This window comes from Rhodospirillales bacterium (assembly GCA_018666775.1).
In the GTDB taxonomy this organism is placed as follows: domain Bacteria; phylum Pseudomonadota; class Alphaproteobacteria; order SMXQ01; family SMXQ01; genus JABIXC01.
Genome location: JABIXC010000007.1, coordinates 57,672 through 173,014 on the forward strand (window position 1 = coordinate 57,672; position 115,343 = coordinate 173,014).

Here is a 115,343-nt window from a genome sequence, read left to right on the forward strand (position 1 = left end):
TGGCAAAAAGTGCGCGCGCAGTCGTAACAGGGGGGGCTGGCTTCATTGGCTCTCACATGGTCGATCTGCTGCTCGACCGTGGCTTTCAGGTTCATATCATCGATAACCTGACCGGGGGCCGTCCACAGAACATTGCCCATCACAGTTCAAACCCCGATGTCACCTTTTCCGAATTCGATATCCGGGATGTTGCTCTGGATGATCCGGCATTTGAAGACGTGCGTTATGTGTTTCACTTTGCAGGCATTGGCGACATTGTCCCATCCATCGAACAGCCTCTGGAATACTTGTCTACCAATGTGCAGGGAACCGCGCGCATGCTGGAATGTGCCCGGGCAGCCAACCATGGCAAAGGGGTTGAGAAATTTGTCTATGCCGCATCGTCATCCTGCTATGGCCTGGCCGATACCCCAACCACGGAAACCAACCCGATTAATCCCCAATACCCTTATGCCTTGAGCAAATACCTGGGCGAAGAAACGGTGATGCACTGGAACAAGGTTTATGGATTGCCGGTAAATTCGGTCCGCATCTTCAACGCCTATGGCATTCGGTCTCGCACCACCGGTGCCTATGGGGCGGTGTTTGGCGTGTTTTTACGCCAAAAGCTCGCGGAAAAGCCCTTTACCGTGGTCGGCGATGGCACACAGACCCGCGATTTCATTTATGTAACCGATGTTGCCCGTGGTTTTATGGCCGCTGCCGAAACCGATATTATCGGAGAAGCCTTTAATGTTGGTGCTGGAAACCCCCAATCGGTGAACCGGTTGGTCGAACTTCTTGGTGGCGATGTAACCTATATTCCCAAACGCCCGGGAGAGCCCGATTGCACCTATGCCGATATCACCAAAATCAGCACACGCCTTGGCTGGCAGCCGGAAATCTCGTTTGAAGAAGGGGTCCAGCGCATCGTCGATCAAATTGAACACTGGCGAGAAGCGCCGCTGTGGGATTCTGAAAACATTGCCGCAGCCACCGGGTCGTGGTTCAAATATCTGGGCAAGCCCCAAGACAGCTAGACGGATCATGGCCCCCATTTACGGCACCATGGCGAACATGCTATTTGGACATAAGGGACATAAGGGACATTACTGCCAGTAAGGCCAAAGGGGGCTTAATGCTCACACACGGAAATCCTGATGCCAGACCACCGGAGCGCGTTGTTATGCTTGGTGCCAATGGCTTCATTGCCCAAAATTTGGCGCAGCGCCTTGAGCGTGATGGCATTGCCTTTCAGGCCATTGGGTCCCGGGATATTGACCTTTCCGGAAAAGGTGCCCACGAACAGCTTGGCCAATTATTGGCCCCGGGTGATACGCTTGTGATCCTCAGTGCCATCACCCCCGATAAAGGAAGAGATATATCGACCTTCATGCGCAATATGGCCATCGGGGAAACGATTTTCCGGGCGCTGGGCGAACAGCCCGTCGCGCATGTGGTCTATATCAGTTCCGATGCGGTTTACCCTTTTACCGATGATCCCGTGAACGAAGACAGCCCTGCCGCACCAACCGACCTGTACAGCGCCATGCACCGGGCACGAGAGATCATGATTGCATCGTCCACCGATGCCCCCTGTGCAATATTGCGGCCCACCATGGTTTTCGGGCCAGGAGACACCCACAATTCCTATGGGCCAAACCGGTTTCACAGGCAAGCCACATCGGAGGCCCGGATCACCCTGGGCGGGGATGGCGAAGAAACCCGCGATCATATCTTTGTTGAAGATGTGGCAGACCTGATCACCCGGGTTATCCAGCATCGTTCTCATGGCATCCTTAACCTTGTGACGGGCAATTCACTTGCCTTTATTGATCTTGCTAAAATGATCAAAGGTCTTATCACCCCGCCTCCTGAGATAGCGCACACCCCACGCCCCCTGCCCATAACCCACCGCCATTTTGATGCCGGGGCCATTCGTGCGGCCTTTCCCGATTTTAAAGTCACGCCAATGGAAGATGCCCTGGCACGAACCATTGCGGGAAAAACCACAGACCCCCAAGGATGACCGCGCCCATTGATCCTGTTGAAGATGCCGCCAGCCGGCTTGGGGTGTTTCTCGCCAATCGGAACCATGCCCCTTTTCTGGCCGCATCCATTGAGGGCCTTTTAAACCAGACCGTCACCCCTGCAGAAATTCAAATCGTTGATGATGCATCCACCGATGAAAGCCGCGACATCATCTCGCGATATGCAGCAAAACATTCCATCATCAAGCCGGTTTTCCTGCCAGAAAACAGGGGGGTTGTTGCAAATATGGTGCGTTTCGTTGCGGACAGCGATGCTGAATATGTTTACTTCGCGGCCTCCGACGATGTCACCATGCCCAATCTTCTTGAAGAAAGCCTTCGCCTGCTCATCCACCACCCGGAAGCCGGGCTGTGTTCCTCCCTGTGTCGTCTGATGGATGAAGATGGCCATGATCTTGGGCCTTACAAAAGTTTTATCCCACCATCTGAACTGGGCTATATCCCACCAAACCGCGTGGCGCAGCTGCTTATGAATTTTGATACCTGGATGATTGGCAACGCAACGGTGTACCGGAACAAGGCGCTGCGATCCATCGGCAACTTTGACACGTCACTTCATGGGTTTACCGATGGCTTCGCATCCCGTGCCATCGCCCTTGGCTCAGGGGCGGTCTTTGTTGAAAAAGAACTGTCTTATTGGCGCAAGATGAATTCTGGACAAGCCGCCATCACCAATACAGAACCGGCCCTTGTTCATCATGTGGCGGCCAAGGCCCTTCAGCTGATGTCCACGACCCAAGCCGACCGGTTCCCCCAGGCTTATGGCAAGGTATGGAAAAACCGCTGGATATATGGCGCACTGACCAGCTGTCTGCGGGGCACACCTGAAAACCCATGGCCGGCAATCGAAGCGATTTTGTCACCTGCGTATTCTATGGATGCTCTGGCTATTTCTCTTTGTCGGAACCTTGGCGAGCTTGGCCGTATGGCATTCGAGCTCTACCTCATATTTCGGCTCAGGGCCAAAGACCTGATGATGTGTCTTAGCCCGACTAAGATAAACAGTCTGGTCAGGCGAAAAATCATTGCCCTGAAAAATCCGGGGAACCGACCGCACGGTTAAATCGACCAGCCTATGCAGGCCAGATCGATGGATAAAGATAGGTTCCAGGGCTTTGTTCAAGGCGCGGCGCAAGGGTGGCAATGGCGCCGGCCAGAAGGGGTGCAAAAATAATCGCATCTTCTGGCACTTGCGAAGGTGCAATGATGGGAATGCCATCGATCTTGCGCCCGACCCGATCAACATCTTCATCGACAAAGAATTTTACCCGATCTTCAGTCGCCCCCCCAAGCGCCCCGTACAGCCATTGGCTGGCAATGGATGACCCAAACAGGCCAAACACTGGCTCGGTGCTGGCATCCAAGGCCCCATCAAGCAATGACTTCAGCCATGTCACGGCGTTTTCGGCCAGTTTTTCTCCGCCCTTTGCCCCAGATGGGAAAGCTTCTGTTTTCCCAAGCCCCCCCAACAACGTCAGCTCCTTTGACAGAACCTGATCAGACACCATCTCAATGCCCATTCCGGAACGAACCGCCGCATAATGCAGCGTCTCTTTTGTAAAATGTGTCAGATGATCGGCGATCACCAAATCAAACGGCGATGCCGCAACATTGGGCACTTCCACCAAAATGCAGCCATCGGGGTGCATTAACGCCATAACATCGGCCAAAGTCGCAACAGGCATTGGCACATGTTCCAGCACATGGATCACCGTTGCCAGATGATAGCGTTCAGAAATGGCAGATAAATCCCCCGTGTGCAGGCTTTGGAAGCCAGAGATTTGGCTGAGGGCATCAAGCACCTTGTCGGATAATTCGTGGCCATCCAGTGTCCAACCGGGCAGCGCTTTGCCAAAGTTTTTCAGGGCCACCCCATTGCCACAACCGATATCAATCATTGCACCATGATCGGGACGATCAGGAACGTTTTGAAGAAAGCAATCGACCAAATGGTCTGAACGGGGCCGGGCCACACCATCGGTCTGAAAGACTTTTTGTTCGCCCCCAGCCGCTTGATGATAAATTTCATAATTGGCATAGATGCGGTCAACTTCATCCATCCATTTTTGATCTGGAATTTTCTGGATGGTGTAGCAGGCTTGGCAGACTGCCAAAAGCCCCCCTGCTGGCCACGGCCGACAATCCGACGTTACCCGCGAGAGCGTTTCAAAGCCATCAACAACAGCAAGCCGGTCTTCAATGCAGATCAGGCAATTATGAGATTTTAGTTCTTTGGGCATTGTTACCGATCACCCTACCTTCATTATTCCCACTGACCAACAACAGTATTCGCGGTTATTGGTAGAAACAGAATAAGGGCCTTAAACAACTGAAAGATTAATTGATATTGAAAATTAATTGATATTTAAAAAGGTCAACCAGATTTATATAATTCGTTTGACCTTGAGACCAAGCCCCTTGCCCTTAAATTTTGGATCATGGCCAAGCATGTCAGCATCAGGTTCGCGTCCCTTCCACTTGATATCTGAATAAAGTCCCTGTTGCGGGATCACATCACAGGTGGAGCCTTCTTTTTTAGAAGCAATAAATATGACGCCATAGATACCATCATCCAAACCACCTAGGCTAACCCGCGTCAATGCACCCGGGACATAATCACTAACAACCCATTTACCCTCATAAATACTTTCTGAGCGGTAGCAAAATACCTCACAAACTTTCACGTCATAATTGTTCGCATGGTAATAGTCCCAAAATAAGGTCGGGGAAAACATGTACATACCGTGATCAATATGATTGGAACTTGGCGCAATATGAATAATGCGCCCCCCCACCTTTAACATGCGATGAATATTGGCAAACACGTTCGGAAGGTGGAAAACATGCTCTATGGTTCCCCCGTCAAAAATGACATCCCATGAATCACAAAGCTCCTCAGGCGTTTTCGGCTGATTAAGATCAAAGATATGATCCGCATTTTCATATTCGGATGCATCCATCGACCGAGACTCATGAAAGCCCAGTGCTGAAAATAAATATTCATCAGTGATGAAATTTCCCGCTGCGAAATCTGGCTTGGGTGAGATGACAGGGATATCTTTCGGAACATTCACAGACCGATCGAATTCAGAAAAAATGCCGCCAAGGTCACCCGCAGTAACGAAGACATCCTGCTTGCCAAGCGTAAGAAGCCTTCCTTCAAAGGATTGCTCCACCGATTCCTGGAGGAAAACTCTAACTGCACTTGGATTAATGCCCATAAAAAGTCCTTAATATTCTGAAATTAAGATACGTCTCGTGAAGCAATTTTCAACTTGGCCTCAACCATTTTGTCGAATTCACGCTGAATGACTTCATACGTATCATCCTCCCAAACCCATTTTTGGGTAGGCGTTGCATAGGATGGCGTTTTGTCAATTTTGAACCCCAGAAGTTTTATGAACTTGGGGTCCGTCGTTGGTACGTTCGGAACAACCAACTTAAACATAAGGTAGTCAATTTTTTTGCTGAGACTGGCCGCAACACACGGGCCATTATTGATAAACATGTTAAGGAATGCTTGTTCGTAAAGCGCAAACCGCAAATCAACATCAAAACAGGCTGGCTCGAACATTGGGTAATGCCCAAGGGGTGACTGACGAAATTCGGCCACTGCATCCGTATCAGGGATAATCACAACGGTGTATTCTTCTGAATCAAGTCCCTCCAGGAATTGAACCCAAGCGTCCATGTCGTTGTTTCGTTCCTTGTCAACCTTGTACTGACGCAAAGTCAGCGTGATCACTTTGCGTCCCTTGGCAATTTGATCCAGCCATTTTTTAATGTATCGGTGGGCCTCCAGGCTGGCTTCGAACCCCTGCATCATTTCAGGATTTTTATTGACCAGTTGGTAGTATTCGCTGTGATGGGGAATGCCATCATCGGGATAAATAACAACTTCACTACCATATAGCTTGAGTGCATCAGGATCAATTTTGTGACTTTTTAAATGCAAAACATCCACATCTGGCATGAGATCCGTCATCTGAACGAGAATATGCGCCATTCGGAACCCACGGGCGTGACCATCTACAATTTCATTAACATCAGCCGCCACACCTGGCTGGTTGTGAATATCCTCCGGGGGCAACATAGCCACGACAAGCCGTGAACACCCCAATTGTTGTCGCTTGATTTCGGCCGCTTGCAGAAAAAAGGACACGTCATAGGATATTGGTTGCCCTTGAGTGTTATATTTGGCCAAAAGAACCCTTTGCCGGGAAGCCCCAATCGAGGCATCTTTTATAGCGACCAGTTTCCGCAATTCCTCAACAATGATTTTAGAACGGTGCATAACCGTATGCTCTGCAAGACACCGGCGCTGTCCCGCCGCTGCAATTTCTTCGCGCTCCGCATCATGGGAAAGAAGATAACTAACTTTCTCCACCAGTTCATCTGCACTTTCAAAGGTTGACAGCTCCACGTCTGGCACAAACCGATCTGCAATCTCATTTCGTCTATCAGTTAACAAGCAAACCCCCACACCTGTTGTTTCATAGCAGCGAATGTTTCCAACATCCGCCAATTCATCACGATGAATGTTGAGCACAACCTTGGCGCGGGTCAGCAGCGTCAGGTATTCACTGCCATTGACAACAGGTTTAAAAAATACCTTGGGATATATCTTGGATAAAGGTTTAAGAAAGTCATAAATTCCAACGTCGGGATGCGCCCTGTCTTCAAATAATATCCAGGGACCAATACCCGTAACCTTGGCATTTATGAACAACTTTCCAATTTCGGATGCTCTCCCAAAGAAAAAAGTGCCCAGCCGCGAGGCCAACAATGGGGTCACAGTTTTGAAGAATGCCATGGGAAGAATCATCCCGCACTTTAAAATTAGGACCTTCGAAAATTGCAGAATCTTCGCCTTACTTAACCAGTTCTTATTTCTCGCATCATTGCCGTAGAGCCTGATGTTGATCCTTGGAATAACATTCTTGAGCACATTATAACGATTGAAATGCTCGGGCTGACCAAACCCGGTCGACCCACAGAACAGGACGTCTATGTCTTTCTTGAGTGCAGGAGTAACCATGATGGACGGGTCGAAAGAATTGCCAATATTTCGACTGGGTATGCCCAGCGCCTCGAATTTTTTCGTATATGCCTCTGACGTCGTAAAGACAAAATCGAGGTCGCCAAAATATGGCCCATATTCATATAGCTTTTCACATAATTCATCACCCCAAAGCCCGACAAACAAGGTTCCCTTAGCGGCAATTATCCTGAGAGCATCTCGTTTCTTGCGCGTAATATGAAAGAGTCCACCAGCGTATATGAACACAACGTCTGGTTTGAAATCTGCCACCATTGCTTCTAGAATTATGAAGGGATCAGCATTAACCGCCAGTTGGTTCAACCCATGCTCACGTGCCCAATGACAAAGAAGTCCAATATCCGGATAAAGAATATCCTGCACCTCACAACCCTGCACCTCAACTGTATCAGCCCAGCCCCCGGGCAACATGAGATTTTCTTTCCGCAGGGCATCGACCTGATCAGAAAAGTTTTTCTTATGCAAATTGTGTAATTCTCGAAACTTTTTGAGGTTCCCAGGGGCTGGTGTTATCCGTAATATTCTCAACCGTTGGCCCCATTATTTTTTATTTCATAAGGATTCTCAAAAATCATTCCGCTCTCCCAGAATGCGCGGCATTGTGCAACATTTGAAGCGTTTCAGCAATGGTTTTACCGCGCGCAGCAACGCTATGATACTTCAGCGTCGCACGCCGCCCATTGTCAGAAATTCGTTTAATCTCAGATGGTTGGCTCAGAAGCTGCAGAACTTTTTCAACGCATTCATCGGCCGATTCAAAGGTCACAATATCATTTTCAATATCAAAAAATTCAGCCAATTCGGTGCCACGATCCGTAACCAGACAACTCCCAAGACCCGTCACCTCAAAACACCGGATATTACCAAAATCGGCATCTTCATCCCGATGAATGTTAAGCACCAACCTTGCCCCCGCCAACAATGAATAATAATCGCTGCAATCAGGCAACATCCCATTTACACGTTCAAGATATGAACTATGAAGCGATTTTTTACCAATAAAATAGTTCTTCTTTGGGTGAAAAAGACCCCCCATTTCTCTTTTTGCGGTGTCGCTGCTCTGCCTCATAGAGATGCCCAGTTCCATTGCACGAGCGACCTTGTGCAGGCCCAAACCCCTCGCCAGGGTTTTCAAAACACGAAGAATTCCCGATGGCAGCCGACGCAAAACCCAGACCACAGGCCGACCAAACAAAAGGGAAACAACCGGAATACGGGGCTCTTTGGTCCAAATTTCAAGGGGTGTTCTCGACATCAACACCTTAAGCAATTCGTAGCGCCGGATGTGATCGGGATAACCGTACCCGGTCATCCCGCTAAAAATCAGATCCCGGCTTTTGACCGCGGGTTTCGTATAAGAGATTGTGTCGTCAAAGCAATTTCCAAGAACTTGTGCGGGAATCCCCGCTTCAACCATTTTTTTCTCGTAACTGCTGTTGGCGCAAAACACGAAGTCCAGATCGCCCAGAAATGCCGTGTAACTGCCTCCAATTGCGGGCAATTCATCCCCCCACAGACCCGTAATCAAAACATCTTTATGACAAACTGCCCGCATCCTCTCTCTGACATCCCGCGACAACAGGACAAAGGCGCCAGCATATATAAAAATCACGTCTGGCTGAATATTCTGCAATTGGGCTATCAGAATATCAATACCCACATCAACACCTGAAGGATCGGGTGTTATCTTGTTTTCTCGCGCCCATGTTTCCTGAAGCTTGGCATCATTGGCAATGGTCTCAAAGACATCATAACCCTCACGCGCCATCACTGCGGCCCAGCCTCCGGGCAACATGAGGTTAGCCCTCCGAAGGCAGGCGATCTGGTCATCGAATGATTTAACATCCAGCGCCGCTTCAGCTCTAAAATCCTCAAGGTGTTGAGGTGCCGGGCAGATGCGAACCATTCTGGGGCTATGGCGATTCAATTCTGGTGATCCCTATTTCATTTTATTTAGATGGGCATCAAGATCGGCGATCCCATCCAACGATCCAATTTCATAAAATCGCGTTGTCGTCTCAAATCCTGAAAGTTTTTCTGCCTCAACCAGCCCCCCCAGAACCGTTGAAAGATCCAGGGGTTCTTCTGATTCCCATGCATCAAAAACCTCACGATGCATTACTAACAATCCATAATCTATATGCTGCATTCTGGGTGTTAGGGCCTTTTTTTCATATGCGATAATCTTGCCATTCTGGTATTCGACGTTGCTGGTATCCCATTGACCATCATTCCTGAAAACTGTCATCAAGGCCGGCGTGCCGGATTTGCGAAAGGCTTCGACCACAGGAGCGTAAGCAATATCCAGATAACTGTCGCCGTAGGTCACCAAAAATTCATCGCCTGCCAAGGGCAAGGCGTTGCGCACCGCACCACCGGTTCCGCGAAGCCGGTCCCCATCATAGGAATAACGGACATCAACACCAAACCGACTGCCATCACCGACGAAAGACTCAATCTGTTCCCCAAGGTGCCCCACACAATAAATGGCCTTCTCTATGCCGTGGCGCGCAAATAACGCCAACTGATGCGCAATAAAAGGCCGACTCGCAACCTCAAGCATGGCCTTGGGTGCGGTTTCAGTTATCGGGTAAAGCCGGGTTCCCAAACCCCCGGCTAAAACAACTATTGGCGGCATTGTTTTCATGGTTGTCCGATCAGCTTGAGATAACCTTCGAACCTTCATAATCGAATTGGAACCTGACTTCCTTAAGCCCGATATCAGACATAGCAGAACGTAGACGCATACGATCTTCGGTATAAAACATCAAGAAACCACCTCCACCGGCACCGACCAGTTTTCCGCCCATGGCCCCGTTTTTCAAGGCATGGGCGTAATATTCGTCCACCTGGGTGTTGCTCATGTTTGGCGCACGACTTTTTTTGTGCTGCCAATGTTCATCCATGATACGGCCCATATCCGCAAGATTGTCTGATTCAATGGCAGCGAGACTTTCCTTGCCTAGCTGTTTCACATAATGAAGATTGTCGATCATCCCCCTGTCGTTGGAACGACTGAGATTGTCTTGAATTTCCAAAATTGATGATGCCCTGCGCGAATAACCGGTAAAAAACAGAAGAAGGTTTTCCTCAAGGTTATACAGGGTCTCATTGCTGCACTTGATGGGGCACACCTCCACCTTACCATCTTTTGAAAAATGGTAACCGTTGGCACCGCCAAAGGATGCAACGTATTGATCCTGTTTCCCAATGGGTTCCCCAAGACGTTCGATTTCAATATGGCAAGCCTGTTCAGCCACGTGTTCCGCATCCACCGGATTTTTGGTGTATTGATGCAATGCCGTTAACAGCGCCGTGCAAAAACTACCTGATGAGCCAAGCCCCGTGCCTGCGGGAATATCGGCCATGCTGCTCACTTCCATATAACGACCATCAAGCCCCATGAGGTCAAAGGCTTCACGGATAATGGAGTGTTGCAGGTGCTGAGCACTCTCAACCCGTTCCAACTCCGCATATTTGACGATCATTTCCTCAACGAAGGTTTGGTGAATGGTGATGTAAACGTATTTATCAATGGCCGCCGCGATCAGAAATCCTTCATGGTCCTGATAATACGAAGGAAGGTCCGTGCCTCCCCCTCCCAGGCTGATGCGAAGCGGCGAGCGGGCAATAATCATGTTACTTTCCTACCATATATACGGTCGACAATTTTCAAAACTTCATAAGAATCGCTGATGGTTCCCCCGACCGAACCGACCTTGCCTGAAATGGCATTTGAAAAATCGGCAAATTCGCGTTCCCAGGAAGTATCGGGAAAAGGGTATTCCAATATCGTTGTTTCCGGTGGCCCCATTTCAGGCAACATCTTGTATAATGTCAGCCGTTCAGTGCCATAGCTCCCGCCAAGCCCTTCGATATGGAGCTTCCCAACCCGCCCAAAGATTTCAAAACTGAAAATATTTTTCCATTCCGTCCAGCTCGCATGCAGCCATGCCATCTGGCCTGCTGGTGATTTCAATGCCAGAAAGCAATTATCATCGGCAGGCATTTCCCAGAATAGGGTAGGTGCATGACCATAATCCAATGCAAGATCACCCAGAAACCACCGTGAAAGATCAATCAAATGGGGTGCTTGGTCGACCAATTCACCACCACCAGAAATTTCGGGCTGGCACCGCCACTCTTTTTCCATGCCCAAGCGCCCACCGTGGCCATAGCGGGCTCGGATAGACATCAAGGGGCCAACTTCACCGCTATCAACCAGTTCTTTTGCCTTAAGCAGAGCCGGATGGAAGCGATGGTTAAAGCCCACCTGCACAATGCGCCCGGCTGTCTGTGCGGCTTCCATAACGGCAGCCACTTCGGCAGAATTACGCCCCGCTGGTTTTTCCACCAGGACATGCAGGCCTGTCTTCACAGCTTCCAGAGCAATCGGGGAAAGGGATTCATGGGTGGTACACACAACCACCGCATCCAGGCCTGCGCCTAAAAGGTCACGCCATTGAGGGTACACGGTTGCGCCATATCGATTGGCCAGAGATTCTGCACACGCTGCATCCAGATCACTGACCCCGACAATATCGTGTTCGTGGGCCGAAGCCGCCCGTTTCTGGCCGATCAGACCACATCCGACAATCCCAATGCGCATCAATCGCCCCAATCTTGTCCACGGTCTTTCGGCACAATTCGCCGCAATGTATATATATCGCTGCCCATTATTTCACCCTTATGCTGTGCTAGATCTGGCCACGGATCCCAGTTGGCAGCAATGAGTTTACCGGAAATACCATCGCTTTCAGCGGAGCCCAGATAGGCACAAAGTCGGGCACTTTTATCCATTGCATCGCCGCTGCTGCCAGCCAGTTCCTGAACCCGGTCATAAAGCGCGGCCCCCACAGTTTCTGGATCGTTTTCCAGTAATTGATGGGTTAATCGTGTATCAAGAACCCCCGGGGCAATGGCGTTGATATCGATGCCATTGCCGGCCACTTCTTCTGCCAAAGATTCTGTCATCCGCACGATTGAAACCTTCGATGCCCCATAAGCAGTGATGCGCGGCAGGGCATTGGTCGCGCCTCCGCCAGAAATATTGATAATTTTGCCATAGCCCCGGGATTTAAAATGCGGCAAAAGCGCCCGGCAAAAATAAACCGTGCCGAAAAGATTAGTGACAAAGGTTTCCTTCCATTCATCCCAATTAACCGCTTCGATGGCCCCCATTGGCCCATAAACACCGGCATTATTGACAAGGATATCCACATGAGAAAAATGATCGAGCGCCTTATCGACTAGGGAATCAATGTCGCCCTCGCGTCCCACATCGCAGGGCACTGCCACCACCTTCTGGCCATCTCCAGCCATGGAACGGAGTTTTTCTTCACTTTTTTGCAGTGTTTCCACACTGCGGGCACAAATCATCACCGATGCCCCATTGCGGACAAACACTTCGGCAATGTGCAACCCAAGGCCCATGCTGCCCCCGGTTATGATTGCCTTTCGTCCCTCTAAGATCACCCTAGCCCCCCAATAATCAACGGATTGATTTCCACTTACGTGTCGCCGGCCACACGACCGACGGTGATGTATTTGATACGATCATCATCGGCCAAATGGCCAAGAAATCCATTTTGATCGAAAATAAAGGGTTTTTCCATTCGAACAATCAATTCCTCAACCCCCAATGACTTGAATTCCGGCCATTCTGTCATGACCAGAAGCGCATCAGCCCCCTCCAGAGCTTCCAGGGCGGACCCCGCCAAGCCAAGAGTTTCAGGGGCTTCTGGAAATTCTGATACCACTGGGTCGAATGCTGTGACCAACGCGCCCTGAGATGCAATATCCCGGCATAAATTGACCGAAAGCGACCGCCGTAATGTGTCTGTACCCGGTTTATAGGTTAGGCCCAACACAGCAATATGCCTGCCTTCAAGATCGCCCAGAACATCGCAAACCCGGCGCAACGTCCAACCACTGTGAAACCGGTTGCTTTCAAGAATCCCGCTGATCATCTCAAGGGGCAATCCATTGGTACGGGCCAGTTCAGTCAAAAAAGTGACATCCCGGGCCAATGTGCCCCCGGCAAAAGCCCCACCGGGGCGAATATAGGCATTTTTCCCAATGCGGGGTTCGGACCTGAGCGCGCGTTCAACCTCTTTTACGTCTGCCCCGGTTTTTTCACAGACCATCGCCACTTCGTTCATAAACGTAATAGAGGCGGCAAGAAAGGCATTGAGCGCATGTTTGCTGATCTCAGCAGATTCAGTCCCCACCCACAAAATCGTGTTGCTAAATGGTGCCAATAGTTCCGAAAGCACAGCCTTATCTGCCCCATCACGCGAACCAACAACGATTCGCTCCTGGTTACGGAAGACCTCAATGGCTTTGCCAAGGCGCAAATTTTCTGGCGAACACGCAAAATTTATTTTTCGATCATCGGATAATTCGGCGAAGCGGGCTTCTATATTAGCCATAGTGCCAACGGGCATCTGCGATGAAACCAGCACCACAGCGCCGTCTTTTAAATGCGGAAAAATACTGATGATTTGGCCCGTGACAAAATCGATGTCAGCCCGGTCATCATCATCGACAGGGGTATCGAATGTGACCCAGACCACATCGGCATTTGCAACATCGGCCAAGGCATCGCTAAATGATAATTTCCCGGTCGCCAACCCCGCACCGACTAAATTTTCAAGGCCTGGCTCAAACAATGTTGGTTTTCCAGCATTCAGGCTCTCTATGGTTTGGCGATTGGGGTCCAACCCAACGGTTTCAAAGCCGGCATCGGCAAGGCATGCCGCCGTGACCGAACCAAGATGCCATAGACCAAAGACACAAACCTTCATTCCCTGCCCTCAAAAACCCAGGGGTTATCGCGAAGCCAGTCCAGGGTACACAGTACCCCCTGGTCAATTGACCGTGCAGGCTTCCAACCCAATTTACGAATACGGGTACAGTCCAGATGAATCAATGGACTGTCGCCCACCCAACCCCGTTTTCCACCGGTGTAGTCCACCTTCGGCGACAGCCCCAGACGGTCAACAATCAGGGCCAGAGAATCATGCACTTTGATGGTGTCATCAAGGCCCAGATTAAAAATGTTGACCGGTGCGGTGCCTTTTTCAACCCCGAGTAAAATGCCATCGAGACAATCACCAATATACATATAGGATTTTTGCTGGTTGCCGTCCCCCAACACTTCGATACGATTCGGATCCGTCTGAAGTTTTCTGTAAAAATCAAAGACATGGCCATGGGTGTAGCCTTCGCCTAATACCGAAACAAACCGGTAAATCCATGCCTGAAAACCAAAAGCCTCACAGAATGAGGCGATCAACCCCTCCCCTGCCAGCTTTGATGCACCATAAAAAGACGTCTGGATGGGAAAAGGCGCATCTTCCGGCGTTGGGAAAACGTCTGGTTCCCCATAGATTGACCCCGTAGAAGAAAAAACAATCCGGGAAACATCATGGGATCGCATCCCCTCAAGCACGTTATGGGTCGCAATGGTGTTTTGTTCCAGATCACGTCGCGGATGAAGCACCCCACTGCTAACATCTGCATTCGCCGCCAGATGAAAAACCATGGAAACAGAGCGGCCCTTCAATGCCTTATCCATGGTAGTGGTGTCCAGCAAATCACCCTCAACAAGGGTAAAGGCAGGGCTCTTTATTGCCGCAGAAAGGAATTCTCGGCGTCCCGTAGAAAAATTATCTATCCCGATCACCTCATGCCCATCGGCGAGCAAGCGGGAGACCAAATTACTCCCAATAAATCCGGCGCACCCGGTTACGGCATATTGAGGCATGGACAAATTTCCTAAGAATTTAATATCACCATTTCTGGTTATGCCCGGAAAGGGTAGTAAAACTTATAGGCCAACGGGAATTAAATGTGCAATAATTCGTCAGCTAAAATGTTAAATTGGCCAGTTATTATCCATGTCCCAAACTGAACAGCTTCCCAAAAACAACCTGCCCGTATCCCCCGGGGCTATGGGTTTCTCCATTGCCATTCTTCTAGCCACCATTCTTCCCATTACCTTGATCAAGCTGGCAACCCAACCCGGGATTCTGGCGATAAGTGTGAATTTTCTTCTCGCTGTCGCATCGGCCCATGTTTTTACCACATTTTATTTGCTGGTTGACCGAACCAATGTGCGCTTCATTCTGGACCATCCCATACAGTTGATTGCCATGCCCATCGGGCTGCTTCTGTTGGGCATGGCAATCTTTTCAGTGCCTGGAAATCCGGTTTTTACCCCCGCACTTTTTCTTCTTTTCCTTCAGCAAACTTGGCATTTCGGCGCCCAGAATATTGGGGTGGCAACGTTTATTTCTCTGGGCCATCGTAAAAAATCCATCACAAAGGTTGAAAAAAACTTTATTCGCATGGGCACCATTTGCGGCATGTTTGGGGTTCTTAGTGCGCTCTATCCCAGCTTCATGATCGGGCCTGAAAATGTGCCCATAAATGAAACCGTTCTAACGACAATAAAAACCCTACATCAAATCGGTGGTTATGTAGCGATTGCCCTGACAGGTGGGGCTTTGGTCCTGATGGTCAGGGCATGGTGGGCCCGTGAGTATTTTTACGGTGCGGCAATTTTTCTCAGCATCACCTTTCTTTTTCCCATGTACATTTCCGACAATTACATGATTGCCGTGGCATCATTCACCATTGCCCACGGGCTTCAGTACATCATTTTTCTGGCAGCACACAGCTTCACAAACCCCGGTGCACCAAAAAATCCGAGATGGCAATCATGGGGGTTCATTTATCCCCCGCTTGCCCTTCTGGCGCTTGGTGGGGCCGGACACGTGCTCTGGACCACCGCCCCTGCATGGAAATCCGGCCAATTCCCACTTTTCGGCCTTTCTATCATCCTTGGTTTGACCCTAGCCCATTTTTGGGTGGACCAGTTCATGTGGCGAATGGGAAATTCGGAACGGGCCAACTGGATAAAAAAAAGTTATAGCTTCATCTTTCAACCGAAATAGCTATATTCAGGCTCTACAGGCTCTGGCATCGGTCGATGCTGCGCGTTTTATTATGCTTATGATATCAGGAACAAAAATTGCAAAAAGTGATACTTATCTCTGTTAAATGCACGGTGGTCAAAACCATGCATGAGCGGAAGTGTTTTTCATGATGCCAACACAAGAAGAACTATCCAATGGATATGATGACCTGAAGAGCATGTTCACCCAGTGGGCTCTATGGCACCATCTGGCATGGAATAACATCAAACAACGTTATCGACGCTCAACCCTCGGCCCCCTTTGGCTCACCATCTCCATGGCCATCCATATGCTGGTCATCGGGGTGCTTTTTTCGACACTGTTCCACACCCCTTTGCAAAAATTACTGCCTTTTCTATCAGCCGGGCTGGTGTTCTGGGGCTTGATGCAGGGGATTATAAATGAAGGTGCAAGTGCGTTTCTAGGCGCTGCCAGTTTCATTATGCAGGTCAAACGTCCGCTTTCTCTCTATGTTGCAGAAACGGTGTGGCGCAATGTAATCATTCTTGCCCACAACTTTGTTATTTATATCGTAATCGCATTCATCTTTGGAGTGGTTCCGCACAAGGCAGTTTTATTGTTATTGCCCCTGGGCTTGTTGCTGGTGATTCTTTGCCTATCCTGGGTTGCCATGGTGTTTGCAGTAATATCAGTCCGCTACCGTGACTTTCCAATGATCGTTGGAAACATGTTCACGGCACTTTTCTGGCTGACCCCGATTATGTATTTCCCATCCCTGCTTCGTGACAAACAATACCTTCTGAATTTTAACCCCTTCACCCACCTTCTTGCCTTGGTCCGTGACCCACTTCTGGGGCAAGCCCCCCCAATGATGAGCTGGATCATTGTTAGCGCCATAACTGTTGTTGGCTGGACCTTTGCTCTTTACTTCTTTTCCCGATTCCGCAAACGCATCGTTTACTGGCTGTAGGTTTCACCATGTTCTCTATTTCTGCAAATCAACTCCGAATTGAATATCCCATATACGATTCGTACAAGCGTTCTTTACGCCATCAGTTTGGACTGGGACAGATTGCAAGAAATCTTGATCAGGCCCTGAAAAGAAAACATTCTGTGGGTGGGGACATTACCCAGGAGGCCTCTGGGCGCACCACCATCACTGCTCTGAATGGCATTAGCTTCGATATTCAGGAAGGCGACCGGGTCGGCCTGCTGGGGCATAATGGTTCAGGCAAAACCACCCTGCTGCGAGCCATTGCCGGAATATATGAGCCCATGGACGGAGAGATTACCATTGAAGGCCATGTCACCCCCTTGTTTGACATTCAATTTGGCATGGATACCGATGCCACAGGTATTGAAAACATCGCATTGCGAGGCCGCATGCTGGATATGAGCTCGACGCAGATAGAGGAGACCATTGATGAAATTGCCGAATTCACGGAACTTGGTAACTATCTGCATATGCCCATTCGCACCTATTCAACTGGCATGATGGTTCGTCTGGCTTTCGGCGTATCAACGGCAATCAAGCCTGAGATTCTTGTTCTTGATGAAATGATCGGTGCCGGGGATGATGCTTTTTTCGAACGTGCCCAACAAAGACTCAAAAATTTTATTGAAGATACGGGGATACTGGTTATCGCCAGTCACAACATGGGCATGGTTCGACAATGGTGCAACAAGGGAATGCTGATGCAACACGGCAATATTTTGGCCTTTGGCCCCATTGAAGAGATTGCCAAACGCTATGAAAGTGGTGAGGGGACAGTCGACTAATAAACTGGCGGGGTGTTATTTTTTACTGCTGCACAAAGCAAAAATATAATGGGCCATTTTATGAAACCCTGTGTGCACCACTTCATCGTTCATAGAAAACATATAAACATTGTGGAACAAATGTCCCATCTCTTCGCGCAAGTGAGGTAGGGACTGGCAATTGACGTGCCCGGCCTTGCTGATGTCCGATGCATGGACCTGACTTTCCAGGCTGGGCATGCCGATGATCATCGTGCCATGGGGATCAAGCCCTTCAATCAGGTTTTTAAGGAAGGCATCCTGATCTTCTGGGTCAATATGTTCCAAAACATCCAGAAGATAGATGCCGTCATATTGACCCGGCATCGGTGATTGCAAAAGATCGTGGGTAAATATTTCATGATATGCCCAATCATCAAGCTGACGGGATTTGATCTCTTCTATGAAAATTGGATCAAAATCTGTAACCGAAAGGCGTTCCACTTCTTGCAGCACAATCCTGCTGGCAAATGCATCGCCACAGCCAACTTCTAAAACATTTTCGCACCCCGACAACATGCGTGATGCAAACTTGTAACGCGACAAGGTAAACGCCAACCGCTTTGGATCATCAAACCACGACTGGCTGGACATAAGCCCCAGGGATTCAAGACCGTGTTCTTCGCGGTAACGGATCAGTTTCTGATATTGGTCTTCTCTTGTTTTCGAAACCATGAATTTTCTGCCTGTTACTGACCGCCGCTACGGCGTTTCAATTCTTTCAAAATAAAGGGCACCACTTCGTCAAGGGACGCCCCGACACAATCGGGGTTCGATGGCGCATCTTCTGCATAACCATATTCGATAAATACGGTAGCGCAACCTGCAGCTTGCCCCGCACCAATATCACGCCATCGGTCTCCCACCATCATCGAACGCGCAAGATCAATGTCCCATTTCCGGGCAGCCCCATGCAACATGCCGGGCTTTGGCTTTCGGCAATCGCACCCGTCTGCATCCAGATGGGGGCACACAAGAATGTCATCTACCCCGGTTTTCTCGCGCAAATGGTCGTGAATGGCATGTAATGTCTCCGAATTTTGCTTGCCAGAGCTCAGATCGGGCTGATTGGTAACCACAATGGTCAAATACCCCGCATCGCGCAGTCGGGCGACTGCGTCACATGCACCTGGAAGCATCTCAAAATCTTCAAGACATACCGGCGCAAAAGGCATCCCATCGCGCACCAAACTACGATTTAGAACACCATCGCGATCAAGAAATACGGCTTGGCGTTTCATCGTTGTCATGCCCCCATCACCAATTTAACTGGCCCCCAGATAGACTAGAATTTACGCTCTGTTATCAACGCAGGGTCCATATGGACTTGGCGAATATATTGAGACAATGCGTGCATCAACCCCTGATGCACATCTTCTATAATGCCATAATTATCGCCATCCACATGCAGGGCAACATCGGCAAGGTCTTTGCTCCGCCCCCCATCAAAGCCGGACATGGCAATGGTATGAACCCCATTATCCCGTGCCCAGGAAAGAGCCCTGACAATATTTTCAGAATCCCCCGATGAAGAAATCGTCACCAACACGTCCCCTGCCTGGGCAATCCCCTGCAATTGGTACACGTAAACATCTTCATAGGAAATGTCGTTGGCAATCGCTGTCAACATCGCAACATTGGCTGTCAGGCTCATGACCCGGGGCATCAGGGGCGTATCTGTGCGCACACATTTTCCATGATCACAGGTCAAATGATCCGCAATAGAAGCCGACCCACCATTGCCACAGGCATAAACCCAGTGCCCCCCCAGATATGCCGTTTCCAGAATTTTCATGGCCTTATCCAGCGCCTCCCCCGATACAGATCGGGCAGCCTGGGCGCATTTATCAAAATAATCCGATGTGTAGTCTTCGACAGAGCCATAAGTTTTTTCAGGAAATGTCATGATATTTTATCCATTAAATAGAAACTTTAGAGAACGGCAACCAATCACACGAGATCACCAGAAGATTTCACCAATTCCACACTATTCAATCAGAAATGCTTTCTTGTCCAGTCAGTTTTAAATTTAGCCCCACCCAGGGAGAAGGCCACCCGGCTAAACGGACTCACGCCAAACAAGTTTGCAAGCCGGTCAAACATGATCATAATCCGAACAGATACCCCTTATGAATAAGGATCAGTTGGAAAGCCAGTCATGACTTACATCGCTAAAAATCCAATGTCAGACCGCGCCCTGTTGATCGCATGGGCAGCATTCGCAGCCATCGCCGTGACCCTTTTGTGGTCCAATACACCGTGCATGTATTTCGGCTTTGATGGCGCCATCCTGCAGATCTATGCAAAATATCAATCCGAGTTCAAATCGCTTTTCTCATGGAACATGTCGGACCCCATGCAGGGTATGTTCGATCTCTATTTTCCGACCAACTTCGACTACTTCATTCCCAATGCGCTCTTGGGCTTGCCCCGCCAAACGACGGGCTATGTGTTCGGCGCCTATACCATCATCGCCACCCTGATTGCGGGTGCGGTCTATTTGTTCGCTCGCAAAGCATCTTGCGAACGTAGAGTGTCTCTGCTGGCGGCAATTCTGACGATCGTCCTGATTTTTCCCATTTTTTCCTGGAAGCCGCTGTCGTCGACGTTTCTGATTGAATTCATCCAGCTCAACCCGCAATTCGGGCAGCTCTTGTTTCTGTGTTATGTCTCGCTATGGTGTCTCTGGTCGCTGGACCCGGAACGCCCGACACGTTCCATAGCCGTCCTGACCCTGCTCATCGTATCCCTGGTTCTGGCCTTTCTGGCGACGCTTCCTTATGCGTTATTGATGGGAGCAACCTTGGCCGTTTTTGGATTTTCCGCGATCTTCCTCAATAAGGATCGAAAACACAGGTGGACCATAATCGGTGCCGGGGTGGTGGTGGTGTGCGTATTGGTGCTATCAGGCATCCTGCCTTACATCTATATCGCCAGCTTGCACACGGTTTACGCATTTTTTCCCGATGAATTCGTTCAAGACCGCCCCCTCACGTTCATTTCCATTTTATACGGCTCCAAAGCTTTTTACGCCGGCCCAATCCTCATTGCCATGGCCGTGATCGGTGGCGTGCGCTCAGCCATCAATGATACCGGCCGGGCCCGACATTTCGCCCTCACCTTTCTGGGTATGTTCATCGCCTTTCAAGCAATTGGGTATTTCGTGGCTGTTGTTTTGCAATACAAAGGACCATCACCCGTTTATTTTGAACTCTTCCTTTGGCCCGTATACACGATATTTTCCGCCAAATTCCTTTATGAAGTATCCGACGCCGCATTTTCCGCGATCGCCCGAAAAACCGCCGGAAAATCTCTGGTTGTAACGGCAAGCAAGCATATGCCGGTCGCCCTTGTATTGGCCGGGAGCATCGGCATTGGCACCATGAATATCGGGGCTACGGGGGCCTGCCCCATCGCCATGTGGAAACCGCTTTCGCCATCGCCCATCACAGATTATTTGCGCCGCGAAATCGCCATTGCTCCCGGGCGCGCTTTCCGTGGGACAGAAGCCACATTCACCGGATACCAAAACGACGAACCGGCGAGCTGGCCATCTCTATCGTATCAGGACTATCAAACATGGTTGCTGACGGGCAAAGACCACCGGACGGTGGGCCTTTGGCGCCACAACATCCCGACGCTACAAACCTTCACATCCCTTGTATCACCGACGTATTTTGTTTTGCTTAGATCATTCCTGTCCCGGCCAATGGATATCCATTCGCGCACCCACGCAACCATGACAGTGCCCAACGAAAAAATGCTCGCATTATGGGGGGTGCGTTACCTGATTTCCGATCACGAACTGGACATTGGCACAGAACGGATACGCATTCCCCTCAACGGAAAACCGCCTATATTTTCCGGAACCGAACCCTTGCGTCTGGTGGAATTGGAAATGCCTAACCTCGGGAACTATTCGCCGACCAAAATATTGCTGGCCCATGACATCCCGACAGCTATTAAATGGTTAAAGGCACCATCCTTCGATGGCCGCAAAACGGTGGTGAGTGAACGCGACCCAAGTGGGGGAACCCCCCTCGTCGTCGCACGATCAGCCCTGATGAACGTGGAAAAGGACGGCCTGCGTATACGGGCCTCAAGCACTGGTACATCAATTCTGGTTCTACCGGTTCAGTTCAGCCATTGCTGGCGCGCCCAAGGTGCGGACAAGGCCAAGATTTTCCGCGCCAATGTCATGCAGATGGGGATACTCTTTTCGGGAAAACTTGATGCCAACCTGCGGATGGTTTTCGGCCCGGGGAACTTTATGTGCCGCATGGATGATGTAGAGGAATTAAAGCGGTTGGACATGCAGGGTGCCAATACCCGTCATTGACGTTTGTTTAGCCTTACAGTGGGCTCAAAACTTTCTCAGGGAGCAGCTAACTCAGTCGTCTGTTGGCGTCCCTTCGTCGAAACCATAGTGTCTCTGCACGATGTAATTTGGCCGTTGCTTGGTTTCAAGGTAGATGGAGTTGATGTAAAGACCATTGATCCCAATGGTTAACAATTGAATGCCCCCCAGAAAGAGCATCAGCGATACAATCGTCGTCCAGCCCAAGGTTACATCCTTGACGATGAACCACTGAATGATAACCCATGTCAGAAAGAAAAAAGCGAAAAGCGAAGTAAGGAGCCCAAGGGCAATCGAGAGAATGAGCGGCGCCGTAGAAAAAGAGATCAGGGCCGAGAACAAGAAATTATGGATGGTCTTTGGATTGGTGATTTTAAACTTTGTCTCGCCACCCTTACGGCTTTCGCGGTTGTATTCCAGTGAGGCCTGATTGAACCCAAGCCAATAGACCATCCCGCGCACAAAGGGCAGTTTCTCTTTCATATTCCCCAGGTGATCTGCCAGCCGACGGGACAGCATTTTGAAATCACCGGCCTCGACAATAAAATCAACATTTGTCGTTGCCTTGAGGACCGAGTAGCCAATCCGCGTTATAAACAACTTGAAACGGCTTTCTCCGCTGCGGCTGGTTCGTACGGTGTTGATCACGTCCAGCTTCTTGTTGTCATGCCACATTGCAACCATATCCGGGATCAATTCGGGTGGGTCCTGAAGATCGGCATCCATATAAACGACCAGGTCGCCTGAGGCGCATTCAATACCGGCAAGAACACACGGTGAAACACCAAAATTTCGAGACATCGTCAAAATTTTGATGTCATTGCCTCCATCTCCCAATTCTTTCAGAAGCTGTTCTGAGCCGTCATTGGACGCATCGTTTACAAAAATCAGTTCATAGCCACTGATATGGCCGGCCTCAATCTCGGGGCGCAGGGCACCACGCAACCTAGAGACCAGCTCAGGAATGGTTTCTACTTCGTTGTAGAATGACAAAACAACTGAAAGGGAAGGTTTTGTAGAGAGGACAGGGTTTGTGCTTTCTGGCATACCGCCAACTTCTCCCTTATTCATGAATCCCGCATCCGCATTATTCAGGCGGCAAATGGGTCACGACAATGACATTCGGTTCAATGGGCAAACAATACGGCAATTATTGATATTTGGACCAGTCAAAATTTGAACTTGGCACCCTGACGGGGACATTGCGAGCAAATTGGGATGGCCGTTCGCCCTTGGGTTAGGTGTGTTTTACGCATGTTTACAGCATCCTCGCCATTCCACATCATTGACACATCATCCTGACCTGCCATGCCATAGCTGGCAGCACCGCTCCAGACAACATGATCGCAGCATGGGTAAACAGCCCCATTCCAGTCGATTGTCAAAACCGTCCACAGCCAATCACAGGGGATATCAACCGGCAACGGGCCCGTCGTTTGAAGCGGTTCTGTTTCTTCCATGCCCCGTGGGTTTCCAGGGCGGATACTGAAAAGCATATCGTGTTCAAATGCAAATTTACGGGCGGCATCTATCTCGTGGTGGTTATGCTCATAACCAATATAATCCAGCATAACGATGGTTTTGGCCCCTAATTCGCGGCGCAAATCCATAAACCGGATCAAGTTGTTCTTGATCCTTTCAACGTCTCCCTTGCGGTGCTGAATGGAATGCACCGGGGCGGTAAAGCCGCTGATATGCACTTTCAGAAGATCCAAACCGGATGCCAACAGTTTTCGACTATTGGCCTCGTTAAGCAAAATACCGTTGGATGCGATTAACGTCCCAATCTTGCGATCTGTTGCTGCCTGTATGGCTTTGTAAATATCTTTAGACATTAACGGCTCGCCGTTAATGTAAGGAATGGCCATCATTAAACGATTGGCAAAACTGTCCAATATTTTTAGATAGGATTGATAATCAAGCTTGCCCTTCGGAATTGGTGCACCCACGCCATCCGGATTGCAATCGAAGATATCATCACTTTCAGATCGACAAAAAACGCAACTCTCATTGCATTCATTCCATAATTCAAAATTGATCAAAAATGGGGATTTTCCAGATTTTGTACGGCGCAAGAATAAACTTGCGTAGCACACCACAGCATTCCAGATTTTGAGAACGGATAACTTTCCCCCCAACAGCAATCGGATAACGATCAGGGTTCTTAATCCCGTATATTTGTTGGTTATGTTGCTCATACTTAATTCATTGTCCCTAATTAACAAGATTAGAGGCAATTGTATTTTTGCCAAGCCTCACGGAATCTTCTTATATTTTTAATATGCCAACGGACATTCATCGTGGCAAGGCGAACAGCAACAGCGCGACAAGGATTGGGCGGGCGTGTTTCAATTCCTGTTGACAGATGGCACCGGCCTTCACGTTGTCTGAGTCGTGTCCTTTTCGATAATGTCCAAGCCGATCTTGCGGCGATGAGGCTGCTCGCTTCCGGCCAGATAGGACAAGTGCAGCATGATCGCTTTGACCAGCGAGCGGAATCCCCGTGGACGGGCGCCGGGAAAAATTCTGGTCCCTAATAGAAATGCCGTGAACAATCCTCCAGCAAACTTATAGAAAGGCGACAACCAAAATTGCCGGGCGAAGAAAGGCAATGACTTGAACAAAAAATCCGGGAAAAGGCAATATAGTGGCGCCAGATAGAACAGATTGAGCTGTATGTTTTTTTCTTCTTGGGTATATCCCGTAAGAACCGAGTGATTGGTCAACGACGTCAGGCCGTAATCGAAATCCTTGTCCAACAATCCCAATTCAATGGAACGATCGGTCAATTCTGTCCCCGGAAACGGTGCGAAGATCGTAAATGCCGGGTACGCAATTCGAAGTTTCCGGGCAAAATCGACCGATTCAAAATCATCCTCAATCTTGGTCCCGGGAATAGCGAGAATTGCCGTGCCCCAAATATTGATTCCATTGTCGCGGGCAGCGGTGAACGCGGAAATCAATACCTCATCAGACATGTTGCGCTTTAAAACTGTGTTGCGGACATGTGCACTTCCGGCCTCAACCGACATACAGACGGAGACACAGCCAGCCTTTTTAAGGAGACGCGCCACATCTTCAGAAAACGAATTTGCCCTGATCAGGCAATAAAAAGGGATGCCAACTTCTTTGGGATAGCGCTCACAGAATTCTTCGAACCATTCATCTTGCTTGATGACGAAAACATCATCGGCGAAGCGAATAAAGCGAACTTCGGGAACATTAACGACCAGACTATTAATCTCATCGATAACGTTGCTGACCGAACGGCGACGCAGCAATTTTCTTCCCTCACCCTTGAACATCTTGTTAAAGGCATGATTAAAGCAATAGGTGCACTTATAGGGGCACCCCTTCATGGTCAAAATAGATCGAATGCCGTGCTCAAGCATATCCGGGGCCGCTTCGTAGAACATCTCCCTATCGGCAAAGGGAACTTCGTTCATATTCTCAACGATTTCCTTCGCCCCCATGGGCGTGCTTTGCGTGGTGACATTGGGAATACCAGAAGGATCGTCCCCCGCAGCAAACGCATCAATCAAGGAAAGTATGGCCCGTTCGCCGTCGCCGGCGCAGACAGCGTCAAGGTTCAGTTTATAAATGACCTCGGGGAAGTAGGTGGGGTGCGGACCACCCATGACCCGTATCAGGGAATGATTGCGATCGGCCGCCCAGGCCATGATTGTATCGTTGGCATTGATGAAAGATGTTTCATCAGATGTCATGGTGCTATAGGCGACAACATCCGGAAGAAAATCATCGAGAATTTCTTCCATATCTGAACGCGCAATGACGGCAAGTCGTGTCTGATGCCCAGCCTGCTTGCACACAGCACTAAGAATCATAACGCCAAGGGGTTCAGAAAAATATATATCGGCAACAACAAACAGTATTTTCATATAGTGACCTTTTACTACAAATCAGCACTTAAATATTCAAAATTAACGGGACCAAACCCTTCAAACCATGCCGTTTATACCCACAAACAATAAATTGCCTTTGCCGTCTTTTTTTATAACTTATCTGAATTTAAGAACATGGAGATGCCAGAAACGCAGGATGCCTGCCTTTGCAAACCAATAGCCAATGGCACCCATGAAGCCCGGAAAATACGAAAAATCCAGGAAACGGAGATGGTTAAGCCCCCTTTTGACCATATAAAGGGTTCTAATCAAAAATAGAGCCGTCGGATATTCCCCTTGTGGTTCGCTGTAGGGTTTCACGTATTTCAACAGGAATTCAAAAAATTTGCGTGGCGGACGCACGATATCGATTGCGTAGACCAAAATGTTGGCGAATGAGGGCTTCACCAACGTGTAGCTGAGTTCCTCAATGGTCGGATGGGTGATATCAAGTGCCTTTAATTGGTTGGCAAGTTCAGTATTCGGCATGAGCCTGAGAGAGAAAATATTCAGCGTAAAGGGCCGGGGCATATCATAAATAAACCGCAGTGATTCTAGAACATCTTCTCGATTTTCGACCGGGTTATCCAAAATCAAATCATAGGTTGGGGGAATCATCGAGGATGTATAATCTGAAATAATTTCAATCGCCTTTCGCGTAGAGGCGACCGTCGCCGGGCGCTTATAGAATTTTAGAATGCGCGCACTGGGGCTCTGAATGCCCATCTTGATGCGGTACATGCCAGCTTTGACAAGCAATTCCACTTTTTCTTTTCTGATTAAACCAGGCAAGGCGCCAAGGACACTGAAACTGATATTGATTTCCTTCTGCCACCGCTCTGAGAATTCTTTAACAACGTCTAGGGGAAGCCCAATAAAGCTATCGTCATGAAATGTAATGGAAGTGATATAGGGGTGTATGGCCAAAACATTTTTAATCTCAGCAATAATTCTATCCACCGAAGAATGGCGGATTTTTCGGTAATCTGAATCATTGTCAATAAACTTGGAATTGCTGCAATACGTACAGGTAAAGGGGCAGCCAATCGACCAAACTGTATGGAATGCAATGCCGTTAAGTTTGAGATACTCGTCATTGTCCAATGGGACAAACCCCCGGCCATTTTTAAAAATGATCTCATTATCGGCATAGCAAGGGATTGGGAAACTTTCAAAATCGCTTGCTGTCTGCAGGGGTAGAAATCCGTTACGAACAATCTGATCATCTTTGTGGAACCAGAAATTCTTTGTTTGTGTAAAGTCTTCACCGGCGTTGTATGCGGTAAGAAATTGGCTAAAGGCAATTTCGCCTTCACCGATACAAATAGCATCAGCGTGTTTTATGGCATCTTCAGAATCAACAATTGGATGGATCCCGCCCCAAATTATAAATACATTTGGATTGATTTTTTTAATGCGTGCAAACAGGTCTTTGTTCAATTCCGCATACGGGGTCATGGAGGAACTGGCTACTATGTCGAACTCGGCATAATGTTTGGCCATGCGATCCATATCTGCGTCTTCAATTTCAGATGTGCATCTGCCTTTCAGAAAAGACATGACTGACATTTGGTTGGTCGGCACGATATAAGAAATTTCCGTGTCAGGATGGACACTTCTTATTAAAGAAGCCATTTTCCGAAATCCGACAGCGATGATACCAGCATCAATGGACACGAAAGCAATTTTCATATAAATACCTGCCTCAAAATTAGAGCACCCGCATTCCAGATGCTAAAATAAAAATAGAATAGTTCTAATACCTAATATCACAAAGATGGATTCACCACAACCACACCAATCTAATGCCCTTATTCATAAATATCCAGAACAGCCCCGACAATTTGTATTCATGCCAATTCCGAAAAATGGGACTTTTCAGGGGCGATCGACTAATTTGATAATTGCCACAGCGCATTTGGCTTAACAGCCCGCATTTGGCCCACGAAAACAGCACCTGCAAAGTCTTGAAGGCGGCAAATACTCACTTATTTTTGGATCGCAAATTTTCGACAAACCTGGTTATCCGGCCAGCGACCTCTTGTGTTAATCCAAAGTGATCCCTTAAAAAATAGAAAATTCGAAGCAACACCTTCCCGCTAAATACATTGATTTTGGCAGAAAGTGGATCAGAGGGACGGGCTTTATAGCCGGTCACTTTTTGCCGGATTTCCTTATCCTCCCTAGTAAAATAGTACATGACAATGGCTTTTCTTCCATCCTTTTCAGGACAGGTAATAGGGTCTGGGAATCCGTGCATTACTTTCATTGTATTGAAAATAAGGCACCGGTTTAAAATAGGAAGGGCCTTCGCATAACATTTGGTGACTGGCTTGTTCCAAATTTGAAGTTCTCCCCCAAAAGATTTTTCCCAATTTTCATTAAGGTATAACAGCAAATTAACTTGCCGTTTCAAATGCCGGTCGTCCGGATGCACGTTGGGGTCCATATGTAAATTTATAAACCCCCCTGACGGCGCGTAATGCATTGCCTTGCTATGACTGTAGTCCGGGATTAACCCGTCAATCTTTGTTAGCTTTTCCAGATAATCAACGAATGCTTTTGATGATAATGCTTTAACAAGAGAATCTACCGATGGCGGCAAGGCATGCTCTATGTTGTAGCCCAGCTTTCTTTCATTGAAGTGATAATTGAAATCCCATCTGGAATCTCCAATTGGAGGGAAATCGCTGGAAACTTGTTGGGCTAAATCTTTGTCCAAAAATTCATCAAAGACGATATAGGGGATATCGATTTCGTCATGGTATTTGGCTCTATCCTGATCCAGCTGTGGTTCCAATTGAGCGAGCAATTGTTCCGCAATATCAAGGCTCATAACGCAGTCTCCAAAGAGCCACTTGAAAAACTTTGAGAATTTCTGATTTTCCCCACCTTAGAAGCTAATTTCAGGGGCATTTACCATCCATTTCCCGTGCAATCTATTTGCATAAAAAAACAAATCAGGGCTGCAAAGTTCTCTAACAAATGTCTCCAGATGCCACAATATCAAATTGTTGAATGACCTTGCAAGGGCTGTCTAAAGCTAGCGCTTACGGAACATTCGAGCCAGTTTATTCCGGCTTCTTCACGGTGCTAAACATCAGATAACACAATAGTCCGGGCAGGGTCATAATAATGCTCAAAAGCCGATAGGTTAAAAATATAGAGCCATAACCGAGCGCAACATTTTCAGCCGTCAATATTGCTAACAACTGATTGAACGCGGCTTCTCCGACCCCGATGCCACCGGGGGTCAAAGGCAATACATTAGCAATCTGGGTTAGGGTTGTCGCAATGCCTATATCGGTAATGCCCGGCCCGGAAAACCCCAATCGCGCCGCAATAATCACAATCGCAAAAATGACGAAGAGCTGATTGATCGTGCTTAGCAAAATGGCTGCTACAATCACCTTCGGGTGACCGCGATAGCTTGCAAGGGAATCAAACCCCCTGATGACAAACTGCGCCAGCCGGTTCGTAAATCGATTGCGCATCCAATCGGTCAACCCAAAGCGTCGGTTTGACTTCAAAGCCAATGCAAAAAATAACGTACTGCCCAAGACCACTCCGCCGAGAAACAATGCCCCAAGCAACAAGGTGGTGCTGCCTTCCATGGCTCTGGGAATATAGGGGATTACCATAATAAAAGATGCCAATAACAGGCCCGACAAGGAAGCCAGTCGGTCAACAAAAATGGAGACGACGGCCTTGACCTCGTTTCCAGACGAAAGGCGTACCGTATAGGCGATGCGCATGGCATCACCACCAATGCCGCCGGGAAGAATGGGCGTATAGGCAAGGCTTATATAATAGACTTGAAACAAGCTAAAAAATGGAAGCACCAAACCCTGGGATGCAAGCAGCATCCGCCAGCGATACACTGTCACCAGGCTCATGGAGAAGACAGAAACACCAACAGAAAAGATATTAACCGGATCTGATACGGCGCGGGCCATCTCTGAAATAGAGATAATCTCCAGCTTGTAAAGTGCGAAGAGAAGCCCCCCCGCAACCAACATCTTTAAAAAATACCCCAACCACTGTCTGGTTGTAGATTTCCCCAAAGATCCTGTTTTATCCCCTGATTGCGGGTTTTCAGTTTCCAAATTTTTATTCACGGCCTCACCTAACGCAGCGCAGCGGCAATATTGCCACCATCAACGGTCAACACCGCTGCGGTGGTTTTTTCTGCGCAAGCCAGATCGACAAAGGCCTTGGCGACATCATCGGCATTCACCTCACGACCCAGTAAATTTCCGCTCATATAGTTGCGTGTATCAACACCACGGGCACGCGCGCGAGTTTTAATCATGTCATCGGTTAAAAGGCCAGAACGGATACGATCCGCATTTACGGCATTGGATCGAATGCCATCGGCACCATGGTCCACTGCATATTGGCGCATGAGAAAAAGCGTTGCCGCTTTAGGAAGTCCATAGGGACCAAAATCAGCGCCGGGATTAACGGCTTGTTTTGACGTATTGAAAAGAAGCACGCCACCGGTTCCCTGCTGCCGCATTATGGCAACGCCGGCCTGTGCCACCCTTTGATGACCATAGAAATTCAGCTCGAAACTATCGCGAAGCACTTTTTCATCGACGTCCCCAATTTTTCCCTGCCAAGCACGCCCGGCATTGGAAACCAGAATATCAAGCCCCCCAAAATGTTTGCAAACGGCCCCGAATGCTGCCTTCACCGAAGTCTTGCTGGTCACATCACAAATCACACCAAATGCCCCTGTCGCCTTAACCGCCTGGTCCAGCATTTTTTGATTAAAGTCCAGGATCGCCACTTCAGCGCCTTGGGCCTTGAACGCTCGGGCCGTAGCAAGACCAATACCCGATGCGCCACCGGTGATCGCAACCACATGGCGGGCCAGAGGCTTTTCAACGGCATTGCCAAGTTTGGCCTGTTCAAGAGACCAATATTCAAGATCAAACATGTCCGCTTCGCCAACACAGTGATAGCGGCCAATGGATTGGGCATCTAAAATGGTGCCCACCGTATTGGTCGCAATATCGGCGGCAATTTTTGCAGCCCCTTTTGATGCTCCCGCCCCAAACAAACCAAGGCCCGGCACCAGTACGACGCGCGGCATGGGATCGAGTTCTTTTTTGATCCCGCCAAGACGACGATTATTCGTGCGAAAATAATCGTGGTAGCGCTTAACAAAGTCATTCACCGCGCCCTTTACGCCTACGCTGAATGCCTCAATCCCACCCTTGGCCGGAGCTGGCACGATCAACGGCCAATTCTTGGTGCGGATGGTATGATCCGGCGTCACCACCCCGGTCTGGGCATACCGCGCAAGATTTTGCCCACCGACATAAGCACGGATGGCGGGGCTGGTTCTAAAATCGAGGACTTGGCGTTTAATCAACCCCCCATCCCCGGCTGTTTGATCGGCAAGAAACCCACGTATGATGGGGGCAACCTCGGCAACGGTCGCCTTCGATGCTGGCAAGCGGGCAGGAACCAGACGGTTTTTCCGGTGGCCCTTGATATGCGCCTCTGCCATGGACACCTTTTCGATCATCCGTTCATAGGCTTCGCGGGCCGTATCCCCAAACGTGAAAATCCCGTGCTTATCCAGAATTAACCCATCAACACTTGGGTCTTGTTCAAACACTTCGGCAGCTTTTTTTGCCAAATCAAAGCCCGGCATGATGTAGGGAACGATCCCCATACGATCGCCATAGAGATCGCGACATATTTTCACGCCATTTTTTTGATCGGAAACTGAAAGAATGGCTGTGGAATGGGTATGGTCTACAAATTTGTGAGGCAAAAAAGCATGAAGCAATGTTTCCACGGACGGGTTTGGCGAGGTCGCATCCAAAAGAGCGCACCGTTGGGCATTGACCATGTCCTCATCGCTGAGCGCATCAAGGGTTTTCAAGTCCAAAATGGCATCAAGGCGAACCGCAGGCAGGCCCTCGGGCTCAATATCGCCCATATCCCAGCCAGAGCCTTTGACGCAAAGCACATCCACGCGATTGCCCATCCGATCATTGACCTGTGTCTTGACCGAAGTATTGCCGCCACCGTGCAGAACCAAGGCCGGGTCACGCCCTAAAAGGCGCGTGGTATAGACCCTGAGTGCCAAGTCCTTGTTCACGCCTTTTTTATGGTAGCGTGCGATATACGCGCGTGATTTCCGTTCTGACCAAATTGATTTCATCTGCCAATCCTTATCTGGAACTAATCCCCAGTACAATCCCCAGCATTTTTACATCCATGATGCGGGTTAAGCCTCGGTGTTATAGGTGCTATAGAAGGTAAAGATAGATCAATTAGCAAGATTGGCGAACACTTCCATGAAACCAGCCATATTTTTGGACCGCGATGGGGTCATTTTGGAACCGGTGGATTACCTGCACCGAGAAGAAGACATGGCCATCATAGCTGGCATGGAACGCGAAATTGCTTCTCTGAACGCCTTGGGAATTCCTGTCATCGTCATCACCAATCAATCCGCCGTGGCTCGGGGGATATTGAACGAGGATGCCTTGTCAGAACTTCATGGGGTGATGCGTGACCAATTGGCCCAAACCGGCGCATCCCTGGATGCCATCTATTATTGCCCCCATCACCCCGATGTTGGAGAACCGCCCTATCGTGCGGCTTGTTCATGCCGCAAACCGGCCCCGGGTATGATCTTGCAGGCGGCCACCGACCTGGAGATTGATCTGGCCAATAGTGCCTTCATCGGCGATGCCCTGACGGATATAGAAGCAGCGCACAATGCCGGGGTTGGCACCACGGTTCTTGTCTTGACCGGCCATGGCAAAAAAGAATTTGCGCGCATTGGAACGCAAGGCCCCCAACCAGACATGATTCTGGCCGATGGCCCAACGGCCATTCAAGCGCTCATAGAAATCATGAAAGACAAAACTTAATCCGGGGCTATCTTGATCTTTGGCACCAATCAACGTAGCGGTAAAATGCGATCAAAGTGGCGGCATCCTGAATTTTTGAGGTATGTGCCATGTCACTGACTTCATCTATTGAAAAATAAGATACCCCCCCAAGACCAATTTCAGGATCACCCTGGGCTTCCCCCAATCGACAGCTTGGTGCTGCAAAAACGGCCCCCCGAACGCCAATGGTGCTGGGTTCAGGGAGATAAAAGCCAAGCGAAACAACATCGCCGAGATCACAAGACAGGCCTGTTTCTTCCTTCAATTCGCGCAAAGCCGCTTCAACCGGCGTTTCGCCCTCATCAATAAAGCCTCTTGGAACCTCCCACAGGGTTTCAGCTACGGCATGTCGGAAATACTGCTGCAACCCGATCGCCCCATCAAGGATTGGTAAAATACAAACACCCCCAATCAGATCATCCCGGCGAACCTGGCCACCAAGGACGATAAAATCGCGAACCTCGTTCCCATGATCATCGCTGATATGGTCAAGGTAGACATTCCATTTGCTGTTTTGACATCCAATATCCCTGTTCAGCAAACGAACTGGATTAGGGGCGGATTTTTTAGCGGGTTTCTCACTGTCTGAACCCTGATCAGACATTATTGAGCCCGCCTGGTTCGTAAACGACAATTTTACTGCCGTCGTTATCAATGTCGAAATCGACATAGACCAGATTCTTCAGGCGTTCGCGTATTGCGGCTTGTTTTTCAGGCTCGGCAACAAAAACGATGAAGCCCCCGCCTCCGGCACCCAGAAGTTTCCCCCCTAGAGCACCCGCATCGCATGCTGCATCATAGATTTCATCAATTTTATCGTTAGAAACATTGTCAGAAAATTGCTTTTTCAGGGTCCAGGAGTCATGGAGCAGCTGACCCAACTCCGGGATGGAAAAGGTCTCACCTGAAATGATTGAGGATGCCTCATCCACCAGTTCCTGCATCTTGTGGCGTTCGCTCATGCTGTCATCAATCTGGGCGATTTGTTCTTTCGCCACTTCTGATGCAAACCTCGAAAAACCAGTAAAAAACAACATGATAGAGCCAACCAATTCCTGACGACGGGCCATCCCCATAACAAGAGGATTAACTGAGAAACTGCCATCTTGCCTGAAATCGATGCGATTGAGCCCCCCATACGCTGCCCATATCTGGTCCTGGCAACCCACACATTCATTAAGCACCTTCTGCTCAATTTTCATGGCTTCTTCGCACAATGCCCGTTTGGTAACCAATTTTCCCCGGGACGCATGAATGTCATGAAGCAACCCGACAGAGAAAGAAGAACTGGACCCCAGCCCCGAACGCGCCGGCAGATCCGCATCGTGATGAATTTCGACCCCACCCGTTACATTCAGTTCGCCAAGAATGGCCCGAACCGCTGGATGTTGTATTTCCGAGATTTCCTGGACCAGCTCAACATTGGAATAAACAATCCGATGTTTATGGGCAAAGAAAGGGGGCAACGAACGCACCGTCAAATAGCAATATTTATCTATGGCCATCCCCAAAACAGCGCCGCCGTGTTCAAGAAACCATTCGGGATAATCGGTCCCGCCACCAAAAAGTGAAATGCGAAATGGTGTACGACTAATGATCATTGTTTACGTGTCTCCCCGCTGAAAAGCCCCTTTCTCCAAAGCTTTGTGGGCCATAGAGAAACTGCTGGGCGTGCCAATGTCAAGGAATGTCACATCCTTTGAATATGCGCCAATTGTCCCCGGGCCAGTGGATGCCAGAATATCAATTTCCAGAGACAATGCCTGATTTTCTGGAATTTCCTGAATTGCTGCACGGGAAAACAGATAAACGCCGGCGCTGACAAAGGCAGGTTTATCCCATGTAGGATCTTTTTCGTGGAAAGACAGGATGCGTGCCTTTTCAACCTCTACCCGGCCAAAGCGGTGCGCGTCATCGACATTGGCACAGACAATCAATACCGGAACGCTGGTACCTTTATAAAGGTCAAGCGCGCCACACAAATCTGCATCGACCAGTGTATCGCCATTGATCACAAGCACTGGATCAGACCCACATGCGTTTCCGGCGAAGCGAAGCGCCCCACCCGTTCCCAGAGGGGACGTTTCAATAACGGGCACAATTTCAAGGCCATCATCAGCCCGTTTATCGAGATATTCCTCAACCTTGTCAGCCATAAACCCAAGGGAAAGCACGATGCGCCGTGCCCCATAGATTTTCAGCCAATCCAGCATCCATTCTAAAATCGGACGCCCGCCAACAGGTGCCAAAATTTTCGGGCGATCAGAAACAACCGACCGAATTCGGGTTCCTTTGCCTCCAGCAAGGATGACAGTATCAATCCCAGCCAAACAACCTTGCTGCTCGTCCATATTCCTAGCCCAATGCTCTGGTCATTTCATTTATATCATGACATACATCCACATAACTGGCTAGAATTCGCCCTAAAATGGCGTCCTTCACAGGCTGGGTTGAATGCATTTGCCGGCGTATATTCCGGTCTCTTTACCCGGCAATCAGTAAAGGTAAAAAAATGTTTTACGAATTAGCCGCCAGTTCCTGGGGTGAAGAAGAACTGGATGCAATCCAGCGGGTCATTGCAAGTGACCGCTTTACCATTGGTCAAAACGTCGCCAACTTCGAAGAAGAATTCGCCGCCTACCACGGCCGCCGCCATTGCGTCATGGTCAATTCCGGATCATCGGCCAATCTTGTCGGCATCGCCGCCCTAGCCTTTAAACAAGGCCACCCCCTAAAACCCGGTGATGAAGTTATCGTGCCTGCCATTGCCTGGGCCACCACGTATTACCCGCTTTTGCAATATGGGCTGCGTCTTCGTTTTGTGGATGTTGAAAGCGACACCCTCAACATGGACGTTTCACAACTGGAAAAGGCGCTGACGCCTAAAACCCGAATGGTCATGGGGGTTTCTATCCTTGGCAATCCAGCGGCGCTCGATACGATGCGGCAGTTTTGTGATGCCCATGACCTTCATTTTTTCGAAGACAATTGCGAATCCATGGATGCCGAACTGGATGGCAAAAAAGCGGGAACCTTCGGTGATATCAGTACGTTTTCGACCTTTTTTTCCCACCATATTTCGACCATGGAAGGCGGCATGATCACCACCGATGATGAAGAACTCTTTCATCTGTGCAAATCTCTGAGATCCCATGGGTGGACACGGGATATCCCGGAAAACAGCCCCATTTGCCCGCCGAAACAAGATGACTTTTCCGAAGCCTATCGCTTCATTCTACCTGGCTATAATGTCCGCCCCCTTGAGCTTTCCGCCGCCATCGGGTTAGAGCAAATCAAAAAGCTGCCCGCAATGACATCCAGGCGACGTAAAAATCTGGCCCTGTTTCAAAAGCTTTTTTCCGGTGACAATCGCTTTGAAATCCAGCGCGAAAATGGCGCCAGTTCCAGCTTCTGCTTTACGGTCATTCTCAATACTGACGTAACCCCATCACGCGATACCGTCATGGTCGCATTGAAAGAAGCTGATATCGGATTTAGAATGATCACGGGCGGCTGTTTCCCCCGCCACGACGTCATTAAATATTTCGACTATGATTGTCTCGATGATCTTCCCAATGCCAACCGGGCCCATGATCATGGATTTTTTGTTGGCAATCATCCATTTGACCTGACGCCGCAAATCACACGGCTTCATGAAGTTCTGACTAAAACCTGCGCTTAAAGGAACGACAACTTATGGCACAAAATGAAAATATTCTCGTCACGGGTGGTGCCGGTTATCTTGGGTCCACCCTGGTTCCTGCACTTTTGGGAAAGGGCTTTGGCGTCACGGCGCTCGATAATTTCATGTTCCGCCAAGACAGCCTGTCCCATGTCTGTCACCACCCGGATTTTTACCTGATCCGTGGCGATGCCCGGGATGAAAGCACCCTAAAACCCTTGATTGCCAAAGCGGATATTGTCATCCCCCTAGCGGCACTGGTTGGGGCCCCGCTGTGCAATCGCGATACCCTAGGCGCCATTAGCACGAACCGTGATGCCATTATTACCCTGACCAAGTTATTGTCTAAAGATCAGCGCATCATCATGCCCATTACCAATTCTGGTTATGGTATTGGGGAAGAAGGCCAATTCTGCACCGAAGAAACGCCGCTTCGGCCGATCTCCCTTTATGGAACGACCAAGGTTGAAGCCGAAGAAGCGGGCCTGGCCTTTGGCAACACCATCAGCCTGCGGCTGGCCACGGTGTTTGGCATGTCGCCACGCATGCGGCTTGATTTATTGGTCAATGATTTCGTTTACCGGGCCGTGAATGACCGCTTCATCGTAATCTTTGAGGGACATTTTAAACGCAACTTCATTCATGTGCGTGATGTGGCACGAGGGTTCCTCCATGCCCTTGAGAATTTCGAAACAATGAAGGGCGAGCCCTACAATTTAGGCCTTTCTGACGCCAATCTATCGAAGCTGGAACTGTGCGACCGAATCAAGGCGCAGGTCCCCGATTTCACCATTGTCGAGGCCGAAATTGGCGAAGACCCGGACAAACGGGATTACATTGTTTCCAATGAAAAAATCGAAAAAACCGGATATGCCCCAGCCTTTGGTCTGGATATTGGCATCGCGGAATTGATCAAGGGCTATCAGATGATCCGAAATTCAGGGTTTGCCAATATCTGATGCTAACCGTTGGGGTTTTTGGGATCCCCGTGATGGCCTTCGGCCACCAAAGCCGGCGGCAAACCGGTCCCAAAAATCGCCCTGAACAGCTTCTTTGTTTTCCACTTCATTAACTGCCAGATCCGAACACCCAGCAGCAAGAAGCCAATAACCCCGTGCTTCCCGTACATGGGTTTCCACCGCCAGGGGACGGAATAAATACTGACAAAGCCTTCGTTTTGAAGTTCAACCAGATCTTCTGGTGTCAAGTCGCCAACGGTGGTCACGGCAGAGCCATAACGCCGGTATTCTGAAAAATCATCTGTATGCAACTTGATGCCATTTTCACCCGCAACAGCCATGCGGTGAAATTCTGTGCCCGGATAAGGAACGGCCACAGCCAGATTGGCCTGTTTGATCTCCTTTGAATCACGCAAGAATTTCAAAAGGCTGTGCACTGTTTTGGCACTTTCCCCAGGAAGCCCGATCATGACGGAATTGAGAACCTCAACGCCGTGCTTGTTCATGATTTGGTTGGCTTCCGTATAATATTTCAAGGGCACCTTCTTGTTCATGGTATCGCGAATGGATGGGTCCACGGATTCAAGGCCAAGAGACAAACGGATCAATCCGCATTCGGCCATGCGTTTAATGGTTGGATCATCTACCAAATTGGCGCGCGTGCTGCTTTCCCAAGTGAACTTCAGCCCTTCTTTTTCAATCAAATCACAAACTTTGAGAATGTGTTCTTTCTGGAACGTCAAGACGTCATCGACAAAGAAAATATGTTCAATGCCATAGTCATTAACGGCAATTTTCAATTCCTCAACCACGGATTCCGGGGAACGCCGCAGAATTCTGGTTGTGTTCAATTCCTTTGATGCACAAAAAATACACTTCCAGGGGCACCCGCGCGTGGTTTGCACCAATGAAAAATGCCGCCGACCCTCCAGGGTTCCCAGAAAATACTTTTCATGCTTGATAAGAGAACGATCCGGAATGGGCATGACATCAAATTCGCCTGTAAACACAGCCGTTTCATTAACCCTAATCTCGCCTCCATCACGCCAGATAAGGCCCGACACCGTGCTGAGATCACCACCGGTTCCCAGCGAATCCAGGAACGTTGCCAAATGTTGTTCGGCCTCGCCTGCATAAACGTAATCAAAGCACGGCAACATCGCCTTTTCCTTGACGATGGTGGCATGGGACCCGCCGATAATGATCGGCATATCCGGCGCCTTTTCCTTGATCGCCTTGGCTAGTTCGACCTGAACATGAAAAAACGGCGTGTATGTGGTCAACCCAATGATGTCTGGTTTTTCCGCCAAAACCGCATCGACCAATTCATCAACGTCCATATCATCAATGGCACCATCAATGATGAAAGCATCATGGCCCGCATCCTTGGCAATGGTTGCCAAAAGCGCAAGATTCATCGGCGGCCAGCTCGAATTGCTCCGGGCAAAATAGCCAAACAAACCGTAGGATTTTGTCCAGGAAGGATAAAGAAACCCAATTTTCACGCCCGATACTCCTTTGATGTGCTTGGCACATAACAACCGACACAAAAGACCATTAAGAAGACCCGCTCTATTACACCTATTCCAAGCACCCTTCTAGCACAGAAAAACTATTTGCATATAATAACTATTCGCAGCCTAATCGCGCCACAAATCTCTTCTAAATCCCCCTAAAACCCAATTGAGCTACCCTTTAAGGCCCATCGAACCCGGCCGATCACTAGACCAATTACGGTGTTATCCATGATGTTTGCGTTTGAGGGTATGGGATGCCATTCCTGTGACATGCTCTGAAGCCTTTGGCCCATAGGTCTTGTCAATCATGGCAAGATAAGCGGGATTGTTAAAATATTCATCGAAGGCTCGATCTCTGAAATCAAGGACCTCTTCCGCCCTTAAATGATTGGTCGGCAAAGGCTGGCATTCATAGGCATGCTGCGAATAGCCGATCCAGCCCGGACCACCCTGATCACTGGGCAAATGCCATTTTTTATCGCAAGCAACCTCATAAAGTTCGGACCCGGGATAAGCCATAGCAGAATAAAAATTAGCCCATTCCGTATTGAGGTGAAGTGCCATATCTAGGGTTTCGCGCATGCTTGCTTCGTCATCCTCAGGCAGGCCAAAGATATAATTTGCGTTGACCGCAATGCCATGTTCACGCACTCTTTCGACCCTGGCGATGATATCATGATCACCAAAGCGCCCTTTGGTCACATCATCGCGCACATGTTTGCTGGCCGACTCGATACCCACAGCCAGCCAATTGAAACCAGCCTTTTTCAGCTTCTCCAGAAACTTGTCCTGAATGGTGTCTATCCGGGCATAAGCCCAGAAATTAAGATCGTAACCCCGTTCAATGACATGATCACAAATTCCGATAACGTGGTTCTTGTTCAAAACAAACATTTCATCGGGAATCTTGATATTCCGAACACCGAATTTGGTGACCAGTTCATCAATCTGTGCAATGACATTTTCCGGACTCCAATACCGGATTCCTGCCCCGCCAAAAGGCGTATTGATACAGCAAAATGAACATTTGTAGGGACAGCCAAGGCTGGTTTGCAGCGAGGCGTAACTGCCCCGGCTATCAAGATCATGGAATGAATGCCAGTTATGTGCCCGATACCGGGACATATCCAGCAGTTCCCAGGCCTGACGTGGCAGCAAGGCATCAAGGTCTTTAAGTTTTTCCGCTTGGGGATTGGAGGCAACATCGCCATCACCATCGCGGTACCACAACCCAGGCACCGCTGAAAGATCCCCACCTTTTTTCAAAACAGTCACAAGCACCTCTACGGTCAGAGGCCCTTCCCCCTGGCAAACATAGGTATAGGGCTCTTCTTCAAGGGTTCGTTTTGGCAAAGCCGAAGGATGGGTCCCCATGACCAAGGTCGGGGTATCTGAAATTTCATTAAATGCGCGACACGTTTTTGTCCCCCCCGGCATACATTGGGTTGATGCCGAAGGCTGTTGCCCATAGATGACAAAAACCACAAGACTGGCATCAAAATCAGCGGCTGCCTTGGCAGTTTGCTCATGGGTATAGCCCTCAGCCTCGGCATCGATGATGCCAACACCAAACCCCCGGTTTTTCAAAAATTCAGCCATCAAACCCGACCATACCGGCGGCTCAATCGCTGCCAAATCGGTGGCCAAGCCTTGATAAACCTCAAGTCTGCTCGGCGGGGTGACAAAAAGAACGTCAAGTTTTTTCAAGGCTATCACGTCATATAATTGGTTATGGATTGGCTAAATGTATCATACAAGGCACGCCCTCAAACACATTTTTTTCCGCCGCAGATGGCCCCTTTTAATGAAAAAGAGCCCAAATGCCACACGAAAAGCGCGTTTAAAAAGGCCCCCGAAATTGGGTTTGATAGGTCAGTTTGGCCCGTTCAGGATCTGGCCCCCAATCACTGGGGCCATTGACCATCTGATAGGCCGCTTGGGCAATGGTTCCGGGATTGGGATAGAACACATCTTCCAAAACCGGGGTCGTCGGACAGGTCGTTGGGGCATACCCCATTCGTTTTACCTTAATGGGTACGCTATCGGGCCGTTCGACAACACCGGCGACGATTTCCGCACCGGCGCCACAGGTGGTCCAGGAATTATCAACGACAAGCAGTTTCCCTGTACGGAACGCCGATTTTGAAATCGTCTCCAGGTCCAGCGGCACCAACGATATCGGATCTATGATTTCGGCATCAATCCCCGCATCAGCCAGAATTTCTGCCGCCCGAACACATTCCATGAACATGTTCGAAATGCCAACAATGGTAACATCACTTCCCGGCCGCGCAATTCGGGCTTTGCCAAACGGCACCGTATAACTTTCTTCTGGCACTTCCGCATCAGTGTTATAGAGCAACCGGTGCTCGACAAAAATAACCGGATTGTTGTCACGGATTGCAGCAATCATGCAGCCCTTGGCATCATAGGCATTGGAGGGGGCAACAACCTTCAGCCCCGGCACATGCATAAACATGGAATATAGACCTTGGGAATGTTGCGCACCCTGGCCCCAGGATTTCCCAATCATACTGCGCACGACCAACGGCACCTTAACCTGACCATCGTACATATAATGGGCCTTTGCCGCAATATTGACCAATTGGTTCATGGCCAGCATCAAAAAATCCATTCGAATATGAACATGGATCGGCCGCATGCCAGCCATTGCGGCGCCGATCGCCACACCCGTCATTGCATCTTCAGACAACGGCGTGCCAAACACACGTTCTGGACCGAACTGTTCCAAAAGCCCCCGGGTCGAGCCCTGGATCGCCTTATGGTCATCAACATCAAGGCCAAAGATGAAAACGCTGGGATCAAGCGCCATTTCCTGAGCGAAGGCTTCTTGAAGGGCATCAACATACTGTAGAGAACGGCTCATCGCTTAATCCGAATAGATGTTATCAAAGACCCGTTCCAATTCTGGAAACGGGCTGGTCTCTGCAAAGTCGATGGCTTCTGCAACAAGCGCCTCAACCTCTGCGTCTATCCGTGTCCGATCCACTGCGGGCAACATTGCACCCACTTTTTCGACTTGGTCCGCTGCACGCCATTTTTCCATATCTTTTTCAGAACGATACCCCGCATCATAATCCTTATTCGGACCAACATGTTCGTACCAACGATAGGTTTTGCATTCCAGAAATCCCGGGCCGCCACCTTTGCGCATGGCTGCAATCATTTTTTCTGCTGCCCCATGAATGGCAAAAACATCAGAATCTTCGATGATCGTTGTGGGAATCCCATAGGTTTCGACGCGTTCAGATAGTTTATCTTGTGCCCAACGGCGCGTTGAAGGTGTGTGAATGGCATATCCATTGTTTTCACAAACGAACAGCACAGGCAATTTATGCAATGCCGCAAAATTGAGGCTTTCTGAAAACACGCCTTCTTCTGTGGCACCGTCACCAAAAAAGGCCGCAACCACCCGGCCCTTTCCTTCTTTTTGAAAGGCCAGTGCATACCCAAGTGCAATGGGGACGGTCGTCCCGACCACGGCAGACGTTCCCAAAACCATGTGTTCCATGTCAATCAGATGCATGGAACCACCCTTGCCGCCAGTGATGCCGCCAGACTTTCCATACAGCTCTGCGATCATGCGATTAAGGTTGCCACCCTTGGCGAGATAGGTCGCGTGCCCTCTATAGGTGCCCGATGCTGCATCATCTGCGCGAAGGGCCTGGCAAATACCAACCGCGACGGATTCCTGACCAATTGACAAATGGACAGGACTTTTAATTTTATCGCTGGGATAAATTTCTGCGATTTTCTCTTCGGCACGTCGAATGAGACGAAGAATGGAATAGGCCTTCTCTACATCCAATGACGGCACTACCGCATCCTTATTATTTGCACTCAATTTGAAAAATCCCCTTGGAAATACCCGGTTTAGGCCCTGGAAAGTTTGCTCGGAAAGTTTATTGTACTGCGCAGACTGTATACACACAATTACTACATAGGTATGGCCCCAATCCTACCTCATTGAAAACCAAATACACAATCCAACCTGCCCAACCTACCCAACCCGCCAATTGACAGACAATCATCCGTTAAGCGACAGCGCTGCCCGTTGACAAGGCCCCGGCTGCTCCCCATTCTAATCGCTGAGCGCAACCTCAAAAGCCTGGATCAGAAGCTTAATTGATGTCCCCATCCCCCATTTCCCCCTTAAAATCATTGTTTTCCTTCCGGCCGGGGCTCGGCACCGTCGCCGTTATTGGCGCGCTCACCTGGGTGTTTGGCATATGGGTGGGGCCATGGCTGATGCCGGTCCAGACCCCCTACACCTTGGCCGCAATCGATCACGAACATGAAATAGACCCCATGCGCCATGTGTTGGCCCTTAGTCGATCAGAGGGCGAGGCGGCGCCACGGATCACCCCACAAATTCGCACCATTTCTGTGCGGCGCGGCGACACCTTGATGAAAGTTCTGACCCGTGCCCGGGTTAATCGAAAAGAGGCCTATAAGGCCATTGCGGCACTGCGCAAGGTATTCAAACCCCGCGATTTGGCACCGGGCACCAAACTGGAAATTGCTTTTCTCCCCCTAAGCGATGCCGCCGATGCACGGCGTTCTTTTCGGGGTTTTGAATTCAAACCCGATGTCGCAAAGACCGTTGCCGTCGCACGGTCTTGGGATAACCGGTTTGAGGCTTATGTCTCCAAAACAAAGCTGGTCCATTCCCAGGCCCGGGCATCGGGCACCATTCGCACCAGTCTTTATGTCGATGCTGTGAAAGCGGGAATCCCTGTGCCGGTGATTGTTGAAATGATCCACGCCTTTTCTTTCGATGTCGATTTCCAGCGTGATATCCATCCCAATGATGGGTTTGAGGTTCTCTTTGATCGGTTGCTAACCCCTGAAGGAAAATTGGCGAAATCAGGCGATGTCATCTATGCTACGCTAGTTTTAAAGGGAAAGCGCTATCCCCTGTATCGCCACCGCCTGCGCGACGGCACCCTTGATTACTTCAATCACAAAGGTGAAAGCGTGCGCAAAGCATTGATGCGCACCCCCATTGATGGCGCGCGCCTGTCGTCGCGATTTGGGCGCAGACGCCACCCCATTCTTGGCTATATGAAGGCCCATCGCGGGATTGATTTTGCAGCCCCCCGGGGCACCCCCATCATGGCCGCAGGTCGCGGTGTGGTGGTGGCAGCGGGGCGCAATGGGTCTTATGGCCTTTACGTCCGCATCCGCCACAACACAACCTATTCCACGGCCTATGCCCATATGCGGGGCATTGCGCGCAGCATCCGGCGCGGACGCCGGGTTCGCCAGGGCCAAACCATTGGCTATGTCGGAACAACAGGGCGATCAACCGGGCCGCATTTGCATTATGAAATTCTGCGCAACAATCGGCGCATCAACCCATTGGGGTTAAAATTACCAACGGGTCAAAAGCTTAAAGGTAAAAAATTAAAGCGGTTTATGGCGGCACGGCGCGAAATAGACAAAGCCTTCACGAACCTTGGAGAAACGGCATCAAGCCGGCCCTAATCTAGGCGGCATTGAGCCACCGGCAATCTGGGCGGCGACAGCCTGTTTCCCATTAATCAAAAGCCCGTCTTTGCCAGAGGTCACTTTGACCGTTTCACCATCTGCCACGGTGCCATCGAGAATCAGGTTCGCCAGCGGGTTTTGCAGGCTTTTCTGGATCACACGCTTCAGGGGGCGGGCACCATACACCGGATCATACCCGGTATCGGCCAACCAGCGCTGCGCGCCTTGATCCAGATCAAGGGTAATGTTGCGATCCGCCAAAAGTCCTTCCAGATGATGCAACTGAATGGAAACGATTGCCCCCATTTGTTCACGGGTCAGACGCTGGAACAGTAAAATCTCATCCAGACGGTTCAAAAATTCAGGCCGGAAATGGCCACGAACCACATCCATCACCGCTTCGCGCATGGCAACGGGATCATCATCTTCGTCTTCTACAGCAGTTGCTGCCATAAATTCAGAGCCAAGGTTCGATGTCATGATGATCAGGGTATTGGTGAAATCCACGGTGCGGCCTTGGCCATCGGTCAGACGGCCATCGTCTAATACCTGCAACAAAACGTTGAAGACATCGCTGTGGGCTTTTTCGATTTCGTCAAACAAAATCACCTGAAAGGGCTTGCGCCGAACCGCTTCGGTCAGCGCCCCACCCTCTTCATAGCCAACATAGCCCGGAGGTGCGCCGATCAGGCGCGCCACGGAATGTTTTTCCATATATTCCGACATATCGATGCGAACCATGGCGGCATCATCATCAAACATAAATTCTGCCAATGCCTTGGTCAGTTCCGTCTTGCCAACACCGGTCGGGCCTAAAAACATGAACGATCCAATGGGCCGGTGGGGGTCTTGTAACCCGGCCCGGGCACGCCGCACCGCATTGGAAACCGCCTCAATGGCCACTTCCTGACCAATGACCCGGGCACCCAAACTGTGTTCCATGGAAAGAAGCTTTTCACGCTCTCCTTCCAGCATTTTGTCTACGGGAATACCGGTCCAACGTGACACCACGGCGGCAATGGCTTCCGGGGTCACTTCCTCCTTGGCTGATTTCCCTGCTTCAACCGCTTCTTTGGCGGCCAGTTCTTTTTCAAGCTCCGGGATAACGCCATAGCTCAGCTCTCCGGCACGCGCCAGATCGCCTTCGCGCTCAACAATCTCTAGCTCAGAACGCGCATGATCCAGCTTTTCCTTGATTTTATGCGCCCCAGCCAGCTTTTCTTTTTCGGCATCCCACGTCGCCGTCAGCGCCAAGGATTGCCCTTCAAGGCCGGATAGTTCCGTTTCCAGGGCAACCAGCCGCGCTTTTGATGCCGCGTCATCTTCTTTCTTCAGGGCTTCACGCTCGATCTTTAACTGAATGATGCGACGATCCAGCTCGTCAATTTCTTCAGGCTTTGAATCCACCTCCATGCGCAGCCGGCTGGATGCTTCATCCATCAAATCAATGGCTTTATCGGGTAAAAAACGATCAGAAATATAGCGGTTCGACATCGCAGCCGCCGCAACAAGGGCAGAATCTGAAATTCTGACCCCATGGTGCAGTTCATATTTTTCCTTCAACCCACGCAGGATTGAGACCGTATCCTCCACCGTTGGTTCACACACCAAAAGCTGCTGGAAGCGGCGCGCAAGGGCGGCATCCTTTTCGATGTGCTTGCGGTATTCATCCAACGTGGTAGCGCCAACACAATGCAGCTCGCCGCGCGCTAGGGCCGGTTTCAGCATATTGGATGCATCCATGGAACCTTCAGCCGCACCTGCCCCCACCAGGGTGTGTAATTCATCGATAAACAAAATAATCTCACCTTCGGCGGCGGTGATTTCCTGCAACACCGCCTTCAGGCGTTCTTCAAATTCACCCCGGAATTTTGCACCGGCAATCAATGCACCCAGATCAAGGCTCAGCAGTTTTTTATGCTTCAGGCTTTCAGGCACATCCCCCTTGATGATGCGCAGCGCCAGGCCTTCGGCAATGGCCGTTTTGCCAACACCAGGCTCACCGATCAAGATCGGGTTATTTTTGGTGCGTCTGGATAAAATTTGTATGGTGCGCCGGATTTCATCATCGCGGCCAATAACCGGGTCCAGTTTTCCGTCGCGCGCCGCCTCAGTCAGATCGCGGGCATATTTTTTCAAGGCGTCATAGCTGTCTTCTGCCGTCGCACTGTCGGCGGCGCGCCCCTTGCGCACATCTTCAATGGCCCCATTCAGATTCTGGGGTGTCAAACCACTGTCGCTCAGAATTTTGGCCCCATCCGTTCCCACGGCCATGACAAGGGCCAACAAGATACGCTCTGCCGTGACAAAACTATCGCCTGATTTTTCAGAAAGTTTGGCAGCGTTTTCAAGAACGCGCCCCAATTCCTGACCAATGAAAAACTGGCCCGAACCTTCTACCTTTGGCCGGGCTGATAACGCCGCTTCTGTCGCTTTCAATGCCGCCTTCGGATCAGCGCCAGCCTTGGTCATCAGATTGGCAGCAAGACCTTCTTCGTCTTCCAACAACACCTTCAAAAGATGTTCGGGCGCCATTTCCTGATGCTTGCTGTTTACAGCAAGACTTTGGGCGGACTGCATAAAGCCACGTGAACGTTCTGTAAATTTTTCAAAGTCCATAATATGGCCCCCGACCTAGATCCTTCGCGCCAAAACATATACAGCGCGATTACAATGAAACCGTTAACCCCTTAAATAAATGGGTATAATTTATATGGGAACGAATCAGAAAAAGACAAGAGGAAGGGTGATTATTTCGCGGTTATTCGCGGTTTTTCAAGAATAACCATGGCTTCTTTCACGGTGAATACACCATCATCAAGGTTTGAAAACAATGCATTAAACGTGCTGCGATCAGATGGCGTGCAATCGCGAGGCAACACCGAAGATAGGGTTACGTTGAACCCTGCATCTTTCATAATTGCTTCCACTTCGGAGCATTGCAATCGATTGGTATAGAAACCAGAGCGCTGTGAAAACCACGGCGCTTCCCATAATTTTTCCGCAAACCGAAGATTATTATAGTCGCCCCCAAGATGATCCCTGAAATCAATCATGTGGGGACTGATGCCTCCGGGCTTCAAAATGCGAAAAAATTCAACCATGATCGGAAAAAATTGTTCTTTTGGAACATGCTCCAAAACCGCATTTGAAAAAATAAAATCGCACGCATCATCGGGAATTTTTTTTAGACTTTCTAACCCATCTTCCAAATAGGCCGTATCGCACAAATTGATGAGCGTCTGCACATTGGGCGCTTTTCGAAGCTGCCCAAGACCGGCATCTGGGGTTTCTTCTGAAAGCCTGACCAGAAGTTCACTGTAAATAGACAAGTTTTGCGATGCATAGGAGCCTGCATCCACCAGCCAACCAAATTTGGCACCTCGGGCACGGCCAATCACGGCGGATGAAAGGGTGTCACCGGGGCCGAGTTCAAGGAAGGTAAATCCCGGCGGGGGGTTTCCGGCTGCCTCGTAACAACGATCGAACACCCCTATGGCATAATCAGAATCCAGCATGCCACCGGGCCGAAAAAGGCCAATCATTTGCCATATCCGTCCACCCACCGGCAGGCGCGCCAAAATAACTTTGGTGGCAATCTTGAACCACCAGGGGAACAGCGCTTTAAAAGCCTCTAACTTGCTTAGATTTTCCATTTTTCTTTCCACGCCTGAAACATCAAAATCGTCCATAATCGGTAAGACCAATTGCGCCGCCCTGAAAGGTGTTCCTGCCAATGAGCGCTGACCACATCGGCATTCAAAACCCCTTCATTTTTCAATCGCTCATGTGACAGCAAGGTTTCCGCCCAATCGCGCAATGGGCCTCTCAGCCAATCCCCCACCGGAACGCCGAAACCCATCTTTGGCCGATCTACCAATTCACGGGGAACATGGCGGTATAAAATCTGGCGCAAGGCCCATTTTGAAACACCCCCCCGGCGTTTAAACGAAGGATGCATCCGCCAGGCATGTTCCACCACCCGGTGATCCAGCAACGGCACGCGGGCTTCAAGCGCCACCGCCATGGATGCCCGATCCACCTTTGTCAGGATGTCATCGGGCAGGTAGGTCACCGTATCAAGGTATTGCATACGCGAGAGAAAATTGGGGATATCCCCCCTCAGGGTGTCATCAAAAATGGCTCCCTGAATTTCCGATGCGCCTGGCACCAGAACATTTGGTTCTGACCATTGCGCACAGATGGCCCGATAAACGGCATCATCATCACATGCCTGCAAAACCCGGGAAAGTTTTGCCAATTTATCGCCAAGTGCCGGCGGGCGAAACCGGATGGGGATAGGGCGGGAGAAGGTATCCCAGGCGCCTGGGGGCAAAGCCCCGATCATGGACCCAAGGGCGCGCCGCAAAACCGGCGGCACGAACCCAAGCCTGGCCACCCCGGCAAGGCGGTATCGATCATAGCCCGCGAATAATTCATCGCCGCCATCCCCCGACAACGCCACTGTCACGTGTTCACGGGCAAGCTTTGATATCAGAAAGGTTGGAATGGCACTGACATCGGCAAAGGGTTCATCATGCATCATTGGCAAATCAGGGATAACCGCCCGGGCATCATCGGGGCGCACGGTCAATTCCGTATGATCTGTCCCTAAATGGGCAGCAACATCGCGGGCGTGATTTGCCTCGTTGTAATCGGCTTCATCAAAGCCAATGGTAAAGGTTTTAACCGGGGCGGTGCTTTCGGCCTGCATCAAGGCAACGACGGTGGACGAATCAATCCCCCCTGAAAGAAATGCCCCCAACGGCACGTCGGAAACAAGCCGGCAACGCACGGCTTCGCGCAATTGGGCTTCCAGTGCATCCAGAGATGCTCCCTCATCAACCACCTTTCCCTGTGTCGTTTGAGAAACAATGGCGCGCAAATCCCACCAAGTATGGTCATTGGCAACCCCATCCACACCAAATTCAAGCATATGGCCTGGGCATAATTTATAGACATTGCGATATATGGTGGCAGGGGTGGGAACGTAGCCATGGCGAAAATAGGAAGCCGCCGCATCCCGGTCCAGTTCCCCTTTGAATTCAGGATGCGCCACCAGTGCCTTTAACTCGGATGCAAACATAATGGTCCGCCCCATGCGGCCCCAATATAGCGGCTTTATGCCCAACCGATCCCGGGCCAGAAACAGTCGGCGTTCACGTTTATCCCAAAGGGCAAATGCAAACATGCCGACAGCGCGCTTTAGCGTTTCTTCCACGCCCCACCAGGCACAAGCCTCCAGCAGGATTTCTGTATCGCAGAGGCCGCGAAGTGTTGGCCCACCCGAAGCTGCAAGCGCACCGCGAAGCTCTTCTGCATTATAAATTTCGCCGTTATAGGCAATGACGAACCGCCCATCATTCGATGCCATAGGCTGGGCACCAGTGGCGCTTAAATCAATTACCGCAAGACGCTGATGCCCAAGAGCAATGCCCCCCGCCCCATCGGCCCAGGTGCCAGCACCATCGGGACCACGATGCGATAAGGTTGCCGCCATTCCCTTCACAATGTGTTCAAGCGCGCCTTTAGGCTGGCCACGAGCGAGGTCAAAAAATCCGGCAATGCCGCACATTTATGTCACCTTTCCCTGTTCAGTGACCTTGTCATAAAGCGCACGATATTGATCCGCGATGGCCTTGATCGAGTATTTTTGTTCCATGGCTTGACGGGCATTGCCGCTCAATTTTTCGCGGGCTTCCTGAGGCAAGCAAAGCAATTCCAACATGGCCCCTGCCAACGCATCGGGATCTTCGGGGACAACAATTTTTCCGTTTTCACCCACGATAGACGCAGAATCCCCAACATCTGTGGCCGCCACAGGAATGCCTGTCGCCAATGCTTCTCCGATGGTGTTGGAATACCCTTCCCCAAAGGCTGAAGAGGACACAGCAACATCAAGCGATGCCGTCAACCGGGGGATATCATTACGAAGTCCCAACAGATACACAGACCCTGACAAGCCAGCATTCCAGATCAGTTTACGCAAATGAGAATTAGTATTTTTGACGCTTGTCCCACACATCACGAATTTCACATTGGGCTGGCGTTCATGTAACAGGGCGGCAGCACGCAAAAAAGTGCGGTGGTCCTTTTGTGGATTAAATCGAGCGAACAAGCCAACCAATGGCGCATCCAATGGTGCTTCAATCTCTTTTCGAATTGTTTGACGGGCGGCGGGATCTGGATGAAATCGGCGAAAGTCAAACCCGTTGGGAATGACCGTCAGCTTGTCGGTGCAATAACCCATGGCTTCGTGAATATGGCGGGCCGATTGTGAAACACAAAGAATGCTATCTGGCAGCCAGTCCGAAGTCTTCGCGCCCAACCAAGCGGATAAAAAAGCACTTTTTTTACTGTGCCGGGGGTCAAGGTTTGACTGACGCAAGCCCCAAATAAGTGGTATTTTTTTGACCCCGGCTGCCGCAGCGATCCCCCCCAGAAAATTAGCATGATACATCCAAGTTTGGATGACATCGGGCTGGGCTGCTATGATTTTTTTTCTAAGACGGTTTAATTTCCAGAACATACTGGGTCCGACCGACATGCCAAGACTGGTCACCGGAATACCCAATTTGCGAATGGGCGGGCCCATGGGGCCCGGTTTTGAAAGAGAAATAACCTCCGCGTCGGGAGAACCAGGCCCAGATTCTTTAAACTGCGTCAGCAGCTTTAGAAGCATGGCTTCCGCGCCACCAGCCTCTAACCCGGTTATGATGTGAAGAACCTTCAAAATGCGCCCAAGCCCCACCCAAATCTCAATTGTCTGTTACACGCAGTTAAGCGCTGCGCCAATGATTAAGCTTGCGCTTAATCTAAGCCCTGGCGCGGTATTGGACAAGAATTCACCGCTATAAAAAACGTTACGCAGCAGTGCTGCCGGTGTCGGTTTCTTTGCTTTCATCGGCAGCATGGCGTGCCGCACGGGTGCGTCGGGATGGCCGGGGTTTTGCTTTCGGCTTTGGCTTGGCGGCCCCATCATCGGCTGCTTGATCAGCCCCATCACCATTGTCCGTACCATTTTCCGAAATTTCCCGGATCAGTTCTGATGGAGAGACAATTTTGGCAGCATCTGGCTGATCCCCGTCTTCGGCCCTATTGGCCTCAGTTGTTGCAGGCGGCGGTGCGGCTGGTTCGGTAGCACCATTCACCTCAACAGGTGGCTGAGAGGGCTTATTGGGCTGTTGCTGTTGCCCCTGATTCTGGCCCTGATTCTGATTCTGGCCCTGATTCTGATTCTGGCCCTGATTGGGCTGATTGCCGCGATTGGCCTGATTGGCCTGGTTGGCCTGGTTGGCCTGCAACTGGGCATTCATGGTTCGGTAGTAATGTTCTGCATGCTGAAAATAGTTTTCAGATGCAACCCGATCCCCTGCCATTTGTGCATCACTGGCCATGGCCAAATACTTTTCATAAACCTGGCTCGCGTTGCCGCGCACCCTGCCTTCGGGGCCAGTGGAATCGTAAGAATGGTTTCTGTTGTTGGATGGCTTGTTATTGCGACCCTGCTGTCGTCCACGGGGTCTTTTTCCGTTCGATACTTGTCTCATGCGGTATGACAACTTTTTTTGTGGTTGTGAGTTATCTGACTTGTTGGCTCCCCTCACCTTCGGCATTACTTAAGGTTTTGCCGAAACAACCCAGACCCCAATTCGGATCCGGTGCCGCCACAATGTGGCTAGACTTTCCAGGATGGGAGCGGCGCACCCAGTGCGCGTACTCAACGTCCGCAAAACTAGACGGGAATCCCCGCTTTTCCAACCTTTTTTTTCACTTTTATTCCCCCCGGCTCTACCCCACGGTTTTCAAGGGGGTTTATAAGGGAAAGTGCCCTTTCAATGCCTGCCAGATCAGCCCGTGAGCGGTGCGCAACAAGACCGAATTCTTCAAATATCGCCCTGACAGGCCCCCCTTGGCCCGCACCCAATTCGATAACCGAAACCCCGGATGGGCCTAAAAGGTCGCGTATTTGCGGGGCAATGGCACGGTAAGCATCCAAGCCCTCCGGGCCTGCAAACAAAGCACGCGCCGGATCATGGTCGCGCACATCGGCCGCCAAAAGGTCGCGATCCCCGTCTGCAATATAGGGCGGATTGGAAACAATCAGATCGAATGGACCATCAAGTCCCTCACCCCAATTCCCGCATTGGAACCGAACCCTGCCATCAAGGCCAAGCGCTTTGGCATTGGTCTCGGCAATTCTGAGAGCCCCTTCGGCACAATCGATGCCAAGGCCAACCGCATTGGGGTATTCCGACAACAAGGCCAACAGCAAACAACCACTTCCTGTCCCAAGATCAAGGATGGAAAATGTTCGGTCATGATCTTGAATTTCTGCCTCAACGGACTCGACCAACGTTTCCGTTTCTGGTCTTGGCACCAGGGTATCGGGACCAAGGGAGAATGAAAGGCTCCAAAATTCCCGTTCGTTGATAATTCTGGCAACCGGTTCATGGGCCAAACGACGATCAACGGCATTGTTAAATTTTTTGATGTCGCCAGACACAATTTCCATATCGGGATGGGCCACCATTGCTTCGCGAGCCAACCCAAGAACCCCAGAAGCCAATGCCCTTGCCTCCATGCGGGGGCCTTCGAACCCGCCAGCGGCAAAAGCCGCACTGGCATTTTGCAAAAGGGCTTCCAGGGATTGTGTCATTTCAAGGCGGCCAACCGGCTGGCCTGATCTTCGGCAATCAGGGTTTCAATCACTTCATCCAGCCCTTCACCAACAATGATCCGGTCCAGCTTGTGCAGGGTCAGGCCGATCCGATGATCGGTGACCCGCCCTTGGGGATAATTATAGGTGCGGATGCGTTCAGATCGATCCCCCGTCCCCACCTGGGATTTACGATCTGCGGCGCGTTCGTCATCGCGAAGCTGGCGCATATGATCATAAAGACGGGCGCGCAAAATTTTCATCGCTTTAGCCCGGTTCTTGTGCTGCGATTTTTCATCCTGCTGGGACACCACAATGCCCGTTGGCAAATGGGTGATGCGCACGGCAGAATCCGTTGTGTTCACCGATTGCCCGCCGGGGCCAGATGCCCGAAACACATCAATCCGCAATTCCTTTTCATTGATGTCCACGTCCACTTCTTCGGCTTCTGGTAAAACAGCAACGGTGGCCGCAGAGGTATGGATGCGGCCCTGGGTTTCGGTTTGGGGCACCCTTTGAACCCGGTGGACCCCGGATTCAAATTTCAACCGCGAAAACACGCCATTGCCCGATATCGATGCCGTTGCATCCTTATAGCCACCCCGGTCTGTTTCTGATGTTTCCATCACTTCAAACTTCCAGCCACGAAGTTCGGCATAGCGCTGATACATTCGGAACAAATCGCCGGCAAACAATGCCGCTTCGTCACCGCCGGTTCCGGCCCGTACTTCTAGAATTGCATTTCGCTCATCGGCTTCATCCCGGGGCAACAATGACAATTTAATGGCATCTTCAAGGGTGGGGATGCGCTGTTTAAGCGCTTCGAACTCACCTTCGGCCATTTTGCGAAGATCATCATCTTCGCCCGCATCGGCAATCATGGTCGCCAGTTCGGAAATTTCAGCTGTGGCTTCCTTCCATTCCCCAATGCGTTCCACAACGTCTGAAAGATCCGAATATTCCTTTGAAAGCCGGACCAGTTCAGTGGACGGCAATTCGGCACTATCGGCAAGCTGATCCGCAATCCCGGCATGATGCGCCAATACCTGATCCAGCTTTTCTTCAAATGCCGGTCGCGTTGACCCTGTTTTTTTATTGTCCACACTCACGCGTTCTCTCCTTAGGCCCTGCAGGCCTTTCTAATCTTTGTCTTTTTCAAGGCCAAAAAGCCTGGAAAGCAGCTCGGCTTCGGGAAGGGATTCCCCATCATCGACAGAACCACCCATTTTCCGAAGGGCCCGGTATGGGCCATGTAACAGGCGGTTAATTAACAGCTGCGTTGCCTCTTGGGCAGTGACGTCCGGATTTTCCGCCAAAATTTCAGCGCGCATGGCTTCAAAATGGCCTCGAAGCGCCACCACCAAAGGGGCCGCCATGCGAACCGCTTCGGCTTGCATGAAATTTTCAACCGCGTCATCAACAATCAAACGCGCCTCAATGGCGGCACGGGTTCTTTGCTCTTGGCCCTTGAGCGCAATGCGCTCCAGATCATCAAGGGTAAAAAGATAGGCGCCATCAAGTTTCCCCACGGCACTGTCTACATCCTTTGGCACGGCGGCATCCAGAAAAAACATCGGCTTAAACCGGCGTTTTTTCAAAGCACCCGAAACGGAACTGGCCATGATGATGGGTTGTGCACTGCCGAGCCCTGATAGAACAATGTCGGTTTCCGCCAAAACATCACCGATTTCGGCCATCCCCAGCACATGCGCCCCAAGGCGCCGGGACAGGGCATCGGCCCGAGGGGCCAACACATCCACAACCGTTATATGACGCAACCCCTGAAGGCGTAATTTTTCCACGACCGGAACATTGATATCCCCGGCACCGATCAAGAGCGCATGGGCATCTTCATAATGGCCCACGACATCCCGTGCTGCCTGACACGCCGCAGCCGCCAGGGAAACGGCACTTTCACCAATCGTCGTTTCCGTGCGCACCTGTTTGGCAACGACATAAGAGCGTTCAAAAATTCTTTTTAAACCCGAACCAAGACACCCCGCACCATCCGCTTGGCGCTGGGCTTCTTTGACCTGACCCAGAACCTCCGATTCCCCCACCACCTGGCTTTCAAGGGAGGCCGATATTGCAAAAAGATGAGAAAGGGCATGGGGGCCTGAAAGGCTAAAACTGCCGTCGTTCAATTCAGCCGCAGCCATCCCCGTGGTCGCTGCAAAAACGGTCCTAAGGCGCTGCTCCACACTGGTTGGGTCCATATCAAGGGCAACAATTTCAACCCGGTCACACGTCGAAAGCACCACCACATTCCCAAAACCGGCCGCAATTAAACGGCTATAGAATGCTCCCAGCGCATCTTCAGGGATAAACAATTGGTCCCGCAATCCCTGACTGGCGGTGTTGTGATTGAACCCGACAACAACCAATTGATCAAAGATGGTGTCTATTGGGGCGTTAGTTGCAGAATCGCTGCTGGATGCCATAGCGTCTCTTTTCCGGGCCAATCCCTTATCCGGGAACTTTGGGGGCAAGCCGTTCAAGCAACCCATCAAGGGCAATTTCGGTTTGTTCGCCTGAATCCATATCGCGCAGTGTTGCTACGTTTCGGGCCAATTCATCTTCGCCCAGGATCAGCACATATGCCGCATTAAGCCGGTTTGCCCGTTTCATGCGACGGCCAAGATTGCCTGAAAACCCAAGCTCCACCGCACATCCACCGTGGCGCAATTGATGGGTGATTTTAAGGGCTTCGGCCTCTGCCTCTGCGCCAAGGGGAATGACCACGATGGGGCGCGGCATTTCTGCGCTGCCCTCTACCAACATGGCCAAACGTTCAATGCCCGCAGCCCAGCCGACGCCCGGCGTTGCAGGCCCCCCCATGGTTTTCACCAACCCGTCATACCGCCCGCCGGCCAATACCGTGCCTTGGGCCCCGAGCGCATCGGTGGTGAATTCAAACGCCGTGTGACAGTAATAATCAAGCCCGCGCACCAGTCTTGGGTTGAGGCTGTATTGAATAGAAAGCGCATCCAACCCTTCGCGAACCGTTGCAAAGAAATCAGCTGCTTCGGCGCTTAAGTGATCATCAAAGACCGGTGCATCCGCAACGATGCGTTTGTCGCCTTCATTTTTTGAATCAAGAATGCGCAACGGATTGCGTTCCAATCTGGCCTGGCTGTCTTCAGACAGATCATTTTTATAATCGGAAAAATAGGCAACCAAAACATCCCGGTACGCCGTGCGACTGGCCTGATCCCCAAGGGTATTTATTTCCAGAACCGTTTTATCCAATATCCCCAGATTTTCCAGAACATGCGCCCCAAGCGAGATCACCTCTACATCCCCCAGAGGGGTAGGCACCCCAAGAAGTTCAACGCCAATCTGGTGGAATTGACGCAACCGGCCTTTTTGGGGGCGTTCATGGCGAAACATGGGCCCATGATAAAAGAACTTCAACGGCAGGCTTTGGCCCAAACCGCCCGAAATCAACGCCCGGGCAATCCCCGCCGTGCCTTCGGGACGCAACGTTAGCTGATCGTCGGAACGATCCGTAAACGTGTACATCTCCTTGGTAACAATATCGGAGGTATCCCCAAGGGTGCGCTTGAACACTTCGGTGAATTCAAAAATTGGCGTCGCCATTTCCTGATACCCGTAATGCGCACCAAGATCACGCGCCGTCTCTACGATGTAGCGGTGGCGCAGGCTCTGTTCGGGCAGAATATCGTGGGTGCCGCGAACCGGCTGTAATCCAGACATATATCCCGCCCCTTAACCTGTTGCCTTGGCCGAACCGGCCGCAGCATTATTCTTTGATTTGTTCTTCAAAACCGTATCTTCCGTTTCTTTATCAATTTTTATAGCGCGGGCCTCAACCAATTCAACAATGTGATCGATTAATTCCACTTCGGAAATTTTGTGATCCGGCGTGCCCGCCATGAAAACCATATGGGTGCCATTGCCACCCCCGGTCAGGCCGATATCGGTTTCCCGTGCCTCACCCGGACCATTCACCACACAGCCAATGATCGATACTGTCATGGGGGCCGTGACATGGGCCAAGCGTTCTTCCAATTTTGCCACCGTCTCAATCACCTGAAATTGCTGACGGGCACAACTGGGACAAGCAATGATGGTGACCCCCTTGTGACGCAGGCCCAGGGATTTCAGAATTTCAAAGCCCGCGTGAACTTCTTCTACAGGGTCTGCTGCCAGGGAAACCCGGATGGTGTCGCCGATCCCGGCACGCAACAACCCGCCAATGCCAATGGCCGATTTGATGGTACCTGTGCGCAAGCCCCCGGCCTCTGTAACGCCAAGGTGAAGGGGGTAATCACACAGTGCGGCCAGTTGTTCATAAGATTTCATGGCCAGAAAAACATCCGATGCCTTGACCGAAATTTTAAAATCAAAAAAATCATTGTCTTCAAGAATGCGCATATGATTTTGAGCACTTTCTACCAATGCCTCTGGACAGGGTTCCCCATATTTTTCCAGGATGTCGCGTTCCAGCGATCCCCCATTAACCCCAATCCGGATGGAACAGCCATGATCCTTGGCCGCCTTGATCACTTCGCGCACACGGTCCGGTGACCCAATGTTGCCGGGATTAATGCGCAGGCACGCCGCCCCGGCATCGGCCGCTTCGATGGCGCGCTTATAGTGGAAGTGGATATCGGCGACGATGGGAACATCGACCGCATTGATGATGGCGCCAAGTGCGGCTGATGATTCTTCATCGGGGCATGAAATGCGGACAATATCGGCACCCGCCGCTTCCAATTGGCGAACCTGGGCAATGGTCGCTTCAATGTCCGTGGTCGCCGTGTTGGTCATGGACTGGACGCTTATGGGCGCATCCCCGCCAACGGCAACAGACCCGACATGGACTTGCCGGGTTTTGCGTCGATTAATTTCACGATAAGGCCGAATGCTCATGATAAGTCCCAAATCGGGGGGCAAAATAAAATGCAATTATGATGGCTCTATAACTGCGCCCTTGAGATAAAAAAATCAAGGAACCCCCCGGTATTAGACCACAAAACTGCCAGGGGTATGGGAGAAACCCTAAGGTGCGGGGGCCGGGCCTTTACGCAGATTATCAGCATCCAGTGAAACACCGCGACGCACCGCCCCAAAGGGACCAATGGGCGGAACAACCGTCCCATCAACCAGAATTTCAAGCGCGCCCGCGTTCCCGGTCATCAGCTGAAGCCCTTTTGTCGGGGGAACCGCATAGGAATCACCGGCACGCAGGATGCGGGTCATCACTAAATTCCCGGACTCATTGCGGATTTGAATCCAGCTATCCGTCTTCGCCCGCACGACAATCTTTGAAGAAACCTCAACTGGCACCACAGCCGGAATCTGGGCAGGGGTTTTGGGTTTTACCGATGCCACGGCCGGTGCCGGGATAGCCTTTTCAGCCACGGCCTTTTCAGCCGCAGCTTTCTCGGCGGCGGCCTTTTTAGCCACAGCTTTTTCAACCACAGCCTTTTCAGCGGCAGCCTTTTCTATGGCGATTTTCTCGGCGACAGCTTTCTCAGCAGCAGCCTTATCTACGGCAATTTTCTCGGCGATCGCTTTTTCGGCTGCGGCTTTATCAACAGCGATTTTTTCCGCAACGGCCTTTTCTGCGGCGGCTTTATCAACAGCGATTTTCTCCGCCGCAGCTTTTTCAGCGGCAGCTTTATCAACAGCGATTTTCTCCGCAGCTGCCTTTTCGACAGCACCATTTTGGGTGGCTGACTTTTTCACTTCAGGCTTCGCAGCTTTTGGCTTTTCGGCTTTGGGTTTTTCAGCGATCGTTTTGGGCACTTCCGGCACAATATTGGCCGTCCCCGAACCGCCGATATTCAAAGAATACCAAAGCCCATACGCCGTCCCTGCCAGAACCAGAGAAACAAGAATGATCCCACCACGGGGAATGCGACTTTCCGAAACCGGTTCCGGAAAAACAAGATCCGATTGAGGGACAGCCCCTGCAAGCTCCTTTTTGAAAAGGCGCACGGCTTCTTCACCATTAAGACCCAAATATTCGGCATAACTGCGAAGGAATCCGATGGCATATGCCGGACCTGGCAAACTGTCCAAATCATCCCGTTCCAAAGCATCAAGATAAGATTCCCTGATCCGAAGGGTGCCGGCCACATCGCTAAGTGCCAGATGGTTGGCCTCACGGCAATTGCGCAAAAGTTCGCCGACCAGCGCCTTGCCCTCATGGACAAGTTCAAATCCATCGGGCCGTTCAGAAATATCGACGTCTTCCCCATCACCCGGGGCACCAGATGCCGGTTTTCCGAATAAAGACCCTTTTTTCTTAACTGGCTTCGCCATATCACCCTTTCGCGGGAATGAGCACCCAACCTGAAACGCAATGCCTTGCTTACGCCCGCCAGGAAAATAATTCGTTAACCTATAAAAAGCTTTGTTAACAAATATTTGCACCAAAGCCAATGGGATTCCCCAATGCTATCATGTGACCGGCACCCCATGATCACGGGCAAAGGCCCGCAGCTTGTCACGCAATGAATGGTCAGAACCCGTCATCAGGGTTTTCATGTAATTCTGCAAGGGACGAAGACGCAGTCCCCTGATCATGGTTTTGACCGGCCCCACGGCATTGGCATTCATGGAAATGGACCGAAACCCGAGCCCGATTAATGCCATGGCTTCAAGGGGTCGACCCGCCATTTCCCCACATAATGACAAAGGCACCTCTGCCTTGGTGGCGGCCCGAGACAGATCCTGCAACACATTAAGGATGGCCGGGGAAAGGGCATCGTATCGTTCTGCGGTGCGCGGGTTGCCCCGATCTGTCGCAAACAGGAATTGCATCAAATCGTTGGACCCCACCGATAGAAAATCAACCCTTTCCATCAAGGCTGGCAGTTGCCAAAGCAACGATGGGACTTCAACCATGGCCCCAACCCGGAGTGTCTTTGGCAAAATGCCGCCCGCATTTTTTTCCCGGACAAGCTCCATATCCAGAACCTTGCGTGCCTGATCAAATTCAGCAACTTCGGCAATCATCGGAAACATAATCGAAAGGGACCTGCCATTGGCGGCACGAACCAGCGCGCGCACTTGCTGGCGCAACATGGCGGGACGGTCAAGGGCAATGCGGATGGCGCGCCAACCAAGGGCCGGGTTTTCACCAGATTCATGTTCGAAATAGGGTAATGCCTTGTCACCCCCAACATCGAGGGTACGAAACACCACGGCGCGGCCTTCTGCCTGATCCAGAATGTTCCGATACAACCCGGTCTGGGCTTCGACATCAGGATATGCCGCACGGACCATAAATGGAATTTCCGTTCTAAACAGGCCAATGCCATCCGCCCCGGTCACATGAAGCTGGGGCACATCGAGCTCTAGGCCCGCATTGATATTAAGCGACACCCGAACCCCATCGAGGGTTTCAGCAGGCAGGTCCCGAATTTTGGTAAATGCCTGTCTGCGGGCGGCCCGCATCTTCAGGGTGTCAAAAAAACTGTTTTGCACGTCTTCGGAAGGCCGCACAAACACCTGGCGGTTATCCCCATCAACGATCACGGGGTCACCGGAATCAACCTTGGCAAACAATTCCTTCACCTGCCCCATGACAGGAATATCCAGGGCACGGGCAACAATGGAAACATGGGACGATGAAGACCCATCTTCCATGATCAACGCCTTAACTTTGGCAGTGTCATAATCAAGCAGTTCAGCAGGCCCCATGGCACGAGAAACCAGCACAACATTATCGGGCAGTTCTTCTTCGCCACTGCCCTGAACACCCCCGGTCAGCTGGACCAGAAGCCTGCGGGCAAGATCTTCAAGATCATCAAGGCGTTCGCGCAGATAGGCATCTTTGATCTGGCTCATGCGCATGCGGGTGTTTTCACGAATTTTCTGAACGGCGGCTTCGGCTGTCAGGCCTGAGCGAATGGCTTCCCGTGTCCGTTCAATCCACCCGGTATCCGCCGCAACCATCCGGTAGGCTTCCAAAACATCACGGTGTTCCCCGGTGGGTGCCAGATTTTGGGTATCGAAAATACGATCAAGATTCTGATGGACGGCGGTAACGGCATCTTCAAGACGCACCAGTTCACGATCGGGGTCTTCGGCAACGACTTGGCGGATAACCACATCGGGGCGATGGATGACTGCCACGCCCATGGCCACACCCGCATTTAAGGGCACCCCATCAAGACGGATCGGCAAGGATGCATTGCCTTCCGATGGCGCACGTTCATGGGGATTAACCAACGCGCCGCCCGCCACAAGTTCCGCCAATGCCATGGCTGTGATTTGCATGGCCTCTACTTCTTCATCGGAATAATTCCGTTCATTCTGATTCTGAACCACCAACACCCCCGCCACCCGGGCAGAATGCAAAATGGGCACCCCCATCAAGGAACGATAGGCATCTTCACCGGTTTCGGGGCGATACACAAAAGCGGGATGGGTTTGGGCATCAGACAGTGCCAAAGGCTGGGCATGGGCGGCAATTTCACCAACCAACCCTTCACCAACGCGAAGACGGGTTTGATGCACGGCGGCCACATTCAGGCCCTTGGTTGCGAACAGCTCCAGCACTTCACCTGCACGCAGGATATAAACGGAACAGACCTCTGCCTCCATGCCATTGGCAATCAGGGTCACAATTTTATTTAGTTTTTTCTGAGCAACGGCCTCTCCGGCCATAACGTCCCTGATCCGCCCCAGAAGCCTGCGGGGCCCCGTTGCGGTCGAGACAGTCTGCATTATCCTGAAGCCTCTCGGCGAAGACGGGCCATCAGCACGTCATAGGCCTGATGCACCAGTTCTTCAATGATGTCAGAACAGGGCTGTTCTTGGGTGACCATGCCAACCGATTGGCCGGCCATCAGCGAGCCATTTTCCACGTCACCATCGATCACGGCACGCCTGAGCGCGCCAGCCCAAAACTGCTCGATCTCAAGCTGGGCTGCTTTCTGATCCATCTTGCCATCCCTGAAATCTGCAATCACTTCCCTTTGCCGTTCCATAAAGGCATCAGTTGCCTTGTTGGTGAGTGCGCGCACCGGGATCACCGGGAATTTCGGGTCAAGCTGGACCGAGAGCACCGCATCACGCGCCGGAGCACGGATAAAGGCCTTTTTAAAATTTTCATGGGCAATGGATTCATTGGCGCACACAAACCGGGTGCCGATTTGCACCCCGGATGCCCCCATTTCAAGATGAGAAACAATGGCCTCACCCCGGCCGATGCCACCGGCCACAAAAATTGGAACTTGCGTAATCGTCGGCAGAATTTCCTGAACCAGAACCGATGTTGTAACCGGGCCAATATGGCCACCCGCTTCCATGCCTTCGATCACAATGGCATCAACCCCAAGACGCACCAGCCTTTTGGCAATGACCACGGCAGGGGCAAAGCAGATAACCTTAATGCCTGCATCTTTCAGCCGCGCAATCCCTTTGGAGGGTGGCAAGCCACCGGCCAGCACCACATGGCTGATGTTGGCTGCAATACATTGATCAATCAACGCATCAAGTTCTGGATGCATGGTAATCAGATTAACCCCGAATGGCTTATCGGTAAGGCTTTTGGTCCCCTCAATCTCTGCGGCCAGCAGGTCTGGGGGCATGGCACCACAGGCGATCACACCAAAGCCACCGCCATTGGAAATGGCAGCCACCAAATTGCGCTCCGATACCCAGCTCATGGCACCGCCCATAATGGCATACCGGGTCCCGAGAAAATCGCTGCCCCGGTGCCAAAGCGCCTTCAGTTCTGCTTCGGCCTGCGACTGATCCATTGCGCCATCCATCGTTTAGTCCTGATCCAGATTATAGGCAGTATGCAGGGATCGCACGGCCAATTCCGTATATTCTTCGGCCACCAAAATGGAAATTTTGATCTCTGATGTTGAAATAACCTGAATGTTGATGCCCTTTTCCGCCATGATCTGAAACATTTTCTGGGCAACGCCTGCATGGGAGCGCATGCCAACACCGATCACCGAAATTTTGACAACATTGGGATCCGGCACCAATGCGCCATAGCCCAGATCATCCTTTTTGCTTTCCAGCACAGCGATGGCGGCATCAATGTCGCCTTGGGCAACGGTGAAGGTCAGGTCCGTGGCATTGCCGTCTTCGGACACATTTTGCACAATCATATCCACGTTCACTTCGGCATCGGCCAAGGGACCGAAAATCGACGCCGCGACGCCGGGCCTGTCAGGCACCTGAACAAGGGTGACTTTCGCCTCGTCCCGCGAATAGGTAATTCCACTGACCAGTTCTTGTTCCAGCATATCTTCCTCATCAACGACCAGTGTGCCGGGCGCATCGCTAAAGCTCGATAACACCTGCAAACACACATTATGTTTCATCGCCAGTTCCACAGAACGCGTGTGCAGAACCTTGGCACCCAGAGACGCCATTTCCAACATCTCTTCATACGTAATTTTATCTAACTTACGCGCTTTTGGCACAATTCTGGGATCGGTGGTGTAAACCCCGTCCACATCGGTGAAGATATCACATCGATCTGCCCCAAGGGCCGCTGCCAATGCCACAGCCGTGATATCTGAACCACCCCGTCCAAGGGTGGCAATCCGGCCATCATCATCAATGCCCTGAAACCCAGCAACCACCTGCACTTCGCACGCATCAAGGCCAGAGACCAGTTTTTCAGTTTCAATCGCCGTAATCCGCGCACGCGAATGCAAGCCTTCGGTATGAACCGGCAATTGCCAGCCCAACCATGAACGCGCCTTGATTCCACGCCCTTGCAGCACACAGGCCAAAAGGCCAGAGGTCACCTGTTCACCGGTAGAAACCACAGAATCATATTCACAATCATATTCGCAATCATGGCCGGCATCGATATTACCATTGGCGGCTTCGCGAACCCATTCAACCAATTGATTGGTCACCCCGGCCATGGCGGACACCACCACCGTGACCTTGTGGCCATCCTTGACCGCGCTTTCCACACGATCAGCCACAGACCGGATACGATCCATATCGGCCACCGACGTGCCGCCAAATTTTTGTACGATCACTGACATAACTCTTTATTCCGCTAAGTCTATTTTCCACAAACAACGGACCCATAATGGGCATTTATTCGTTGTAAACGCTGGGAGCCTTACAGAACCCCGAAACCATTTTCGGGCCTATCAGGGCCTTGAATGACAGCTTGCCGCCGCGAAGGCGCCAATTCATACTCTGGAACGCCTATACAGGCAAGACCTGCAACGGAAAACCACAATATCCCATTGAAATGACAGCATCATCTGACAATCAAGCCCCACAAGGCAAAAATGGCAATCAGGGCTCTTTGGACCCTGAGGATGTTGCCCGTTTTGAAGCCTTGGCCGATGAATGGTGGGACCCCGATGGGCCTTTCAGGCCGTTGCACCTGTTTAACCCGGTTCGCATCGGGTTTATCCGCGATCAAATCTGTGGCCATTTCGGGCGCGATCCCAAAACGAAATTGCCCCTAGATGGGCTGAACATACTGGATATTGGCTGTGGTGGCGGGCTGGTTGCAGAACCCATGGCACGGTTGGGCGCAACCGTTACCGGCATTGATCCATCGCCTAAAAACACCGCCACGGCCCAAACCCATGGCACATCCATGGGGCTCAACATTACCTATAAAGCACAAACGGCTGAACAGACCGCATCAGATGACGTACGGTTTGACGTGGTTTTAATGCTGGAAGTTCTGGAACATGTCGCCGATATGGATGTTTTTATGGATGGGGCCACTAAATTGGTTGCCCCCAAGGGGTTGTTGATCGCTGCTACGATCAATCGCACCTCAAAGGCATACGCGCTGGCTATCGTTGGGGCCGAATATATTCTGGGATGGGTACCGCGCGGCACCCATGACTGGAACCGGTTTATCAAGCCCGAAGAATTGACAGAAAATCTTGCCCGGCGCGACTTTCAAATCAAGGCCTTATCGGGCCTCACCTATGGCCCAATTCATAGGCGCTGGAAAACATCCAATGATCAAAGCGTTAATTATATTCTGAGCGCGACGGCATCAAGCGGGTAGCAAAACCGCTTTTAATTCTGCCATCATTTCCTGATTGGCCCCCATGGATTGCCATTGGGTGACTTCCAGGGTGCGCTCGATCAAGGCGATTTGGCGCTTGAAGTTGTTTTCAAGCTGGGGCTCTTCCACCTCGTTCATAAACCAGATCAGGTTCATCACCCCGTCGCGGATATCAGCTTGGGGCTGATGGGCGGAATAAATGGTCGGACGATCGACCAACAAATGAATATCGCCCGAATAGGGGATGGCGATGGTGATGGCTTTATGCTTTGCCCGATCTTCTTCGGGCGCTTTGATGGCATCGCATTCTTCGATCGTCAAAGGGCGTTCATCAACAAAAGCCGCCTTATCCACATGCATGGACGTATCGGGTATGGCAAAGCGGTCATAGATGGCGCGCACCTGATCCGCTGGGTCCAAACTTGAAAATTCTTCATCCTTGCCGTCTTTGGCACGCGCCGCCACATCAAGGGCCGCGCGCTTTTGGGCCTTGAGATAGATATCCAGTTCTTCACCTGAAAACAGATAGGCCCCAACAACATACATCCGGTGCTTTAAGCGTCCTCGCGCGGGGGTTTGGGAACCGTGGCAAAGGGCACACCTTCATCGGCCAGTTCTTCGGCCTCATCTTCTGTGGCTTCACCATAGATGCCGCGTTCTTCGGCATCGCCATAATGAATTTTGCGGGCTTCCTCAGCAAAATCTTTGCCAACATCATCGCAGGTCTCTTTGACATGACGATGCAGCTCATTCAAGGCAGACATGATGTCTTGTTCTGCTTTGCCAGTCGGCACGGCTGGTTCGCCAGAAGCATCATTATCGCCACCATTCACGGCACCACTGTCAGCACCATTCGCAGCACCAATTCCAGAATCTTCTAAATTTCTGGCTGCGGTTTCAGAATCCTTACCGATGCCCGTGCCAATACGAGGCGCTGCGGGCACCTTTTCAACCTTGGTTTCACCACAGACCGGGCAACCAATTTTATGGCCCTTTTGCTGAGAGACAAAGGCCTTGGAATCCTTGAACCAAGCCTCAAAATCATGGCCGGCGCTGCAATTGAGATTATAAACAATCATGAAAACCTCTGGAACGTGTTGTCCCTTTATACACCAATTTACACATTAGATATGGCTTCAACGCGCCTAGATTCAACCCCCTTTAATACATTTATTTAGTGTTTAATAATATTATATACATTTATATTAATGTATAATATAATTATACTACTGTTTAGTAATGTTATATTGGTTTTAAAATGCCCCAAACCCACGCCATATCCCACACCAAAGCCGCGCGGGCGCTAATGATTGATGCCATTCGGGATCATGGGCCTGTCACCCTTGCGTCTTCCATGGGGGCCGAAGACATGGTTTTGGTCGATCTGATCGCGACCAATGATCTGGGCATTGATGTGTTTGTGCTCGATACCGGGCGCCTGCACACAGAAACCCTGGCCTTGGTACAACAAGCCCGCGCGCGTTACGGGATTGATTTCAAAATGTATGTGCCCGACACAGAACAGTTGCAAACATATCTGGCCAGTCATGGGCCGGATGGAATTTTTAACAGCATCGACACGCGCAAAACCTGCTGCGCCATCCGAAAAGTAGAACCCCTTGGCCGCGCCCTTAAGGGATATGGCGCCTGGATCACCGGCATGCGTCGGGATCAATCAGTTACACGTTTGGGCGTCCCCGACAGTGAATGGGATGAACCCAACGGGTTACACAAATACAACCCACTGGCCAATTGGTCATCCGAAGACGTCTGGGCCTATATCGACCAGCACAAGGTTCCCCATAACCCCTTGCACAAACAAGGCTACCCCTCCATCGGGTGCGCCCCGTGTACCCGGGCCATCAACGAGGGCGAAGATGACCGCGCGGGCCGGTGGTGGTGGGAAAACCCCGACACAAAGGAATGTGGTTTGCACCCCGCATCAGAAAATCCCGCACCGACAAAATCTGAGGTGTCGTCATGAATGTCGCAATTAAAGAAAGAACAGAAGAAACAAAAATGAAACCCGAATTTTCAATGACCCCGCCGGGGCATCTAGACACCCTTGAAAGCACAGCGATTTATATCCTGCGCGAAGTTCGGGCCCAGTTCGAACGCCCTGCCCTGTTGTTTTCAGGCGGAAAGGATTCCGCGCTGGTGCTCGCCCTTGCGGTCAAGGCCTTTGCGCCGGGGCCCATGCCGTTCACCTTGCTGCACATCGACACCGGCCATAATTATCCAGAGGTGCTCACCTTTCGCGACCAAGCAGCAAAGCAGGCCGGGGCCAAACTGGAAGTGCGTTCCGTTGAAGACAGCATTGCCCAAGGACGCGTGGTGCTGACCCATGAAGGCGAAAGCCGAAACCCGCACCAAAGTGTCACACTGCTGGATGCCATCGAAGAATTACGGCTCGATGCGTGTATTGGTGGGGCCAGACGGGATGAAGAAAAAGCCCGGGCCAAGGAACGCGTCTTTTCCTTTCGCGATTCCTTTGGCGGTTGGGACCCAAGACGCCAGCGCCCGGAATTGTGGAGCCTGTACCAAGGCCGCGTTAATCCCGGTGAAAACATGCGCGTCTTTCCCATCAGTGACTGGACCGAAGCCGATGTCTGGCGCTATATCGCGCGGGAAAAAATCGACCTGCCGCCCCTGTATTACACCCATGAACGCGACGTTGTAGAACGCGGCGGCCAACTGGTCCCGGTTCACCCGTTGATCCCCAAAATTGATGGGGAAACCAGTGAAAAACGCATGGTCCGGTTCCGCACCGTCGGCGACATCACCTGCACCTGCCCGGTGTTAAGCGATGCCACCACGCCCGAAGATATTTTGATCGAAACCCTCAACGCAGATATCTCTGAACGCGGGGCCACCCGGATGGATGATGCCGTTTCCGAAGCGGCCATGGAAAACCGCAAACAGGCGGGTTATTTCTAATGAACACACAGCCTATATCCGAAGATCAGCCCATCCCCGAAGATAGCCGCGACCTTTTACGGCTAACCACTGCGGGCAGTGTCGATGATGGCAAATCCACCTTGATCGGGCGGCTGCTTGCAGATTCCGGCGCGCTGGCTGCCGACCAAATGGCCAGCCTTGCCGCAGCAGCGGTTTCTGAGGGAACAAGCGAAATTGATCTGGCCCGCATCACCGATGGCCTGACCGCAGAGCGCGAACAAGGCATCACCATTGATGTTGCCTATCGCTATTTTTCAACGCCGAAACGCAGCTTTATTCTGGCCGATGTACCGGGCCACGAACAATACACCCGCAACATGGTCACCGGTGCATCCAACGCCGATGCCGCGCTCTTTTTGGTGGATGCCCAAAATGGCATGACCCCCCAAACCCGACGCCATGTCTGCATTGCAGCCCTTTTGGGCATCGATCAAGTAGTCTTTGCCATCAACAAAATGGACCTGGTTGATTTTTCCGAAGCGGCCTACATCCAGGCAAAGGACGAAATGAAAGCGTTCTGCGAAGGCCTTAGCTTTGGCACCGTTCATTACGTGCCGGTTTCGGCAAAAAAGGGCGACAACGTCGTTGCCACTTCGGCCAGTATGCCTTGGTACACCGACGGGCCATTGATCAACATTTTGGGAAACCTGTCTGCATCGGCCACCAGCTTTGATGGCCCCTTCCGCATGGCCGTGCAAATTGCCGCACGTCCAACCCACAACCCCGAAGACGGTGACCTCGCCTCTGCGCGCGGGCTGATGGGCCGCATTGCATCGGGCCGGGTCCGCGTTGGGGAACGGGTGCAAATTGCACCAGGCAATAGCGAAAGCACTGTCACCTCTATCACCACGCCTCAAGGCCCGGCGTCTCAGGCTGTTGCCGGACAATCGGTGACCATTACCTTGGCCGATCAAATCGATGTTGGCCGGGGCCACATGCTGGCCGCCATAGACAACCCGCCCAGGCAATCCCGCGAAGCCCGCGCCCTTTTATGCTGGCTGGATAACGTGCCCCAAGACCCGCGCACGCCCTATTTGGTGCGCATTGGCACAAAGACCCTGAATGCCCGGGTGGCAGCCCCTGATTTCAGAATTGACACCAACACCTTGGACCGGGTCACGGACAATGCGCCCTTGGCCGCCAACGATATCGGCGAAACCATAATCCGCCTGTCCGATGACATTGCCTTTGATCCGTTTGATGCCAATCCGGCAACAGGGGCCTTTCTGGTCATTGATCCACGGACCAATGCCACGGTCGCCGCAGGCATGATTGAAAGCGCACTTTAGAATTCACACAGAGAAAATCATTCTGGTCCTGTAAAATCACGGTCATGATCAAGGGACGGGATTTGCGCGCGTGCGCGGGCCACCAGTGACAGATCAATCTCAGCCATGACAATACCGGGCGCATCATCGCCTTCTGCAATGATTTTTCCCCAAGGATCAATGATCAGGGAATGGCCATAGGTTTTGCGCCCACGGGGATGGCTACCGCATTGGGCGGGGGCGATCACAAAGCTTCCGGTTTCAATGGCGCGCGCCCGCAACAACGTGTGCCAATGGGCCCCCCCGGTGGCCAGCGTAAATGCCGATGGGACGGTAATGATATCAGCGCCCGCATGGGCCAAAGCACGATAAAGATAGGGAAACCGCAGGTCATAACAGATGGAAAGCCCAATGTTGCCAAAGGGTGTTTTGCCAATGACTGCGCGCGCCCCCGGCAAATAGGTTGACGATTCCCGGTAGCTTTCCCCGCCATCAAGAGTGGCATCGAACATGTGGATTTTGTCATAGGACGCGACAGTGTCGCCCTGATTGTCCAAAAGGAAAGACCGGTTGGCGATCCTGTCGTCTTCACCATGATCTGGTGTTACAGCCAACGACCCCACCAACAACCAGACATCCAGTTCAACCGCCAGAGCGCGAAAAAGCTTCAGGGCTTCGTGGTTTGCCTCAATCGAGGCTGCATCGCGAACGCCTTTGCCATCCGGGGCCATGGAGGCAACATTTTCAGGGAAGGTAATCCATTCGGCACCCCTGTCTTTTGCTTCGCGAGCAAAGGTGCAGGCGGCAAACATATTGGCGGAAAAATCATCGCCCGCATTAACCTGAATACAGGCCGCTGAAATGCGCGCCTCAGCCGGGCACATTGCTTTCGCTCTCTGTGCTCTCAATGCCCAGCATCCCGTCAAGGCGGCCTTCGCGATCCAACGCGGCGATTTCATCACTGCCGCCTACGGGGGCATCATCGAGAAAGATTTGGGGCACGGTATTGCCGCCGCCTCTGGCCATCATTTCCTGACGCCTGCCGGCTTCTGAATTAACGTCATAGCCGGTCCACGCCACGCCTTTTGATTCCAGCAAATTGCGGGCGCGGTGGCAAAAGCCACACCAGTCTGAATAATACATTTCGATCTTAACCATGAGCCCTATATAGAGGGGCAAATGCCATCTGTCACCGCTTGGTTAAAATTATTTTCTAGCTTTCCCGGACCACCCGGGCCAGCGTCAGGACATCCACCATGGCTGCCCCTGCGCGCCACAAGGTGCGCGTTGTCGCCTCTGCGGTGGCCCCGGTGGTCAAAACATCATCCACCAGCAACACCCGCTTTCCCTTTAGCACATCCTTAAACCGGGGATTGATGGCAAATGCACCGCGGACATTGGCTTTGCGCCGGGCCCGGTTCAGCCGCCCCTGAGACGGCGTTGATCGAATTCGGCGCAAAAGATCGGGGATTACCGGCGTATTCGCCACCCGACCAAGGGCCAATGCCAGCAATGCCGCCTGATTGTATCGGCGCATAAACAAACGATTGCGATGGAGCGGAACAGGCACGATCAAATCTGCCTCATCCACCAACGCGCCGCCCGCACGGGCCAGCCACGCGCCGTAAGCCGGGGCACCGTGAATTTTGTCACCATGTTTAAACCCCAAAATCAAAGGCCGGCTGGCATCATCATAGCGAAACACAGAACGCGCCCTTCCCCACGCCGGGGCCGCACGAACACATACCCCACACAGCGTGGCCGTTCCCAACGTGTCGCCATCATCCATCCCCAATTCAAACGGATACCCACAGCGTCCACAATAAGGGGGAGAGACAAAGGACATCTTCGCCCAACACGCCCCACACAGCGCGCCATTGCCTGCACTGGTTCCAGCATCGACGACCACGGAACAGCCCAGGCATAATCTTGGCAATAAAAGATCAAGGCCCGCGCGCCATGCCCGGCCCAATACATTAGGGAACAAACTGGTTGAGGGGGGGTCACCCGATGGTTTCAAGATGCTCATGATAGAATTGGACCCGAGTGCCCATGGCCTGTCAATCGGCAAACCTTGGCGCAACATACCCAAACATGGCATATAGCTTCCATGGATCATCCAGACACCAACCCGGCGCCCTTTAATCGCCAAACTGTGCGCACCCATCGCGACCGGGCAGCGGCCGATTTTGATCAGGCCGATTTTTTGTTCCGGGAATCTGGCAACCGATTGTTGGATCGCCTGATTGATGTAAAACGGAATTTCACCACCGCACTTGATCTTGGCTGTCATACCGGCACGCTGGCAAAGGCGTTGACCGCGCACCCCGGCATTGAACACGTGGTACAATGCGATCTTTCAACCAAAATGGCCCATGGGGCAAAATCACAAAACGCGCAAATGACCCTTGTGTGTGATGAAGAGACCCTGGCATTCAAGGATCAAAGTTTTGATCTGGTCACCAGCAATCTATCGCTGCACTGGGTCAATGATCTGCCGGGTAGCCTGACCCAGATACGCCAAATTTTAAAACCAGATGGCTTGTTTCTGGCATCATTTTTAGGGGGCAATACGCTGTGTGAATTGCGCCACGCCTTTATGTCAGCAGAGCTGGAAATTGAAGCCGGGGCCAGCCCGCGCATTTCACCCTTTGCCGATGTTCGCGATGGGGGTGATCTGTTATCGCGTGCAGGATTCAAACTGCCCGTGGCCGATGTGGACACCATCACGGTCAATTTCGAAACCCCGTTTCACCTGATGCACGATCTACGCGCCATGGGGGAAACCAATGCGGTCGCCTTGGGCCGCAAAGCATTTTCCCGCCGCCAAACCATGATGGAAGCCATCAAACGCTATCCCACCGCCCCAGGATCGGGCCGTATTGATGCCAGTTTCCAGATTATCTGGCTGGCGGCATGGGCACCGGGGCCAAACCAGCCCCAACCCCTGAAACCCGGCAGTGCCACGACCCATCTTGGGGATCATCTGGGGGCATCCTCCGGCGATTCCTAGATCGCCATTTACCAGACCCGATCAAAGGACTAGGATTCAAGGTAACGACGGAGATGGCAAACCCCTCAGGAGGGCCTGCTATGAGACAGTTATTTATTGCTTGTGTGTTGATTTCTTTTTGCGCCATGACCACGCCGGTGTATGCCGCCGGTGATGTCAGGCAGGGCAAACAGATTGCTGCGCGCTGGTGTTCATCGTGTCATCTGGTTGGAAGCGCCAGGCGCAGTGCCGATGGGGCGCCGCCCTTTGCTGCCCTTGCCAATAATCCGGCCAAGACAGCACGCTATTTAAAGGCCTGGATTTCCAATCCGCATCCGCCGATGCCGAATTTCAATCTACCCCGCCAGACCATTGACGATCTGGTTGCCTATATTCGATCCCTGAAAAAAATGCCTTAAATGATATCCATCAGCATCTGGACCAGCGGCACATCGGCCGGCGGCATGGCAAGGCGGGCAAGTGCATTGGGATGGTGCCAACGAATTTCCTGACCTTCCATAGGCTTTGGGATGCCTTCCCAAACCCGGCACTGATACAACGGCATCAACAGATGAAAATCTGCATACCCATGGGACGCAAAGGTAAGCGGGCTGAGGCAGGTTTCACACACCGTGATGCCCAGTTCTTCGCCTAATTCGCGCACCAGGGCGGCTTCGGGGGTTTCACCATCATCGACTTTGCCGCCGGGAAATTCCCACAGCCCCGCCATGGTTTTACCCTCAGGCCTTTGGGCCACCAACACCCGGCCATCAACGTCGATTAACGCAGCCGCAGCGACAAGCACAATGGGTTTATCAGGATCGGTAATCGGCATTGATTGAAATATACCCATGGGTCAGATCACAGGTCCACACCCGGGCCGTCCCACTTTGTTTGACCGGTTTGGCGCCCACATTGACGGAGACATCAATGTTTTTGCCCTTCATATGCCGGGCAACGGGGGCCTCTTTATAGCCTTTGCGCGCAGCCCCATTTTCGGTGATTTTTATTCCACCAACCCGAATGGCCAATTTATCGGCATTGATCTTTTCCCCGGCCTTGCCGACCGCCATGACAATCCGCCCCCAATTGGCATCCCCTGCGGCAAAGGCCGTCTTCACCAGAGGCGAATTGGCAATGGACATGGCAATGACTTTCGCTGCCCTATTGCTGGCAGCCCCAGTGACATCAATAGTGATAAATTTGGTTGCCCCTTCGCCGTCACGAATAATTTGGTGCGCAAGATCAAGCATCACTTCATCCAGCTTGCGCTTGAAATCGCGAAGGGCCGGATCGCTGGCTTTTGTAATGGGCTTATGGGCTGCCCCTGCTCCGGTTGCGACCAGCAGCACCGTATCGCTGGTGGAGGTGTCGCTGTCCACGGTAATGGCATTGAACGACCGCTCAGCCGCATCGCGTAAAAGGCTTTGTAAAACGGGTGCTGGCAATTTGGCGTCGGTAAACACATAGGCCAACATGGTCGCCATATTGGGGGCAATCATGCCCGATCCCTTGGCAATGCCAGAAAGATTAACAACCTTGCCGCCAATTTTTGCCTGTGTGCTGGCACCCTTTGGATAGGTGTCCGTGGTGGAAATGGCCTCAGCCGCTTTTTTCCAGATGTCCGCCCGTGATGAAGCGGCCACATCCCCGATCAACCCCGGAAGGGCGCGCGTAATTTTGGCAATGGGCAAGCGTTCCCCGATGACACCGGTGGCAGACACCATAATGTCACTGGGTTTGGCACCCAATACCTGTGCCGTCATGGCGGCAGTGGCGGACACATCTCTGGCACCGGCCTTGCCTGTAAACACATTGGCATTTCCGGAATTGACAACGATGGCACGAATGGCACCGCCCGATAGGGCATCCCGACACCAGCGCACGGTTGGCCCGGCGGTCAGAGATTTTGTAAACACGCCGGCAACCTTTGATCCGGGGGCCAAAACCGCCACCATCAAATCGGAACGCATGCTGGCCTTTATGCCACACGCGCTCGACGCAAGGCTGACACCTTCAATGGCAGCCAGTTTCGGGAACCGCTTTGGCGCTAGGGGTGAAATTTTAGACATGATCTACTCTATTCAAAATTTATATCCGGGTAAAAATTATAAATGAGGGTCTATTTGGCAGGCCGTTATCGGCCGCCTCTTCCTTGGGGCATGGGCATGGGGGCCTTGGATGGATCGATTTTGGGCAAAAGAATTTCGATTTTTGCTGCCTTGCGCAGTTCTTTCATTTCCTTATCCATAAGTTCATCACGCATCGTATTGGCGAGTTTCTGCTTCACCTTGTCAAAGGTTGGTGGGGCCGCAGTACGAATATCTTCTACCTTGATCACGTGCCAGCCAAACCGGGTTTTAACGGGGGCGCGCGCCGTTTCGCCCTTGCGCAGAGCAAAGGCTGCAGCCGAAAAGGGCGGCACCATCTGGGCACGTTTAAAATAGCCAAGATCCCCACCTTGGGTCTTGGACGGGCCGATGGAACGCTTTTTCGCCACTTCGGCAAAATCTGATCCCTTTTGCAGTTCCCCAATCACCGACATGGCTTCGGCACGGGTCTTGACCAGAATATGGCGTGCACGGACCTGTTTTTCCTGACCCATGGTTTTTTTGTCCCGGTCATAGCGACGCTTCAAGGCCTTTTCCGTGACCCGCCTTTCGATTAAACGCTGCATAAACAGCTGTTCCAGAATTTGGCCTTTGGCCTGTTCCAGGGCGCGTTTATAGGCGGGGTCCTTTTCCAGACCCAGCGCCCTACCCCGGGCAGAAACCAGCGCGCTGTCCACGAGCTTGTCCGTAATCGCGCGAATGAGAACATCACGCGGCAAGGAAGCATATTGGGGCGGCAACGTAGCAAGGCCGATCACCACATCGGATTGGCGAATTTCCTTTCCATTCACCCGGGCCACCACGGGATCTTCGCCCGGGGCTGTGGACTGGGCCAGAACGGGGGTACCAATAAGGCTCAAAAGGGCCAAAAATCCGAATAAACGCACGGAAAAACGGGTCATTTTATACTCCTGCTTATGCGCCGCGTTAAAAGCCAAAGCGCAATTTTTTAATTCAGCGGCCCGGAAGGTACCATGATGCGCCCAAAATCCCACCCCAAAAGCAGACAAAAAATAGCCCCAACACCCTGAAAAAGGATAGTTAAGAGCCGCTCTGATCATTGACATGGCCCTGTTGCGACACTATCTGTCTCTCTGGTCCGATCGCAGGGATTAAAGGGCCGATACAAAACCAGGGAAACCCAATGCTTGCTACCTTGGCCAGACGTTTTTTTGGCAATCAAAATGATCGTTTTCTCCGCCCCTTTGAACCCAAGGTCGCGGCCATCAATGCCCTTGAGCCGGAGCTGGAAAAGCTGTCCGCCGAGGAACTCGCTGCGCGCACCGACATGTTCCGCAATCGCCTTTCCGATGGCGAAACGCTCGATGACATTTTAGTCGAAGCCTTCGCCACAGTCCGTGAAGCGGCCAAACGCACCCTGGGCCAGCGTCATTTTGATGTCCAGCTGTTGGGCGGCATGGTGCTCAATTCCGGGGCCATTTCAGAAATGGCAACCGGTGAAGGCAAGACGCTGGTATCAACCCTGCCGGTCTATCTCAACGCCCTTGAAGGCAAGGGTGTTCATGTGGTCACCGTCAATGATTATCTGGCCAAACGCGATTCTGAATGGATGGGCGAAATTTATGCCTATCTGGGCTTAACCGTTGGCTGCATCACCAATGATCTTGAAGACGATGACCGCCGGGCCGCCTATGCCGCCGATGTGACATACGGGACCAACAACGAATTCGGGTTCGACTATCTTCGGGACAACATGAAATTTTCTTTGGATGAAATGGTCCAAAGCCCCTTCAATTTTGCCATCGTCGATGAAGTTGATTCCATCCTGATCGATGAAGCACGCACACCGTTGATCATTTCCGGCCAAGTAGAAGATTCATCTGAACTCTACGTTCAGGCTAATAAGTTCATCCCGCTTCTTGATGCCACCCATTTTGAAATGGATGAAAAGGCCAAGGCCGTCACCTTGACCGAAGGTGGCTCTGAATTTATGGAAAAAACCCTGACCGATGCGGGTCTTTTGCAGGGCAACAACCTCTACGACATTGAGAACATCGGGCTGGTTCATCACATCAATCAGGCATTACGCGCCCATAAGCTGTTCCAGCTTGACCGGGATTACATCGTCCATGAATCCAAGATCGTCATCATCGATGAATTCACGGGCCGCATGATGGAAGGGCGGCGCTATTCTGAAGGGCTGCACCAAGCCCTTGAAGCCAAGGAAAACTGCCCCATTGAGAGTGAAAACCAGACCCTTGCCTCAATCACGTTCCAGAACTATTTCCGCATGTACCCAAAACTTGCTGGCATGACCGGAACGGCCATGACCGAAGCGGCCGAATTTGAAGACATTTATAAACTGGAAGTCATCAATATCCCGACCAACGTACCCTGCACCCGGATTGATCACGAAGATGAGGTCTATCGCACTGCGGATGAAAAGGTCGAAGCCATTCTGGAACAGATCAAGGATTGCCATGCGCGCAAGCAACCAATTCTGGTGGGAACGGTTTCCATCGAAAAGTCTGAACATCTTGCTGAGTGTTTAAAGAAACTGAAAACCCCCCATAAAGTGCTGAATGCGCGCTACCACGAACAAGAAGCCATGATCATTTCCCAAGCCGGGCACCCCGGTGCTGTGACCATTGCCACAAACATGGCGGGACGCGGAACCGATATTCAGCTGGGCGGCAATCTGGACATGCGATTGGCCAATGAACTGGAAAAAATAACCGACGACACGAAGCGTGCTGAAAAAGAAAAAGCCATCCGTGAAGAAGTCACTGCAGGCCGCAAAATTGCCTATGACGCAGGCGGGTTGTTCGTGATCGCGTCTGAACGCCATGAAGCACGGCGCATTGATAATCAGCTGCGTGGCCGATCGGGTCGCCAGGGCGATCCCGGGGCATCAAAGTTTTTCCTGTCTCTAGAAGATGACCTGATGCGCATTTTTGGCTCTGAACGCATGGATTCCATGTTGGGGCGTTTGGGTCTGGAAGAAGGCGAAGCCATTACCCATCCGTGGGTGTCCAAGGCCTTGCTGAAAGCCCAGGAAAAAGTTGAAGCACATAATTTTGATATCCGTAAAAACCTATTGCGCTTTGATGATGTCATGAACGACCAGCGCAAGGTGATCTACGAACAGCGGATCGAATTGATGAGCGCGGAAGACGTGTCAGAAACCATTGCCGACATGCGCCACGAAGTAACCGACAGCATGGTTTCCAGGGCCATCCCAGAACGTGCCTATCCGGAAGAATGGGATATTCCCATGTTGCACGAAGAAGTCTTGCGGGTGTTGGCGCTTGATCTGCCATTGACCGACTGGGCCAAAGAAGAAGGCATTGCCGATGAAGAAATTCGCGCCCGGCTAATTGATGCGGGAAATCGGAAAATGGCTGAAAAAGCGGCCCATTACACCCCTGATGTCATGCGTATGGCTGAAAAAAGCATCCTGTTGCAAATCCTGGATCAAACCTGGAAAGATCACCTGCTGAGCCTCGATCACCTGCGCCAGGGGATCAACCTGCGTTCCTATGCCCAGCGTGACCCGCTGAACGAATATAAAAGCGAGGCGTTTTCGCTGTTTGAACAGATGCTGGTTCAGTTGCGCGAAAATGTAACCCAGACCCTGTCGCATCTGGAACTGAGCTTTGACAACCCGGAAAATATGGACCTGATGCCGGCACCGATGTTGCAGTCAGATATGTACGAAACTCGTTTTGACCCAACCATGAATTTGGATGAAGAAGATGAGGGGAATGACGCATTAATCGATGGGCCCGCGCCCCAAACCGTTCGCCATGCCAGCGGTGACGCCCTTGATCCAACAAATCCGGTTACTTGGGGCAAGGTTTCGCGCAATGCGCCTTGCCCATGTGGATCGGGTAAAAAGTACAAGCACTGCCACGGGCAACTGGTTTAACAGAAAACCTGATTAGCACGGGTGCCGGATCAGTCGAGGCCGACTTTACCCATTTCCATGAATTTTTCACGACGCTGTGCCCTGAGCGCACCGCCTTCTATGCCGACGATTTCCGCTAAGGATTTTTCCACCGCATCCCCCAGCGTTTCCATGATGCGTTCGCGGTCACGATGGGCGCCGCCGGTGGGCTCGGGGATGATTTGGTCGATGACTTTTAATTCTTTCAGATCCTGGGCCGTCAGACGCAAAGCCTCTGCCGCTTCCTTGGCAGCGTCATTGGTCCGCCACAGGATCGATGCGCAGCCTTCTGGTGAAATGACGGAATAGATGGCATGTTCCAGCATCAAAATCCTGTCTGCCGCTGCCAACGCAATGGCACCACCAGATCCCCCTTCACCAATAACGATCGAAATCAACGGCACCCGAAGGCGCAAACATGCCTCAATTGACCGCGCAATGGCTTCTGCCTGACCGCGTTCTTCAGCATCAATCCCGGGATAAGCACCAGCGGTATCCACCAGGGTGATAACGGGAACCTGGAAATGATCAGCCAGTTCCATCAAACGCCGGGCCTTGCGATAGCCTTCAGGGCGGGCCATGCCGAAATTACGATGCAATCGCGATTCCGTATCAGCCCCTTTTTCATTGCCAATCACCATGACAGAACGCCCCCGGAACCGGCCAAGGCCAGCAACGATGGCGGCATCTTCGGCAAACGTCCGATCACCGCAAAGAAGCGTGAAATCATCCAGCAAAGAATCAATGAAATCAATGGTATGCGGCCGTTCAGGATGGCGTGCCACCTGAACTTTCTGCCATGGGGTCAGCTTCGCATAGGTCTGGCCAAGCAGTTTCCCGGCCCGATCCTTCAGCTTTTCGATCTCTCCACCAACATCGCTATCCCCTGCAGCCTCGCGATGGCGCAGTTCTTCAATCTTGCCTTCAAGTTCGGCGATTGGTTTTTCAAATTCTAGAAAAGTTGGCATTTAAAAGCTCTCATACTGACCGGGCAATGATGGACCTTACATGCCCCGACAAACAGAAAAAGTCAATCAGCCCCATTACCCTTTCGTCCCACGTGGCCCGGTACGGGATTTGGTAACCCGTGCCAGGGGGTGATGAATACTGACCAATTGTTGCAATCGTTCATCCAGAACATGGGTGTAAATTTCCGTGGTGGAGATATCGGCATGGCCAAGGAGCTGTTGCACAGAACGTAAATCTGCCCCATGGGCCAAAAGATGGCTGGCAAAGGCATGGCGCAAAACATGGGGGGAAACAGCCTTTGCCTCAAGGCCCGATTCTATGGCCAGAAGCTTTAATTCCTGAGCAAATCGCTGACGGGTCAGATGCCCCTGGGCGGCCCGGGTTGGAAACAGCCAAGGGCTATGTTTTTCTTGTGCTCCCTCGTTGCGGCATGACAACCATTCCCCAAGGGCGATTTGCGCTGGCTCTGAAAGGGGCACCATGCGTTCCTTGCTGCCCTTTCCCATGACCACCAAAAATTCACCATCATTGGTCATTGCTGCCAGCGGCAAACTGACCAGTTCTGATACCCGCAATCCGGTGGCATACAGAATTTCGAAAAGGGCGCGCAACCGGATGCCCTTGGGCCCTTTGCGGCCCTTGAGCACCTCAAACATGATCTCAATATCATCCTCGCTCAGGGTTTTTGGCAAGGGCCGCCCCTGAGATGGGCTATCGATCCCGGCGGTGGGATCATCGTCGCGCAACCCTTCGGCGGCAAGAAACCGGTAGAACTGGCGAAGGGCGGACAAGCGTCTGGCTGCCGTGCCCGCACCCAGGCCTTGCTCTGACATGGATTCAAGATATCCCTTAATCGACGCAACGCTTGCGTCTGCCAAAGGGAGCCCGCAATATTTTTCAGAATCTTCTAAATAGCGCGCAAAATAAACAAGATCACGGCGATATGCGGCAATGGTGTTTTGCGCAGACCCCCGTTCAGCCGCCATCATTTCAAGAAATGCATCCAGCGTTTGGCCTACCAATTTCGGGATTTGAGTATCCGCCTTGCGTCCCGCCATCTGAGTCCCTTTCCGGGATAAAAACAGGGTCTTAAAGACCCGCTTTAAAGACCGGCTCCGAAAACTGTTTCCACAGCCATTGCCCGGGCTTCTGCGCTAAATCCGGCGATGATTAAGGATCGAACCACGGGTGCTATAATGCTGGGATGCAGCTTTCCCGGAGCCTCATCGCCAAGTGCGATCGCCGATAAAAGAACGGTTTCAGCCAAACGCCCGGCCTTTGCCCCATGTTCAAGCGCCTTGATCAACCCAGGCTGGGCCAGGGTCGCATTTTCCCGCCCGTCTGTGGCAACCTTCAACCAGACAACCCCTGGCACCTTGATGCCCAGGGCTTCGGCCAGTGCCAGAAAAAGCGAGGCCCGTTGCCTTTGAACATCATCGCCCGCAGATTTGTTTGATTTCCACCACCGTTCGAACTTCGCCACATCAAATGGCGCTGCCCCAACGGGTTCGATCACACTGGTCTCTGTAACACTGGTCTCCCCATTGGGAACCACACCAGTGGACACCTCAGCGCCTGTCGGAATCAGTTGCGATTTCAGCGGCACCGACGCCAGAACCGAAAGCGGCCAAAGGGCAACGTCTGCCGGGACCGATGCATGCATGGAAGCCTTATCCGGATTTTCCTTAGGCGGCTGTCCTACGCGGGTGGCCAATTCAAGCCAGCCATCGGCCACATGAACGGCACCTGCCAGATAGAGCGCGCGGGCAGCTTCACGGGCAAACCAGGCCAGTTCATCAGATGGATCAACCTGTGCAAGGATGGGCATAAACACCCTGACCGCCGTGCCGGTTCGCCCTTGTGCTCTGGCCAATGAAAACACCTTGGCAAGAATTTCAGCCCTGGCCGCCGCAACGGTCTGGGTTTGGGCAGCATGATAGAGAAGTGCGCGTGCGCGCGGGCCTGAAAGCTTGTCTGCCTGGGTCAAGGCACCTGCAATATCGGCTGGCGGAAAATTAATAGAGCCATAAAGTTTTGCCAGAGAAGATGGCTTTAAGGTGCCATATGCCTCTGCCCGCTCTGCCGCGTCCAGGCGCGAATCAAGGGTGGCATTGGGGCTGAAGGCAACAGAACGCAACATCGCGGCACTACCTTTTTCAACAACGGCATCGGGAATTTGGATTCTACCCGCCCGCATCATTGCCAGATGAAGTGGCTTGGGCTGATCGGGTGCCGCAAAGGCCGTGCCGCGATCACCCCCCAAAATTTGAACCAGACTAAAAAAGGCTTCGTCTTCCATCTCTTGTTCGCGCAACAGTTCCGCACCAATAGAAGCCTTGGCCCCCTCGCCTGCAATTAACTGGCAAAAAACCAGCGCCTTGCGCCATGAAACACTCTGAAACTGGCGAATTCTGGACTGGCTTTCAGCGCAAGCCCCGGCATTGTCATTCAACAAAAATGCCACATCCCTGCGCGCGATGGCGATGGCTTCTTCTGGCGTGCGCACGGGCACAACCCGCAACAGGGCAGCGGCGGATTCCAGATCACCAAGGGCCAAAATTCTGTCCACACGCCTGGCGACAAGACTGGGTTCCTTTTTTGCATCTACACCGGATTTTTTTACGGCGGGTTTATGCGCTACAGGCGGGCGGGCCGCACTTAAAAGCAAGCGCCGCACCAAAGACCGTGCAGAGGCCAGTCCGGGAGGGGCCGGAAGGCGGGGCAAATATTTTGAAACCAGATCAGCGCTGGTGCCCTTCCACATATCAATGCCAAGCCCCCCTGCCTTAGCATCCAGCAACCCAACCGAATTGGGGTCAATGGCGCCAAGGGTATCGACCTTAATGCCCTTTGATGGGGCAGGTGATGGCGAAACTGGGGTTACAGATACCGGGATCGGGGATACCGTGGATGGAAGTTTCTTGGGCAGTTGTGCTGGCAAAGCCTTTGAAGCGCTCGCCGCACCTGAGGCGCCAAGCGGCTTTGGAGGTGCCAGATTTTCTGGCGGCAAAATCTTTGCCTGAGCCCCCGCGCCGGAACTGCCCATGGGGATCATCAAGGCCGTCAAACAGGACGCCGCCAACAGGGTTCGAAATCCTGTCATGGGCTTAACGCAAGACACGGTCATTAGGCAGCACCTTTTCCACCTTAGCCAAAGGCGGTGGCATTTCCCAACTGGCGAGAAAGACCCCCACGGCACCAAAGGCAAGAACAAGGATAATAATAAGAATTTTTGAAATTTTCGTCATGACCCATTCAGAGCGGAGATAAAGTTTTCATACCAAGGTTCACAGCACACTATCGAGGCTGGAAACCCAAACCATTAATCTGATCACATTCCTATGCTATTCTATTTACACTAAAATTTGACTGTGGCATTTTTGCGGCAATTTTCGGCAAATTAGCGGGTGTCGGCCTGTCATGCAATACTGTCAAACAAACTGGATGATCCAAACCCCAGCCTTAATCGGGCTAATCATTATAGGAATACAAAAATGAGGTCCCCAACAACCGCCGAAACCACGTTACCCCCCGGGGCGCACCTGGAAAAGTCGGTCGTGATGGTTGGGCTAATGGGCACAGGAAAAACCAGCATTGGACGGATGCTGGCAAAACGCCTGAAAATGGACTTTGTTGATGCCGATGCAGAAATCGTTGCCGCCGCAGGCTGTAGCATTGAAGAAATCTTTGAAACCCATGGCGAACCATCCTTCCGTTCCGGAGAACGCAGTGTCATCGCCCGTCTGCTGGATGGCCCAGTCCGGATCATCGCAACCGGGGGGGGCGCCTTCATGGACCCGGAAACCCGCGAACACATTGCCAAAAATGCCATTTCGGTCTGGCTTCATGCCGATCTTGATACCCTCGTCAAACGCGTGTCACGGCGCGGGGGACGCCCTCTGATCAAAAATGCCGATCCCCGCCAAGTTATTGATGAATTAATGAAAATCCGTGACCCTATTTATGCGAAAGCCGATATAAGGGTGGAAACTTCTGACGATCCATCCAACAAAGTGACCGAACAGGTCATTGCGGCCCTTGAAGATTACACAGGCCTGAAGCCTCTGGCGGCCCCGAAAAAAACAACCACCCGGAAAATGGACACGAAATGACGGGAAATTCCCCAACAAGCACCACAGCAAACACCGCAGCAAGCACCATAGACGTTGAACTGGGTGAGCGATCCTATGAAATTCGGGTGGGATCTGGCTTGTTGGGTCAGGCTGGAAATCATCTGGCCCCCTTGCTGGGTGAACATGGTCTGAAAGACGGCATTATCATCGTGACCGATACCACGGTCGCCAGCCATCACCTGTCTACCCTGGAAGCCAGTCTGAAGGCAGCGGGGCTTGGATACCGAACTGTCACGCTGGAACCCGGAGAACACACCAAAAGCTTTTCCAATCTGGAAAAATTAATTGATGAATTGCTGTCAGGGGGCCTGGAGCGGCGCACAACCTTGATTGCATTTGGCGGCGGTGTCATCGGCGACATTACCGGCTTTGCTGCGGCCATCGCCTTGCGCGGAATCGATTTCATCCAGATTCCAACCACCCTTTTGGCACAGGTCGATTCATCCGTCGGCGGCAAAACCGGGATCAACACCACACAGGGCAAAAATCTGGTTGGGGCCTTTTATCAACCCCGCATGGTCTTGGCCGACATTGATGTTCTGGATACCTTGCCCCGCCGACAATTGCTGGCAGGCTACGCAGAAGTTGTTAAATACGGCCTGATTGGAGACGTCGGTTTTTTTGAATGGCTGGAAGAACACGGGGCCGCCCTGATCGATGGCGACAAAGCCGCCCGAATAGAGGCCATCGCGCAGAGCTGTCGGGCCAAAGCGCAAATCGTTTCCGGGGATGAACATGAATTGGGAAATCGGGCACTGCTTAATCTTGGCCACACATTCGCCCATGCCATGGAGGCAGAAAGTGGCTTTTCCGATGCCCTGCTTCATGGCGAAGCGGTCGGGATCGGCATGATTTTGGCCTTTGAATTGTCCGAAGCCTTAAACCTTTGCCCAGCCGGGGCTGCAACCCGTTTAAAAGCCCATTTTGATGCCGTAGGACTGCCCATAACACCCAAAGGCCGGGGCTTTGACACGGACACGCTATTGGCGCATATGCACCATGATAAAAAGGTCGTCAAAGGCCAGATCACCTTTATTCTGGCCCATGACATTGGCAAGGCCGTGATCGCCCACGACGTTGATATGGCACAAGTCGCACGCGTATTGGAACACAGCCTTAAGGGCTGAATGCATTTTAGAAATTGATTGCCAGAGAAAGGTCAGAGACTAAAAACCGATGGATCAGTTCCTGATAATGACGTTGTGGGGCATTCTTGTCCTGTTGATTCTTTCGGCCTTTTTTTCTGGCTCTGAAACCGCACTCACTGCGGTTTCACGACCGCTTCTCCATCAGCTTGAACGAAATGGTCATACCCGTGCGCGCATGGTCAATGAATTGAGTGCCGATAAAGGCCGTTTGATTGGGGCCATTTTGATTGGCAACAATCTGGTCAACATTCTGGCATCGGTTCTGGCAACCGGCATCCTGATCGAGCTGTTTGGCACGGCCGGAATTGCCTATGCAACCATTGCCATGACCGTCCTTGTGGTGGTCTTTGCAGAAGTCTTGCCCAAAACCTATGCCCTTACCCATGCCGATCGCATGGCCCTGGCGGTGGCCCCCATCCTGCGCATCTTTGTTGTTTTGTTTTCGCCCTTTTCGCGCGCCACCCAGGTCATTGTCGGATTGATCCTGCGCATCTTTGGAATCACCCTTTCCAACGGCCAACCACAGGCATTCGTAGAAGAAGAATTGCGGGGTGCCATTGAGCTGCACAAGGGCGATGATGTTCTTTTCCGCGATGAAAAAAGCATGCTCCACTCCATTTTGGATCTTGATGATGTGGAAGTGGGCGAAGTCATGATCCATCGCTCCGCTGTTGCCGCAATTGATGCCGATTTACCAACACCCGAAATTATGCACCAGGTGGTAGAAAGCCCCTTCACGCGCATTCCATTATGGCGGGACAAACCAGAAAATATCATTGGCGTCCTGCATGCCAAGGCGTTGCTCCGGGAAATTGAAAAGCATCCCGGTAACCTTGAAACCCTGAAAGTGGCGGATTTGGCAACGGTTCCCTGGTTTATCCCGGAATCGACCGACCTTCTGTCCCAATTAAGGGCATTCAGAAAACGCCGGGAACATTTCGCCCTGGTGGTGGATGAATACGGTGACCTTATGGGCATTGTTACCCTTGAAGACATTTTAGAAGAAATTGTTGGCGACATTTCCGATGAACACGACGTGCGCCACAAAGGAATCAGGCCCCAACCCGACGGTGATATCATCGTTGATGGCGATGTCACCATCCGTGACCTGAACCGTGAATTTGATTGGCAATTGCCCGATGAAGATGCGGCCACCATTGCCGGGCTTGTTTTGCACGAATCCCGGCTTATTCCCGATGCGGGCCAAATATTTATGTTTTTCGGTTACCGGTTTGAGATACTGGCGCGCAGCGGCAATCGTATATCGGCCCTGCGCATCACCCCCAATATGGATCAATCAGATCAATACAGCGACACTGGCGACAATCAAGCCAGTCAAATTTAAAAAGGACCAACCCCATGCCCCTTAGCGATCCCGTTGCCAGAAACCGTCGCCACAACCGCACCATTGATCTTTCCGGATATGAACGTGAAGACGGGTTATGGGACATCGAAGGTCACCTTCGCGACATCAAGGGATACACGTTCAACAATTCCTGGCGCGGTGATATCAAGGCAGGAGAGCCCGTTCACGACATGTGGATTCGCATCACCGTGGATATCACCCTGACCATCAAATCCGTCGAAGCCTCCATCGATAGTGGCCCCCACCCCATTTGTCCTGACATCGCCCCTGACTTCAAAATTCTGGAAGGCATTTGCATTGCCCCCGGGTGGAACCGCAAGGTTCGCGAATTACTGGGGGGCGTTAAAGGCTGTGTTCATCTGGTGGAAATGCTGGGACCGCTGGCGACCGTTGCCTTTCAAACCCTTGGCCCATCCCGTGCCCTTGCCGCCCAGGATCAGGCAAAAGGCACCGATCGCAAAAAACCGGCGCGCATCGATACATGCCACGTCTTTAAATCTGATGGGGATGCGGTTAAGGAACGCTGGCCTGAATTTTACAAAGGGTCGTGATGGCCCGAATTGTTGACGCCCAATTCCGATTGGGCCGGGGCATCTGAGGCATCTGAGAAAACTTCTGCAATAACGGAACGCCACCGGTCTGCACCCCGGGGACGGGGATTGGCCAGATGACCGTGGCCAACAAGATCATGGCCATCTTCGGTCGACGCCAGGCGATAATAAACGACCAAAAAGACCCTTAAGGCTGCCGTCAGGCTGCTGTTTTTTCGAACATGGTCGATCAGGGTGCACAGTTCATGAAGGGTCATGCCTTCACGGACACACAATTCTTTTGCCGCAGCCCACAGCTCTTCTTCAAGCCGGATGCTGGTCCGACGATCGCTGACATTGACGTTCTTGCATATCAACATTGCAAGTCTCCAAACAGTCCTGTGTAAAAAAGCGCACTTCCAATACCCGCGCAACACCACCGTTGATTTTGATTTTAACCAACGGGCGCATGAATACAACTAGAAACATTCTAATACGCATTAGTAATATCACGAAGAGCCAAACGCAAATTATGATTCTGTAGAATCCTGTTGGGGGGTAATGGCGCTCAGGGAAAGTGCGTGAACCGGCCCGGCCAGTTCATCGGCCAAAATTTCATAGACCAAACGCTGGCGATCAACCCGCGACAAACCTTCAAATGCAGCGGCGACCACCACCAACCGGAAATGGCTTTCGCCATCAACGCTGGCCCCTGCATGGCCCGCATGGAGATGGGAATCATCAGCTATGTCGAGACGCCGAGGCTTCAGGGCCAGCTCAAGCTTGTTTCTAATCAACAAGGCGACTGTACCCTCTGTTCCAGATTCCATATCTGATTCCTGACTGCCCCATCGGGGGCTGTGACTAATGTTCATTTATTACATGCATTTATTACATTCTCTGTGTTTTTTTCCCACCTACAAAGCCCCGTAACAGGTAAGTTGGCCTGATGTCGTCTCCCCCTGAACCTTCCCGTCTTATTTCGCACCGAACCGCCGGGGTTTTAGCCCTTGGCGTAATTGTGATCTGGGGGCTGAACTGGCCGATTATGAAAATCGTCCTGACCGATGTGCCACCCGTCACCTTTGGCCTTATTCGCCTGTTACTGGGTGCCTTGTGCCTCAGTATCATCTTGATTGCCATGAAACAGTTCAAAATTCCCGAACGACATGATTGGCCCGTGGTCATCAGCGTCGGTATTCTACAGCTGGCGGCGTTTTTGGCGCTGATTAACCTCGGCCTTGAACGGGTTGAGGCCGGACGCGCTGTCATCCTCAGCTACACCACCATGATCTGGGTCACCCCACTGGCGGTATGGTTTTTGGGCGAACGCCTGAGCAGGGGCAAACTTGGGGGGCTGATCTGCGGGCTGGCTGGCATCATGGTGTTGTTTAATCCATTTGGGTCCGTAGGTGAAGCTGGTGGATTTGATTGGACCGATGGCCGGGCCCTTACGGGCAACGGGTTGCTTCTGGCCGCAGCCTTTGCATGGGCGCTGTCCATTGTTCACATTCGTGCCCACCCCTTTCGCGCCACCCCCTTGCAACTGGCACCTTGGCAGATGTTGATCGGCAGTGTGCCTTTGGCCCTGTGTGCCTATCTGTGGGAAAGCCCATCGGACATTCACCTGACCCCGACCCTGATTGCAGCCCTTGCGTATAACGGGCCCATTGCCACCGGGTTTGCCTTTTGGGCATGGGTATCGGTCAACCGGGCCTTACCTGCCATCACCACCGCCATCGGGTCTCTTGGGGTGCCGGTGGTGGGGATGATTGCATCGGCGATTTGGCTGAACGAACCGCTCAGCTTTGCCAACATTGCAGGATTTATCCTGATCGCCCTAGGGCTTGCCCTGATCGCTGTGGAAACAACAAAGAAACCGGGATAACGCGCCATTGGGCCCCTTGCACCAAGCGCCAGAAGACAGCATATTTGGCTGATGTCTAGAGATTACTCAAAAACTGGCCCCCGCAGAAGCAAGCCACAGGTCACCACCATCCCTGAGCCAGACCCTGATGCGGAGGCTGAAAAATTGTGTGAGATCAATAAATGCAAAGGTCCCGGGCTCTACCGGGCACCGGTATCTCCCGATAAACTAGACAGTCATTACTGGTTTTGCCTCGACCATGTTCGAGAATACAACAAGGCCTGGAATTTCTGCCTCGGCAAAAATGAAGATCAAATTGAACACTTGATCCGCGAAGACGTCGTCGGATGGCGCCCAACCTGGCCTTTGGGCAAATTGGGAAAGAATTTTTCTCAAGCCCAATTTGACCAGTTTGATCAAATGCGCGATCAGTTCGGATTGTTTAAAAAGGGCAAGCGAGCAAAGCAGAAGCGCAAGGAAAATCAGGAAAAAACGGCAGAAAATGGCGGAAATTTAGGAAAAAATGAACAGGATTCCCTTGCCGAAGCCCTGGATATTTTTGAACTTTCACCCCCCATCACCGCCGCTGGGGTTAAAACACAATATAAAAAATTAGCAAAACAACACCATCCTGATGCTAATGGGGGCGACAAGGCGGCAGAAGAACGGCTAAAATTGATAAATCGGGCCTATGCAACGTTGAAAAAGCAATTCGGTCCTTGAACATTCACGCCGTGGGATATCTCTTGGCTAGTTTGCGGGAGCGCCCGCTTGACCATCCAGGAAATACCCCACACCACTTGATTGCCCATCGTTTGGGTTTTTACAAAATGGAAAAAATTTTTATGGCAACGAACCTCAGCACCGAATCAGATCAAACCGTTCACCCGCTTGACGCTCCCGATATCGAAATTTCTGTTCGCAAAGCCTTTGGCATTGATAGCGACATGAAGGTCCCGGGCTTCAGCGTCGCCAGCGAACATGTCCCGGAACGCGACGATAGCTACCACTTTGACGAATCAACGACCCTTGCCATTCTTGCGGGCTTTGCCCACAACCGGCGGGTTATGATTCAGGGCTATCACGGCACCGGCAAGTCCACCCATATTGAACAAGTGGCATCGCGGCTGAACTGGCCCTGTGTCCGGGTCAACCTTGATAGCCACATCAGCCGGATTGATCTTTTGGGCAAAGACGCCATCGTCCTGCGTGAAGGCCAACAGGTCACGGAATATCGTGAAGGCATTCTGCCATGGGCCCTGCAAAGCCCGACGGCATTGGTGTTCGATGAATATGATGCGGGCCGACCTGATGTCATGTTTGTGATCCAGCGCATTCTCGAAGTAAACGGCAAGCTGACCCTGGTTGATCAGAACAAGGTGATCAGCCCCCATCCCTCTTTCCGCCTGTTTGCCACCGCCAACACGGTGGGGCTTGGCGACACAACGGGCCTGTATCACGGCACCCAACAGCTTAATCAGGGCCAACTTGATCGCTGGCACATCATTGCCACGCTCAATTACCTGCCCCATGAAGATGAAATGAAAATCGTCCTCGCCAAGGCCCCTTGGTACGACAATAAAAAGGGCAAGGAAACCGTGGCCAACATGATTTCACTGGCCGATCTTACTCGCGCAGGGTTCATTGCGGGGGATATCTCCACCGTGATGTCGCCTAGAACCGTCATTACCTGGGCAGAAAACATCCAGATATTTGAAGACATCGCCCATGCATTCCGGGTGACGTTCCTCAACAGATGCGATGAAATGGAACGGGCAACGGTCGCCGAATATTACCAGCGCTGCTTCGGTGAGGAATTGCCGGAATCGGTCCATGCAGAACAGGACGACGAAGGCACATCCTGATCGCAGGGTCTGACCGAAGAAAATCGCCATGAGCACAAAAGATAATCCAGTCGAGGAATTCAGACGCGCCACCGCAGCAGCCATGCGTGCGGTTTCCCACAAACGCGAGCTGGAAGTTGAATTCACCCCGGACCCACCCCGCATCCGGGGTAAAAATGCGCGTCTGCAAACGCCACCCCGTTCTCTGCCCGAGCACGAAGTTTCCAAAGTCCGGGGATATGCCGACACCATGGCGCTAAAGCTGCGCTTTCATGATGACAAAGTGCATGCGGCCAAAATGCCCCATGGGGAAACCGCCCGGAAAATCTATAACGAGGTGGAACAGGCCCGGTTTGAAGCCATCGGTGCCAACCGCATGAAAGGCGTCTCTGACAATCTGGACACGGCCACTGCGGATCGCTGCCGGGCGCTCACCTATGATCGCGTCAACGAATTCCAGGACATCCCCGTGCCAGAAGTCATTGGCCTGATCGTGCGCGAACAATTAACCGGAAAGCCCGCACCCGACAACATCAAGGAAATTGTCGATCCCTGGCGCAACTGGGTCAAGGAACGGGCGGGCGAAGATTTCGATAACCTGCGCGAAACCATGGGCGATCAGGAAGAATTCGCGTTGGTGCTCAACAAGTTCATCACCGACCTGGCCCTTGGCGATGCCGAAGGCGAAGAAGACATGGAGGGCGAAGCCGCCGGCGAAGGCGAAGACGACGACAGCGAAAACCCCGAAGCCCAAGGCATGGAAGACGATGCAGACTCCATGGATACCCATGGTGAATCCACGGACGACTCCGAAGACGGCGAGCGCGGCGCATCCGATGAAGCCATGGAAGACACTTCCGAAGGCATGGGGGACGGCGAATCCCTGCCCCCAGACGTCCACTGGGCACCCCAGGGGCCATTGTCGAATGAAAAACCCAATTACACCGCCCATACCACCGCATTTGACGAAATCATCGACGCCAAGGATTTATGTGACGAGCAAGAACTAACCCGTCTGCGCAACCATCTGGATAATCAGCTTAGCAATTTGGGCGGCGTCATCAGCCGTCTAGCCAACCGGTTGCAGCGCCGTCTGATGGCAAAACAAGCCCGCAGCTGGGACTTTGATCTTGAAGAAGGCATTCTCGATCCCGCACGCCTCCACCGTGTGGTGACCAATCCGCTCTATCCTTTGACCTTTAAAATGGAAAAGGAGATGGAGTTCCGCGATACCGTGGTGACCCTGTTGATTGATAATTCCGGTTCCATGCGGGGACGGCCCATCACCCTTGCCGCCATGAGCGCCGATATCCTGGCCCGCACCCTGGAACGCTGTGGGGTCAAGGTAGAGATTTTAGGCTTCACCACCCGCGCCTGGAAGGGCGGACAGGCCCGTGAACAGTGGCTGGCTGGTGGAAAGCCCCCCCGGCCCGGTCGGTTGAACGATCTGCGCCATATCATCTACAAAGCCGCCGACATGCCGTGGCGACGCACCCGAAAAAACCTTGGCCTGATGCTGCGCGAAGGCTTGCTTAAGGAAAACATCGATGGCGAGGCCCTGTTATGGGCCCATAACCGGCTGATCGCCCGCCCGGAACAACGCCGCATCCTGATGGTGATATCAGACGGCGCCCCGGTGGATGATTCCACCCTTTCTGTTAATCCAGGAAATTATCTGGAACAACATTTGCGCCAGATCATTGAATGGATTGAGAGCTATTCACCGGTTGAACTGGTTGCAATCGGCATTGGCCACGACGTAACCCGCTATTACAAACGGGCCGTGACCCTGGTCGATGCAGAACAATTGGGCGGCACGGTCATGGACAAATTAAGCGAACTGTTCGATGAGGACTACATCCCCGCTGCTGAAAAAGCCCAAAAGACAGCCAAAGGCACGCCCAAGGGCCCTGTAAAAAGCACGGCGAAAAGCACACCAAAACCGTCTGCTAAAAAGAAAGCCTAAAGGGTTTCGCTTTTCCCCTTACTGGCCCCTACTGGCCACATTCTGGACACAATCGTCCCCGAAGCTTGGCCCCTGAAAACGGGGTAAATCTTATTTTATAAAATTTGGCGTCTGGGCATCCGCGCGCTCCATTCGCCATATAAAAATGCTTGGAGGCACAAACCCATGACAAAAGACTTCAAAGAAAAATTTATCGACCTTTACGATGACTATGTTCACAGCGATGAACCGCGCCGGGATTTCCTGAAAAAACTGGTCAAAACCGCTGGCGGTGCTGCCGCTGCTGCGGCTGTTCTGCCATGGCTGGAAGGCACCGGTGCCGAAGCCGCATGGTTCAGGTCAAAGACAGCCGCTTGGTAACCGGCGTCGAAAAATTCCCGGGCGCCACCGGGGAAATGACCGCCTATGTGGCACGGCCAAAGGGCGCAAAGGGCAAACTGCCCACCGTTGTTGTGATCCACGAAAATCGGGGGCTCACCCCCCATATCCGGGATGTCGCACGGCGCTTTGCTCTTGAAGGATTTCTGGCTGTCGCACCGGACATGATCTCACCAGTGGGCGGCACGCCCAAGGACCGCGATAAGGCCCGTGACATGCTCTATGACATCAACAAGAACGAAACCATCATGAACCTTGTGGCCACGGCCAAATATGCCGGTGCCCACAAGAACAGCTCTGGCTCGGTCGGCAGTGTTGGGTATTGCTGGGGTGGTAGCATGTCAAATAATCTGGCCTTTCACCATTTAGGCCTGAAAGCCGCCGTCGCCTATTATGGCCGCCAGCCCAAAAAGGGCTTCGCTGCGGTCAAGGCTGCCTTTTTGCTCCATTATGCTGAAAATGACCGGGGCGTTAATCGGGGTGCCAAAAAATACGTAAAGGCATTGAAAGATGCGGGCAAAGACGTCACCGCGCATACCTATGCCGGCACGCGCCATGCCTTCAACAATGATGGCCGGCCCGCGCGCTATAAAAAAGAAGCCGCAGCCCTTGCCTGGAAACGCACCATTGCGCATTTCAAAAAACACCTGGGCTAAACGGCCACCCATGACTTTTCTAAAGGGGGCCGGAAGCAATTCTGGCCCCCTATTGCATTCTTCCAGATCGAGACACAAAAAGGGAGGCAACCATGTCCAAACAGAACCCCATAAAATGTTCAGGCATTGACCATGTCGTTCTGTACGTACGCGATCCCGTAATCGCCAGAACGTTTTATGTTGATATTCTGGGGATGACCATCAAACGGGAAAGCACGGGGTATATTTTTCTTCACTGCGGCGATCAATTGATAGGCCTGTTCGTAGCAGACGAACAAGCCGAAACCGGCCAAGGCCTGGAGATCAGCCATCTGGCGTTCACCGTCATGGACCAAACCCGCGATCAGGTGGCAGCGAACCTTGAAACAAACGGGGTCGCCGTGCATGGACGATCTGGTGATCCCGAATGCATCTATTTTAATGACCCCGATGGCCATTGCCTTCAGATTATGGCCAGAGGGTAAACTCTAGGCCCAAAAAATAAAGGGCCCACCGAATGGCAGGCCCAAAACTTCAAAATGGATAAAAGCGTTTAGCTTGTCGCTTCTGCAGCCGCTGCCGTCTTTTTGGCAATCTGGCGCTTGAGCTTTTGAGCTTCTGGTTCAAGCTTTCGCGTTGGCGTCTTCAAGAGATATGCATCCAACCCGCCCGCATGTTCAATGGTGCGAATGGCCGAGGTTGAAATCTTGAGATGAATCATCCGGCCCAGCGCGTCACTCTGCAAGGAAGACTGCTGGATATTAGGTAGAAACCGACGCCGAGATTTATTGTGAGCATGGCTCACATTATTTCCGACCATGACCTTTTTGCCTGTGATTTGGCAGCGACGTGACATGATGTTTCCTGTCTCTATCTAATTGAATTTATTGTACAAATTACGAACTTATCATTCCCACCCAGATTGGCACCCAGGCCGATTCGTGCGGGGAACGGGGTATTTACCGGGTTTCCCCTGCCCCGTCAAGGGATTCAGGGTGCATCGGGCCCCAAAATGGCTGGATTCGTCTTAATCTGTCTTCCGGGGTTTCTTTGGCCCATGAAGATCCCAGAATTTTTGCATGGAAAGATAGGTGAACGAGCCCGTCCACGCGATCATCGTCAAGCCCACCAAGGCCTCTACCCCGGTCAACAGCCTGAAGGCCCCCGTTGGATAAAGGTCGCCGAGCCCCAGAGATGTATAGCTCACGGTCGAAAAATAAATGAATTCAGGAAATCCGCCCGTCGCCTGGCCAATGAGCCCGCCAATGGCAAGATGCTGTGCGCTCAGCCAATAGGCGATGCCAAAAATCCAGATTTCTATCGTATGGGCAAAGAACGCTGCAGCCATGATAAACAGAATGCGGTTGCGTGGGCGAATGGTGAGCGATGGTAACATTTTCGATGCCAAACGCAGAACCTCATAATGGACCAACACACACAGGGTCACCAAAACCACGGCAAGCACCATAGAGATCAACATGGAATTCATATCTGCAGGTATGGCCATGGGTAGTGCTCCTCAAACGCTCTGATATCGGGTCTGGTCAATCCATCCGGCCAACAGCGCGCGACAACAAGACATAGACCTTGCCAACATCAGACGTAACAAAAGCCGAGCTTAAAATGCTGCCCGGATCAGATTCTCCGGCCTGTGAAAGAAGATGTTCAAACCGCTCCAGATATTTTTCCACATGCTTTCGAAAATCAGGATCACTGTTAAACAGGCCCCGAATTTTTTCCTGAACCTTTCGGGTCTCTCTTCCCGAAAAAATGGCGCGTAAAAAGACGCCCTTATCGCCACGGGAAAACTGGTTCCACAGTTTTTCCGCAAGCGGTTTATCAATAATTTTCACCATGTCGATGCCAAGTGAATTCAGATCATCCATGACGGTTCTAGACGCCCGCAGAAAATCGTCACGCCCCGCTTCAAAGGTGTTCATACGAACCTTTTTTGCTTCTTCCGATGCACGTTCTGATGCCTGTATCAGGTCGTGGGTCTGATTAACAAAAACATCCACAACTTTTTGTCCCTGAACGGCGACGGCACTGATGGCATCGGAAAAACTCTGGGACTGTTCATCGAACATATCCTTCATTTTTTCGACATAGGCTGCTGATTCCTTTGAGGACAGCTCTATTTCATGAGACCGCTGGCGGTACAGAGCCCCAACCCCGTGAATTTTCTCGGCCGCTTTGTCAGATGCGCCCCCAAGCGCTTCGTTCTGACCTTCAAACGCGGCCCGAATGGACTCGATCATGCCAACCGCTGAGTTTGTCGCCTCGGTAAGCAATCGTGATTCCCGGGAAAGGGAATCGCCGGCGCGCTGCATCCTGACCTCTGTTTCCTGAACGATATTTTCCATATCGGTGCCTTCACGGCGAAAGGATTCTGCGATGTTTCCAGCCTGTTCCGACGCTGTCGTGGCGGCCTCTGTCAGCACGGCAACTTCGCGGTTAACCGCATCAACGATTGCACTCGTGCGCGAAGACAGCTCATCGCTAATGGCATCCAATCCTTGCTGCTGTGCCACCATGGTTTCCCGGATTTCTTCAGCCCGTTCATCTGCGGCATTTGATGAAGACAGCAATTGTTTTGCCTGAACCTCGAATGCATCACCAATCTGGCTGGCCCGCTGCGATGCCTGTTCTGCGGCCTCTGTTAAATGCCGGGTTTCATCTTGCAACAAGACCTTGGTTTCCTCTGCACGTTTGGCCGCAGCACTGGAAACCCGGTCAAGCACTTGCCCCTGGCTTTCCAGAGCGTCGCCTGCCTTCTGGATCAGCCCAATATGGCGGGTACCTGTGTCTTCAAGCTCTCGGGCCCGGGCCATGAACACGGCGCCAACCTGTTCGACCTGGCCTTGCACCGCATTGCCTGCTTTTTCCAACTGTACACTGCGTTCAAACAGCGCATCCCCGGCCGTGTCCAGATTGTCGAGTGCTGTGGCTGATAAATTCGCAACCTTTTCAGACTGTGTGCCGAAGGTTGTAGCGGCATCAGAGATTTGATCCGAGGCATAGTCTGATGCTTCGGCCATTGCCCGTGCCTGCACCCTGAAAGTCTTGACAATTTCATCCAGCTGGGCGGCCATGTGTTCGCCTTCTTTCACCAGATCCCGGGCTTTGTCTTCAACGGTTTTTCCCGTTTGTTCGGCCTCATTGGTCAAGGCCACATATTCGGCCCGCATGGTCGATGCCCGTTTCCGGCAACTTTCCGCAAGCGCCTCGACCTCAGAAGCCGTATCTGCCGTTTCTCTTGAAATTCGATTGATCTGTTCCGAAAGCAATTCTCCAACGGCTGCCGTCCGGGTTTCAAGATGATCTGCCGCACCATCCAGACTGGCACGCTGAGCAGCCATTAATTGCTCAACGCTTTCTGCTTTTTCAGAAAGGGTATTGGCTGCATTCACCAACCCTTCAGTCTGTTCAGCCAACGCCCGACCCAGATTATCGCCTTCATAGGTCACGCGGTTGGCGATGGCCGCCAGTTCTTCACGCTTCCCATCAAGACGCACCGTTGCATCCCCAATACGATCAACGGTCTCATTGGCGGCCGCATCAAAGCTTAGGCCAGCGCCCTCCAGAAGACTCTCCATATCGGCCACAGCCTTGCGCATACGTGCTTCTACCGTTTCAGCCATCAATGCACCGGAAGCCGCCAGGTCTGTGCCATGACGTTCCAGGGTATCGACCACCTCTTTAATGCGCTGATCGGCCTCATCGGCCGGATAAATCAACTGATCAAGTCGCTTTTCCAGTGCCACGGCAACGTCCGTTACCCGTGCCCTTCCTGCCAGATACACAAGCATAAGCCAGAGAAATGCCAACGGCGCAAAGACGCCGGCGCTGAATGCCCCCAATTCATGGGGCAGGAGAAACGCCAGCGCGTCCCATCCAATTTGGGTGGTAATGTAAAATCCTACGGTCCCACACCACGCAATCGTCACCACGATGCCTGTTATGAGAATGATCTTGATTTTACGCATCACCCCCCCTTTTTTCTGATTTGCGTACCCTTTGCAGGAAGCCTATCGAACCAAGACCAGCGCGTCCACCACCCTTAGGGGCAGAGGGATATCAGGGACAACTTTGGGAAAGCGATATTACCAAAGAAATGCGGGAATGGCGGCAATCGGAACCGCGCCTTGGCGCGCGCACAGGGTTTCAAGCACAGCCCCATCGACGGTTTCACCATAGCCAACACCCAGTTCTTCACCATGAATGCCTGATGTCACCAGAACCGAATCAACCCCAGCATTACAAGCCCCCAGAATATCCGTTTTCAACGAATCGCCCACCGCCAGAATGCGCGATTTATCCGACATATCCATAAGCGCAAGACAGGCTTCATAGGCCAAAGCATAGGGCTTTCCAAAATAATGAACGGTGCCCTTCAATGCCGCATATCGATGCGCCAATGATCCAGCACAGATAATGCGGTTGCCCGCCCGGATGACTTCTATATCAGGATTGGCACACACCATGGGCAGCCCCAAAGATGCGGCCTTTGACAAAAGCGGTTCATAATCAGAAACCTGTTCATCATCTTGCCATGGCCCGGTATTCAGGATGAAGGCTCCCGCAACCGGTTCTTTGATAATTTCAAGACCAAGCCCATCCATAAGCCCAAGATCCCTGTCTGGGCCGACATGCAGGCAAACATCGCCGAGTTCCCCCAACGCGCCCTCAGAGCGGTTTTTAAGGGCATGCCAAGAAAGCTCCCCCGATGACAGAACATCTGTGTAGAGCCCCCGGTCAATGCCCATCTCTGTCATGGCATCAATCACTGCGGCTGCGCGACGCGGGGCATTGGAAAGCATGACCACCTTTTTGCCCGCATCTTTCAATCGGCCAAGGGTGTCACTGACCCCCGGATAAGGAGTGCGTCCATCGTGGATCACCCCCCAAAGATCAAGGATCAATCCGTCATAGCCTTCAACCAGTGGCCCAAGGCGTGGCAGTATTTTTATTGTGGAATTGGCAGTCATAATCGAAATCTAACCAGCAGTGGAAAACAGGAACTTAACGTCCCAAGACACTGCTTTGTGCCATGAATGGCTGGACTTGAAAAGCGCGGGTTAGCTTTGGCGGGAAATTCTGGGTTCGCCGAACAAATATCCCTGTCCCAGTTCGATCTGATGATCAAGCAGTTCCAAAAGGTCTTGTTCGCTTTCCAGTTTTTCAACAATCAATTCGATGTTGTTGACATCCATGGCGCGTTTGAGAATGGGAACATTGATCCCAACCACGGTTTCAGTGCCGGCCCCGCCCTGAGCACCCGCTTTTGCGATTGCCGAAGAAGATGCCAACAGATTGGCCGCATTAATTTTCACAAACTTGAACCGCCGCCGCCGGAGGTTTCTGAAATCAAGTTTGCTGAGATCACTGATCTGATCGAGAGAGAAGCGGAATCCGAATTGGCCAAGACGGCTAATATATTCTTCGATTTCCTTGCCATGGGTATCAACATCGGCCTGAGAAAATTCAAAATAGAGGTTTTCGGCCAGCTCCCGGTTCATGCCCATGAATTCAACAAAATCGGAAAAGAACGATTTGTCTTCCAGCGTATTCGCCGAAATATTGCAGAAAAACCCAACATCGTGACTTTCACTCTGGGCGCGGCGCACCAATTGCACACAGCGGAACAAAAGCATGTTGTCGATGGCACCAATCAGCCCGTCTTCCTTGGCAACGTTGATATACTGATCTGGCATGATCAGGGCACCACTTTCATCCCGAATACGCGAAAAACATTCATAATACCGTGGTTTGCGCTGCGGCAGGCTGACGACGGGCTGGAGATAAAGGTCAACCCGGTCTTGGCGCAAGCCTTCCCGAACGATATCAAGAATTTCGGTATCTTCGAGGCTGCTACGAACCGATGGCGCATCTTTGGATGGCGCTGTTTTGGTATTTGAATTTGCATTTGCATTTGAATTTGCTGCTGGTCTTGGGGCCGTCGCAGACGAAAGCTTTTCGATCAGGTTTTGCAAAACCCGGACTTCTCCGACCACACGATCAATGGCTTCCTGGGATTTATCTTCACGGCCATCAACCAGAATTTTTACATCATCCATGATGCCCGCCATTTGGTTGTGCAAACCATCCGATTCACCGCGCATCGCACTGATTTCAGCGCGCTGCGCCCGGATGGTTGCTTCAAGGGAAAGCATCTGATCAGCCCGAACATAGGTTTCATGGCCAAGGGCACCCCCAATGGCAACCACGGAGCCTGCAATCCAACCCGCCCAGGGGGCGGCACCCGGAACGACGCCGGGGAAAATCAAAACCACGGCGGCGGCCAACATCAGATAGGTCGCTGCGATAAATAAATGTTTCAACACGCCAATATTCTCCTGCCTTCAGGATGGAGGTATAAATTCTGCAATTTGATAGAGAAACCCTGCCTTTAAGGTCTTGAGATATGGTTAACAATTCCTAACCATACAGATCAAAACAGATCAAAATCAACACAGAATCAGAGGTTGTCGGCACCGACTGCATCCTGAATGCGGCCATAGCCATCCCGGGTGAGGCGCGCGACAAGGCCTGTCAGTATTTCCTCTACAAGCTTTGGCCCCTGATAGACGAGGCCGGTATAAAGCGAAATCAGCGATGCCCCGGCGCGAATTTTGGCATAGGCGTCTTCGGCGCTGGCAATGCCCCCCACACCAATCAAGGGAATTTTGCCTTCGGTTTCCCGCCAGACCGCGCCCAAAAGCTGCGTGGATGGCTCAAACAACGGCTTGCCGCTCAGGCCACCCTGCTGCGGGCGATGCGCACTTTGAAGCGATTTTGGCCGGTCCAACGTGGTGTTGGATATGACCAGCCCGTCCATCTGTCCCCCACAGGCCATGGCAACAATATCGGCAAGATCCCCATCACCCAGATCCGGGGAAATTTTGACCAGAACCGGGATGCCTTTGCCACCCGCCAGCTCGGCATCGGCCAGTGCATCCCCGACAGCCCCCAAAATTTCTTCCAGCGCCGCCGCAGATTGCAGGGCGCGCAGGCCCGGCGTATTGGGAGAAGAAACATTTATCACCAAATAATCGGCATACCCCCCCAATTTCCCGGCGCAAAATCCATAATCAGCAGCGCCGTCCGTGGCATCCTTGTTTTTGCCAATATTGATGCCGACTAATCCGGGATTTGGGCCCTGATTTTGCTTTTCGCGCCAGCGCATAAGGTTCGCTTCCGCCCCATCAACACCCAGATTGTTAAACCCAAGGCGATTAATGACTGCTTTGTCTTCCTTGAGGCGGAAAATCCGGGGCTTTGGGTTCCCCGGTTGTGCTTTGGGCGTCACCGTGCCGATTTCGGTAAAGCCAAAGCCCATATCCAGCACCGGCCCGATCACCCGGGCATTTTTATCAAACCCCGCAGCCAGCCCCAGTGGATTGATAAAATCACGCCCCCAAAGCTGAATGGCAAGGGACGGATCAGGCGCCACCTTCAGCCGTGGCCCAAGCCCCGAGGCAAGCGCTGTGAGGGTAATGTTGTGGGAAAGTTCTGGTCCCACACAGCCCAGCAAGGGCCTGAAAATATCATAGAGATGCATGACCTGAACTTATCCCAAACAATCGCCCATGGAAAGTAAGGCAGGCAGGACAACAAATAAAAAAAGCCGCTTGGGTGATGGCCCAGAATAGGGGATAAATCCCCCATGACAAAAACGCCGCCCAAAACATCAAAGCCAACACCATCAATTCACTTCATTGATGGTGTCTGGATTGAAGGCAACCCGCCCATTATTGGCCCCATGTCCAATGCCGCATGGATGGCATCGGTCGCCTTTGATGGCGTGCGTTATTTCGACAATACCATGCCAGACCTGAAACGACATGCAGAACGATCGATCCGCTCAGCCCAGATCATGGGGCTTGAACCCACCATCACCGCCGATGAAATCTGTGCCCGGGCCTGGGAAGGCGTGGATCAAATGGGCGGCGAAAGTGCGCTTTATATTCGGCCGATGTTTTATGCCGAAGAAGGATTCGTTACGCCAAAGCCGGAATCAACGCGGTTTGTTTTAACGCTGTTCGAATCACCGCTGCCTGAACCCAAAGGCTTTACCGCGCATATATCGCGCATTCGGCGCCCAACCCCGGAAAGCGCGCCAACCCTTGCCAAGGCATCGTGCCTGTACCCGCAATCGGCCCAAGCCCTTCGCGAGGCCCGAAAAGCCGGCTTTGGCAATGGGGTGGTGCTGGATTTTGAGGGCAATGTCGCTGAATTTGCCACCGCCAATATCTTTTTGGCAAAAGACAACGTGGTGTTCACGCCCAAACCCAATGGCACCTTCCTTGATGGCATCACCCGCCAAAGGGTGATCGCATTGCTGCGTGAAAACGATGTCGTCGTGGATGAACGAAGTGTCGGCCCACAAGAACTGGCGGATGCCGATGAGATTTTTTCCACCGGCAATTATGCCAAGGTCACGCCTTTAATTAAAATGGATGATCAGGAACTCGCCCCCGGGCCTTTTTATCTACAGGCCAGGCGGCTCTATTTTGAATGGGCGAAATCTGCCACACGAACGTAATGGTCAATCAAGATTCTGAAAGGTCTTCCCCGGCTAGGGCCCGGTTGATCAACACAACGGTTTCCGAAACCCCGTACAGCGCGATGAACGATCCCATGCGCGGGCCTTGGGATTGTCCCAACAGAATTTCATAAAGCGCTTTGAACCATGCGCGCAGGTCTTCAAAGTCGTGGTGCTTGCCGACCTCATAGACCTCTGTCTGGATGCCATCTAAATCCGCATCCGCTGGCAATGCCGCCAATGCTGCTGACAATTCCGTCAAGGCCGCCTTTTCCATATCACTGGCTGCGCGATAGGTCTTTGAAGGCTTCACAAAATCGCGGTAATAGCTCAGCGCATAGCCCACCAGTTTGTCCAAAATGGGCGCACTTTCCGGTGTTGCGCCCGGGTCATAGCGGGTGATGAACCCCCACAGGACGGATTTATCTTCGGTGTTACACACCGATGCCAGATTGAGCAAAATGCCATAGGTCAGATGGGTTTCCGCCGATGGTGGGTTGCCGCCGTGGATGTGATGAACCGGGTTCATCAACTGCACTGGCCCTTCTTGATCAGGGTATTTGGAAAGATGAGTCAGATAGTCATCGACGCACCGGGGGATGACATCAAAAAACAATCGTTTCGCCTTGCGCGGGGAATTGAACATATAAAGCGACAGGCTTTCCGGCGGCGCATAGGTCAACCATTCTTCGACCGTCAGACCATTGCCCCGGGATTTTGATATTTTTTCGCCGTTTTCATCCAGAAACAATTCATACGTCATGCCTTCGGGCGGTTTGCCGCCCAGAATTTTACAAATGCGCGATGACAGGCGGACTGAATCAATCAGGTCTTTGCCCGACATTTCATAATCCGCCTCCAGCGCCACCCAGCGCATGGCCCAATCGACTTTCCATTGCAATTTGCAATCCCCACCGCGAACCTTGACCTCATAGGTCTGGCCGTCGGCGTCCTGATAGGTAAAGGTGCCCGCTTCCAAATTGCGGTCAATCACCGGCACCTGCAACACGCGCCCGGTCCATGGACAAATGGGCAGGAACGGCGAATAGGTGGCGCGGCGTTCTTCACCCAGGGTGGGCAAAATCACATCCATAATGGCGTCGTAATGTTCCAGAACCTTCATTAACGTGTCATCAAACTCGCCGGATTTATAAGACTTCGTTGAAGACACAAAATCATAATCAAAGCCAAATTGATCCAGAAACGACATCAATTGCGCATTGTTATGGGCACCAAAACTATCATGACATTCAAATGGGTCCGGCACGGCCGTCAGCGACAGCTCCAGATGCTTTGTCAAAAGATCTTGATTGGGGACGTTATCAGGCACCCGGCGCAGGCCATCCATGTCGTCTGAAAAGGCGATCAATTTGGTGGGGATATCAGACAAAATCTCGAACGCCTTACGCACCATGGTGGTCCGCGCAACCTCGCCGAAGGTGCCGATATGGGGCAGACCAGACGGGCCATAGCCGGTCTGAAACAGCACATAGCCTTTTTCTGGCGTCTTGCCACCGACACGGTCCAACACTTTGCGGGCCTCTACAAAGGGCCAGGCCTTGGATTCCATGGCTGTGTCACGTAAATCGTTGCTCATTGGTTTCCACACGCATCTATTTCAAATATGCGCCGGACACTAGGCAAGCTGGACGCAAAGGTCAATTGGCATCGGGCCAGACATCGCCCGCCACCTCGATAATCCGCTCAATCTTGGCCTTTTGTTGGTCTTCACTTAATGGGTTGCCACCAATGGAGCTGGCGAATCCGCATTGCGGTGCCAGGGCCAAACGATCCAGTTCTGTATGTTTGCACGCATCATCAATGCGGCGTTTCAGGGCATCGGCATCTTCCAGAACCGGATTTTTCGATGACACAATGCCAATGGCCACCACCTTTCCCTTTGGCAAGAACCGCAGGGGTTCAAACCCACCGGCGCGCGGCGTGTCATATTCCAGAAAATACCCATCGACATTTATTTCGTTGAACAAAACCTCTGCCACCGGATCGTACCCGCCCTCAGCTGCCCACAGCCCTTCGCGGTTGCCCCGGCATTGGTGCATGGTGACGCTCACATCATCGGGCAGGCCGTCTACCACTTCGTTGATGCGCCGGGCATATTGGGAAAGGTATTCTTCCGGGCTTGCCCCCCATGACCGAAACACCTCTGCGTAATCTGGATCACAGATAAAGGGAATGGACACATCATCCATCTGGATATACCGCGCCCCTGCCGCCACAAGGGCTGCAAATTCCTGACGGTATGCGGCCACCAAATCTTCCCAGAATTCATCGGGATCAGAATAAACCGATTCGCGGATCGCCGGATCACCGCCCATAAAACAATGCACCACCTGTGGGGCGGGCATGGTGACTTTCGGGACTGATCCGGGGCTGGCGTTATCGCGTAAAAATTCAAAGGCCTTGACCACGGCACTTTCGCGCCAGCCAATGCGACCGTTGATAAACAGCGATGAAAAATCCTGCTGCTTGCCCTTTTCATTTTTCCAGCCAAAAGGCGATTGCGCTCCTTCGCGGGTGGCGCTGAACCCATCCCAGGTCATGACCATTTCCAGCCACCAACTGCGGCGACGAAATTCACCATCGGTCACGGTGCGAAGGCCCGTGCTTTCCTGCATTTTGATGACGTCACGGATGCAATCATCTTCGATGGCGCGCAGGTCTGCACTGTCATGGGGGCCAAGGGCCGCTTCTGCGGTTTGGGGGCCTAAAAATTCTTCGCGCCCGTCTTTCAACCGTTGGGGGCGCAACAAACTGCCGACGTGATCGGCACGAAAGGGTGGTTTTAAGCGTGTTGCCATGGGGCACTCCCTGTTTTGTGCGGTTTTTTTATATCCTATCATCTGCGACCGCAAAGAGAAGCGTGCCATTATGCTGGCATCCTGCGCCGGGGCGGTGTCTAATTCTTTCCATGATGCGGATTTTTGGCACACTTTTTTTGGCCTCCCTGCTTTTTGTAGGCCCTGTTTCTGTGCAGGCCAAGGGCAAACAGAAAGTGGACCTTGAACTGATTTTGATGGCCGATGGATCAGGCAGCGTTGAATATGATGAATTCATGTTGCAGCGCAGGGGATATGCCCGCGCCCTTCGAAGCCCCAAAGTGATCTCTGCCATCAAAAATGGACCCCTTGGGAAAATTGCCATTACCTATGTGGAATGGAGCGGCGCCTTTCTTCAGGTGCCCATCGTGCCCTGGACCGTGGTGCGCGGCGCCGCAGAAATTGAAACCATCGCCAAACAATTGGAAACCGCCCCCCGCCAGCTTGAAGGCGGCGGCACAGCCGTGGGGGCCGCCATCCTGTATGGGGCACAGGCCCTGCTGACCAACGCCTATGATGGCAAACGCCGGGTGATTGATATTTCAGGTGACGGCCCGGACAAAGACGGCATCCCCGCCTCTGTCGGTCGCGATCAAGCCGTGGCCCAGGGCATTACCGTCAATGCCCTGCCCATTCTCGATGGCCGCCATCCGGGGCTGGAATTGTTTTTTCTCGATAACGTCATCGGCGGGCCGGGCGCATTTTCAATCACGGCCCGGGGCTTTAAATCATTTTATTCAGCCATCCTGACCAAACTGATCCGCGAAATCGCCGGCATCACCGACCCCAACGCTCCACAAGCCGCAGAAGTTACTAAGAATAGATAACCCTATTCGGCAGGTACTGCTTGCGGGCGGTTGGTGTAGACCATCAGGCCAGCAATAAAGACCACAAGTGCCACGGCGGAGAGCCCCAAGGACCAGTGAATACCGATGGCCCCGCCACCGATACCAACGGTGACGCCACTGAATGTTCTGAGCCCATTATTGGACATATTATAAAGCCCGATCACCCGGCCCCGAATTTCTGGGGGGGCTTCTAGCTGGGTCAGGGTTTGGGCCATGGCAGAAAACGACAGATTTAAAAATCCAGCAATAAAGATCAAAGCCACCGCCACCACATAATTACCGGTAATGGCAAAGCCGCCAAGGGCAATAGCCCAAAGCCCGCCCATAAAGATCGCCGTGCGGGGCTTTGGTTGAAGCCAGCCACGGGTTTCCAGAATGATCCCGCCGATCAGCGCGCCGGCGGCATTGGCCGCCAACAAAATGGAATACAAAATCCCGGTCTTGCCCGCGCCCAGATCAGCGGCAAATTCCGGCATCTGTGCCGAATGGGCATTGCCCACAAACATCGACGTGCCACCCGCCAACAAAACCATGGCAACGATGTTGTAATTGGACGAAATACCCCGAATGGCATCAAAGATTTCTCCAAAGCCCTTGACCCCACGGCGAACAATTTTTGCCCCTTCGCTGAATTGTGGCCCGTAAGGTGCGGCAATCAACCAGATCAAAAGTGGCAAGTAAATCAAGGCATTAACAATGATCCCCATGGCTGAACCCAGGCTCAGCAGCAAGGCAGCGCCAATGGCTGGACCAAACAATTGGCCCAGATTGCGCGAAATAGCCATGAGCCGTATGGCGCTTTGCAGGTTGTCGCCACCAACCATGTGATGGACCAGCAACTGTGCTGCGGGTGACCATAAAACCCCCGCCAGCCCGTGGATCACCAGCAACAATGCCGCGTGCCACATCTCAAGGGAATCGGTGAAGAACAAAACGCCCCAACCGGTCGATGCGATGATGAACAGCCCCATGCCGATCTGGATAATGCGGCGCGGATCAAACCGATCCGCCAGCGCCCCGGAATAAACTGAAAACAACAGGAACGGCAACCAATGGGCAACAATGGCAAACCCGCCAAGAGCGGGGGAATGAAATTTCTGAAAGATGATCCAGTAGCTGATCACATGTTCAATGTTATCGGCCATCATGGCCAGTGCCGCACCGATCAAATAAACCCGGCACCCCGGATGGCGCAGTGCCGCAAAAGAAAGTTTTTTCTTTTTCTCAGATTTTTCCGGTGATGCGGGCGTCTCTGCCATGGATGGGGTCCCCTTATTATCTTTTTTATAATTGGGATACACGCCCCCGTGCAGTGCGACAACACTTATCCCGAAGTTTTCCGCAAGCTGAGGGATTTCAGGCAATGATCAACCCATTGGGCCGTCAGTTTTTCCTGGGTCCGGTTCTGACCAAGACGCTGACGCAGTCCTTCAAAATCGACCACATCCAACGGCTGATCTTGATTAAAGCAAGAAAACACCACGGAGTGTTTGCCCGTTTCCGGGTCCACATGGGGTTGCAGGCACTGGGCGCAAATTTCTTTCATCATGCACTGCATGGGCGAATTGATAGACCCCAGCGCCACATGGCCCGGTTTCAAAAATTCTTTCAACACCGTGTGGCGCGCCCGACCAAGGGCCCCCATCATGCCATCAGACCCGATGGTGATGATGCGATCCACATCCCCCAACGCAATTTTGGCCTGACCCAGTTCACCGCGCCCATAGGCCGCTATGGCTTCGATCATATTGCCGGTAATCGTCAGATCGCCTTCGCGGCTGGGGGCAAACCCCGGCGCTTCATCACAGCACCAGATCACCTGATCCGCCGCCGCTTCGATTTGTTCCACCTTGTAGCGATCCTCTATGGCCTTGTAGCCAGCGAAATACAGCACCTTTGATCCGGCCGCGCGCAACGCTTGGCCCACAGAAAACAGCACCGCATTGCCCAGCCCGCCACCGGCCAACAGGACTGTTTCATTGCCCGGTGTTTCCGTGGGTTCACCCGTTGGCCCCATCAAGACCACCTGTTCGCCGGGCTTTAACATGGCGCAAAGGTCACTGGAGCCGCCCATTTCAAGGGCGATCACGGCGATTAATCCGGCTTCGCGGTCAACCCATGCACCGGTCATGGCAAGGCCTTCCATGGCCAATACCGTGTCTTCGGTTCGCAGGGCATGGGTTTCATAATTTTGCAGGCGGAAAAACTGCCCGGGCTTGAACGCGCGCGCAGCCGCAGGCGCATGGACCACCACTTCGATGATGGTCGGCGTCAAACGATTCACTTCGCGCACACTTGCCCGCAATGCGTCATTCATGGTTTCGATCAAGGCATCGGGCGAAATATCCGTTGGCTTTTTCCGGGCCAAAACCCGGCTGATCACCGGATAGCCCTGCTTGGCCGATCCCATGGCCTTGACCACGTTGCCAGCAAAGGATGGATGCAGGTCACCAAAGAAGCTGATGGCGCGGCCATCGGGCTCGAACGCGGTCAGCACAGACACATCGCTTGGCTTGGCGGATCGTTCGGGATCAACCACATTGCCTGCTTCATCCAGTGCTTCAAAATATTTTCCATGAACATGGACATGATCGGGATCTTCGCGCGCCAAAACTGTATTGGGCTGGGTGCCAGCAGCTATGATCACGGTGCGGGCTTTTATATGCTCAATTTCGCCGGTGTCTTCAAGGCGGCCATCATCGCTGGCCTCCATCCGGGCGAGCTTGATCGATTCTGCGTGACCAAATTCATCCACTTCGACATCCACCGGCGACAGGCCTTCGGCAATGTGGATGCCTTCTTCCAATGCCTTTTCCACTTCTTCGTGGTTCAGCGTATAAGACGGGCTGTCCACCATCCAGCGGCGGTAGACCATGGTGGCCCCACCCCAGAGATCAACCAGTTCACGGACACGGGGGACGCGCTGTTCTTTTTTGGCGGTTTCACGTTCTTTGCGGATCAAGCGCGCATGATCGATGAATTCATCAGCAATAATGGCTTCTTCTTTGCCCCAGGCACGGCGCACAACCGCGTCGCCTTTTTCGGCGGCCAGAATTTCATAGCGGGCCAGAAATTTTTCCACCTGCACCGGATAATAGGCCATCGATTCCGTCGCCGTATCGATGGCGGTCAGGCCGCCGCCGATGACCACCACAGGCAAGCGCACCTGAAGATTGGTGATTGATGTATCGCGGGCCGCCCCGGTTAATTGTAGGGCCATCAAAAAATCACTGGCGGCGCGAACGCCCCGGGCCAGACCATTTTTCATATCCAAAATGGTCGGCTTTCCAGCACCGGCACAAAGCGCGATATGATCAAAGCCTGTATCAAATGCACTTTCGATACCAAGGGTGCCGCCAAACCGCACCCCGCCAAACATGGCAAAGTGAGCGCGCCGTTCCAGCAACAGGCGCACCAGTTTCAGGTAATTCTTGTTCCAACGGACCGTGATGCCATATTCGGCAACCCCGCCGAAGCCCGCCATAACCCGGTCATCCAGATTTTCGTACAGGTCTTCCACATCGCGCACCGGTGCAAACGGCACGCGCGCGCCCACACCATCCACACCGGAAATCTCAGGTGCCAATGGTTCAATCTTCAGCCCGTCCACGCCAACCACGGTATGGCCTTCGTTCAACAGATGATGGGACAAGGTAAAGCCCGCAGGCCCCAGACCCACGACCAGAACCTTATAGCCGCTGTCTTGGCGTGGCACGGGGCGCGAAATGTTCAACGGATTCCACCGCGTCAACAACCCATAAATTTCAAACCCATACGGCAGGTCCAAAACATCCTTCAAGGCCCGGGTTTCAATTTCCGGAATATTGACCGGGTCCTGGCGCTGATAGATGCAAGACTTCATGCAATCGTTACAAATCCGGTGCCCGGTGGCAGCAGCCATGGGATTATCAATGGTGATGGCACCAAGCGCTGCAAGCACAAAGCCCGAAGCCTTCAGCTTGTTCATTTCTGAAATTTTTTCTTCCAGCGGGCAACCCGCCAGCGCCACCCCAAAGGGTGATTTCTGCCAACCGCCTTCTTTCCGGTTCACCAACCCCTTGGCGCAGGAATCCTTGCCCTGATTGTGGCAAAAAATGCAGTAATTTGCCTGATCCAGCGCATGGGTCAGGTCCATGCCGTGATCGGTCAACGCGAACCCTTCGCGCGCCCGCAAATGGCCCTCATCGCCCAGCGCCAACATTTGCACGCCATCTTTTTCAACCGTTTTAACCGGCACCAAAAGCATGGGGTCAACCTTGCCCGGCGCCTTGAACAAAACGCCCGATGCAAACCGCTTGCGACCCATATTTGAAAGCGTCGCCCAGCCTGCAAACTGTTCGGCAATTTCAATGGCATCACTGTTGGCGTCTTCATCTTCCAGCCATCCATTGACCGCGTTGGCAAAGGCCAGTTCGGAAAACGGGCCGATCATTTTGGTCAATTTAACTTCTAATGTTGGGCCATCGATTTCGTTGACGACATCCCGTTTGACCTTTTTGATCGCCCGGCGCTGAACAAACAGACGCTTGCACTGATACAGGCCCGCCAATTCATGATGGTTGGCAGCCAGGGCGGAGACCTCTGTCTCAATGCCAAACAATTCACCAATAAAATCTTCGAGATGCGGGCCAAGATCGATGATCAGTTCTGAATGATCCTTGGCTTCAATGCCGTCAGGTGCTGCGCGGGCCGCCATCAACCGGTTGAACACCCCAACATCGGTGGCCTTCAAATGATCGACAAAGACGCCATCAATGCGCACCAATCCATCGGTGGCATACATGTCTTCATAGGTGAAACCGAAACCCGGCTTGAAATCCGTCATCTTTATACAACCACCCCCCACCGCAACTTTTATGAACCGGGGGAGGCATCCTTTTATTGAATTTTACATAACTGGCATTGGGACTGACATTTAGCGAAGGTGTTTTAGCTGAACCAGCCCTTCTGGTCGATCCATTCTTTTGTCCGCGCGCGCAGGGTTGGAATATCGGCACCCCCTGCCCGCCAGGATTCTCTTTCCTTTCCGAGGTCAGACAGGCGCTCTGCCCATTCCACCCCAAACAATGCGGAAAGCATTTCCCTGATTTTTGATGATAATCCCGGACATTGACCGCCAGTGGAAACCGTCAGGAGCAAATCCCCCCGGCGAACCACGGCTGGCACATGAAAATCACACCATTTTTTGCGGTCTTCCACATTGACCGGCACCCCCAGTTCGCGGGCCATGACCGCTATGGGCTCTGCCACCTCATCTGCAAGGCCGGCAACAAGGACAAGCCCCGCATGGGCCAAATCTTGCCTCCCGGGCAGGCGATCAACAAGGCGATCCCCCGCCGCATCAAGTAATTGCGCATCCGCATCGGGGGAAAACACCGTCACCTTTTGGGCACCGGCATCATCCAGACCTTGCAACCGGCGCAGTGCCGACGGACCACTGCCTGCCAGCACAACCCCAAATCGGGATGGATCAAACAGAACGGGATACACAAATTATCCTTTATCTAGGCTCAGCCTTTGATCAGGTCGGCGACCGAGCTGCCACCATCACCCAGGGCGGCACTGTCAAAGCCACCGAATGAAACCGGGCGGGCAATGACTTCTTCAACCAGATCAATCCAGTACGCCAATGCTTCACGCAGATGCGATCCATGGACATCATCTCCTTTGGCAGCAAAATCGGCTCTTGCTTTCAGGAAACGATCAATCCCGGCCAGAACATCCACATCCTTGCCTGCACTATAGCCCGTGCGCACAGAAGAAATAACCTGTTCTTCGCTGTCGGCATCTTCACCGGGAAGACCGACCCTGATACGCAGGCGTTGGCCAGCATACCGGAACCCGGCACTGGCATTTTCGGCCACCAGATCAAATGCCGCCGCACTTAACACCCGATCAGTATTGATCAGGGCATCATCCGCCATATCCTTTTGAAGGTCATCATCATCGACACCGGCGGCACATTCAGCGACACGGCCCGCAGGCGGTGTGAATTCCCAATCATCACCATAATCAAAGAACAGGCCTTCATCTGCTTCGCGCACCTGCTCGGAAATCGGCTCGATCAAATTCCGCAAGCCATCCTTGCCGAGGCGCAGGCCCCAGTCACGGACGCTTTCGCCATTCTGGCGATCATCTGCATATCCCTTCATGAAAATCTTCAGGGTTTCTTCGGCCAATCGGGCAGGCACAACCGGGCCGGAAAGGCCAAGATGCCCGTTGATCCGTTCATCACCACCAATATAAATCTGGTAATGGGGTGCATTGCGACCCTTGATCTTTTTGCCCATGCCACGGAACCCGAAATCGGCAACGTGGTGCAGGCCACAGCCATTTTGGCAGCCGGAAATTTTGACCGTCACATTGGGCTTTGGCGCATAATTGCGCACAACATCTTGAATGGTATCGCCAAATTGCTGGGAATTGGTAATGCCAATGGCGCAGGTCGAGGTGCCGGGGCAACTGACCACTGCGGCAACATCACCGGGGCCGTTTTCCACATCGAAACCCATTTCGCGGACACTGGCCACCACGGCGGGGGCCTTGTCTTTAGCCAAACCAACAATCACCAAATTCTGATCCCGGGTGGTGCGCAATTCGCGGGCACCGGCATTTTCTGCGAGATCAACCAGTGCGTCCAATTCATCCGCTGTAAACAAACCCAGCCTTTGATGGACAACCACACCAACGCTATCGTCATGGGCGGCAACAATGCCACCGGGCGATACGGGTGTGGGGGCATTTGTATCGCCTTTGCGCCATGTCAGCGGCTGCCACGGGCGTTGGGGCATGGTGCGGGTTTGTTCAAAGGCTTCTTCGAACAATGCCCGGAATTTTTCCGGCCCAAACCGTTTGTTGATGAATTTAAGCCGGGCTTTGTTCCGATCACGCCGGTTTGAATATTTCTGATGCACGCGCAGCAGGGCCTCGACCACAGCAGGCAAGTCGCCTTCCTCTACAAAATCAGAAACCAGCGATGCAGACACGGGAAGTCCCCCGGTGCCGCCACCTGCAAAAATCTTAAAGCCTGGCTTGCCATCTAGATGGGTGGCAACCAGCCCAAGATCATGAATGTAGCTTGATCCGCAATCACTTTCGCAGCCCGACACCGTCGCCTTGAATTTGCGCGGCATGTGCTGGGCCAAAGGATGGCGCATCCAGCTATGGGCGAGACGTTCTGCCACCGCGCCAGCATCGACATGTTCCCGGGGGCAAATGCCGGAATGATGACAAGCCGTCAGGTTACGGATGGTATTGCCGCAGGCTTCACGGGTGGTAATCCCGGCTTCGGCCATATATTCCAGCGTCGGGGGAACATCATCGGGCTTCACATAATAAAGCTGTAAATCCTGGCGGGTTGAGACATGAATATGTTCCCCACCCCAGCGACGGTTGGCCTCACTGACACGACGCGCATCGCCAAAAGAAAGAATGCCGCCGGGAACTTTGACCCGGATCATATGGACATTGGGTTGAAGCTGGCCATAAACACCAAAGCGCAATCGATAGCCCTGCCATTTGCCGGCATCCCATTCACCGGATTTCAGCTTGGCAAATCCTGCCCGGTATTCTTCGATATCCGACAACCGTGCCAAAGGCTCAACGTCATCGGAAACCCCGGTATAGGCACCAATGCCTTCTTTGCGCGCGGTTTGGGTTTTATCGAGACTGGAATCGGTCATGGCACATGCCGGCGCTTGGCCGACCCTCTGGTTAATTAACACTAAAAAATGTTTATTTAAATTCTATAACACACTTTTTAGTGTTAATAATGGTTTTGTCAACCTGATTTTCAGAAAAGCCTTACCCTTAGAACCAATGCAAAAGCACCGATTGGGCAAGACGGGCTGGAAAATCAGGGGTTTTTCGCGTAAGAAGCCCATCATGTACATGAATTCAGCCCCAGAAATCGCTGAGAAAATACAGAGAAACAACAGAGAAACCTATGACCGCTCGTTTCCATCCATCCAACACCCTGCCCCGAAGCGTTACTATCTGGCTTTGCATTGTCATGGCAATGATCGTCATCATGGTGATGGTTGGCGGGGTGACGCGGCTGACACAATCGGGGCTTTCCATGGTGGATTGGCGCCCCATCATGGGCATTATTCCGCCCCTAACGCAGTTGGATTGGCAAGATGCATTCGCTGCCTACAAGCAATTTCCAGAATACAAGACGCTGAACTACGGCATGACGCTGTCCGAATTCAAGGGCATTTTCTTGATGGAATACAGCCACCGGGTCTGGGGGCGGTTGATCGGTCTGGTCTTTATGGTGCCCCTGATGTGGTTCTTTATCCGGGGCACCGTGTGCGGGCCTTTGGCATGGAAGCTGTTAGGGCTTTTGCTTTTGGGCGCAGCCCAGGGTGCCATGGGCTGGATCATGGTCAAAAGCGGATTAAGCGATGATCCCAGCGTCAGCCCCTATCGCCTGACGGCCCACCTTGCGCTGGCGATTTTAATCGCGGGGTTGATCTTGCGCATGCTGTTGGGGTCTCTGGCCCCCGAGCAGGCGCCTGTAAAAACGCAAGATCGCATTTTACCCATTGCCCGCATGAGCTTTGTGCTGGCCGTCCTGACCCTTCTCAGTGGTGGCTTTGTTGCAGGGCTGGATGCCGGCATGACCTACAACACCTTTCCCCTGATGGATGGCCAACTGATTCCAGAGGGCATGTGGGCCATGGACCCGATTTGGCGCAATCCGTTTGAAAACATCACCATGGTCCAGTTTGACCATCGGGTTTTGGGCATATCCACAGCGGTTGCCTGTCTTTTTCTATGGGTGCGCGCGCGAAATGCGGACGCACCGCCAAGGCTTGCACTCGCCATCAACCTCACCGGGCTGATGGCCATCGCCCAGCCTGCCCTTGGCATCATGACCCTTTTGCTGGCAACCCCGGTGACCCTTGCTGCCGCCCATCAAACCGGCGCATTGATCCTTTTGGGGATGCTGATCTGGGTGGTCACAGCGCTTCGGGCCGATCCTTGATTCCACCGGGATCAGGGGATAGGCTGGCCCGTCATAACCGCGCAGTACATACAAAAAACAGGGAGTATTATTCATGGCACTTGATCTGACCGTCGCCGTTAGCGCCTATGATCGCACACGGGCATTGCTGGATGGCAGGATCGGGATCGAGGGGTGCAACGCCAATGTCTTAGATCTTGAACCCGAAGAAATGTTTCACCGCTCCCTTCATTTTGGTGAATTTGATGTCACCGAATTGTCATTTTCAAACTACCTGACCATGACCGCTGCGGGCGAGTGCCCCTATATCGGCATTCCTATTTTCCCGGCCCGAAAATTCCGCCATTCAGGCATCTTCATCAACACCAAGTCTGGCATCAAAAGCGCCGAAGACCTGGCTGGCAAAACCATTGGCACACCGGAATACACCGTCACAGCCGTAACCTGGGTACGGGGCATCCTTGAAGACGAATTCGGCGTAAAACCGACCGACATGAAATGGTGTTGGGGGGGATTGCGAGAAGCAGGGCGTGCCCAGAAAACAAGTTTCAACATTCCCGAAGGCCTGGTTTTGGAACCTGCCCCCAAGGGCCAAACCCTGCAAAACATGCTGGCAGCGGGAGACATTGATGCCATTATTTCTCCCCGCGCCCCAAATTGCTTCCTAGAAGGGCACCCCGATGTCGCGCGTCTGTTTCCCGATTTCATCGAACGGGAAAAAGATTATTTCAATTCAA

The 115,343-nt window shown here is 52.1% G+C and carries 98 protein-coding genes and 1 pseudogene (2 of these 99 cut by a window edge); 32 read left to right on the plus strand and 67 right to left on the minus strand.

Annotation, left to right across the window (positions count from 1 at the left end; translation table 11 throughout):
• The 3 genes from HOJ08_02555 to HOJ08_02565 all read left to right on the plus strand — a co-directional run.
• On the plus strand, nt 1-1,019 hold the 3' portion of the coding sequence (locus HOJ08_02555; protein MBT5672319.1) for an SDR family oxidoreductase. The gene continues 1 nt to the left of window position 1, outside the view; 1,019 of the gene's 1,020 nt are visible here — the last part of the coding sequence; its start codon straddles the left edge of the window (only 2 of its three bases are visible, at nt 1-2); the stop codon is at nt 1,017-1,019.
• Between the two features lie 98 nt (nt 1,020-1,117).
• Nucleotides 1,118-2,008, plus strand: a complete 891-nt coding sequence (locus tag HOJ08_02560; protein MBT5672320.1) for an NAD(P)-dependent oxidoreductase — start codon at nt 1,118-1,120, stop codon at nt 2,006-2,008.
• Nucleotides 2,005-3,093 carry a glycosyltransferase gene (locus tag HOJ08_02565; protein MBT5672321.1) on the plus strand — a complete coding sequence of 363 codons (1,089 nt, stop codon included), beginning with the start codon at nt 2,005-2,007 and terminating at the stop codon, nt 3,091-3,093. Before HOJ08_02560 ends, HOJ08_02565 begins: the two co-directional genes overlap by 4 nt.
• Before the next feature lie 10 nt (nt 3,094-3,103).
• Here the strand turns inward: HOJ08_02565 and HOJ08_02570 are convergent, their stop codons facing one another.
• The 10 genes from HOJ08_02570 to HOJ08_02615 all read right to left on the minus strand — a co-directional run bounded on the left by HOJ08_02570 (nt 3,104) and on the right by HOJ08_02615 (nt 14,857).
• Complete coding sequence (locus HOJ08_02570) at nt 3,104-4,270, minus strand: methyltransferase domain-containing protein (GenBank protein ID MBT5672322.1); 1,167 nt, start codon at nt 4,268-4,270, stop codon at nt 3,104-3,106.
• A gap of 144 nt (nt 4,271-4,414) precedes the next feature.
• A complete protein-coding gene (locus HOJ08_02575) occupies nt 4,415-5,251 on the minus strand; it encodes a class I SAM-dependent methyltransferase (GenBank protein MBT5672323.1) in 837 nt (278 codons plus the stop codon).
• Nucleotides 5,252-5,274: 23 nt separating this feature from the next.
• Nucleotides 5,275-7,554 (minus strand): glycosyltransferase family 1 protein, encoded by a 2,280-nt coding sequence (locus tag HOJ08_02580; protein ID MBT5672324.1) that lies wholly within the window; start codon nt 7,552-7,554, stop codon nt 5,275-5,277.
• A 106-nt stretch (nt 7,555-7,660) separates the two neighbouring features.
• Nucleotides 7,661-9,016, minus strand: a complete 1,356-nt coding sequence (locus tag HOJ08_02585; GenBank protein MBT5672325.1) for a glycosyltransferase family 1 protein — start codon at nt 9,014-9,016, stop codon at nt 7,661-7,663.
• 12 nt (nt 9,017-9,028) lie between these two features.
• Nucleotides 9,029-9,727 (minus strand): NTP transferase domain-containing protein, encoded by a 699-nt coding sequence (locus HOJ08_02590; GenBank protein MBT5672326.1) that lies wholly within the window; start codon nt 9,725-9,727, stop codon nt 9,029-9,031.
• Nucleotides 9,728-9,746: 19 nt separating this feature from the next.
• Nucleotides 9,747-10,727, minus strand: coding sequence for a galactokinase (locus tag HOJ08_02595; protein MBT5672327.1), 981 nt, complete (start codon nt 10,725-10,727; stop codon nt 9,747-9,749).
• The gene (locus HOJ08_02600) at nt 10,724-11,698 is read right to left on the minus strand and encodes a Gfo/Idh/MocA family oxidoreductase (GenBank protein MBT5672328.1); all 975 of its coding nucleotides are present in this window, start codon (nt 11,696-11,698) and stop codon (nt 10,724-10,726) included. Before HOJ08_02600 ends, HOJ08_02595 begins: the two co-directional genes overlap by 4 nt.
• A complete protein-coding gene (locus tag HOJ08_02605) occupies nt 11,698-12,522 on the minus strand; it encodes an SDR family oxidoreductase (GenBank protein ID MBT5672329.1) in 825 nt (274 codons plus the stop codon). Before HOJ08_02605 ends, HOJ08_02600 begins: the two co-directional genes overlap by 1 nt.
• Nucleotides 12,523-12,599: 77 nt before the next feature.
• The gene (locus HOJ08_02610; protein ID MBT5672330.1) at nt 12,600-13,895 is read right to left on the minus strand and encodes a nucleotide sugar dehydrogenase; all 1,296 of its coding nucleotides are present in this window, start codon (nt 13,893-13,895) and stop codon (nt 12,600-12,602) included.
• Nucleotides 13,892-14,857: an NAD-dependent epimerase/dehydratase family protein gene (locus HOJ08_02615; protein MBT5672331.1), complete on the minus strand. Its 966-nt coding sequence runs from the start codon at nt 14,855-14,857 to the stop codon at nt 13,892-13,894. The genes HOJ08_02610 and HOJ08_02615 overlap by 4 nt, the downstream gene beginning before the upstream one ends.
• Before the next feature lie 133 nt (nt 14,858-14,990).
• Between HOJ08_02615 and HOJ08_02620 the strand changes: the two genes are divergently transcribed.
• From HOJ08_02620 to HOJ08_02630, 3 genes are all read left to right on the plus strand, one after another.
• Nucleotides 14,991-16,049 carry a hypothetical protein gene (locus HOJ08_02620; GenBank protein ID MBT5672332.1) on the plus strand — a complete coding sequence of 353 codons (1,059 nt, stop codon included), beginning with the start codon at nt 14,991-14,993 and terminating at the stop codon, nt 16,047-16,049.
• Between the two features lie 148 nt (nt 16,050-16,197).
• Nucleotides 16,198-17,001, plus strand: a complete 804-nt coding sequence (locus HOJ08_02625) for an ABC transporter permease (GenBank protein MBT5672333.1) — start codon at nt 16,198-16,200, stop codon at nt 16,999-17,001.
• An 8-nt stretch (nt 17,002-17,009) separates the two neighbouring features.
• On the plus strand, nt 17,010-17,810 hold the full coding sequence (locus tag HOJ08_02630; GenBank protein ID MBT5672334.1) for an ABC transporter ATP-binding protein: 801 nt from the start codon (nt 17,010-17,012) through the stop codon (nt 17,808-17,810).
• 15 nt (nt 17,811-17,825) lie between these two features.
• Here HOJ08_02630 and HOJ08_02635 read toward each other — a convergent pair whose 3' ends face one another.
• The 3 genes from HOJ08_02635 to HOJ08_02645 are packed head-to-tail and all read right to left on the minus strand — an operon-like array spanning nt 17,826 to nt 19,734.
• Complete coding sequence (locus tag HOJ08_02635; protein MBT5672335.1) at nt 17,826-18,503, minus strand: class I SAM-dependent methyltransferase; 678 nt, start codon at nt 18,501-18,503, stop codon at nt 17,826-17,828.
• Nucleotides 18,504-18,517: 14 nt separating this feature from the next.
• On the minus strand, nt 18,518-19,069 hold the full coding sequence (locus HOJ08_02640; GenBank protein ID MBT5672336.1) for an HAD family hydrolase: 552 nt from the start codon (nt 19,067-19,069) through the stop codon (nt 18,518-18,520).
• A 44-nt stretch (nt 19,070-19,113) separates the two neighbouring features.
• Entirely contained in the window at nt 19,114-19,734 is a 621-nt protein-coding gene (locus HOJ08_02645; GenBank protein ID MBT5672337.1) for an SIS domain-containing protein, read from the minus strand.
• A gap of 252 nt (nt 19,735-19,986) precedes the next feature.
• Here HOJ08_02645 and HOJ08_02650 point away from each other — a divergent pair, with 252 nt between their 5' ends.
• Nucleotides 19,987-22,167, plus strand: coding sequence for a hypothetical protein (locus HOJ08_02650; protein MBT5672338.1), 2,181 nt, complete (start codon nt 19,987-19,989; stop codon nt 22,165-22,167).
• 51 nt (nt 22,168-22,218) lie between these two features.
• Here the strand turns inward: HOJ08_02650 and HOJ08_02655 are convergent, their stop codons facing one another.
• From HOJ08_02655 to HOJ08_02685, 7 genes are all read right to left on the minus strand, one after another.
• Complete coding sequence (locus tag HOJ08_02655) at nt 22,219-23,232, minus strand: glycosyltransferase family 2 protein (protein MBT5672339.1); 1,014 nt, start codon at nt 23,230-23,232, stop codon at nt 22,219-22,221.
• 122 nt (nt 23,233-23,354) lie between these two features.
• The gene (locus HOJ08_02660; protein ID MBT5672340.1) at nt 23,355-24,227 is read right to left on the minus strand and encodes a radical SAM protein; all 873 of its coding nucleotides are present in this window, start codon (nt 24,225-24,227) and stop codon (nt 23,355-23,357) included.
• Between the two features lie 336 nt (nt 24,228-24,563).
• Nucleotides 24,564-26,084: a B12-binding domain-containing radical SAM protein gene (locus HOJ08_02665; GenBank protein MBT5672341.1), complete on the minus strand. Its 1,521-nt coding sequence runs from the start codon at nt 26,082-26,084 to the stop codon at nt 24,564-24,566.
• A gap of 120 nt (nt 26,085-26,204) precedes the next feature.
• Entirely contained in the window at nt 26,205-27,779 is a 1,575-nt protein-coding gene (locus tag HOJ08_02670) for a B12-binding domain-containing radical SAM protein (GenBank protein MBT5672342.1), read from the minus strand.
• Nucleotides 27,780-28,071: 292 nt separating this feature from the next.
• The gene (locus HOJ08_02675) at nt 28,072-28,923 is read right to left on the minus strand and encodes a 2OG-Fe(II) oxygenase (GenBank protein MBT5672343.1); all 852 of its coding nucleotides are present in this window, start codon (nt 28,921-28,923) and stop codon (nt 28,072-28,074) included.
• Nucleotides 28,924-29,158: 235 nt separating this feature from the next.
• The gene (locus HOJ08_02680; GenBank protein MBT5672344.1) at nt 29,159-30,106 is read right to left on the minus strand and encodes a flippase-like domain-containing protein; all 948 of its coding nucleotides are present in this window, start codon (nt 30,104-30,106) and stop codon (nt 29,159-29,161) included.
• 107 nt (nt 30,107-30,213) lie between these two features.
• A complete protein-coding gene (locus tag HOJ08_02685; protein MBT5672345.1) occupies nt 30,214-32,268 on the minus strand; it encodes a bifunctional aldolase/short-chain dehydrogenase in 2,055 nt (684 codons plus the stop codon).
• Nucleotides 32,269-32,404: 136 nt separating this feature from the next.
• Between HOJ08_02685 and HOJ08_02690 the strand changes: the two genes are divergently transcribed.
• Complete coding sequence (locus HOJ08_02690) at nt 32,405-32,986, plus strand: HAD family hydrolase (protein ID MBT5672346.1); 582 nt, start codon at nt 32,405-32,407, stop codon at nt 32,984-32,986.
• A gap of 7 nt (nt 32,987-32,993) precedes the next feature.
• Here HOJ08_02690 and HOJ08_02695 read toward each other — a convergent pair whose 3' ends face one another.
• The 3 genes from HOJ08_02695 to HOJ08_02705 are packed head-to-tail and all read right to left on the minus strand — an operon-like array spanning nt 32,994 to nt 35,358.
• Complete coding sequence (locus HOJ08_02695; protein ID MBT5672347.1) at nt 32,994-33,611, minus strand: NUDIX hydrolase; 618 nt, start codon at nt 33,609-33,611, stop codon at nt 32,994-32,996.
• Nucleotides 33,604-34,608, minus strand: coding sequence for a kinase (locus HOJ08_02700; protein ID MBT5672348.1), 1,005 nt, complete (start codon nt 34,606-34,608; stop codon nt 33,604-33,606). Before HOJ08_02700 ends, HOJ08_02695 begins: the two co-directional genes overlap by 8 nt.
• Before the next feature lie 3 nt (nt 34,609-34,611).
• Entirely contained in the window at nt 34,612-35,358 is a 747-nt protein-coding gene (locus tag HOJ08_02705) for an NTP transferase domain-containing protein (protein MBT5672349.1), read from the minus strand.
• A gap of 161 nt (nt 35,359-35,519) precedes the next feature.
• Between HOJ08_02705 and HOJ08_02710 the strand changes: the two genes are divergently transcribed.
• Together HOJ08_02710 and HOJ08_02715 are read left to right on the plus strand one after the other, a co-directional pair.
• Nucleotides 35,520-36,689: a DegT/DnrJ/EryC1/StrS family aminotransferase gene (locus HOJ08_02710; protein MBT5672350.1), complete on the plus strand. Its 1,170-nt coding sequence runs from the start codon at nt 35,520-35,522 to the stop codon at nt 36,687-36,689.
• Nucleotides 36,690-36,703: 14 nt separating this feature from the next.
• Nucleotides 36,704-37,648 carry an NAD-dependent epimerase/dehydratase gene (locus tag HOJ08_02715; GenBank protein ID MBT5672351.1) on the plus strand — a complete coding sequence of 315 codons (945 nt, stop codon included), beginning with the start codon at nt 36,704-36,706 and terminating at the stop codon, nt 37,646-37,648.
• A 2-nt stretch (nt 37,649-37,650) separates the two neighbouring features.
• Here the strand turns inward: HOJ08_02715 and HOJ08_02720 are convergent, their stop codons facing one another.
• From HOJ08_02720 to HOJ08_02735, 4 genes are all read right to left on the minus strand, one after another.
• A complete protein-coding gene (locus HOJ08_02720) occupies nt 37,651-39,153 on the minus strand; it encodes a B12-binding domain-containing radical SAM protein (protein MBT5672352.1) in 1,503 nt (500 codons plus the stop codon).
• Nucleotides 39,154-39,387: 234 nt separating this feature from the next.
• Nucleotides 39,388-40,872, minus strand: a complete 1,485-nt coding sequence (locus HOJ08_02725; protein MBT5672353.1) for a radical SAM protein — start codon at nt 40,870-40,872, stop codon at nt 39,388-39,390.
• A 133-nt stretch (nt 40,873-41,005) separates the two neighbouring features.
• The gene (locus HOJ08_02730; GenBank protein MBT5672354.1) at nt 41,006-42,052 is read right to left on the minus strand and encodes an alpha-ketoacid dehydrogenase subunit beta; all 1,047 of its coding nucleotides are present in this window, start codon (nt 42,050-42,052) and stop codon (nt 41,006-41,008) included.
• Nucleotides 42,053-42,055: 3 nt separating this feature from the next.
• On the minus strand, nt 42,056-43,003 hold the full coding sequence (locus HOJ08_02735; protein ID MBT5672355.1) for a thiamine pyrophosphate-dependent dehydrogenase E1 component subunit alpha: 948 nt from the start codon (nt 43,001-43,003) through the stop codon (nt 42,056-42,058).
• Between the two features lie 311 nt (nt 43,004-43,314).
• On the opposite strand from HOJ08_02735, the gene HOJ08_02740 reads away from it, so the two are divergent.
• Entirely contained in the window at nt 43,315-44,673 is a 1,359-nt protein-coding gene (locus tag HOJ08_02740; GenBank protein MBT5672356.1) for a peptidoglycan DD-metalloendopeptidase family protein, read from the plus strand.
• Here the strand turns inward: HOJ08_02740 and clpB are convergent.
• The 14 genes from clpB to HOJ08_02810 form a co-directional block, all read right to left on the minus strand.
• Complete coding sequence (gene clpB, locus HOJ08_02745; GenBank protein MBT5672357.1) at nt 44,659-47,295, minus strand: ATP-dependent chaperone ClpB; 2,637 nt, start codon at nt 47,293-47,295, stop codon at nt 44,659-44,661. The genes HOJ08_02740 and clpB overlap by 15 nt on opposite strands.
• Nucleotides 47,296-47,426: 131 nt before the next feature.
• Nucleotides 47,427-48,332: a methyltransferase domain-containing protein gene (locus HOJ08_02750; protein MBT5672358.1), complete on the minus strand. Its 906-nt coding sequence runs from the start codon at nt 48,330-48,332 to the stop codon at nt 47,427-47,429.
• Nucleotides 48,320-50,251, minus strand: a complete 1,932-nt coding sequence (gene asnB, locus HOJ08_02755) for an asparagine synthase (glutamine-hydrolyzing) (GenBank protein MBT5672359.1) — start codon at nt 50,249-50,251, stop codon at nt 48,320-48,322. The genes HOJ08_02750 and asnB overlap by 13 nt, the downstream gene beginning before the upstream one ends.
• Nucleotides 50,252-51,409, minus strand: coding sequence for a glycosyltransferase (locus HOJ08_02760; protein MBT5672360.1), 1,158 nt, complete (start codon nt 51,407-51,409; stop codon nt 50,252-50,254).
• Nucleotides 51,410-51,539: 130 nt separating this feature from the next.
• Complete coding sequence (locus tag HOJ08_02765; GenBank protein ID MBT5672361.1) at nt 51,540-52,226, minus strand: DUF4167 domain-containing protein; 687 nt, start codon at nt 52,224-52,226, stop codon at nt 51,540-51,542.
• A gap of 185 nt (nt 52,227-52,411) precedes the next feature.
• On the minus strand, nt 52,412-53,335 hold the full coding sequence (gene prmC, locus HOJ08_02770) for a peptide chain release factor N(5)-glutamine methyltransferase (GenBank protein ID MBT5672362.1): 924 nt from the start codon (nt 53,333-53,335) through the stop codon (nt 52,412-52,414).
• A complete protein-coding gene (prfA, locus tag HOJ08_02775; protein ID MBT5672363.1) occupies nt 53,332-54,390 on the minus strand; it encodes a peptide chain release factor 1 in 1,059 nt (352 codons plus the stop codon). The genes prmC and prfA overlap by 4 nt, the downstream gene beginning before the upstream one ends.
• Nucleotides 54,391-54,474: 84 nt before the next feature.
• Nucleotides 54,475-55,776 (minus strand): glutamyl-tRNA reductase, encoded by a 1,302-nt coding sequence (hemA, locus tag HOJ08_02780; protein ID MBT5672364.1) that lies wholly within the window; start codon nt 55,774-55,776, stop codon nt 54,475-54,477.
• Nucleotides 55,777-55,801: 25 nt separating this feature from the next.
• A complete protein-coding gene (locus HOJ08_02785) occupies nt 55,802-57,052 on the minus strand; it encodes a histidine--tRNA ligase (GenBank protein ID MBT5672365.1) in 1,251 nt (416 codons plus the stop codon).
• Between the two features lie 12 nt (nt 57,053-57,064).
• Nucleotides 57,065-58,231 (minus strand): flavodoxin-dependent (E)-4-hydroxy-3-methylbut-2-enyl-diphosphate synthase, encoded by a 1,167-nt coding sequence (gene ispG / locus HOJ08_02790; GenBank protein MBT5672366.1) that lies wholly within the window; start codon nt 58,229-58,231, stop codon nt 57,065-57,067.
• Between the two features lie 129 nt (nt 58,232-58,360).
• Nucleotides 58,361-59,629 carry a DUF4115 domain-containing protein gene (locus HOJ08_02795; GenBank protein ID MBT5672367.1) on the minus strand — a complete coding sequence of 423 codons (1,269 nt, stop codon included), beginning with the start codon at nt 59,627-59,629 and terminating at the stop codon, nt 58,361-58,363.
• A 138-nt stretch (nt 59,630-59,767) separates the two neighbouring features.
• The gene (ptsP, locus tag HOJ08_02800; GenBank protein ID MBT5672368.1) at nt 59,768-62,041 is read right to left on the minus strand and encodes a phosphoenolpyruvate--protein phosphotransferase; all 2,274 of its coding nucleotides are present in this window, start codon (nt 62,039-62,041) and stop codon (nt 59,768-59,770) included.
• On the minus strand, nt 62,041-63,078 hold the full coding sequence (locus HOJ08_02805; GenBank protein ID MBT5672369.1) for a 2-nitropropane dioxygenase: 1,038 nt from the start codon (nt 63,076-63,078) through the stop codon (nt 62,041-62,043). Before HOJ08_02805 ends, ptsP begins: the two co-directional genes overlap by 1 nt.
• Before the next feature lie 15 nt (nt 63,079-63,093).
• Nucleotides 63,094-64,338, minus strand: coding sequence for an aspartate kinase (locus HOJ08_02810; protein ID MBT5672370.1), 1,245 nt, complete (start codon nt 64,336-64,338; stop codon nt 63,094-63,096).
• Between the two features lie 215 nt (nt 64,339-64,553).
• Here HOJ08_02810 and ubiG point away from each other — a divergent pair, with 215 nt between their 5' ends.
• The gene (gene ubiG, locus HOJ08_02815) at nt 64,554-65,336 is read left to right on the plus strand and encodes a bifunctional 2-polyprenyl-6-hydroxyphenol methylase/3-demethylubiquinol 3-O-methyltransferase UbiG (protein ID MBT5672371.1); all 783 of its coding nucleotides are present in this window, start codon (nt 64,554-64,556) and stop codon (nt 65,334-65,336) included.
• Here ubiG and HOJ08_02820 read toward each other — a convergent pair.
• A complete protein-coding gene (locus HOJ08_02820; protein MBT5672372.1) occupies nt 65,325-65,882 on the minus strand; it encodes a hypothetical protein in 558 nt (185 codons plus the stop codon). The genes ubiG and HOJ08_02820 overlap by 12 nt on opposite strands.
• 8 nt (nt 65,883-65,890) lie before the next feature.
• Nucleotides 65,891-66,415 carry a DUF1178 family protein gene (locus tag HOJ08_02825; GenBank protein ID MBT5672373.1) on the minus strand — a complete coding sequence of 175 codons (525 nt, stop codon included), beginning with the start codon at nt 66,413-66,415 and terminating at the stop codon, nt 65,891-65,893.
• Nucleotides 66,416-66,594: 179 nt separating this feature from the next.
• On the opposite strand from HOJ08_02825, the gene HOJ08_02830 reads away from it, so the two are divergent.
• Genes HOJ08_02830 through HOJ08_02840 form a run of 3 tightly spaced genes read left to right on the plus strand, consistent with a single transcriptional unit; the run spans nt 66,595 to nt 69,583 of the window.
• Nucleotides 66,595-67,320 (plus strand): phosphoadenylyl-sulfate reductase, encoded by a 726-nt coding sequence (locus HOJ08_02830; protein ID MBT5672374.1) that lies wholly within the window; start codon nt 66,595-66,597, stop codon nt 67,318-67,320.
• On the plus strand, nt 67,317-68,273 hold the full coding sequence (gene cysD / locus HOJ08_02835) for a sulfate adenylyltransferase subunit CysD (protein ID MBT5672375.1): 957 nt from the start codon (nt 67,317-67,319) through the stop codon (nt 68,271-68,273). Before HOJ08_02830 ends, cysD begins: the two co-directional genes overlap by 4 nt.
• Entirely contained in the window at nt 68,273-69,583 is a 1,311-nt protein-coding gene (locus tag HOJ08_02840) for a sulfate adenylyltransferase (GenBank protein MBT5672376.1), read from the plus strand. The genes cysD and HOJ08_02840 overlap by 1 nt, the downstream gene beginning before the upstream one ends.
• A 17-nt stretch (nt 69,584-69,600) precedes the next feature.
• On the opposite strand, the gene HOJ08_02845 is transcribed toward HOJ08_02840, so the two are convergent.
• Genes HOJ08_02845 through HOJ08_02855 form a run of 3 tightly spaced genes read right to left on the minus strand, consistent with a single transcriptional unit; the run spans nt 69,601 to nt 71,534 of the window.
• Complete coding sequence (locus tag HOJ08_02845; protein ID MBT5672377.1) at nt 69,601-70,446, minus strand: carbon-nitrogen hydrolase family protein; 846 nt, start codon at nt 70,444-70,446, stop codon at nt 69,601-69,603.
• Complete coding sequence (gene grxC, locus HOJ08_02850) at nt 70,433-70,720, minus strand: glutaredoxin 3 (protein ID MBT5672378.1); 288 nt, start codon at nt 70,718-70,720, stop codon at nt 70,433-70,435. The genes HOJ08_02845 and grxC overlap by 14 nt, the downstream gene beginning before the upstream one ends.
• A gap of 55 nt (nt 70,721-70,775) precedes the next feature.
• The gene (locus tag HOJ08_02855) at nt 70,776-71,534 is read right to left on the minus strand and encodes a ComF family protein (GenBank protein ID MBT5672379.1); all 759 of its coding nucleotides are present in this window, start codon (nt 71,532-71,534) and stop codon (nt 70,776-70,778) included.
• Between the two features lie 138 nt (nt 71,535-71,672).
• On the opposite strand from HOJ08_02855, the gene HOJ08_02860 reads away from it, so the two are divergent.
• Both HOJ08_02860 and HOJ08_02865 read left to right on the plus strand, forming a co-directional pair.
• Nucleotides 71,673-72,575 carry a methyltransferase domain-containing protein gene (locus HOJ08_02860; GenBank protein ID MBT5672380.1) on the plus strand — a complete coding sequence of 301 codons (903 nt, stop codon included), beginning with the start codon at nt 71,673-71,675 and terminating at the stop codon, nt 72,573-72,575.
• A gap of 80 nt (nt 72,576-72,655) precedes the next feature.
• Nucleotides 72,656-72,973 carry a cytochrome c gene (locus tag HOJ08_02865; GenBank protein ID MBT5672381.1) on the plus strand — a complete coding sequence of 106 codons (318 nt, stop codon included), beginning with the start codon at nt 72,656-72,658 and terminating at the stop codon, nt 72,971-72,973.
• Here the strand turns inward: HOJ08_02865 and HOJ08_02870 are convergent.
• The 3 genes from HOJ08_02870 to HOJ08_02880 form a co-directional block, all read right to left on the minus strand.
• Entirely contained in the window at nt 72,970-73,407 is a 438-nt protein-coding gene (locus HOJ08_02870) for a (deoxy)nucleoside triphosphate pyrophosphohydrolase (protein MBT5672382.1), read from the minus strand. The genes HOJ08_02865 and HOJ08_02870 overlap by 4 nt on opposite strands.
• Nucleotides 73,370-74,626, minus strand: a complete 1,257-nt coding sequence (argJ, locus tag HOJ08_02875; GenBank protein MBT5672383.1) for a bifunctional glutamate N-acetyltransferase/amino-acid acetyltransferase ArgJ — start codon at nt 74,624-74,626, stop codon at nt 73,370-73,372. The genes HOJ08_02870 and argJ overlap by 38 nt, the downstream gene beginning before the upstream one ends.
• Before the next feature lie 65 nt (nt 74,627-74,691).
• Entirely contained in the window at nt 74,692-75,567 is an 876-nt protein-coding gene (locus HOJ08_02880; GenBank protein MBT5672384.1) for a peptidylprolyl isomerase, read from the minus strand.
• 242 nt (nt 75,568-75,809) lie between these two features.
• On the opposite strand from HOJ08_02880, the gene secA reads away from it, so the two are divergent.
• Nucleotides 75,810-78,554 carry a preprotein translocase subunit SecA gene (secA, locus tag HOJ08_02885; GenBank protein MBT5672385.1) on the plus strand — a complete coding sequence of 915 codons (2,745 nt, stop codon included), beginning with the start codon at nt 75,810-75,812 and terminating at the stop codon, nt 78,552-78,554.
• A 29-nt stretch (nt 78,555-78,583) separates the two neighbouring features.
• Here the strand turns inward: secA and HOJ08_02890 are convergent, their stop codons facing one another.
• The 4 genes from HOJ08_02890 to HOJ08_02905 form a co-directional block, all read right to left on the minus strand.
• Nucleotides 78,584-79,540 carry an acetyl-CoA carboxylase carboxyltransferase subunit alpha gene (locus HOJ08_02890; protein ID MBT5672386.1) on the minus strand — a complete coding sequence of 319 codons (957 nt, stop codon included), beginning with the start codon at nt 79,538-79,540 and terminating at the stop codon, nt 78,584-78,586.
• Between the two features lie 75 nt (nt 79,541-79,615).
• Nucleotides 79,616-80,599: a site-specific tyrosine recombinase XerD gene (locus tag HOJ08_02895; GenBank protein MBT5672387.1), complete on the minus strand. Its 984-nt coding sequence runs from the start codon at nt 80,597-80,599 to the stop codon at nt 79,616-79,618.
• A gap of 44 nt (nt 80,600-80,643) precedes the next feature.
• Nucleotides 80,644-82,668, minus strand: a complete 2,025-nt coding sequence (locus HOJ08_02900) for a hypothetical protein (GenBank protein MBT5672388.1) — start codon at nt 82,666-82,668, stop codon at nt 80,644-80,646.
• Nucleotides 82,649-82,789 (minus strand): hypothetical protein, encoded by a 141-nt coding sequence (locus tag HOJ08_02905; GenBank protein ID MBT5672389.1) that lies wholly within the window; start codon nt 82,787-82,789, stop codon nt 82,649-82,651. The genes HOJ08_02900 and HOJ08_02905 overlap by 20 nt, the downstream gene beginning before the upstream one ends.
• 246 nt (nt 82,790-83,035) lie before the next feature.
• Between HOJ08_02905 and HOJ08_02910 the strand changes: the two genes are divergently transcribed.
• The 4 genes from HOJ08_02910 to HOJ08_02925 are packed head-to-tail and all read left to right on the plus strand — an operon-like array spanning nt 83,036 to nt 86,739.
• On the plus strand, nt 83,036-83,653 hold the full coding sequence (locus HOJ08_02910) for a shikimate kinase (GenBank protein ID MBT5672390.1): 618 nt from the start codon (nt 83,036-83,038) through the stop codon (nt 83,651-83,653).
• Nucleotides 83,650-84,801, plus strand: a complete 1,152-nt coding sequence (locus HOJ08_02915) for a 3-dehydroquinate synthase (protein MBT5672391.1) — start codon at nt 83,650-83,652, stop codon at nt 84,799-84,801. Before HOJ08_02910 ends, HOJ08_02915 begins: the two co-directional genes overlap by 4 nt.
• A 49-nt stretch (nt 84,802-84,850) precedes the next feature.
• Complete coding sequence (locus HOJ08_02920) at nt 84,851-86,167, plus strand: HlyC/CorC family transporter (GenBank protein ID MBT5672392.1); 1,317 nt, start codon at nt 84,851-84,853, stop codon at nt 86,165-86,167.
• A 14-nt stretch (nt 86,168-86,181) separates the two neighbouring features.
• On the plus strand, nt 86,182-86,739 hold the full coding sequence (locus tag HOJ08_02925) for a DUF2889 domain-containing protein (protein ID MBT5672393.1): 558 nt from the start codon (nt 86,182-86,184) through the stop codon (nt 86,737-86,739).
• Here the strand turns inward: HOJ08_02925 and HOJ08_02930 are convergent.
• Nucleotides 86,724-87,098: a ribbon-helix-helix domain-containing protein gene (locus HOJ08_02930; GenBank protein ID MBT5672394.1), complete on the minus strand. Its 375-nt coding sequence runs from the start codon at nt 87,096-87,098 to the stop codon at nt 86,724-86,726. The two genes, HOJ08_02925 and HOJ08_02930, sit on opposite strands and share 16 nt — an antisense overlap.
• A 150-nt stretch (nt 87,099-87,248) precedes the next feature.
• A complete protein-coding gene (locus HOJ08_02935; GenBank protein ID MBT5672395.1) occupies nt 87,249-87,548 on the minus strand; it encodes a BolA family transcriptional regulator in 300 nt (99 codons plus the stop codon).
• Between the two features lie 119 nt (nt 87,549-87,667).
• Here HOJ08_02935 and HOJ08_02940 point away from each other — a divergent pair, with 119 nt between their 5' ends.
• The 6 genes and pseudogenes from HOJ08_02940 (at nt 87,668) to HOJ08_02965 (ending at nt 93,893) form a co-directional block, all read left to right on the plus strand.
• Nucleotides 87,668-88,606: a DMT family transporter gene (locus tag HOJ08_02940; protein MBT5672396.1), complete on the plus strand. Its 939-nt coding sequence runs from the start codon at nt 87,668-87,670 to the stop codon at nt 88,604-88,606.
• 354 nt (nt 88,607-88,960) lie between these two features.
• The gene (locus tag HOJ08_02945; GenBank protein ID MBT5672397.1) at nt 88,961-89,308 is read left to right on the plus strand and encodes a DnaJ domain-containing protein; all 348 of its coding nucleotides are present in this window, start codon (nt 88,961-88,963) and stop codon (nt 89,306-89,308) included.
• Nucleotides 89,309-89,430: 122 nt separating this feature from the next.
• A complete protein-coding gene (gene cobS, locus HOJ08_02950) occupies nt 89,431-90,450 on the plus strand; it encodes a cobaltochelatase subunit CobS (GenBank protein ID MBT5672398.1) in 1,020 nt (339 codons plus the stop codon).
• Nucleotides 90,451-90,478: 28 nt separating this feature from the next.
• Nucleotides 90,479-92,395, plus strand: a complete 1,917-nt coding sequence (cobT, locus tag HOJ08_02955; GenBank protein MBT5672399.1) for a cobaltochelatase subunit CobT — start codon at nt 90,479-90,481, stop codon at nt 92,393-92,395.
• A 165-nt stretch (nt 92,396-92,560) separates the two neighbouring features.
• A pseudogene (locus HOJ08_02960) lies at nt 92,561-93,429 on the plus strand (dienelactone hydrolase family protein).
• Between the two features lie 92 nt (nt 93,430-93,521).
• On the plus strand, nt 93,522-93,893 hold the full coding sequence (locus HOJ08_02965; protein ID MBT5672400.1) for a VOC family protein: 372 nt from the start codon (nt 93,522-93,524) through the stop codon (nt 93,891-93,893).
• A 68-nt stretch (nt 93,894-93,961) separates the two neighbouring features.
• On the opposite strand, the gene rpmB is transcribed toward HOJ08_02965, so the two are convergent.
• From rpmB to HOJ08_02995, 6 genes are all read right to left on the minus strand, one after another.
• A complete protein-coding gene (rpmB, locus tag HOJ08_02970; protein MBT5672401.1) occupies nt 93,962-94,264 on the minus strand; it encodes a 50S ribosomal protein L28 in 303 nt (100 codons plus the stop codon).
• 171 nt (nt 94,265-94,435) lie between these two features.
• Complete coding sequence (locus tag HOJ08_02975) at nt 94,436-94,915, minus strand: two pore domain potassium channel family protein (protein ID MBT5672402.1); 480 nt, start codon at nt 94,913-94,915, stop codon at nt 94,436-94,438.
• A 37-nt stretch (nt 94,916-94,952) separates the two neighbouring features.
• Nucleotides 94,953-97,394 (minus strand): hypothetical protein, encoded by a 2,442-nt coding sequence (locus HOJ08_02980; protein ID MBT5672403.1) that lies wholly within the window; start codon nt 97,392-97,394, stop codon nt 94,953-94,955.
• A 117-nt stretch (nt 97,395-97,511) separates the two neighbouring features.
• Nucleotides 97,512-98,396 (minus strand): TIGR01459 family HAD-type hydrolase, encoded by an 885-nt coding sequence (locus HOJ08_02985; protein MBT5672404.1) that lies wholly within the window; start codon nt 98,394-98,396, stop codon nt 97,512-97,514.
• A 90-nt stretch (nt 98,397-98,486) separates the two neighbouring features.
• Nucleotides 98,487-99,752 carry an EAL domain-containing protein gene (locus HOJ08_02990; GenBank protein ID MBT5672405.1) on the minus strand — a complete coding sequence of 422 codons (1,266 nt, stop codon included), beginning with the start codon at nt 99,750-99,752 and terminating at the stop codon, nt 98,487-98,489.
• A 134-nt stretch (nt 99,753-99,886) separates the two neighbouring features.
• A complete protein-coding gene (locus HOJ08_02995; protein ID MBT5672406.1) occupies nt 99,887-100,969 on the minus strand; it encodes a quinone-dependent dihydroorotate dehydrogenase in 1,083 nt (360 codons plus the stop codon).
• 105 nt (nt 100,970-101,074) lie between these two features.
• Between HOJ08_02995 and HOJ08_03000 the strand changes: the two genes are divergently transcribed.
• A complete protein-coding gene (locus tag HOJ08_03000) occupies nt 101,075-101,953 on the plus strand; it encodes a branched-chain amino acid aminotransferase (GenBank protein MBT5672407.1) in 879 nt (292 codons plus the stop codon).
• 7 nt (nt 101,954-101,960) lie between these two features.
• Here the strand turns inward: HOJ08_03000 and HOJ08_03005 are convergent, their stop codons facing one another.
• Nucleotides 101,961-103,550, minus strand: coding sequence for a lysine--tRNA ligase (locus HOJ08_03005; GenBank protein ID MBT5672408.1), 1,590 nt, complete (start codon nt 103,548-103,550; stop codon nt 101,961-101,963).
• A 61-nt stretch (nt 103,551-103,611) separates the two neighbouring features.
• Entirely contained in the window at nt 103,612-104,772 is a 1,161-nt protein-coding gene (locus tag HOJ08_03010; protein ID MBT5672409.1) for a 5-methyltetrahydropteroyltriglutamate--homocysteine S-methyltransferase, read from the minus strand.
• A gap of 194 nt (nt 104,773-104,966) precedes the next feature.
• Between HOJ08_03010 and HOJ08_03015 the strand changes: the two genes are divergently transcribed.
• A complete protein-coding gene (locus HOJ08_03015; protein MBT5672410.1) occupies nt 104,967-105,617 on the plus strand; it encodes a DUF1194 domain-containing protein in 651 nt (216 codons plus the stop codon).
• A 2-nt stretch (nt 105,618-105,619) separates the two neighbouring features.
• On the opposite strand, the gene HOJ08_03020 is transcribed toward HOJ08_03015, so the two are convergent.
• The 4 genes from HOJ08_03020 to HOJ08_03035 form a co-directional block, all read right to left on the minus strand.
• A complete protein-coding gene (locus HOJ08_03020; GenBank protein ID MBT5672411.1) occupies nt 105,620-106,897 on the minus strand; it encodes an MFS transporter in 1,278 nt (425 codons plus the stop codon).
• A 65-nt stretch (nt 106,898-106,962) separates the two neighbouring features.
• A complete protein-coding gene (locus tag HOJ08_03025) occupies nt 106,963-110,463 on the minus strand; it encodes an FAD-dependent oxidoreductase (GenBank protein MBT5672412.1) in 3,501 nt (1,166 codons plus the stop codon).
• Between the two features lie 104 nt (nt 110,464-110,567).
• Nucleotides 110,568-111,128, minus strand: a complete 561-nt coding sequence (locus tag HOJ08_03030; GenBank protein MBT5672413.1) for a siroheme synthase — start codon at nt 111,126-111,128, stop codon at nt 110,568-110,570.
• 20 nt (nt 111,129-111,148) lie between these two features.
• Nucleotides 111,149-113,320, minus strand: a complete 2,172-nt coding sequence (locus HOJ08_03035; protein ID MBT5672414.1) for a nitrite/sulfite reductase — start codon at nt 113,318-113,320, stop codon at nt 111,149-111,151.
• A 263-nt stretch (nt 113,321-113,583) separates the two neighbouring features.
• Between HOJ08_03035 and HOJ08_03040 the strand changes: the two genes are divergently transcribed.
• Both HOJ08_03040 and HOJ08_03045 read left to right on the plus strand, forming a co-directional pair.
• Nucleotides 113,584-114,627 carry a heme A synthase gene (locus HOJ08_03040; GenBank protein ID MBT5672415.1) on the plus strand — a complete coding sequence of 348 codons (1,044 nt, stop codon included), beginning with the start codon at nt 113,584-113,586 and terminating at the stop codon, nt 114,625-114,627.
• Nucleotides 114,628-114,700: 73 nt separating this feature from the next.
• Nucleotides 114,701-115,343 carry the 5' portion of an ABC transporter substrate-binding protein gene (locus HOJ08_03045; protein ID MBT5672416.1) on the plus strand. It continues 347 nt past the right edge of the window, so only the first 643 of its 990 coding nucleotides appear in the window; the start codon lies at nt 114,701-114,703; its stop codon lies beyond the right edge, outside the window.

Excerpts from the sequence above, each read along its gene's own strand:
- HOJ08_02830 (MBT5672374.1), top strand. The coding sequence starts at position 66,595 with ATGCCCCAAACCCACGCCATATCCCACACCAAAGCCGCGCGGGCGCTA.
- HOJ08_03000 (MBT5672407.1), top strand. The coding sequence starts at position 101,075 with ATGACAAAAACGCCGCCCAAAACATCAAAGCCAACACCATCAATTCAC.
- HOJ08_02765 (MBT5672361.1), bottom strand. The coding sequence starts at position 52,226 with ATGAGACAAGTATCGAACGGAAAAAGACCCCGTGGACGACAGCAGGGT.
- HOJ08_02570 (MBT5672322.1), bottom strand. The coding sequence starts at position 4,270 with ATGCCCAAAGAACTAAAATCTCATAATTGCCTGATCTGCATTGAAGAC.
- HOJ08_02605 (MBT5672329.1), bottom strand. The coding sequence starts at position 12,522 with ATGGGCCTTGGGTTGCACATTGCCGAAGTGTTTGTCCGCAATGGGGCA.
- secA (MBT5672385.1), top strand. The coding sequence starts at position 75,810 with ATGCTTGCTACCTTGGCCAGACGTTTTTTTGGCAATCAAAATGATCGT.
- HOJ08_02625 (MBT5672333.1), top strand. The coding sequence starts at position 16,198 with ATGATGCCAACACAAGAAGAACTATCCAATGGATATGATGACCTGAAG.
- HOJ08_02715 (MBT5672351.1), top strand. The coding sequence starts at position 36,704 with ATGGCACAAAATGAAAATATTCTCGTCACGGGTGGTGCCGGTTATCTT.
- HOJ08_02700 (MBT5672348.1), bottom strand. The coding sequence starts at position 34,608 with ATGATCATTAGTCGTACACCATTTCGCATTTCACTTTTTGGTGGCGGG.
- HOJ08_02975 (MBT5672402.1), bottom strand. The coding sequence starts at position 94,915 with ATGGCCATACCTGCAGATATGAATTCCATGTTGATCTCTATGGTGCTT.
- HOJ08_02620 (MBT5672332.1), top strand. The coding sequence starts at position 14,991 with ATGTCCCAAACTGAACAGCTTCCCAAAAACAACCTGCCCGTATCCCCC.
- HOJ08_02805 (MBT5672369.1), bottom strand. The coding sequence starts at position 63,078 with ATGGATCAGTCGCAGGCCGAAGCAGAACTGAAGGCGCTTTGGCACCGG.
- HOJ08_02750 (MBT5672358.1), bottom strand. The coding sequence starts at position 48,332 with ATGGAAAATCTAAGCAAGTTAGAGGCTTTTAAAGCGCTGTTCCCCTGG.
- HOJ08_02900 (MBT5672388.1), bottom strand. The coding sequence starts at position 82,668 with ATGACCGTGTCTTGCGTTAAGCCCATGACAGGATTTCGAACCCTGTTG.
- HOJ08_02935 (MBT5672395.1), bottom strand. The coding sequence starts at position 87,548 with ATGGAATCTGGAACAGAGGGTACAGTCGCCTTGTTGATTAGAAACAAG.
- HOJ08_02600 (MBT5672328.1), bottom strand. The coding sequence starts at position 11,698 with ATGCGCATTGGGATTGTCGGATGTGGTCTGATCGGCCAGAAACGGGCG.
- HOJ08_02635 (MBT5672335.1), bottom strand. The coding sequence starts at position 18,503 with ATGGTTTCGAAAACAAGAGAAGACCAATATCAGAAACTGATCCGTTAC.
- HOJ08_02730 (MBT5672354.1), bottom strand. The coding sequence starts at position 42,052 with ATGAGCCGTTCTCTACAGTATGTTGATGCCCTTCAAGAAGCCTTCGCT.
- ubiG (MBT5672371.1), top strand. The coding sequence starts at position 64,554 with ATGACAGCATCATCTGACAATCAAGCCCCACAAGGCAAAAATGGCAAT.
- rpmB (MBT5672401.1), bottom strand. The coding sequence starts at position 94,264 with ATGTCACGTCGCTGCCAAATCACAGGCAAAAAGGTCATGGTCGGAAAT.
- HOJ08_02940 (MBT5672396.1), top strand. The coding sequence starts at position 87,668 with ATGTCGTCTCCCCCTGAACCTTCCCGTCTTATTTCGCACCGAACCGCC.
- HOJ08_02795 (MBT5672367.1), bottom strand. The coding sequence starts at position 59,629 with ATGGCGAAGCCAGTTAAGAAAAAAGGGTCTTTATTCGGAAAACCGGCA.
- grxC (MBT5672378.1), bottom strand. The coding sequence starts at position 70,720 with ATGGTTAAGATCGAAATGTATTATTCAGACTGGTGTGGCTTTTGCCAC.
- cobT (MBT5672399.1), top strand. The coding sequence starts at position 90,479 with ATGAGCACAAAAGATAATCCAGTCGAGGAATTCAGACGCGCCACCGCA.
- HOJ08_03020 (MBT5672411.1), bottom strand. The coding sequence starts at position 106,897 with ATGGCAGAGACGCCCGCATCACCGGAAAAATCTGAGAAAAAGAAAAAA.
- ptsP (MBT5672368.1), bottom strand. The coding sequence starts at position 62,041 with ATGCAGACTGTCTCGACCGCAACGGGGCCCCGCAGGCTTCTGGGGCGG.
- cysD (MBT5672375.1), top strand. The coding sequence starts at position 67,317 with ATGAATGTCGCAATTAAAGAAAGAACAGAAGAAACAAAAATGAAACCC.
- HOJ08_02595 (MBT5672327.1), bottom strand. The coding sequence starts at position 10,727 with ATGATTATTGCCCGCTCGCCGCTTCGCATCAGCCTGGGAGGGGGAGGC.
- cobS (MBT5672398.1), top strand. The coding sequence starts at position 89,431 with ATGGCAACGAACCTCAGCACCGAATCAGATCAAACCGTTCACCCGCTT.
- HOJ08_02840 (MBT5672376.1), top strand. The coding sequence starts at position 68,273 with ATGAACACACAGCCTATATCCGAAGATCAGCCCATCCCCGAAGATAGC.
- HOJ08_02640 (MBT5672336.1), bottom strand. The coding sequence starts at position 19,069 with ATGAAACGCCAAGCCGTATTTCTTGATCGCGATGGTGTTCTAAATCGT.
- HOJ08_02665 (MBT5672341.1), bottom strand. The coding sequence starts at position 26,084 with ATGAAAATACTGTTTGTTGTTGCCGATATATATTTTTCTGAACCCCTT.
- HOJ08_02870 (MBT5672382.1), bottom strand. The coding sequence starts at position 73,407 with ATGGGTATATTTCAATCAATGCCGATTACCGATCCTGATAAACCCATT.
- HOJ08_02690 (MBT5672346.1), top strand. The coding sequence starts at position 32,405 with ATGAAACCAGCCATATTTTTGGACCGCGATGGGGTCATTTTGGAACCG.
- HOJ08_02630 (MBT5672334.1), top strand. The coding sequence starts at position 17,010 with ATGTTCTCTATTTCTGCAAATCAACTCCGAATTGAATATCCCATATAC.
- HOJ08_02645 (MBT5672337.1), bottom strand. The coding sequence starts at position 19,734 with ATGACATTTCCTGAAAAAACTTATGGCTCTGTCGAAGACTACACATCG.
- HOJ08_02905 (MBT5672389.1), bottom strand. The coding sequence starts at position 82,789 with ATGACGAAAATTTCAAAAATTCTTATTATTATCCTTGTTCTTGCCTTT.
- HOJ08_03040 (MBT5672415.1), top strand. The coding sequence starts at position 113,584 with ATGACCGCTCGTTTCCATCCATCCAACACCCTGCCCCGAAGCGTTACT.
- HOJ08_02910 (MBT5672390.1), top strand. The coding sequence starts at position 83,036 with ATGAGGTCCCCAACAACCGCCGAAACCACGTTACCCCCCGGGGCGCAC.
- HOJ08_02695 (MBT5672347.1), bottom strand. The coding sequence starts at position 33,611 with ATGTCTGATCAGGGTTCAGACAGTGAGAAACCCGCTAAAAAATCCGCC.
- HOJ08_02740 (MBT5672356.1), top strand. The coding sequence starts at position 43,315 with ATGTCCCCATCCCCCATTTCCCCCTTAAAATCATTGTTTTCCTTCCGG.
- HOJ08_02575 (MBT5672323.1), bottom strand. The coding sequence starts at position 5,251 with ATGGGCATTAATCCAAGTGCAGTTAGAGTTTTCCTCCAGGAATCGGTG.
- HOJ08_02590 (MBT5672326.1), bottom strand. The coding sequence starts at position 9,727 with ATGCCGCCAATAGTTGTTTTAGCCGGGGGTTTGGGAACCCGGCTTTAC.
- HOJ08_02565 (MBT5672321.1), top strand. The coding sequence starts at position 2,005 with ATGACCGCGCCCATTGATCCTGTTGAAGATGCCGCCAGCCGGCTTGGG.
- HOJ08_02685 (MBT5672345.1), bottom strand. The coding sequence starts at position 32,268 with ATGAAATCAATTTGGTCAGAACGGAAATCACGCGCGTATATCGCACGC.
- HOJ08_02930 (MBT5672394.1), bottom strand. The coding sequence starts at position 87,098 with ATGTTGATATGCAAGAACGTCAATGTCAGCGATCGTCGGACCAGCATC.
- HOJ08_03035 (MBT5672414.1), bottom strand. The coding sequence starts at position 113,320 with ATGACCGATTCCAGTCTCGATAAAACCCAAACCGCGCGCAAAGAAGGC.
- HOJ08_02925 (MBT5672393.1), top strand. The coding sequence starts at position 86,182 with ATGCCCCTTAGCGATCCCGTTGCCAGAAACCGTCGCCACAACCGCACC.
- HOJ08_02820 (MBT5672372.1), bottom strand. The coding sequence starts at position 65,882 with ATGTATGTTGTTGGGGCCTATCTGTTTTCAGGTGAAGAACTGGATATC.
- HOJ08_02655 (MBT5672339.1), bottom strand. The coding sequence starts at position 23,232 with ATGCCAGAAAGCACAAACCCTGTCCTCTCTACAAAACCTTCCCTTTCA.
- HOJ08_02560 (MBT5672320.1), top strand. The coding sequence starts at position 1,118 with ATGCTCACACACGGAAATCCTGATGCCAGACCACCGGAGCGCGTTGTT.
- HOJ08_02670 (MBT5672342.1), bottom strand. The coding sequence starts at position 27,779 with ATGAAAATTGCTTTCGTGTCCATTGATGCTGGTATCATCGCTGTCGGA.
- HOJ08_02785 (MBT5672365.1), bottom strand. The coding sequence starts at position 57,052 with ATGTCTGGATTACAGCCGGTTCGCGGCACCCACGATATTCTGCCCGAA.
- HOJ08_02860 (MBT5672380.1), top strand. The coding sequence starts at position 71,673 with ATGGATCATCCAGACACCAACCCGGCGCCCTTTAATCGCCAAACTGTG.
- HOJ08_02980 (MBT5672403.1), bottom strand. The coding sequence starts at position 97,394 with ATGCGTAAAATCAAGATCATTCTCATAACAGGCATCGTGGTGACGATT.
- HOJ08_02845 (MBT5672377.1), bottom strand. The coding sequence starts at position 70,446 with ATGTGCCCGGCTGAGGCGCGCATTTCAGCGGCCTGTATTCAGGTTAAT.
- HOJ08_02710 (MBT5672350.1), top strand. The coding sequence starts at position 35,520 with ATGTTTTACGAATTAGCCGCCAGTTCCTGGGGTGAAGAAGAACTGGAT.
- hemA (MBT5672364.1), bottom strand. The coding sequence starts at position 55,776 with ATGGCATCCAGCAGCGATTCTGCAACTAACGCCCCAATAGACACCATC.
- HOJ08_02985 (MBT5672404.1), bottom strand. The coding sequence starts at position 98,396 with ATGACTGCCAATTCCACAATAAAAATACTGCCACGCCTTGGGCCACTG.
- HOJ08_02825 (MBT5672373.1), bottom strand. The coding sequence starts at position 66,415 with ATGATTGTTTATAATCTCAATTGCAGCGCCGGCCATGATTTTGAGGCT.
- clpB (MBT5672357.1), bottom strand. The coding sequence starts at position 47,295 with ATGGACTTTGAAAAATTTACAGAACGTTCACGTGGCTTTATGCAGTCC.
- HOJ08_02890 (MBT5672386.1), bottom strand. The coding sequence starts at position 79,540 with ATGCCAACTTTTCTAGAATTTGAAAAACCAATCGCCGAACTTGAAGGC.
- HOJ08_02680 (MBT5672344.1), bottom strand. The coding sequence starts at position 30,106 with ATGTTGGTTGCGGGGGGGCTTCTCTTCGCACTTTACAAGCTGGAGATT.
- HOJ08_02915 (MBT5672391.1), top strand. The coding sequence starts at position 83,650 with ATGACGGGAAATTCCCCAACAAGCACCACAGCAAACACCGCAGCAAGC.
- HOJ08_02995 (MBT5672406.1), bottom strand. The coding sequence starts at position 100,969 with ATGCATCTCTATGATATTTTCAGGCCCTTGCTGGGCTGTGTGGGACCA.
- HOJ08_03010 (MBT5672409.1), bottom strand. The coding sequence starts at position 104,772 with ATGGCAACACGCTTAAAACCACCCTTTCGTGCCGATCACGTCGGCAGT.
- HOJ08_02865 (MBT5672381.1), top strand. The coding sequence starts at position 72,656 with ATGAGACAGTTATTTATTGCTTGTGTGTTGATTTCTTTTTGCGCCATG.
- HOJ08_02920 (MBT5672392.1), top strand. The coding sequence starts at position 84,851 with ATGGATCAGTTCCTGATAATGACGTTGTGGGGCATTCTTGTCCTGTTG.
- HOJ08_03025 (MBT5672412.1), bottom strand. The coding sequence starts at position 110,463 with ATGACGGATTTCAAGCCGGGTTTCGGTTTCACCTATGAAGACATGTAT.
- HOJ08_02810 (MBT5672370.1), bottom strand. The coding sequence starts at position 64,338 with ATGTCAGTGATCGTACAAAAATTTGGCGGCACGTCGGTGGCCGATATG.
- ispG (MBT5672366.1), bottom strand. The coding sequence starts at position 58,231 with ATGAGCATTCGGCCTTATCGTGAAATTAATCGACGCAAAACCCGGCAA.
- HOJ08_02895 (MBT5672387.1), bottom strand. The coding sequence starts at position 80,599 with ATGGCGGGACGCAAGGCGGATACTCAAATCCCGAAATTGGTAGGCCAA.
- asnB (MBT5672359.1), bottom strand. The coding sequence starts at position 50,251 with ATGTGCGGCATTGCCGGATTTTTTGACCTCGCTCGTGGCCAGCCTAAA.
- HOJ08_03005 (MBT5672408.1), bottom strand. The coding sequence starts at position 103,550 with ATGAGCAACGATTTACGTGACACAGCCATGGAATCCAAGGCCTGGCCC.
- HOJ08_02610 (MBT5672330.1), bottom strand. The coding sequence starts at position 13,895 with ATGAAGGTTTGTGTCTTTGGTCTATGGCATCTTGGTTCGGTCACGGCG.
- argJ (MBT5672383.1), bottom strand. The coding sequence starts at position 74,626 with ATGTCTAAAATTTCACCCCTAGCGCCAAAGCGGTTCCCGAAACTGGCT.
- HOJ08_02880 (MBT5672384.1), bottom strand. The coding sequence starts at position 75,567 with ATGACCCGTTTTTCCGTGCGTTTATTCGGATTTTTGGCCCTTTTGAGC.
- HOJ08_02615 (MBT5672331.1), bottom strand. The coding sequence starts at position 14,857 with ATGCCTCAATATGCCGTAACCGGGTGCGCCGGATTTATTGGGAGTAAT.
- HOJ08_02650 (MBT5672338.1), top strand. The coding sequence starts at position 19,987 with ATGACTTACATCGCTAAAAATCCAATGTCAGACCGCGCCCTGTTGATC.
- HOJ08_02965 (MBT5672400.1), top strand. The coding sequence starts at position 93,522 with ATGTCCAAACAGAACCCCATAAAATGTTCAGGCATTGACCATGTCGTT.
- HOJ08_02675 (MBT5672343.1), bottom strand. The coding sequence starts at position 28,923 with ATGAGCCTTGATATTGCGGAACAATTGCTCGCTCAATTGGAACCACAG.
- HOJ08_02705 (MBT5672349.1), bottom strand. The coding sequence starts at position 35,358 with ATGGACGAGCAGCAAGGTTGTTTGGCTGGGATTGATACTGTCATCCTT.
- prmC (MBT5672362.1), bottom strand. The coding sequence starts at position 53,335 with ATGACACAATCCCTGGAAGCCCTTTTGCAAAATGCCAGTGCGGCTTTT.